General features: G+C 66.6%; 82 protein-coding genes. 62 read left to right on the forward strand and 20 right to left on the reverse strand.

Annotated elements, in window-relative coordinates:
• From BMZ19_RS04275 to pdxH, 21 genes are all read left to right on the forward strand, one after another.
• A partial coding sequence (locus BMZ19_RS04275; RefSeq protein WP_170847704.1) for a phosphatidate cytidylyltransferase occupies window positions 1-159 on the forward strand: 159 nt, incomplete at its 5' end.
• Entirely contained in the window at window positions 156-1,340 is a 1,185-nt protein-coding gene (gene ispC, locus BMZ19_RS04280; RefSeq protein WP_090307384.1) for a 1-deoxy-D-xylulose-5-phosphate reductoisomerase, read from the forward strand. The genes BMZ19_RS04275 and ispC, both read left to right, overlap by 4 nt.
• 16 nt (window positions 1,341-1,356) lie before the next feature.
• Window positions 1,357-2,709 (forward strand): sigma E protease regulator RseP, encoded by a 1,353-nt coding sequence (rseP, locus tag BMZ19_RS04285; protein ID WP_090307388.1) that lies wholly within the window; start codon window positions 1,357-1,359, stop codon window positions 2,707-2,709.
• Window positions 2,710-2,786: 77 nt separating this feature from the next.
• On the forward strand, window positions 2,787-5,132 hold the full coding sequence (bamA, locus tag BMZ19_RS04290) for an outer membrane protein assembly factor BamA (RefSeq protein ID WP_090307392.1): 2,346 nt from the start codon (window positions 2,787-2,789) through the stop codon (window positions 5,130-5,132).
• Between the two features lie 45 nt (window positions 5,133-5,177).
• Window positions 5,178-5,681 (forward strand): OmpH/Skp family outer membrane protein, encoded by a 504-nt coding sequence (locus tag BMZ19_RS04295; RefSeq protein WP_090307394.1) that lies wholly within the window; start codon window positions 5,178-5,180, stop codon window positions 5,679-5,681.
• 4 nt (window positions 5,682-5,685) lie between these two features.
• The gene (lpxD, locus tag BMZ19_RS04300; RefSeq protein ID WP_090307397.1) at window positions 5,686-6,744 is read left to right on the forward strand and encodes a UDP-3-O-(3-hydroxymyristoyl)glucosamine N-acyltransferase; all 1,059 of its coding nucleotides are present in this window, start codon (window positions 5,686-5,688) and stop codon (window positions 6,742-6,744) included.
• A 46-nt stretch (window positions 6,745-6,790) separates the two neighbouring features.
• Entirely contained in the window at window positions 6,791-7,231 is a 441-nt protein-coding gene (gene fabZ, locus BMZ19_RS04305) for a 3-hydroxyacyl-ACP dehydratase FabZ (RefSeq protein WP_090307400.1), read from the forward strand.
• Complete coding sequence (gene lpxA, locus BMZ19_RS04310; RefSeq protein ID WP_090307403.1) at window positions 7,228-8,004, forward strand: acyl-ACP--UDP-N-acetylglucosamine O-acyltransferase; 777 nt, start codon at window positions 7,228-7,230, stop codon at window positions 8,002-8,004. The genes fabZ and lpxA overlap by 4 nt, the downstream gene beginning before the upstream one ends.
• A 4-nt stretch (window positions 8,005-8,008) precedes the next feature.
• Window positions 8,009-9,142 (forward strand): lipid-A-disaccharide synthase, encoded by a 1,134-nt coding sequence (gene lpxB, locus BMZ19_RS04315; RefSeq protein WP_090307406.1) that lies wholly within the window; start codon window positions 8,009-8,011, stop codon window positions 9,140-9,142.
• A complete protein-coding gene (gene rnhB / locus BMZ19_RS04320) occupies window positions 9,142-9,738 on the forward strand; it encodes a ribonuclease HII (RefSeq protein WP_090307408.1) in 597 nt (198 codons plus the stop codon). The genes lpxB and rnhB overlap by 1 nt, the downstream gene beginning before the upstream one ends.
• A gap of 138 nt (window positions 9,739-9,876) precedes the next feature.
• Window positions 9,877-11,301 carry an alanine/glycine:cation symporter family protein gene (locus BMZ19_RS04325; protein ID WP_090307411.1) on the forward strand — a complete coding sequence of 475 codons (1,425 nt, stop codon included), beginning with the start codon at window positions 9,877-9,879 and terminating at the stop codon, window positions 11,299-11,301.
• Between the two features lie 71 nt (window positions 11,302-11,372).
• On the forward strand, window positions 11,373-14,891 hold the full coding sequence (dnaE, locus tag BMZ19_RS04330; RefSeq protein ID WP_090307412.1) for a DNA polymerase III subunit alpha: 3,519 nt from the start codon (window positions 11,373-11,375) through the stop codon (window positions 14,889-14,891).
• 119 nt (window positions 14,892-15,010) lie between these two features.
• Window positions 15,011-15,961, forward strand: coding sequence for an acetyl-CoA carboxylase carboxyl transferase subunit alpha (accA, locus tag BMZ19_RS04335; RefSeq protein WP_090307414.1), 951 nt, complete (start codon window positions 15,011-15,013; stop codon window positions 15,959-15,961).
• A gap of 127 nt (window positions 15,962-16,088) precedes the next feature.
• Window positions 16,089-17,405, forward strand: a complete 1,317-nt coding sequence (gene tilS, locus BMZ19_RS04340) for a tRNA lysidine(34) synthetase TilS (RefSeq protein ID WP_090307417.1) — start codon at window positions 16,089-16,091, stop codon at window positions 17,403-17,405.
• A gap of 104 nt (window positions 17,406-17,509) precedes the next feature.
• The gene (locus BMZ19_RS04345) at window positions 17,510-19,144 is read left to right on the forward strand and encodes a CTP synthase (RefSeq protein WP_090307419.1); all 1,635 of its coding nucleotides are present in this window, start codon (window positions 17,510-17,512) and stop codon (window positions 19,142-19,144) included.
• A gap of 2 nt (window positions 19,145-19,146) precedes the next feature.
• Window positions 19,147-19,992 carry a 3-deoxy-8-phosphooctulonate synthase gene (gene kdsA, locus BMZ19_RS04350; protein WP_090307422.1) on the forward strand — a complete coding sequence of 282 codons (846 nt, stop codon included), beginning with the start codon at window positions 19,147-19,149 and terminating at the stop codon, window positions 19,990-19,992.
• A gap of 135 nt (window positions 19,993-20,127) precedes the next feature.
• Window positions 20,128-21,417, forward strand: coding sequence for a phosphopyruvate hydratase (gene eno / locus BMZ19_RS04355; RefSeq protein WP_090307425.1), 1,290 nt, complete (start codon window positions 20,128-20,130; stop codon window positions 21,415-21,417).
• Window positions 21,418-21,492: 75 nt separating this feature from the next.
• The gene (locus BMZ19_RS04360) at window positions 21,493-21,771 is read left to right on the forward strand and encodes a septum formation initiator family protein (RefSeq protein ID WP_090307428.1); all 279 of its coding nucleotides are present in this window, start codon (window positions 21,493-21,495) and stop codon (window positions 21,769-21,771) included.
• Window positions 21,768-22,484: a 2-C-methyl-D-erythritol 4-phosphate cytidylyltransferase gene (gene ispD, locus BMZ19_RS04365; RefSeq protein ID WP_090307430.1), complete on the forward strand. Its 717-nt coding sequence runs from the start codon at window positions 21,768-21,770 to the stop codon at window positions 22,482-22,484. The genes BMZ19_RS04360 and ispD overlap by 4 nt, the downstream gene beginning before the upstream one ends.
• Before the next feature lie 189 nt (window positions 22,485-22,673).
• Window positions 22,674-23,402 (forward strand): OmpA family protein, encoded by a 729-nt coding sequence (locus tag BMZ19_RS04370; protein WP_090307433.1) that lies wholly within the window; start codon window positions 22,674-22,676, stop codon window positions 23,400-23,402.
• An 85-nt stretch (window positions 23,403-23,487) separates the two neighbouring features.
• Window positions 23,488-24,135 carry a pyridoxamine 5'-phosphate oxidase gene (gene pdxH, locus BMZ19_RS04375; protein ID WP_090307436.1) on the forward strand — a complete coding sequence of 216 codons (648 nt, stop codon included), beginning with the start codon at window positions 23,488-23,490 and terminating at the stop codon, window positions 24,133-24,135.
• Window positions 24,136-24,161: 26 nt separating this feature from the next.
• On the opposite strand, the gene BMZ19_RS04380 is transcribed toward pdxH, so the two are convergent.
• Complete coding sequence (locus BMZ19_RS04380) at window positions 24,162-24,401, reverse strand: hypothetical protein (RefSeq protein ID WP_090307439.1); 240 nt, start codon at window positions 24,399-24,401, stop codon at window positions 24,162-24,164.
• Between the two features lie 99 nt (window positions 24,402-24,500).
• Between BMZ19_RS04380 and BMZ19_RS04385 the strand changes: the two genes are divergently transcribed.
• The 7 genes from BMZ19_RS04385 (at window position 24,501) to BMZ19_RS04415 (ending at window position 30,964) form a co-directional block, all read left to right on the forward strand.
• On the forward strand, window positions 24,501-24,962 hold the full coding sequence (locus tag BMZ19_RS04385; RefSeq protein ID WP_090307443.1) for an outer membrane lipoprotein: 462 nt from the start codon (window positions 24,501-24,503) through the stop codon (window positions 24,960-24,962).
• A 271-nt stretch (window positions 24,963-25,233) separates the two neighbouring features.
• On the forward strand, window positions 25,234-28,032 hold the full coding sequence (locus BMZ19_RS04390) for a monovalent cation/H+ antiporter subunit A (protein ID WP_090307448.1): 2,799 nt from the start codon (window positions 25,234-25,236) through the stop codon (window positions 28,030-28,032).
• On the forward strand, window positions 28,032-28,361 hold the full coding sequence (locus BMZ19_RS04395; RefSeq protein ID WP_090307451.1) for a Na+/H+ antiporter subunit C: 330 nt from the start codon (window positions 28,032-28,034) through the stop codon (window positions 28,359-28,361). The genes BMZ19_RS04390 and BMZ19_RS04395 overlap by 1 nt, the downstream gene beginning before the upstream one ends.
• Window positions 28,358-29,866: a monovalent cation/H+ antiporter subunit D gene (locus BMZ19_RS04400; protein ID WP_090307454.1), complete on the forward strand. Its 1,509-nt coding sequence runs from the start codon at window positions 28,358-28,360 to the stop codon at window positions 29,864-29,866. Before BMZ19_RS04395 ends, BMZ19_RS04400 begins: the two co-directional genes overlap by 4 nt.
• Entirely contained in the window at window positions 29,863-30,363 is a 501-nt protein-coding gene (locus BMZ19_RS04405) for a Na+/H+ antiporter subunit E (protein ID WP_090307458.1), read from the forward strand. The genes BMZ19_RS04400 and BMZ19_RS04405 overlap by 4 nt, the downstream gene beginning before the upstream one ends.
• The gene (locus BMZ19_RS04410; RefSeq protein WP_090307460.1) at window positions 30,348-30,617 is read left to right on the forward strand and encodes a K+/H+ antiporter subunit F; all 270 of its coding nucleotides are present in this window, start codon (window positions 30,348-30,350) and stop codon (window positions 30,615-30,617) included. The genes BMZ19_RS04405 and BMZ19_RS04410 overlap by 16 nt, the downstream gene beginning before the upstream one ends.
• A gap of 8 nt (window positions 30,618-30,625) precedes the next feature.
• Window positions 30,626-30,964 (forward strand): Na+/H+ antiporter subunit G, encoded by a 339-nt coding sequence (locus tag BMZ19_RS04415; RefSeq protein WP_090307463.1) that lies wholly within the window; start codon window positions 30,626-30,628, stop codon window positions 30,962-30,964.
• 62 nt (window positions 30,965-31,026) lie between these two features.
• On the opposite strand, the gene BMZ19_RS04420 is transcribed toward BMZ19_RS04415, so the two are convergent.
• Entirely contained in the window at window positions 31,027-31,692 is a 666-nt protein-coding gene (locus BMZ19_RS04420; protein ID WP_090307466.1) for a COG3650 family protein, read from the reverse strand.
• Between the two features lie 189 nt (window positions 31,693-31,881).
• Here BMZ19_RS04420 and ihfB point away from each other — a divergent pair, with 189 nt between their 5' ends.
• Window positions 31,882-32,166 (forward strand): integration host factor subunit beta, encoded by a 285-nt coding sequence (gene ihfB / locus BMZ19_RS04425; protein WP_090307468.1) that lies wholly within the window; start codon window positions 31,882-31,884, stop codon window positions 32,164-32,166.
• Between the two features lie 38 nt (window positions 32,167-32,204).
• Entirely contained in the window at window positions 32,205-32,510 is a 306-nt protein-coding gene (locus tag BMZ19_RS04430; RefSeq protein ID WP_090307471.1) for a lipopolysaccharide assembly protein LapA domain-containing protein, read from the forward strand.
• Between the two features lie 100 nt (window positions 32,511-32,610).
• On the opposite strand, the gene BMZ19_RS04435 is transcribed toward BMZ19_RS04430, so the two are convergent.
• The 5 genes from BMZ19_RS04435 to BMZ19_RS04455 form a co-directional block, all read right to left on the reverse strand.
• The gene (locus BMZ19_RS04435; RefSeq protein WP_090307475.1) at window positions 32,611-33,399 is read right to left on the reverse strand and encodes an SDR family oxidoreductase; all 789 of its coding nucleotides are present in this window, start codon (window positions 33,397-33,399) and stop codon (window positions 32,611-32,613) included.
• On the reverse strand, window positions 33,396-34,193 hold the full coding sequence (locus BMZ19_RS04440; protein ID WP_090307478.1) for an SDR family NAD(P)-dependent oxidoreductase: 798 nt from the start codon (window positions 34,191-34,193) through the stop codon (window positions 33,396-33,398). The genes BMZ19_RS04435 and BMZ19_RS04440 overlap by 4 nt, the downstream gene beginning before the upstream one ends.
• Window positions 34,186-35,007, reverse strand: a complete 822-nt coding sequence (locus BMZ19_RS04445; protein ID WP_090307481.1) for a molybdenum cofactor biosynthesis F family protein — start codon at window positions 35,005-35,007, stop codon at window positions 34,186-34,188. Before BMZ19_RS04445 ends, BMZ19_RS04440 begins: the two co-directional genes overlap by 8 nt.
• Window positions 35,008-35,130: 123 nt before the next feature.
• Window positions 35,131-35,796, reverse strand: a complete 666-nt coding sequence (locus tag BMZ19_RS04450) for a helix-turn-helix transcriptional regulator (RefSeq protein WP_090307483.1) — start codon at window positions 35,794-35,796, stop codon at window positions 35,131-35,133.
• 89 nt (window positions 35,797-35,885) lie between these two features.
• Window positions 35,886-37,085 carry a CaiB/BaiF CoA transferase family protein gene (locus tag BMZ19_RS04455; RefSeq protein WP_090307486.1) on the reverse strand — a complete coding sequence of 400 codons (1,200 nt, stop codon included), beginning with the start codon at window positions 37,083-37,085 and terminating at the stop codon, window positions 35,886-35,888.
• 152 nt (window positions 37,086-37,237) lie between these two features.
• Between BMZ19_RS04455 and bacA the strand changes: the two genes are divergently transcribed.
• The 7 genes from bacA (at window position 37,238) to BMZ19_RS04490 (ending at window position 48,650) form a co-directional block, all read left to right on the forward strand.
• Window positions 37,238-37,870 (forward strand): biofilm formation regulator BacA, encoded by a 633-nt coding sequence (bacA, locus tag BMZ19_RS04460; protein ID WP_090307489.1) that lies wholly within the window; start codon window positions 37,238-37,240, stop codon window positions 37,868-37,870.
• On the forward strand, window positions 37,867-38,568 hold the full coding sequence (locus BMZ19_RS04465; protein WP_090307492.1) for a PspA/IM30 family protein: 702 nt from the start codon (window positions 37,867-37,869) through the stop codon (window positions 38,566-38,568). The genes bacA and BMZ19_RS04465 overlap by 4 nt, the downstream gene beginning before the upstream one ends.
• A gap of 72 nt (window positions 38,569-38,640) precedes the next feature.
• On the forward strand, window positions 38,641-39,279 hold the full coding sequence (locus BMZ19_RS04470; protein WP_090307495.1) for an OB-fold-containig protein: 639 nt from the start codon (window positions 38,641-38,643) through the stop codon (window positions 39,277-39,279).
• A 24-nt stretch (window positions 39,280-39,303) separates the two neighbouring features.
• A complete protein-coding gene (locus BMZ19_RS04475; protein ID WP_090307498.1) occupies window positions 39,304-41,349 on the forward strand; it encodes a flotillin family protein in 2,046 nt (681 codons plus the stop codon).
• A 156-nt stretch (window positions 41,350-41,505) separates the two neighbouring features.
• Window positions 41,506-46,740 (forward strand): DNA repair ATPase, encoded by a 5,235-nt coding sequence (locus tag BMZ19_RS04480; RefSeq protein ID WP_090307502.1) that lies wholly within the window; start codon window positions 41,506-41,508, stop codon window positions 46,738-46,740.
• A gap of 153 nt (window positions 46,741-46,893) precedes the next feature.
• Window positions 46,894-48,054 carry a GGDEF domain-containing protein gene (locus BMZ19_RS04485; RefSeq protein ID WP_090307505.1) on the forward strand — a complete coding sequence of 387 codons (1,161 nt, stop codon included), beginning with the start codon at window positions 46,894-46,896 and terminating at the stop codon, window positions 48,052-48,054.
• Between the two features lie 53 nt (window positions 48,055-48,107).
• A complete protein-coding gene (locus tag BMZ19_RS04490; RefSeq protein WP_090307508.1) occupies window positions 48,108-48,650 on the forward strand; it encodes a YaeQ family protein in 543 nt (180 codons plus the stop codon).
• Between the two features lie 24 nt (window positions 48,651-48,674).
• On the opposite strand, the gene BMZ19_RS04495 is transcribed toward BMZ19_RS04490, so the two are convergent.
• The 4 genes from BMZ19_RS04495 to BMZ19_RS04510 all read right to left on the reverse strand — a co-directional run bounded on the left by BMZ19_RS04495 (window position 48,675) and on the right by BMZ19_RS04510 (window position 52,446).
• Window positions 48,675-49,901, reverse strand: coding sequence for an NRAMP family divalent metal transporter (locus BMZ19_RS04495; protein ID WP_090307515.1), 1,227 nt, complete (start codon window positions 49,899-49,901; stop codon window positions 48,675-48,677).
• A gap of 141 nt (window positions 49,902-50,042) precedes the next feature.
• Window positions 50,043-51,002: a 5-oxoprolinase subunit C family protein gene (locus tag BMZ19_RS04500; protein WP_090307519.1), complete on the reverse strand. Its 960-nt coding sequence runs from the start codon at window positions 51,000-51,002 to the stop codon at window positions 50,043-50,045.
• Window positions 50,999-51,700: a 5-oxoprolinase subunit B family protein gene (locus tag BMZ19_RS04505; RefSeq protein ID WP_090307522.1), complete on the reverse strand. Its 702-nt coding sequence runs from the start codon at window positions 51,698-51,700 to the stop codon at window positions 50,999-51,001. The genes BMZ19_RS04500 and BMZ19_RS04505 overlap by 4 nt, the downstream gene beginning before the upstream one ends.
• Entirely contained in the window at window positions 51,697-52,446 is a 750-nt protein-coding gene (locus BMZ19_RS04510) for a 5-oxoprolinase subunit PxpA (protein WP_090307525.1), read from the reverse strand. The genes BMZ19_RS04505 and BMZ19_RS04510 overlap by 4 nt, the downstream gene beginning before the upstream one ends.
• Window positions 52,447-52,627: 181 nt before the next feature.
• Here BMZ19_RS04510 and BMZ19_RS04515 point away from each other — a divergent pair, with 181 nt between their 5' ends.
• The 4 genes from BMZ19_RS04515 to BMZ19_RS04530 all read left to right on the forward strand — a co-directional run bounded on the left by BMZ19_RS04515 (window position 52,628) and on the right by BMZ19_RS04530 (window position 56,992).
• Complete coding sequence (locus BMZ19_RS04515; protein ID WP_090307527.1) at window positions 52,628-53,155, forward strand: winged helix DNA-binding protein; 528 nt, start codon at window positions 52,628-52,630, stop codon at window positions 53,153-53,155.
• Window positions 53,156-53,193: 38 nt separating this feature from the next.
• Complete coding sequence (gene recJ, locus BMZ19_RS04520; RefSeq protein ID WP_090307530.1) at window positions 53,194-54,909, forward strand: single-stranded-DNA-specific exonuclease RecJ; 1,716 nt, start codon at window positions 53,194-53,196, stop codon at window positions 54,907-54,909.
• A 170-nt stretch (window positions 54,910-55,079) separates the two neighbouring features.
• A complete protein-coding gene (locus BMZ19_RS04525) occupies window positions 55,080-56,186 on the forward strand; it encodes an NADH:flavin oxidoreductase/NADH oxidase (RefSeq protein ID WP_090307532.1) in 1,107 nt (368 codons plus the stop codon).
• A 95-nt stretch (window positions 56,187-56,281) separates the two neighbouring features.
• Entirely contained in the window at window positions 56,282-56,992 is a 711-nt protein-coding gene (locus tag BMZ19_RS04530) for a tellurite resistance TerB family protein (protein WP_090307535.1), read from the forward strand.
• Window positions 56,993-56,998: 6 nt separating this feature from the next.
• On the opposite strand, the gene BMZ19_RS04535 is transcribed toward BMZ19_RS04530, so the two are convergent.
• Window positions 56,999-57,904, reverse strand: coding sequence for a LysR substrate-binding domain-containing protein (locus tag BMZ19_RS04535; protein WP_090307538.1), 906 nt, complete (start codon window positions 57,902-57,904; stop codon window positions 56,999-57,001).
• A gap of 171 nt (window positions 57,905-58,075) precedes the next feature.
• Between BMZ19_RS04535 and BMZ19_RS04540 the strand changes: the two genes are divergently transcribed.
• From BMZ19_RS04540 to rpoS, 9 genes are all read left to right on the forward strand, one after another.
• Complete coding sequence (locus BMZ19_RS04540) at window positions 58,076-59,188, forward strand: S-(hydroxymethyl)glutathione dehydrogenase/class III alcohol dehydrogenase (protein WP_090307541.1); 1,113 nt, start codon at window positions 58,076-58,078, stop codon at window positions 59,186-59,188.
• A gap of 160 nt (window positions 59,189-59,348) precedes the next feature.
• Window positions 59,349-60,194, forward strand: a complete 846-nt coding sequence (gene fghA, locus BMZ19_RS04545; RefSeq protein WP_090307544.1) for an S-formylglutathione hydrolase — start codon at window positions 59,349-59,351, stop codon at window positions 60,192-60,194.
• A gap of 124 nt (window positions 60,195-60,318) precedes the next feature.
• Window positions 60,319-60,792: a 2-C-methyl-D-erythritol 2,4-cyclodiphosphate synthase gene (ispF, locus tag BMZ19_RS04550; protein WP_090307547.1), complete on the forward strand. Its 474-nt coding sequence runs from the start codon at window positions 60,319-60,321 to the stop codon at window positions 60,790-60,792.
• Between the two features lie 5 nt (window positions 60,793-60,797).
• A complete protein-coding gene (gene truD, locus BMZ19_RS04555) occupies window positions 60,798-61,859 on the forward strand; it encodes a tRNA pseudouridine(13) synthase TruD (RefSeq protein ID WP_090307550.1) in 1,062 nt (353 codons plus the stop codon).
• Entirely contained in the window at window positions 61,847-62,593 is a 747-nt protein-coding gene (gene surE / locus BMZ19_RS04560) for a 5'/3'-nucleotidase SurE (protein WP_090307554.1), read from the forward strand. Before truD ends, surE begins: the two co-directional genes overlap by 13 nt.
• Window positions 62,594-62,625: 32 nt before the next feature.
• Window positions 62,626-63,261, forward strand: coding sequence for a protein-L-isoaspartate(D-aspartate) O-methyltransferase (locus BMZ19_RS04565; protein ID WP_090308281.1), 636 nt, complete (start codon window positions 62,626-62,628; stop codon window positions 63,259-63,261).
• A 29-nt stretch (window positions 63,262-63,290) separates the two neighbouring features.
• A complete protein-coding gene (locus tag BMZ19_RS04570; protein ID WP_090307557.1) occupies window positions 63,291-64,229 on the forward strand; it encodes a polyprenyl-phosphate transporter in 939 nt (312 codons plus the stop codon).
• A gap of 59 nt (window positions 64,230-64,288) precedes the next feature.
• A complete protein-coding gene (locus tag BMZ19_RS04575) occupies window positions 64,289-65,101 on the forward strand; it encodes a peptidoglycan DD-metalloendopeptidase family protein (RefSeq protein WP_090307559.1) in 813 nt (270 codons plus the stop codon).
• Window positions 65,102-65,203: 102 nt separating this feature from the next.
• A complete protein-coding gene (gene rpoS / locus BMZ19_RS04580) occupies window positions 65,204-66,211 on the forward strand; it encodes an RNA polymerase sigma factor RpoS (protein WP_090307562.1) in 1,008 nt (335 codons plus the stop codon).
• 525 nt (window positions 66,212-66,736) lie between these two features.
• On the opposite strand, the gene BMZ19_RS04585 is transcribed toward rpoS, so the two are convergent.
• Window positions 66,737-67,594 (reverse strand): sulfurtransferase, encoded by an 858-nt coding sequence (locus tag BMZ19_RS04585; RefSeq protein WP_090307565.1) that lies wholly within the window; start codon window positions 67,592-67,594, stop codon window positions 66,737-66,739.
• 137 nt (window positions 67,595-67,731) lie between these two features.
• Between BMZ19_RS04585 and rnd the strand changes: the two genes are divergently transcribed.
• The 5 genes from rnd (at window position 67,732) to BMZ19_RS04610 (ending at window position 72,778) form a co-directional block, all read left to right on the forward strand.
• Window positions 67,732-68,850: a ribonuclease D gene (gene rnd, locus BMZ19_RS04590; protein ID WP_090307569.1), complete on the forward strand. Its 1,119-nt coding sequence runs from the start codon at window positions 67,732-67,734 to the stop codon at window positions 68,848-68,850.
• Window positions 68,851-68,858: 8 nt separating this feature from the next.
• On the forward strand, window positions 68,859-69,152 hold the full coding sequence (locus BMZ19_RS04595; protein ID WP_090307571.1) for a YcgL domain-containing protein: 294 nt from the start codon (window positions 68,859-68,861) through the stop codon (window positions 69,150-69,152).
• A gap of 111 nt (window positions 69,153-69,263) precedes the next feature.
• Complete coding sequence (locus BMZ19_RS04600; RefSeq protein WP_090307573.1) at window positions 69,264-69,713, forward strand: YcgN family cysteine cluster protein; 450 nt, start codon at window positions 69,264-69,266, stop codon at window positions 69,711-69,713.
• A gap of 49 nt (window positions 69,714-69,762) precedes the next feature.
• On the forward strand, window positions 69,763-70,986 hold the full coding sequence (locus BMZ19_RS04605) for a M61 metallopeptidase family protein (RefSeq protein ID WP_090307576.1): 1,224 nt from the start codon (window positions 69,763-69,765) through the stop codon (window positions 70,984-70,986).
• 388 nt (window positions 70,987-71,374) lie between these two features.
• Complete coding sequence (locus BMZ19_RS04610; RefSeq protein ID WP_090307580.1) at window positions 71,375-72,778, forward strand: APC family permease; 1,404 nt, start codon at window positions 71,375-71,377, stop codon at window positions 72,776-72,778.
• 53 nt (window positions 72,779-72,831) lie between these two features.
• On the opposite strand, the gene BMZ19_RS04615 is transcribed toward BMZ19_RS04610, so the two are convergent.
• Window positions 72,832-74,865 (reverse strand): S9 family peptidase, encoded by a 2,034-nt coding sequence (locus BMZ19_RS04615; RefSeq protein ID WP_090307584.1) that lies wholly within the window; start codon window positions 74,863-74,865, stop codon window positions 72,832-72,834.
• Window positions 74,866-74,950: 85 nt separating this feature from the next.
• On the opposite strand from BMZ19_RS04615, the gene BMZ19_RS04620 reads away from it, so the two are divergent.
• Complete coding sequence (locus BMZ19_RS04620; RefSeq protein ID WP_090307587.1) at window positions 74,951-75,379, forward strand: MFS transporter; 429 nt, start codon at window positions 74,951-74,953, stop codon at window positions 75,377-75,379.
• 51 nt (window positions 75,380-75,430) lie between these two features.
• Window positions 75,431-76,210 (forward strand): class II glutamine amidotransferase, encoded by a 780-nt coding sequence (locus BMZ19_RS04625; RefSeq protein ID WP_090307591.1) that lies wholly within the window; start codon window positions 75,431-75,433, stop codon window positions 76,208-76,210.
• A 105-nt stretch (window positions 76,211-76,315) separates the two neighbouring features.
• On the opposite strand, the gene BMZ19_RS04630 is transcribed toward BMZ19_RS04625, so the two are convergent.
• The 3 genes from BMZ19_RS04630 to cysK all read right to left on the reverse strand — a co-directional run bounded on the left by BMZ19_RS04630 (window position 76,316) and on the right by cysK (window position 79,607).
• Complete coding sequence (locus BMZ19_RS04630; RefSeq protein ID WP_090214396.1) at window positions 76,316-76,522, reverse strand: cold-shock protein; 207 nt, start codon at window positions 76,520-76,522, stop codon at window positions 76,316-76,318.
• Window positions 76,523-76,740: 218 nt separating this feature from the next.
• On the reverse strand, window positions 76,741-78,471 hold the full coding sequence (gene aceK / locus BMZ19_RS04635; RefSeq protein WP_090307594.1) for a bifunctional isocitrate dehydrogenase kinase/phosphatase: 1,731 nt from the start codon (window positions 78,469-78,471) through the stop codon (window positions 76,741-76,743).
• Window positions 78,472-78,632: 161 nt separating this feature from the next.
• Complete coding sequence (gene cysK, locus BMZ19_RS04640; RefSeq protein WP_090307597.1) at window positions 78,633-79,607, reverse strand: cysteine synthase A; 975 nt, start codon at window positions 79,605-79,607, stop codon at window positions 78,633-78,635.
• A gap of 195 nt (window positions 79,608-79,802) precedes the next feature.
• Between cysK and BMZ19_RS04645 the strand changes: the two genes are divergently transcribed.
• The 4 genes from BMZ19_RS04645 to BMZ19_RS04660 all read left to right on the forward strand — a co-directional run bounded on the left by BMZ19_RS04645 (window position 79,803) and on the right by BMZ19_RS04660 (window position 83,498).
• The gene (locus tag BMZ19_RS04645; protein ID WP_090307599.1) at window positions 79,803-80,648 is read left to right on the forward strand and encodes an AAA family ATPase; all 846 of its coding nucleotides are present in this window, start codon (window positions 79,803-79,805) and stop codon (window positions 80,646-80,648) included.
• A gap of 10 nt (window positions 80,649-80,658) precedes the next feature.
• On the forward strand, window positions 80,659-81,840 hold the full coding sequence (locus tag BMZ19_RS04650; protein WP_090307602.1) for a vWA domain-containing protein: 1,182 nt from the start codon (window positions 80,659-80,661) through the stop codon (window positions 81,838-81,840).
• A 78-nt stretch (window positions 81,841-81,918) separates the two neighbouring features.
• Window positions 81,919-82,860: a DMT family transporter gene (locus tag BMZ19_RS04655; RefSeq protein ID WP_090307606.1), complete on the forward strand. Its 942-nt coding sequence runs from the start codon at window positions 81,919-81,921 to the stop codon at window positions 82,858-82,860.
• A gap of 29 nt (window positions 82,861-82,889) precedes the next feature.
• Window positions 82,890-83,498, forward strand: a complete 609-nt coding sequence (locus BMZ19_RS04660; RefSeq protein ID WP_090308284.1) for a tRNA-uridine aminocarboxypropyltransferase — start codon at window positions 82,890-82,892, stop codon at window positions 83,496-83,498.
• 3 nt (window positions 83,499-83,501) lie between these two features.
• On the opposite strand, the gene BMZ19_RS04665 is transcribed toward BMZ19_RS04660, so the two are convergent.
• The 3 genes from BMZ19_RS04665 to BMZ19_RS04675 are packed head-to-tail and all read right to left on the reverse strand — an operon-like array spanning window position 83,502 to window position 88,422.
• Window positions 83,502-84,857 carry an HlyD family type I secretion periplasmic adaptor subunit gene (locus BMZ19_RS04665; protein ID WP_090307609.1) on the reverse strand — a complete coding sequence of 452 codons (1,356 nt, stop codon included), beginning with the start codon at window positions 84,855-84,857 and terminating at the stop codon, window positions 83,502-83,504.
• A 9-nt stretch (window positions 84,858-84,866) separates the two neighbouring features.
• The gene (locus tag BMZ19_RS04670; protein ID WP_090307611.1) at window positions 84,867-87,017 is read right to left on the reverse strand and encodes a type I secretion system permease/ATPase; all 2,151 of its coding nucleotides are present in this window, start codon (window positions 87,015-87,017) and stop codon (window positions 84,867-84,869) included.
• A 52-nt stretch (window positions 87,018-87,069) separates the two neighbouring features.
• Window positions 87,070-88,422 (reverse strand): TolC family outer membrane protein, encoded by a 1,353-nt coding sequence (locus BMZ19_RS04675; protein WP_090307614.1) that lies wholly within the window; start codon window positions 88,420-88,422, stop codon window positions 87,070-87,072.
• 474 nt (window positions 88,423-88,896) lie between these two features.
• Here BMZ19_RS04675 and BMZ19_RS22325 point away from each other — a divergent pair.
• Window positions 88,897-90,299: retention module-containing protein (locus BMZ19_RS22325; protein WP_170847705.1), on the forward strand; the 1,403-nt coding region annotated here is incomplete at its 3' end.

Here is a 90,299-nt window from a genome sequence, read left to right on the forward strand (position 1 = left end):
GACCTGACCGAGAGCATGTTCAAGCGCCAGGCCGGCATCAAGGACAGCAGCAACCTGCTGCCGGGGCACGGCGGCGTGCTCGATCGCATCGACAGCCTGACGGCGGCGGTGCCGATGTTCGCCGTGCTGCTCTGGCTGCACGGCTGGGGTAGTTTGTGAAACAGCAGATAAGCGTACTGGGAGCGACCGGCTCGATCGGCCTGTCCACCCTCGATGTGATAGCCCGTCATCCCCATGACTACCAGGTGTTCGCCCTGACCGGCTTCAGCCGGCTGGTCGAGCTGGAGCGCCTGTGCCTGCTGCACCGTCCGCGCTTCGCGGTGGTGCCGACGGCCGAGGCGGCGCGGCCGCTGCAGGCGGCGCTGGAGGCGAACGGTCTGGATACCCGGGTGCTGGTCGGCGAGCAGGGCCTGTGCGAAGTGGCCGCGCATCCCGAGGTGGATGCGGTAATGGCGGCCATCGTCGGTGCTGCCGGCCTCAAGCCGACCCTCGCCGCGGTGCAGGCCGGCAAGCGCGTGCTGCTGGCCAACAAGGAGGCGCTGGTGATGTCCGGCGCGCTGTTCATGCAGGCGGTGCAGGCGCATGGCGCCGTGCTGCTGCCGATCGACAGCGAGCACAACGCGATCTTCCAGTGCATGCCCGGCGACTATGCCCGCGGTCTGGGTCAGGTTGGCGTGCGGCGCATCCTGCTCACCGCCTCCGGTGGTCCGTTTCGCAACTGGCCGCTGGAGCGCTTGGCCGAAGCGACACCGCAGCAGGCCTGCGCCCACCCGAACTGGGCGATGGGGCGCAAGATCTCGGTCGACTCGGCGAGCATGATGAACAAGGGGCTGGAGCTGATCGAGGCCTGCTGGCTGTTCGATGCGCGGCCGGCCCAGGTCGAGGTGGTGATCCACCCGCAGAGCGTGATCCACTCGCTGGTCGACTACGTCGACGGCTCGGTGCTGGCCCAGCTCGGCAATCCCGACATGCGCACCCCGATCGCCCATGCCCTGGCCTGGCCGCGGCGCATCGATTCCGGGGTGGCGCCGCTGGACCTGTTCGCCATCGCCCGGCTGGATTTCGAGGCGCCCGACGAGCGGCGTTTTCCCTGCCTGAAGCTGGCCCGTCAGGCGGCCGAGGCGGGCGGCACGGCACCGGCCCTGCTCAATGCGGCCAACGAAGTGGCGGTGGCGGCCTTCCTTGACGGACGCATTCGTTTCGACGAGATTGCCCGGATGATCGAGGCGGTGCTGAACCGTATTTCCGCTATCGCGGTCCAACAGCTGGACGACGTGCTGCAGGCCGATGCGCAGGCGCGCGCCGTCGCGCAGGACTGGCTGGTCCGCTACGGGCATTGAGCCCCGAGGTTTCCCGATGAGCGCGCTGTACATGATTGTCGGCACCCTGGTTGCACTGGGCGTGCTGGTCACCTTTCACGAGTTCGGCCACTTCTGGGTGGCACGCCGCTGCGGGGTCAAGGTGCTGCGCTTCTCGGTGGGCTTCGGCGCGCCGCTGCTGCGCTGGCATGACCGTCACGGCACCGAATTCGTCATCGCGGCCATTCCCCTGGGCGGCTACGTGAAGATGCTCGACGAGCGCGAGGGCGACGTACCGCCGGCGTTGCTCGAACAGGCGTTCAACCGCAAGAGTGTCAAGCAGCGCTTCGCCGTAGTGGCGGCCGGGCCGATCGCCAATTTCCTGCTGGCCCTGCTGTTCTTCTGGATTCTCGCCATGCTCGGCAGCCAGCAGGTGCGGCCGATCGTCGGCAGCATCGCGCCGGGCAGCCTGGCCGAGCAGGCCGGCGTGGTCGCCGGGGCGGAAGTGCTGGCGGTGGATGGCCGGGCCGTCACCGGCTGGAGCGAGGTCAACCTGCAGCTGATCCGCCGTCTCGGCGAGACCGGCAGTCTGCGCCTGCGCCTGCTGGAGCCGGGCTCGACGGTGGAGAGCGAGCGCAGCCTGGTGCTGAGTCGCTGGCTCAAGGGGGCCGAGGATCCCGATCCGCTGGGTTCGCTGGGCATTCGCCCGTGGCGTCCGCAGATCGAGCCGGTGCTCGCCCATCTCGATCCCGAGGGGCCCGCGCAGGCCGCCGGGCTGCAGTTGGGCGACCGTCTGCTGAGTCTCGAGGGGCGGTCGTTGGACGACTGGCAGCAGGTGGTCGACGTGGTGCGCGAGCGTCCGGGGCAGCGGGTCGGTTTCCGGGTCGAGCGCGATGGGCAGCCCTTCGAGCTGAGTCTCACCCTGGCGGCGCGTGGTGAGGGCGAGGCGCGCACGGGCTACCTCGGTGCGGGCGTCGAGGGGGGCGAGTGGCCGGCCGAGATGCTGCGCGAGGTCAGTTACGGCCCGCTGGCTGCGGTGGGCGAGAGCGTCAAGCGCACCTGGTCGATGAGCCTGATGACCCTCGACTCGATCGGCAAGATGCTGTTCGGCGAGCTCTCGGTAAAAAACTTGAGCGGCCCGATAACGATTGCTAAAGTGGCCGGCGCTTCGGCCCAGTCTGGGGTAGGGGATTTCCTGAACTTCCTCGCCTATCTGAGCATTAGCCTGGGGGTGCTCAACCTGCTGCCGATCCCGGTCCTCGATGGCGGGCATCTGTTGTTCTACCTGGTCGAGTGGGTGCGTGGTCGACCCCTTTCCGAGCGGGTGCAGGCAATCGGTGTGCAGATCGGTATCAGCCTGGTGGTAGGCCTGATGCTCCTCGCGCTGTTTAATGACATCAGCCGATTGTAATTTGCTACGTATTGCGGAGCTGCCGCCAGGGGCGGCAGTTCCTTTTTAGTCAGTCTGAAAAAGATAGAAAGGACTTCATGAAACGCTTGCTGCTACCGGCGGTAATTGCCGCGCTGATCACCGCCGAAGTTCACGCCGAGTCCTTCACCATCACCGATATTCGTGTCAACGGCCTGCAGCGGGTATCTGCCGGCAGCGTGTTCGGTGCGCTGCCGCTCAACGTCGGCGATGCGGTCGACGACCGTCGTCTGGTGGACGCCACTCGCTCCCTGTTCAAGACCGGCTTTTTCCAGGACATCCGCCTTGGCCGTGACGGCGATGTGCTGGTGGTCGATCTGGTCGAGCGCCCGTCGATTTCCGCGATCGAGATCGAGGGCAACAAGGCCATCGCCACCGAGGACCTGCTCAAGGGTCTGAAGCAGTCGGGTCTGGCCGAAGGCGAGATCTTCCAGCAGGCCACCCTCGAAGGGGTGCGCAACGAACTGCAGCGCCAGTACGTGGCCCAGGGCCGCTACACCGCGACCATCGAGACCAAGGTCGAGACCCAGCCGCGCAACCGCGTGGCGCTGAAGATCGAGATCAACGAAGGCTCGGTCGCCGCGATCCAGCACATCAACATCGTCGGCAACAAGGTGTTCTCCAGCGAGGAGCTGACCGGCCTGTTCGAGCTGCGCACCAGCAACTGGCTGTCGTTCTTCCGCAACGACGACAAGTATTCGCGCGAAAAGCTGTCCGGCGACCTCGAGCGCCTGCGCTCGTACTACCTGGACCGCGGCTACATCAACATGGACATCGCCTCGACCCAGGTGTCCATCACCCCGGACAAGAAGCACGTCTACGTCACCGTCAACATCGACGAGGGCGAGAAGTACACCATCCGCGAGGTGAAGCTGGCCGGCGACCTGCGCGTGCCCGAAGAGGAAGTGCGCAAGCTGCTGCTGGTCCAGGAAGGTCAGGTGTTCTCGCGCAAGGTGATGACCAGCACCTCCGAGCTGATCACCCGTCGCCTGGGCAACGAGGGCTACACTTTCGCCAACGTCAACGGCATTCCCGAGCCGCATGACGAAGACAACACCGTGTCCCTGACCTTCGCCGTCGATCCGGGCAAGCGTGCCTACGTCAACCGCATCAACTTCCGTGGCAACACCAAGACCGAGGACGAGGTGCTGCGCCGCGAGATGCGCCAGATGGAAGGCGGTTGGGCGTCGACCTACCTGATCGACCAGTCGAAGACCCGCCTCGAGCGTCTGGGCTACTTCAAGGAAGTCAACGTCGAGACCCCGCAGGTGCCGGGCACCGACGATCAGATCGACGTCAACTACAGCGTCGAAGAGCAGCCTTCCGGCTCGATCACTGCCAGTGTCGGCTTCGCCCAGAGCGCTGGCCTGATCCTCGGCGGCTCGATCAGCCAGAACAACTTCCTCGGCACCGGCAACAAGGTCAACATCGGTCTCAACCGCAGCGAGTACCAGACCCGCTACAACTTCGCCTTCACCGATCCGTACTGGACCGAGGACGGCGTCAGCCTCGGCTACAACATGTTCTACCGCACCACCGACTACGACGACCTCGATGTCGATGTGTCGAGCTACTCGGTGGACAGCCTCGGCGCCGGCATCAACCTCGGCTACCCGATCAGCGAGACCTCGCGCCTGACCTACGGCCTGTCGGCCCAGCAGGACGAGATCAGCCCCGGCGACTACACGGTCGGCGAGATCAACGAGTTCATCACCGCCGAAGGCGATAGCTACACCAACTTCAAGGCCTCGATGGGCTGGTCCGAATCGACCCTCAACCGCGGCGTGTTTGCCAATCGCGGCCACTCGCAGAGCCTGGTCGGCGAGGTCACCGTGCCGGGCAGCGACCTGTCGTTCTACCGCATCGACTACAGCGGGCAGATCTTCGCCCCGCTGTGGAAGAAGGACTACGCCCTGCGCTTCCATAGCCGCCTGGGCTATGCCGACAGCTATGGTTCGACCAGCAGCCTGCCGTTCTACGAGCACTACTACGCCGGCGGCTTCGGCTCGGTGCGCGGCTTCGAGGACAACAGTCTGGGTCCGCGCAGCACGCCCAACGCGGCCGATCCGGATCAGGATCCGCAACCCTTCGGCGGTAACATCCTGGTCCAGGGCGGTGTCGAACTGCTGTTCCCCATGCCATTCGTCAAGGATCAGCGCTCCCTGCGCACCGTACTGTTCTGGGACGTGGGCAACGCCTTCGATACCAACTGCAGTGCGGCTCAGGAAGCGCGCGGCGAGGTGGGCTGCGATCTGAGCCTGAGCGACATGGCCAGCTCGGTGGGCGTCGGCCTGACCTGGCTGACCGCCCTCGGCCCGCTGAGCTTCAGTCTCGGCATGCCGGTCAAGGAGCCCGAGAACTCCGATACCCAGGTCTTCCAGTTCTCCCTGGGACAAACTTTCTAAGCCCGTCGGGCTGATTATCCAAGCGATTCGTAGCAGGAGTTCATCGTGCGCAAGTTGACCCAAGTTGTCCTGTTTGTTGCCGCCCTGGCGAGCATGCCAGCCTTTGCCGAAATGAAGGTGGCGGTACTCAACTATCAAATGGCCCTGCTCGAGTCCGACGCAGCCAAGAAGTATGCGGTGGATGCGGAGAAGAAGTTCGGTCCGCAGCTGACCCGCCTGAAGACCCTGGAAAGCGATGCCAAGCGCATCCAGGATCGCCTGATGAAGGACGGCGAGAAGCTCGCCACCAGCGAGCGCGAGCGTCTCGAGCTGGAGTTCAAGCAGAAGGCCCGTGACTTCCAGTTCCAGTCCAAGGAACTCAACGAAGCCAAGGCCATCGCCGATCGCGACATGCTCAAGCAGCTCAAGCCGAAGCTGGACAAGGCGGTCGAGGAAGTGATCAAGAAGGGCAACTACGACCTGGTGCTCGAACGCGGTGCGGTGGTCGAGGTCAAGCCGCAGTTCGATATCACCAAGCAGGTGATCGAGCGCATGAACCAGTTGCGTTGATCCCATGAGTGCTCGCGTATTTACCTTGGGTGAGCTGGCCCAGCGTGCCGGCGCCGAACTGCGTGGACCGGCCGACCTGCCGATCAGCGGGCTGTCCGCCTTGCAGGAGGCTGGTCCGCAGCAGCTGACCTTCCTGGCCAACGCCCAGTACCGCAAGTACCTGCCCGGCTGCCGGGCCGGTGCGGTGCTGTTGACCCCGGCGGACGCGGAAGGCTATGCCGGCAATGCCCTGGTGCTGGCCAATCCCTACCTGGCGTTTGCCCAGCTTTCCCACCTGTTCGACCGCAAGCCGGTAGCCACTTCCGGCATCCACCCGAGTGCGGTGGTTGCGGAGGATGCCCTGGTCGATCCGAGTGCCATGGTCGGTCCCGGTGTGGTCATCGAGTCCGGCGCGCGGATCGGTGCGCGGGTGAGTCTCGGCGCCTACTGTGTGGTCGGTGCGCGCAGCGTGATCGACGAGGATGGCTGGCTGGCCCCGCGCGTCACCCTCTATCACGATGTGCATATCGGCAAGCGGGTGGTCATCCAGTCCGGCGCGGTGCTCGGTGGCGAGGGCTTCGGCTTCGCCAACGACAAGGGTGTGTGGGTCAAGATTGCCCAGATCGGCGGGGTGAGCATCGGCGACGACGTCGAAATTGGCGCCAACACCACCATCGACCGTGGCGCGCTGGCTGACACCGTGATCGGCAACGGCGTCAAGCTCGACAACCAGATCATGATTGCCCACAACGTGCAGATCGGCGACCACACCGCGATGGCCGGCTGCTGCGGCATTTCCGGCAGCACGAAGATCGGCAAGCACTGCATGATCGCCGGTGGCGTCGGCATGGTGGGTCATATCGAGGTGTGCGACAACGTGTTCGTCACCGGCATGACCATGGTCACCCGCTCGATCACCGAGCCGGGGGCCTACTCCTCGGGTACCGCGATGCAGCCGGCCGCCGAATGGAAGAAGAGTGCCGCACGCCTTCGCCATCTGGACGACATGGCCAAGCGCCTGCAGCAGCTGGAAAAGCGTCTGGCTGTCGTGACCTCCAGCGGTGAAGCGGCATCAGATGACTGATGCGTGCTTCCCCGCGTTCCCTATTTTGATCAAGGCCCCCCACAACATGATGGATATCAACGAGATTCGCGAACTCCTGCCGCACCGCTACCCGTTCCTGCTGGTGGATCGGGTGGTGGAGATGGATCTCGAGGAAAAGCGCGTCCGCGCCTACAAGAACGTCACCATCAACGAACCGTTCTTCAACGGCCACTTTCCGGGCCATCCGATCATGCCGGGCGTGCTGATCATCGAGGCCATGGCCCAGGCGGCCGGTCTGCTCGGTTTCAGTCTGATGGGCGCCAAGGCGGCCGCCGACACCCTGTATCTGTTCGTCGGCTCCGACAACCTGCGCTTCCGCTCGCCGGTGACCCCGGGCGATCAGCTGACCCTCGAGGCCCGTGTCCTCAGCGCCAAGCGCGGCCTGTGGAAGTTCGAGTGCCAGGCCAGCGTCGACGGCAGGGCGGTATGCTCGGGCGAGATCATCTGCGCGGAACAGAAAAAATGAGTTTGATCGACCCTCGCGCCATCATCGATCCGAGTGCCAGGCTGGCCGACACTGTCGAAGTCGGCCCCTGGTCGATCATCGGGCCGAACGTGGAAATTGGCGAGGGTACCGTGATCGGCCCGCACGTGATCGTGAAGGGCCCCACGGTGATCGGCCGGCACAACCGCATCTACCAGTTTTCCTCGGTAGGCGAAGACACCCCCGATCTGAAGTACAAGGGCGAACCGACCCGCCTGGTCATCGGCGATCACAACGTGATCCGCGAGGGTGTCACCATCCATCGCGGTACCGTGCAGGACCGCTACGAGACCACCATCGGCAATCACAACCTGCTGATGGCCTACGTGCACATCGGTCATGACAGCGTGATCGGCGACCACTGCATTCTGGTCAACAACACCGCGCTGGCTGGCCATGTGCATGTCGGCGACTGGGCGATCCTCTCCGGCTTCACCCTGGTCCACCAGTTCTGCCACATCGGCGCGCACAGCTTCTCCGGCATGGGCACGGCGATCGGCAAGGATGTGCCGGCCTTCGTCACCGTGTTCGGCAGTCCGGCCGAGGCACGCAGCATGAACTTCGAGGGCATGCGCCGTCGCGGCTTCAGCGACGAGGTGATGCACGCCCTGCGTCGCGCCTACAAGGTGATCTATCGCAAGGGCATGACCGTGGAGGAAGCGCTGGCCGAACTGGCCGCGGACGCCGCGCAATACCCGGAAGTGGCGCTGTTCTGCGACTCGGTTCGCGGCTCTACCCGCGGCATCACCCGCTGAATCCATGACGCGTCCATTGAAGATCGCCCTGGTCGCCGGCGAAGCGTCCGGCGATATCCTCGGCTCCGGACTGATGCAGGCCATCAAGGCACGTCACCCTGATGTGCAGTTCATCGGCGTCGGCGGTCCACGCATGCAGGCCGAGGGGCTGGACTCGTACTTCCCGATGGAGCGCCTGGCGGTGATGGGCCTGGTCGAGGTGCTCGGCCGCCTGCCCGAACTGCTCGGTCGTCGGCGCCGACTGATCCGCACCCTGATCGAGGAGCGTCCGGACGTGTTCATCGGCATCGACGCTCCGGACTTCAATCTCGGGGTTGAACTCAAGCTGCGCCAGGCGGGGATCCGTACCGTGCACTACGTCAGTCCCTCGGTGTGGGCCTGGCGGCAGAAGCGCGTGCTGAAGATCCGCCAGGCCTGCGACCTGATGCTGACCCTGTTCCCCTTCGAGGCGCAATTCTACGAGGCACAGCAGGTGCCGGTGTGCTTCGTCGGCCATCCACTGGCCGATACCATCGCCCTCGATGCCGACCGCGCTGCCGCGCGGAGCGCGCTCGACCTACCGGAGCAGGGTGGCGTGGTGGCGCTGCTACCCGGCAGTCGCGGCGGCGAGGTCGAGCGTCTGGGCAGCCTGTTCCTCGATGCTGCCGAGCGTCTGCGCGCCCTGCGCCCGGGGCTGCGCTTCTTGCTGCCGTGCGCCAATGCCGAACGCCGCGCCCAGGTCGAGGCCATGCTGGTCGGGCGCGAGCTGCCGGTGATGCTGCTCGACGGTCGCTCCCATGAGGCGCTGGCAGCCTGCGATGCGGTGCTGATCGCTTCCGGTACCGCGACCCTCGAAGCCCTGCTGTTTAAGCGGCCGATGGTGGTGGCCTACCGCGTGGCGCCGCTGACCTACCGCATTCTGCGCCGTCTGGTGAAGAGCCCGTACATTTCGCTGCCCAACCTGCTCGCCGGGCGCCTGCTGGTGCCCGAGCTGATCCAGGATGCCGCGACCCCCGAGGCCCTGGCCGCGACGCTGTCGCCGTTGCTCGACGACGGCCAGGTGCAGACCGAGGGCTTCGATGCCATCCACCGCACCCTGCGCCGTGGTGCCTCCGAGCGTGCCGCCGAAGCGGTGCTGCAACTGGCGGAGCGCGCCTGATGCAGTTGGGACTGGACTTCACCCTGGTCGAGGAGCTGGTCGCCGGCGTCGACGAGGTCGGTCGCGGCCCGCTGTGCGGCCCGGTGGTCACCGCTGCGGTGATTCTCGATCCGCTGCGGCCGATCCTGGGGCTCAACGACTCGAAGAAGCTGACCGAGGCGCGTCGCGAGAAGCTGTTCGACGAGATTCGCGACAAGGCGCTGGCCTGGTGCATCGGCCGTGCCGAAGTCGAGGAGATCGACCGCCTGAACATCCTCCAGGCCACCTTCCTGGCCATGCAGCGCGCCGTCGAGGGGCTGCACATCCAGCCGAGGCTGGCTCTGATCGACGGCAATCGCTGCCCTAAGCTGGCGGTACCCAGCGCGCCGGTGATCCAGGGCGACGCCAAGGTGCCGGCGATTGCGGCCGCCTCGATCCTCGCCAAGGTCAGTCGCGACCGCGAGATGGCCGAACTGGACCTGATCTACCCCGGCTATGGGCTGGCCGGGCACAAGGGCTACCCAACCCCCGCGCACCTCGAGGCCCTGCGCCGCCTCGGCCCCACGGTGATCCACCGCCGCTCCTTTGCGCCGGTGCGTGCGCTGCTCGACGACTGAACAGGGCTTCCTCTCGCCGCTGTCTACACTGACTGTCGATGGTTGTCGTCGGCGGCGTTGTTGCTGTTGCCGTTGGCGATGCCGCTTCCATGGCCAGGCCCGATGACAGCTGGCCGCCAGCCGCGGTTGGGGGTGCGTATGCAAGAGATTGCCAATCAGGTCGTCGACCTGCTCAACGGCCTGATCTGGGGGAAGATCCTGATCTGGCTGCTGGCGGGAGCGGGCGTGTACTTCACCCTGCGCCTGGGGTTGATCCAGATTCGTCATTTCGGCCATGTGTTCAGTGTGCTGCGCGGCAGTCGCCACGGTGACAGCTCGGGAATCTCCTCGTTCCAGGCCCTGTGCACCTCGCTGGCCGCCCGGGTCGGCACCGGCAACATCGCCGGTGTGGCGGTGGCCATCACCCTCGGTGGTCCGGGGGCGATCTTCTGGATGTGGGTGATCGCCCTGGTCGGCATGGCCACCGCCTTCGTCGAGGCGACCCTGGCCCAGGTATTCAAGATCCGCGACGACAAGGGGCAGTTCCGTGGCGGTCCGGCCTACTACATGGAGCGGGGGCTGGGCGCGCGCTGGATGGGCGTGCTGTTCTCGATCTTCCTGATCATCGCCTTCGGCTTCGTGTTCAACTCGGTGCAGGCCAACACCATCAGCGGCGCCATGCAGGGCGCCTTCGGTATCGACACCTGGATCACCGGGGTGGCAGTGATGCTGCTTACCGGGCTGATCATCTTCGGCGGCCTGCGTTCCATCGCGCGCTTCTCCGAGCTGGCGGTGCCGTTCATGGCGGTGGCCTACCTGCTGATGGCCGTGGCGGTGATCCTGATGAACCTCGGCGAGTTGCCCGGTGTGCTGGCGACCATCGTGAAAAGCGCCTTCGGCCTCGAGGAGGCGGCGGCCGGAGGTCTGGGCGCGGCGATCCTCAACGGCTTCAAGCGCGGCCTGTTCTCCAACGAGGCGGGCATGGGGTCGGCGCCCAACGCCGCAGCCTCGGCCACGCCTTATCCGCCGCATCCGGCGTCCCAGGGCTACGTGCAGATGGCCGGCGTGTTCATCGACACCCTGCTGATCTGCACCGCCTCGGCGGCGATCATCCTGCTCTCCGGCGTGCCGGTCGGCGAGGCGCAGGGCGCGGCGCTGGTGCAGAACGCGCTGACGGCGGAGGTGGGCGGCTGGGCGCGCTATTTCCTCGCAGTGGTGATTCTGTTCTTCGCCTTTACCTCCATCGTCGCCAACTACTTCTACGCGGAAAACTGTCTGGTGTTCCTCGAGCACAACCACCCGGCCGGCCTGCTGATCTTTCGCCTGCTGGTGCTGGCCATGGTGATGTTCGGTTCGCTGGCCTCGCTGCCGTTCGTCTGGAATCTTGCCGACGTGTCCATGGGACTGATGGCGATCACCAACCTGGTGGCCATCTTGCTGCTCTCCGGGCTGGCGCTGAAGCTGGCGCGCGACTACAACGAGCAGCGCAAGGCCGGCCAACTGCCCACCTTCGATGCCCGTCGCTATCCGGAGATTCGCGGCAAGATCGCGCCGGGAGTCTGGGGTGGCGACGGAAAACGCTGAAACCCACCTGTCCTCGGCGACAAGGCCCGGTACAATTCCGGGTCTTGTCGTATCTGCCCCACGGAATTGCCATGACTGCCTCCTTCGTTCACCTGCGCGTGCACACCGAATACTCCCTGGTCGACGGCCTGGTGCGGGTCAAGCCGCTGGTCAAGGCGGTGACCGGGGCGGGGATGCCGGCGGTGGCGGTGACCGACATGAGCAACATGTGCTCGCTGGTCAAGTTCTACAAGGCGGCCATGGGCGGCGGGATCAAACCGATCTGTGGCGCGGATATCTGGCTGGCCAGCCGCGAGGACGACGGCCCGCTCAGCCGCCTCACCCTGCTGGCGATGGATGGCGGCGGCTACCGCAACCTCACCGAGCTGGTTTCGCGCGGCTGGACCGAGGGCCAGCACAACGGATTGGTGATCATCCAGCGCGACTGGGTGAAGGCGGCGGCCGAGGGACTGATCGCCCTGTCCGGCGCCCGCGAGGGCGAGGTCGGCCAGGCGCTGCTCAACGGCAATCCGGCCGAGGCCGAGGCGCTGCTGCACGAGTGGCAGGGCGTGTTCCCCGGGCGCTTCTATCTCGAGGTGCAGCGCACCAGTCGGGTCAACGACGAGGAGTACCTGCACGCGGCGGTCGAGCTGGCCACGCGCTGCGCGGCGCCGCTGGTGGCGACCAATGACGTGCGCTTCCTCAAGCAGGAAGACTTCGAGGCCCACGAGACCCGCGTGTGCATCGGCGAGGGACGCACCCTCGACGATCCGCGCCGACCGCGCACCTACTCGGACCAGCAGTATCTGAAGACCCCGGCAGAGATGGCCGAGCTGTTCAGCGACCTGCCCGAGGCGCTGGAAAACACCGTCGAGATCGCCCGGCGCTGCAACATCGAGGTGCGCCTGGGCACCCACTTCCTGCCCAACTTCCCGGTGCCCGAGGGCATGACCATCGACGACTACCTGCGCCAGGTGTCGTTTGAGGGCCTGGAAGAGCGCCTGGAGGTGTTGCTGCCCAAGGACACGCCGGATTACGCGGCGAAGAAGCAGGTCTACATCGATCGTCTCGAGTTCGAGCTGGGCACCATCATCCAGATGGGCTTTCCCGGCTACTTCCTGATCGTGATGGACTTCATCAAGTGGGCGAAGAACAACGGCGTTCCGGTCGGCCCCGGCCGCGGCTCGGGTGCCGGCTCGCTGGTCGCCTACGTGCTGAAGATCACCGACCTCGACCCGCTGGCCTACGACCTGCTGTTCGAACGTTTCCTCAACCCGGAGCGGGTGTCGATGCCCGACTTCGACGTCGACTTCTGCATGGACGGCCGTGACCGGGTGATCGACTACGTGGCCGAGGCCTACGGGCGCAACGCGGTGAGCCAGATCATCACCTTCGGCACCATGGCGGCCAAGGCGGTGGTGCGCGACGTGGCGCGGGTGCAGGGCAAGTCCTACGGCCTGGCCGACCGCCTGTCGAAGATGATCCCCTTCGAAGTCGGCATGACCCTGGAAAAAGCCTACGAGATGGAGGAGCCGCTGCGCGACTTCCTGTCCGTCGATGAGGATGCCAAGGAAATCTGGGACATGGCCCTCAAGCTCGAGGGCATCACCCGCGGCACCGGCAAGCACGCCGGCGGCGTGGTGATCGCGCCGACCAAGCTCACCGACTTTGCGCCGATCGCCTGCGACGACGAGGGCGGTGGCCTGGTGACCCAGTTCGACAAGGACGACGTCGAGGCCGCCGGCCTGGTCAAGTTCGACTTCCTCGGCCTGCGCACCCTGACCATCATCAAGTGGGCGCTGGAGACGATCAACCGCGAACAGGCGAAGAAGGGCCTGGAGCCGCTGAACATCGACTTCATCCCGCTGGACGACAAGCCGACCTACACGCTGCTGCAGAAGGCCGAGACCACCGCGGTGTTCCAGCTCGAATCGCGCGGCATGAAGGAGCTGATCAAGAAGCTCAAGCCGGACTGCCTGGAAGACCTCATCGCCCTGGTGGCGCTGTTCCGTCCCGGTCCGCTGCAGTCGGGCATGGTGGACGACTTCATCAACCGCAAGCACGGCCGCGCGGAGATTTCCTACCCGCACTCCGACTACCAGTACGAGGGTCTCAAGCCGGTACTGGCGCCGACCTACGGCATCATCCTGTACCAGGAACAGGTGATGCAGATCGCCCAGGTGATGGCCGGCTATACCCTCGGCGGCGCCGACATGCTGCGTCGGGCGATGGGTAAGAAGAAGCCCGAGGAAATGGCCAAGCAGCGCGGCGGCTTCATCGAGGGTTGCGCCAACAACGGCATCGATGGCGATCTGGCGGGCAACATCTTCGATCTGGTGGAGAAGTTCGCCGGCTACGGCTTTAACAAGTCGCACTCGGCCGCCTATGGCCTGGTTTCCTACCAGACCGCCTGGCTGAAGGCCCACTATCCGTCGCCGTTCATGGCGGCGGTGCTGTCGGCGGACATGCACAACACCGACAAGGTGGTGATCCTCATCGAGGAATGCCGCAGCATGAAGCTGCGCATCGATGCTCCCGACGTCAACACTTCCGAGTTCAAGTTCACCGTCAACGACGACGGGCGCATCGTCTACGGCCTGGGGGCGGTCAAGGGCGTCGGCGAGGGGCCGGTGGAAGCCATCGTCGAGGCGCGCGCCGCGGGGCCGTTCAAGGACCTGTTCGACTTCTGCGCACGGGTCGATCTCAAGCGCATCAACAAGCGCACCCTCGAGGCGCTGATTCGCTGCGGCGCGCTGGATCGCCTCGGTCCCCATTACCACGACGAACCCAAGGCCTACCAGGCCAGCCTGGACCTCAATCGCGCGGTGCTGATGGCGGCCATGGAGGAGGCGGTGCAGGCGGCCGAGCAGACCGCGCGCAGCGCCGACAGCGGGCACATGGACCTGTTCGGCGGCGTGTTCGCCGAGCCGGAGGCGGACGTCTACGCCAACTACCGCAAGGTGCGCGAGCTGACCCTCAAGGAGCGCCTGCGCGGCGAGAAGGAAACCCTCGGCCTGTACCTCACCGGCCACCCGATCGACGAGTACGAGGGCGAGGTGCGCCGCTTCGCCCGCCAGCGCATCAATGACCTGCGCCCGGCGCGCGACACCCAGACCGTGGCCGGCCTGATCGTCAACCTGAGGGTGATGAAGAACAAGCGCGGCGACAAGATGGGCTTCGTGACCCTCGACGACCGCTCCGGGCGCATCGAGGCCTCGCTGTTCGCTGAAGCGTTCGCCGCCGCGCAGTCGCTGCTGCAGACCGACGCGCTGGTGGTGGTGGAAGGCGAGGTGAGTATGGACGACTTCTCCGGCGGCCTGCGCCTGCGCGCCAAGCGGGTGATGAGCCTGGAGGAGGCGCGCACCGGTCTGGCCGAGAGCCTGCGCATGCGGGTCGCTGGCGAGCAGCTCCGCGGCGAGCGCCTGCGCTGGCTGGCCGAGCTGTGCGGCCAGCACCGCGGGGCCTGCCCGCTCACCCTCGACTACAGCGGCAGCCAGGCGCGTGCCCTGCTGCAGTTCGGCGACCAATGGCGAATCGACCCGACCGATGCACTGATTCAGACTTTGCGTGACCAGTTCGGCCGCGACAACGTCTTCCTGCAATATCGTTAAGCGAGTGCTCCAGGCCCTGGCCCGGAACCTCGTGTGGCTCGACCCGCGACGCCCGATCCCGTAAAGTCGGGCGTTTGTTCCATGAGCCGACCCGCAACCAGCTCTCCACGGATGCCTGCATGAACCCGAATTATCTGGATTTCGAACAGCCGATCGCCGACCTGCAAGCCAAGATCGAAGGCCTGCGCATGGTGGGCAACGACAACGAGTTGAACATCAGCGACGAGATTGCCCGTCTCCAGGACAAGAGCCAGTCGCTGACCCAGAGCATCTTCAGCAATCTGACCAGCTGGCAGATCGCGCGCCTGGCCCGGCATCCGCGTCGTCCCTACACCCTGGACTACATCCAGCACATCTTCGGCGAGTTCGACGAGCTGCATGGCGATCGCCACTTCTCCGACGATGCCGCGATCGTCGGCGGCGTCGCCCGTCTGGACGACAAGCCGGTGATGATCATCGGTCACCAGAAGGGCCGTGACGTACGCGAGAAGGTGCGCCGCAACTTCGGCATGCCGCGTCCGGAAGGCTACCGCAAGGCCTGCCGCCTGATGGAAATGGCCGAGCGCTTCAAGCTGCCGATCCTGACCTTCATCGACACCCCCGGCGCCTACCCGGGCATCGATGCCGAGGAGCGTGGCCAGAGCGAGGCCATCGCCTGGAACCTGCGCGTCATGGCGCGCCTGAAGACCCCGATCATCGCCACCGTGATCGGCGAAGGCGGCTCCGGCGGTGCGCTGGCCATTGGCGTCTGCGACCAGCTGAACATGCTGCAGTACTCCACCTACGCGGTGATCTCGCCGGAAGGCTGCGCCTCGATCCTCTGGCGCACCGCCGAGAAGGCGCCGGAAGCCGCCGAGGCAATGGGCGTGACCGCCGAGCGCCTGAAGAACCTGGGCATTGTCGACCAGATCATCCCCGAGCCGCTGGGGGGTGCCCACAGCAACCCGGCCGCGATGGCCGAGACCCTGCGCCAGTCGCTGAACCAGCAGCTGGAGATGCTCGGCAAGTACGACACCAAGGAGCTGCTGGATCGCCGCTATCAGCGCCTGATGAGTTACGGCGTGGCCTGATGCGCTGCCCCCTCTCCCGCCTGCGGTGGAGGGGGAGGATAGGTGTTGTCGCCCTTATCCTCTTGCTTGGTCCCTCCTTCATGCCTGGGGGAGGGGCTTCAGACTGCATCTCTCCGGGGTTGCCCCGATGTCTCTCGAAACCCGCCTGCTGCACGCTCTCGAACCCTGGCGCCAGGCGCCGGGCTGGACGCTCGCCTTCTCCGGGGGCCTCGACTCCACCGTCCTCCTGCACCTGCTGGCGCGTCTGCGCGAGCGGCAGGCGCTGCCGCCGATCTCCGCCATCCATGTCCATCACGGCCTGCAGGCTGTCGCCGACGCCTGGGTCGAGCACTGCCGTGCCCAGTGCGCCGCGCTGAATATCCCGCTCGTGGTGCGGCATGTGCAGGTCACCGCCGGCGCCAGTATCGAGCAGGCGGCGCGCGAGGCGCGCTATGCGGCCTTCGCCGAAGCGCTGGGGGGGGGCGATGTGCTGCTGGTGGCGCAGCATCGCGACGACCAGGCCGAAACCCTGCTGCTGCGCCTGCTGCGCGGCGCCGGCGTGCGCGGGCTGGCGGCGATGCCGGCAAGTCGGCCGCTGGCGAGCGGAACCCTGCTGCGTCCGCTGCTGGGTGTCGCTCGCGCCGAGCTGGAGGCCTGGGCGCGGGCGCAGGGGCTGCAGTGGATCGAGGATCCGAGCAATCGCGACACGCGCCTGGCGCGCAACTTCCTGCGCCACGAGATCCTGCCGCGACTGACCCAGTGCTGGCCGGCGGTCAGTGCCGTGCTGGCGCGCGATGCCGAGCAGCTGGCCGAGGCCGCTGCGCTGCTCGGCGAGCTGGCCGCGCTCGATCTGCAGGCGGCCGCTGCGCCGGCACAGCCGGACTGGCTGAGGCTGCCGTCGCTGCAGCTGGCGCCGCTGCTGGCGCTGTCCGAGGCGCGCCAGCGCAATGCCCTGCGCGAGTGGCTGCGTGCGCTGACCTTGCCGCCCGAGCGCGAGCACTGGGCCGGCTGGCGTGACCTGCGCGACGCCGCGGTCGATGCCGCGCCGCTCTGGCGTCTGGCGGGCGGCGAGCTGCGCCGCGCCGGCGGACGGCTGTGGTGGCTGAGCGGCGACTGGTTGCTGCCGCCGGCGGAGCCGGTGGTCGACTGGCTGGCACCGGAGCAGCCGCTGGCGCTGCCGGGCAATGGCCAGGTTAGGCTGGAAGGACAGGTGCCCGAGGGGCGACTGCAGATCCGCTACCGCCAGGGTGGCGAGGTGCTCGATCTGCCCGCTCGTGGCCATCGCGACCTCAAGCGTCTGCTGCAGGAAAGCGCGCTGCCGGCCTTCGTGCGCGGGCGTCTGCCGCTGCTGTATGCGGGCGAGGCGCTGGTCGCGGTGGCCAATCTCCCGCAGCTGCAGATGGCTGTCGCAACGCCGCTGCGGCTGCGCTGGTTGCCGCCGACCGGCGGTCCGGGTTTGAGCTGAAAAGGGCTTTGCCGTAAACTATTCTCCCGTCTTCAAGAGGCTTTCGGCCTCCCTTCGCATTCCCCGGCGGCTTACCGCCTAAACGCAAACTTCTAGGGTTTTTCATGACGCGCTACATCTTCGTCACGGGTGGTGTTGTTTCTTCATTGGGGAAAGGCATCGCCTCGGCTTCCTTGGCGGCTATCCTGGAGGCGCGGGGGCTGAAGGTCACCATGCTGAAACTCGACCCCTACATCAACGTCGATCCGGGGACCATGAGTCCGTTCCAGCATGGTGAAGTGTTCGTCACCCATGACGGCGCGGAAACCGACCTCGACCTGGGCCACTATGAGCGCTTCATCCGCACGCGGATGACCCAGGACAACAACTTCACCACCGGCCGGGTCTACGAGAACGTGCTGCGCAAGGAGCGCCGCGGCGACTACCTGGGCGCCACCGTGCAGGTGATTCCGCATATCACCGACGAGATCAAGCGCCGCATCATCAAGGGCGCCGGCAATGCCGACGTCGCCCTGGTGGAAGTCGGCGGTACCGTCGGCGACATCGAGTCGCAGCCGTTCCTCGAGGCGATCCGCCAGCTGCGCATCGAAGTCGGCGCCAAGCGCGCGATGCTGATGCACCTGACCCTGGTGCCGTACATCGCCACCGCCGGCGAGACCAAGACCAAGCCGACCCAGCACTCGGTCAAGGAGCTGCGCTCCATCGGCCTGCAGCCGGACGTGCTGATCTGCCGTTCGGAAGTCGCCATCGACGTGTCTTCGCGGCGCAAGATCGCCCTGTTCACCAACGTCGAAGAGCGTGCGGTGATCAGCCTGCCGGACGCCGACACGATCTACAAGATTCCGGGCATCCTCAACGCCCAGGGCCTGGACGACATCGTCGTCGAGCGCTTCGCGCTGGAGTGCGAGCCGGCCGACCTGTCCGAGTGGGACCGCGTGGTCGACGCCAAGCTGCATCCCGAGCATGAAGTCACCATCGCCATGGTCGGCAAGTACATGGAACTGCTGGATGCCTACAAGTCGCTGATCGAAGCGATGAGCCATGCCGGCATCCAGAGCCGCACCAAGGTCAACCTGCGCTACATCGACTCGGAAGACATCGAGAACCAGGGCACCGGCCTGCTCGAGGACGTCGATGCCATTCTGGTGCCGGGCGGCTTCGGCCTGCGTGGCGTGGAAGGCAAGATCACCGCCGTGCAGTACGCCCGCGAGAACAAGATCCCCTACCTCGGCATCTGCCTCGGCATGCAGGTGGCGGTGATCGAGTACGCGCGCAACGTGCTGGGCTGGACGGACGCCAACTCCACCGAGTTCGACCACGCCAGCACCCATCCGGTGGTCGGCCTGATCACCGAATGGCAGGACGCCACCGGTGCCGTCGAGCAGCGCAGCGAAGGCTCCGACCTGGGCGGCACCATGCGTCTCGGTGCCCAGGAGTGCCAGCTGGAGCGTGACTCCACGGTGCATGCCTGCTACGGCAAGGACGTGATCGTCGAGCGTCATCGCCACCGCTACGAGGTCAACAACAACCTGCTGCCGCAACTGCAGGAAGCCGGTCTGCGCGTCAGCGGCCGCTCCGGCGACGGCGCGCTGGTCGAGGTGGTCGAGGCGCCGCAGCATCCGTGGTTCGTCGCCTGCCAGTTCCACCCGGAGTTCACCTCCACCCCGCGTGACGGCCACCCGCTGTTCAGCGGCTTCGTCAACGCCGCGCTCAAGCAGCACGAAGCGAAGAAGGCCTGACCATGGCGCAGAAGATCATCCGCGTCGGTAACATCCAGATCGGCAACGAGCTGCCGTTCGTGCTGTTCGGTGGCATGAACGTGCTGGAGTCGCGCGATCTGGCGCTGAAGGTGTGTGAGGAGTACGTGCGGGTCACCGAGAAGCTCGGCATCCCCTACGTGTTCAAGGCCAGCTTCGACAAGGCCAACCGCTCCTCGATCACTTCCTACCGTGGTCCTGGCCTGGAAGAGGGCATGCGGATCTTCGAGGAAGTGAAGAAGACCTTCGGCGTGCCGGTGATCACCGACGTGCACGAGCCCTACCAGGCGCAGCCGGTGGCGGAGGTCTGCGACATCATCCAGTTGCCGGCCTTCCTGTCGCGGCAGACCGACCTGGTGGTGGCCATGGCCAAGACCGGCGCGGTGATCAACATCAAGAAGGCCCAGTTCCTCGCCCCGCAGGAGATGAAACACATCCTGCGCAAGTGCGAGGAGGCGGGCAACGACCAACTGATCCTCTGCGAGCGCGGCTCCTCGTTCGGCTACAACAACCTGGTCGTCGACATGCTCGGCTTCGGCATCATGAAGCAGTTCGAGTACCCGGTGTTCTTCGACGTGACCCATGCCCTGCAGATGCCGGGCGGGCGTGCCGACTCCGCCGGCGGTCGCCGTGCCCAGGTCACCGAGCTGGCGCGCGCCGGCATGAGCCAGGGTCTGGCCGGTCTGTTCCTCGAGGCCCATCCGGATCCGGACAATGCCAAGTGCGACGGTCCCTGCGCGCTGCGCCTGGACCGGCTCGAGCCGTTCCTCGCCCAGCTCAAGGCGCTGGACGACCTGGTCAAGCGTTTCCCGCCGCTCGAGACTGCCTGAGGGCAGCGGCTTGCGGTAAAGTGGCGGGCGCCCACCGTGGGCGCCCGATCCGTTTCCTCCCGGTTGCCGCCGTTGCGGCACCTGCCCGCAAGGGTGGCAACCGTGTTCGTCAAACCCTCTGGAGTACTACCAGCAATGGCAAAAATCGTCGACATCAAAGGCCGTGAGGTCCTGGATTCCCGCGGTAACCCGACCGTAGAAGCCGACGTGATCCTCGACAACGGCATCATCGGCAGCGCCTGCGCGCCGTCCGGTGCTTCCACCGGTTCGCGCGAGGCGCTGGAACTGCGTGATGGCGACAAGAGCCGTTATCTGGGCAAGGGCGTGCTGCAGGCCGTGGCCAACGTCAACGGCCCGATCCGCGAGCTGCTGCTGGGCAAGGACCCGGTCGAGCAGAAAGCGCTGGATCAGGCGATGATCGAGCTGGACGGTACCGAGAACAAGGCCATTCTGGGCGCCAACGCGATCCTCGCCGTGTCCCTGGCCGCCGCCAAGGCTGCAGCCCAGGCCAAGGGCGTGCCGCTGTACGCGCACATCGCCGACCTGAACGGCACCCCCGGCCAGTACTCCATGCCGGTACCGATGATGAACATCATCAACGGCGGCGAGCATGCCGACAACAACGTCGACATTCAGGAATTCATGGTCCAGCCGGTCGGCGCCAAGACCTTCGCCGATGCCCTGCGCATGGGTGCCGAGATCTTCCATCACCTGAAGGCCGTGCTGAAGGCCCGTGGCCTGAGCACCTCCGTCGGCGACGAGGGCGGCTTCGCGCCGAACCTGGCCTCCAACGAAGACGCCCTGGCCGCCATCGCCGAAGCCGTGGCCAACGCCGGCTACAAGCTGGGCGAGGACGTCACCCTGGCCTTGGACTGCGCTTCCAGCGAGTTCTTCAAGGCTGGCCAGTACGACCTGGCCGGCGAAGGCAAGGTGTTCAGCGCCGAAGGTTTCGCCGACTACCTGGCCGGGCTGACCCAGCGCTACCCGATCATCTCCATCGAAGATGGCATGGACGAGTCCGACTGGGCCGGCTGGAAGGTGCTGACCGACAAGATCGGCGAGAAGGTGCAGCTGGTCGGCGACGACCTGTTCGTGACTAACACCAAGATCCTCAAGGAAGGCATCGACAAGAGCATTGCCAACTCGATCCTGATCAAGTTCAACCAGATCGGTTCGCTGACCGAGACCCTGGAAGCCATCCAGATGGCCAAGGCCGCCGGCTACACCGCGGTGATCTCGCACCGTTCGGGCGAGACCGAGGACAGCACCATCGCCGACCTGGCCGTGGGTACCGCTGCCGGCCAGATCAAGACCGGTTCGCTGTGCCGCTCTGACCGCGTGTCCAAGTACAACCAGCTGCTGCGCATCGAAGAGCAGCTGGGCGCCAAGGCGCCGTACAAGGGCCGTGCCGAGTTCCGCGGCTAAGCTGTTTGCTGACGGTCGGGTCGCCCTCGGGTGCCCGGCCGCCAACAGCTGTTGTTCATAGGGGGCCTGACTCGAATGCAAAAAGCCCACTGGCTGCTTGTCGTGCTCCTGCTGGTGCTGGGCGGTCTGCAGTATCGCCTGTGGTATGGGGATGGCAGCATCACCCAGAACCGTCTGTTGCTGGCGCAGATTGCCGAGCAGAAGAGCGAGAATAAGCAGCTGCTCGAACGCAATCGCATTCTTGAGGCCGAGGTCGTGGAGCTCAAGCGCGGCATGGAGACCGTCGAGGAGCGTGCGCGGCACGAGCTCGGCATGGTCAAGGACGGCGAAACCCTGTATCTGCTGAGCCAATGAGCCTGACCCCCCTTCCCGAATTCTGGGCAGTCATCCCGGCTGCCGGCGTGGGTGCGCGCATGCGTGCCGATCGCCCGAAGCAGTACCTGCGCCTCGGTGAGCGCACGGTGCTGGAACACACCCTCGACTGCTTTCTCGGCCATCCAACCCTCAAGGGGTTGGTGCTCTGCCTGGCGGAAGACGACCCCTATTGGCCCGCGCTGGCCTGCTCCGGCGATCCGCGCATCGCGCGTGCCGCCGGTGGCTGCGAGCGCGCCGACTCGGTGCTCGCAGGCCTGCTGCACCTGCTCACCCTGGGCGCCCGCGAGGACGACTGGGTGCTGGTGCACGACGCCGCCCGGCCCAACCTATCGCGCGACGACCTCAACCTGCTGCTCGGCGAGCTGGCCGAGGACCCGGTGGGCGGTCTGCTGGCCGTGCCCGCGCGCGATACCCTCAAGCGGGCCGGCAAGGATGGTCGCGTGCGTGAAACCATCGATCGCAGCGTGATCTGGCAGGCCTATACCCCGCAGATGTTTCGTCTTGGCCAGTTGCACCGCAGTCTGGCCGATGCCCTGGTGTCGCGCGCCAATATCACCGACGAAGCCTCCGCCCTCGAGTGGGCCGGTCACGCCCCGCGGCTGATCGAAGGGCGCGCCGACAACCTGAAGATCACCCGCCCGGAGGATCTGGAGTGGTTGCGGCAGAGTTGGGCTGCGCGCGCAGGCAAATAGATTTCCCCGGCTCGTTGTGCGGGTATTTCCCCCCGATTTCCCTTCGGCGCCTATGCTTGAACTATCGCGATGGCTTGGTTTGTGACGGCCGGGCTGGTTGGAAGCGAAGGGCGCTGGTAGCTTTGCCGGCTTTGATTTGAAAGGTGCCGCCTGCAAGCGGCATTTCGTTTCGCTTAACTGGAATTGATCATGTCTCTCTTCAAACCTGCAGCTTTGTTCCTGTGTGTTGCCCTGGCTGGTTGTGCCGGCAAGTCCGATCCGGCCGCCACTTCGCTGAAGGAGGGTGGCGCGCAGCAGGGCAAGGCGGAGCAGGCAGCTCAGATCGACAAGTTGAAGACTGCACCGGCAGAAAAGGAGAGCAGCTGGTGGTCGTTCGGCGGCAAGGACAAGGAGAAGGACAAGGCCGCCCAGACCAAGACGGCCAACAAGGCCGAGAGCGCCAAGGTCAGTCAGGCCTGGCTGGATGATTACGAGAAGCGCCTGCGCAGTGCGATGGCGGGCAGCAAGTTCGAGGTCGAGCGGCGTGGCGATGTGCTGGTCGTGGTGGCACCGGTCGACCCCTCGTTCAATCCGGACCGCCCGCACATGCTGCTGCCGGTCACCCTCGGGCCGCTGAGCCGGCTGGCCAAGCTGGTCGCGGCAGAGCCGCAGATGGCGGTGCTGGTGGTCGGTCATGCCGACAGCCGTGGTGACGCCGTGCTCAACCGCAAGCTGAGTCTGGAGCGGGCGCAGGCGATGGCGTCGATTTTCCGCATGAGCGGACTGAAAGGGGATCGCATGCTGCTGCGTGGCGTCGGCTCGGACAAGCCGCGGGCCACCAACGACAGCGTCGCTGGCCGCGCCAGCAATCGACGCGTCGAGGTGCTGGTGACCGTGCGCGACGGCCTGTCGGCGCTGGTGGCGCAGAACGAGCGTTGAGTGGCGTCGTCGGCCTTGTCGCTGGCGTGCGGCAGGGCCGGGCAACGGTTAAGCTAGAAGCATTCATCGCTCAAGGAGTTCTGCAATGACCCAGTCGCTTGCCGACATGCGCCGCGATTATGCCCGGGACGGTTTGTCCGAGGAGCTGGCGCCGCTGGAGCCGTTCGCGTTGTTCCACCGCTGGTTCGCCGAGGCGGTGCAGACCGAGCAGCTGCCGGTGGAGGCCAATGCGATGACCCTGGCCACGGTCGATGCCGAGGGCCAGCCGCATTGTCGCGTGCTGTTGCTCAAGGCATTGGATGCCCGCGGCTTCACCTTCTTCACCAACTACGACAGCGCCAAGGGCGAGCAGCTGCTCAGCAATCCGCGTGCCGCGATGACCTTCTTCTGGCCGACCCTGGAGCGCCAGGTGCGTATCGAGGGAGTGGTGGAGAAAGTGACGGCGGAAGAGTCCGATGCCTACTTCAAGGTGCGTCCGCTGGGCAGCCGCCTGGGTGCCTGGGCTTCGCCGCAGAGCCGGGTGATCGATGGGCGTGGCGAGCTTGAGCGGCTGATGACCGAAACCGAGCAGCGCTTCATGGAGACCGCGCCGCACTGTCCCGAGCACTGGGGCGGCTATCGTCTGCTGCCGCAGCGCATCGAATTCTGGCAGGGGCGACCGAGCCGGCTGCACGACCGCCTCAACTATCGCCTGGAGGAGGGCGGCTGGCTGCGCGAGCGTCTGGCGCCCTGACGAGCGCGGGCGCCGAGCTGGCCGTGTCAGGCGGTCGGGCGATATGCCGCGGCAGCCTGCTCCAGCCATGCCGCCAGTGCCTTGCGCTTGATGCCCTGGCTCTTGGCATCCTGCAGGCGGGCGAGCATGTAGTCGCGCTTGGCCGGGTCGTTGCCGGCCAGCGACAAGGCCAGATCGCGGTCGGTCCAGCGCTGGATTCGCTTGTACAGCCACCAGTGGAAGTACAAACCGGTTACAGTGGTAATGAAGATGATGAAGTAGTCCATATCGGGCTCCTTGGAAGGCGTGCTCACCCTAGCCGATCGCATCGCGGCGGAAAAGCGCCGGGGAGGCCGGTGGGACGACAAGTATATTGGAGAGCAGTCATGCGCAAATCAGCAGTGTTCCTGGGTCTGGCCATTGCAGCCCTCGCGGCAGGGGGCTGCGCTTCCAAGCTCACTGGCGATACCTATAGCCGCGACGAGGCGCGCGCCGTGCAAACCGTGCGCATGGGGACCATCGCCGCGCTGCGGCCGGTGCGCATCGAGGGAACCAAGACGCCGATCGGTGCCGGCGCTGGTGCCGTGGTCGGCGGCATCGGTGGCAGCACGGTTGGCAGCGGCCGTGGCAGTGCCGTGGCCGCGGTGATCGGTGCCGTGGCCGGTGGCCTGCTGGGCGCGGCGACCGAAGAGGGCTTCACCCGCACCCAGGGCGTGGAAATCACCATCCGTGAAGACGACGGCGCCATGCGCGCCTACGTGCAGGAAGTCTCCGAAGGCGAAATCTTCCGCGTCGGCGATCGGGTCCGCGTCCTGACCGTCAATGGCACCAGCCGCGTGGCTCACTGAAGCCCACTGCTGCTGAGTCCAGCCTGCCCATGCCCGGCTTTTCGGCCAGTGCCGAGAGTCGGGCAATCGTGCTCTTAAAACCTTTGCAAACATTTTTACGGGGGCGCTAGTCGCGCTGGGCATTATGCTGTGCGGCTTCTGTGCAGGGATACGGGTGCCCCTTGGCCTAAATCCGGCATTTTGTACGTGAGCACGACCGCTGTCGTCGCCCTCTGCAAGGCGGGCGGTAACGGGAGGGCTGTCGGTATGGGAATGGAATAGTGAGGAAGAGATGATGCTGGCGCTACTGATTGCGCTGCCACTGCTGGGTGCCGTGGTGCCCTTGCTGACCGAGCGCTACGGTCGCTCGCTGTGCGCAGCTGCTACAGCCCTGGCACCGCTGCTGGGCCTTGTACTGCTGCTTGGGCAACGTTCGGCAGTATTCGCCGGCGAGGTACTTTACCTGCAACAGCCCTGGCTGCCGGATCTGGGGCTCAACCTCAGCCTGCGTCTGGACGGCCTGAGCTTCCTGTTTGCCCTGTTGATCCTCGGCATCGGTCTGCTGGTGATCCTCTATGCCCGCTACTACCTGGGCAAGAACGAACGCAGCGGGCGTTTCTATGCCTTCCTGCTGCTGTTCATGGGCTCCATGCTCGGTGTGGTGCTGTCGGAAAACCTGCTGCTGATGATGGTGTTCTGGGAGATGACCAGCCTGTCGTCGTTCCTGCTCATCGGCTTCTGGGGGCACCGCTCCGACGCGCGCCGGGGCGCGCGCATGGCCCTGACGGTTACCGGCGCCGGCGGTCTGGCGCTGCTGGCCGGCATCCTGCTACTGGGCAGCATCGTCGGCAGCTTCGAGCTGAGCGAGGTGCTTGCATCCGGTCATTTCATCCGCAACCACACGCTGTACCCGCTGACGCTCTGCCTGATCCTGCTCGGCGTGTTCACCAAGTCGGCGCAGTTTCCCTTCCATTTCTGGCTGCCGCATGCGATGGCGGCGCCGACCCCGGTGTCGGCCTACCTGCACTCGGCGACCATGGTCAAGGCCGGGGTGTTCCTGCTGGCGCGCCTGTACCCGGTACTGGCGGGTTCCGAGTGGTGGTTCTACCTGGTCACCCTCACCGGGCTGGCGACCCTGCTGGTCGGTGCGGTGATGGCGCTGTTCCAGCACGACCTCAAGGGCCTGCTGGCATTCTCGACCATCAGCCATCTCGGCCTGATCACTCTGCTGTTCGGCCTCGACACACCGCTGGCGGCGGTGGCGGCGATCTTCCACATCATCAACCATGCCACCTTCAAGGCATCGCTGTTCATGGCTGCGGGGATCATCGACCACGAGACCGGCAGCCGCGACATGCGGCGCATCAACGGCATGTTCAAGTACATGCCGCATACCGCGGCGCTGGCGATGGTGGCGTCGCTGGCGATGGCCGGAGTGCCGCTGCTCAACGGCTTCCTCAGCAAGGAGATGTTCTTCGGCGAGACGCTGGCCTTCGAGCACCACCTGTTCGGCAGTTTCTACTGGGTGATTCCGGTCGGGGCGACCCTGGCGGGGATCTTCTCGGTCGCCTATTCGCTGCGTTTCATCCATGACGTGTTCTTCAACGGCGAGCCGATCAACCTGCCCAAGTTCCCGCCGCACGAGCCGCCGCGCTACATGAAGGTGCCGGTGGAGGTGCTGGTGTTCCTCTGCCTGCTGGTCGGCATGCTGCCCGGCTACACCGTCGCCCCGCTGCTGGCGACCGCGGCCTCGGCGACTGTCGGTGGCGTGCTGCCGTCCTACAGCCTGGCGATCTGGCACGGTTTCAACCTGCCGCTGCTGATGAGCGTGATTGCCCTGATCGGCGGCATCATCGTCTACGCCAGCCGCCGGCCGTTGTTCCGCTGGTATGCCGGGCTGCCGGATGTCGACGCCAAGGCCGTGTTCGAGCTGGGCGTCCGCCAGCTGGTGGCGGTGGCCGAGCGCCTCACCGGGATACTCGAGAGTGGCTCGCTGCAGCGCTACCTGGTGCTGATGCTGCTGGCTGCGCTGCTGGCGGTGGTCGTCGGTCTGTGGGGGCTGCCGGAGTTGGCCGGATCGCTGGCGCTGACCCGGCCGGATCCGGTGACCGCCCTGGGCCTGGTCCTGCTGTGCCTGAGTGCGCTGCTGACGGTGATCTTCCACCGCCGGCGTATGGTCGCGCTGATGATGCTCAGTGTGGTCGGCCTGCTGGTGTCGCTGGCCTTTGCGCGCTTCTCGGCGCCCGACCTGGCGTTGACCCAGCTGTCGGTGGAAGTGGTCACCATCATCCTGCTGATGCTGGCGCTCTACTACCTGCCGCCGGCGACCCCCGGCGAGTCGAGCAGCCTGCGCGGCTTCCGCGACTTCATCCTCGCCGCCGCCAGTGGGGGAGTGGTCGGCCTGCTGACCTTCGCCGTGCTGACCCGCCCCTACGAGAGCATCGCCGGCTTCTTCCTCGACAACAGCGTGCCGGGCGGCGGTGGCGCCAACGTGGTCAACGTCATCCTGGTGGACTTCCGCGGCTTCGATACCCTCGGCGAAATCAGCGTGCTGGCAATCGCCGGCATCGGTATCCATGCCCTGCTGCAGGGGCTGCGCCTGCCGCCGCCGGCGGTCGATGCCGAGGGCCGCGACTGGGGCCGCGAGCGGCATCAGCCGATCCTCGCCACCCTTTCAAGGGTGCTGTTGCCGCTGGCCCTGCTGGTCTCGGTGTTCATCTTCCTGCGCGGTCACAACCTGCCGGGCGGCGGCTTCATCGCCGGCCTGGTGACCTCGGTGGCGCTGATCGTGCAATACATCGCCAGTGGCGTGCGCTGGACGCAGTCGCGGCTGCCGCTGGACTACCACCGCCTGGCCGGTCTCGGCGTGTTCGTCGCCGGTCTCACCGGCCTGGGCAGCTGGCTGTTCGGCTATCCGTTCCTGACCACCTCGTTCGGTCATTTCCACCTGCCGCTGGTCGGCGAGTTCGAGCTGGCCACGGCGATGCTGTTCGATCTGGGAGTGTACCTGACCGTGGTCGGCGCGACCCTGCTGATTCTCGCCAACCTGGGCCAGTTGGCCCAGCCTGACCCCGGCAAGGAGGTGGTCTGATGGAGGCGCTGTTCGCCCTCACCCTGGGTATCCTGACCGCCAGCGGCGTGTACCTGCTGCTGCGTGCGCGGACCTTTCCGGTGGTCATGGGCCTGACCCTGATCTCTTACGCAGTCAATCTGTTCCTGCTGGCCATGGGCCGGCTGAGTACCGGTATTCCGGCAATCATCGGTCAGAGTCAGAGCTATACCGATCCGCTGCCGCAGGCGCTGGTGCTGACCGCCATCGTCATCGGCTTCGCCATGACCGCCTTCGTCGTGGTCCTGGCGCTGCGCAGTGTCGGTGAGACCAAGACCGACCACGTCGACGGCCAGGAGCGCAGGCCATGAATCACGCGCTGATCCTGCCGATCCTGCTGCCGATGTTCAGCGGCTGCCTGCTGCTGCTCGGCGGCCGCCTGCTCGCCATCAACGGGCAGCGGACCCTGTCGCTGCTCGCCACCCTCGCACTGCTGCCGCTGGCCGGCGTGCTGGTGGCGCAGGCGGCGACCGGGCCTCTGCAGGTCTATGCCCTGGGCAACTGGGTGGCACCCTTCGGCATCGTCCTCGTGCTCGACCGCCTGAGCGCGCTGCTGCTGCTGGTGACTGCGCTGCTGGCGCTGTTCGCGCTGCTCTACGCCGTGCGTGGCGACGATCAGCGCGGCGCCAGCTTCCACGCGCTGTTCCAGTTCCAGCTGATGGGCATCAACGGTGCCTTCCTCACCGGCGACCTGTTCAACCTGTTCGTGTTCTTCGAGATCCTGCTGATTGCCTCCTACGCGCTGCTGGCGCATGGCGGCGGGGCCGAGCGGGTGAGGGCGGGTCTGCACTATGTGGTGCTCAACCTGGTCGGCTCCTCGCTGTTCCTGATCGCCCTCGGCCTGCTGTATGGCATCGCCGGCACCCTGAACATGGCCGACCTGGCGCGCGCCGTGGCCGAGGCCGGTCCTCAGCAGGCGCCCCTGCTCGGCGCCGCCGGTCTGCTGCTGCTGGTGGTGTTCGGCCTCAAGGCGGCGATGCTGCCGCTGTACTTCTGGTTGCCGCGCGCCTACGCCAGCGCCTGTGCGCCGGTGGCGGCGCTGTTCGCGATCATGACCAAGGTGGGCGTCTACGCCATCCTGCGGGTGTTCATCCTCATCTACGGCGAGCGCGCCGGGCTGCTCACCCAGCTGGCCCAGGAATGGCTGTGGCCGCTGGCTCTGCTGACCCTGGTGCTCGGCGTGCTGGGGGCGCTGGCCGCCTGCAGTCTGTCGCGCCTGCTGGCCTACCTGGTGGTGGTCTCGGTCGGCACCCTGCTGGCCGGCGTGGCGCTGGATACGCCGCAGGCGCTCAGCGCCACCCTGTACTACCTGCTGCACAGCACTTGGATTGCCGGCGGCATGTTCCTGCTCAGCGACATGATCGCCCGCCAGCGCGGCGGCAAGGGGGTGCGCCTGGAAGCGGGGCCGGCGCTGCTGCAACCGCAGCTGCTCGGCGGGCTGTTCTTCCTCGGCGCCATCGGCATCGTCGGTCTGCCGCCGTTCTCCGGCTTCCTCGGCAAGCTCATGCTGCTGCGCGCGGTACCACCGGGCATGGACGGCGCCTGGCTGTGGGCGCTGGTGCTGCTGGGCAGCCTGGGCAGCCTGGTGGCGCTGAGTCGCGCCGGCAGCGTGCTGTTCTGGCGCGCCGGACGGATCACCCTCGGCAGTGCCGAGCGTGACGGCGGCCGCCTGTTCGCCGCGGTCGGCCTGCTGGCGCTGAGTCCGCTGCTGGTGCTGTTCGCCCAGCCGGTGACCGGCTATCTGGACGCCACGGTGCTCCAGCTCAAGGACGTCGAGGACTACCAGACCCTGATCCTGCACGGAGGTGGCCAATGATGGCGCGCTGCTGGCCCCATCCCCTGCTCAGCCTGTTCCTGCTGGCCACCTGGCTGCTGCTGGTCAACGACCTCGGCATCGGCCACTGGCTGCTGGGCGGCTTTCTCGGCTGGGCCATTCCGCAACTGACCCAGGCGTTCTGGGTGCGCACGCCGCGGGTCAGTCGGCCGCTGAAGCTGGTCGGCTTCCTGCTGATGGTGGTGGGCGACATCGCCGTCGCCAACCTGCAGGTGGCGCGACTGATCCTCAGCCCGACCCGCCGCCTGCACCCGGCCTTCGTCGAGGTGCCGATGGAGCTGGATGACGAACTGGCGCTGACCATCCTCGCCAGCGTCATTACCCTGACGCCCGGTACGGTCTCGGCCGACTTGTCTGACGATCGGCGCACCCTGCTGGTGCATGGCCTCGACGTGGGCGACGAGGCCGAGCTGGCCGCGTCGATCAAGAGCCGCTACGAGGCGCCGCTGAAGGAGATCTTCGCATGCTCGACTACGTGATCCCGCTGTGCCTGGTGCTCATGAGCCTGTCCGTGCTGCTGACCGTGGTGCGGCTGATCAAGGGGCCGGACCTGCCGGACCGGGTGCTGGCGCTGGATACCCTGTACATCAACGCCCTGGCGCTGATCGTGCTGTTCGGCATCTGGCTCGGCTCCGGGCTGTTCTTCGAGGCCGCGCTGCTGATCGCGGTCATGGGTTTCGTCAGTACCGTCGCGGTGGCCAAGTACCTGCTGCGCGGCGACATCATCGAGTGAGGTAGACCATGCCGCTCAATCCCTGGATCGAGGCGCTGGTGGCGCTGTTCCTTGTCGCCGGCAGCCTGTTCGCCCTGATCGGCGCCATCGGCCTGTACCGCCTGCCGGACTTCTTCACCCGCCTGCACGCGCCGACCAAGGCGACCACCCTGGGCGTCGGCGGCATGGTGATCGCCTCGATGATCTACTTCAGCGCGCGCAACGGCAGCCTGAGCCTGCACGAGCTGCTGATCACCCTGTTCCTGTTTATCACCGCCCCGGTCAGCGCCCACGTGCTGGCCAAGGCGGCGATGCAGCAGAAGCTGCGCCTGCACGACAGCACGCGCGGCAAGCCCTGGCAGCAGTGAGCCGCGTATTGCGCTGCTGAGCTGAGCCAGCGGCCGGCAATTGTCCGCAGCGTGCCGTGGGATCAGTTGCGCGCGCCGCCCAGTGCGGCGCAGCCGCTCAGCGGTGCCTCGCGGTTGACGCGCAGGCGGGCCTGCAGGTGGCTGACGGTGCCGCTCATGCTGTCCTCGCAGCGCTCCGGGGTCAGCCACAGCTCGATGCGCTGGCCGTCGGCCTCACTGGAAAAGCTCAGCCTGCCGTCCGGCAGGCTTTCCTCGAGATAGGGCAGGGCGAGCGGTGGTGCGTTCGGCCGCTCGAGTACCATGCCGCCGCCGCTCACCCGCACCGACCAGCCCGGTTCGTTGCCGCTGGCATGCACGATCAACCGCTTGAAGCTGGCGTCGTCGCAGCCACGCCCCTCGGCCTGCAGACGATACAGCCGCTCGACGGCGTAGAGGCCATCACCACTCTGCGGGGCGGCATCGAGCTGCCCACCGAGATCGGCGAACAGCGGTGTCGAGCCTGTCTGCAGCCGCACAGCGGCCTCGTCCAGTCCGAGCTGGCCGGCGTCGAGCAGCAGCAGCCGATGCTGCTGGTTGCAGGTGACCAGCATCAGCATCTCGCCGGCGCGACTCAGCTCGCCCTGCAGGCGCACCGGAGTCGGCGCTGAGGGTTCCGCCGTCCACGGCAGCCACTGGCAGCCGCCCAGTAGGGGGAGCAGGCCGAGGGCCAGCACGGGTGCAATACGCATGACAACTCTCCATAGCAGAATGGCTGCCACGGTAATCGTCGGCATTTGCGGCGACAAGCCGCGGTGGGTGGAAACACGCGTTTTCACAACGGCCTTGCGCTGTCAATAGCAATGGGCTGGTCAAACCCCGCGGAGCATGCTAAAACCATTTAAGAAGTGATCTAGCCGCTTGAAACACAAGGGAAAACCATGACCAAGTCGGAGTTGATCGAACGCATCGTTACCCATCAGGGGCAACTGTCGTCGCGCGATGTCGAGCTGGCCATCAGGACCATGCTCGAGCAGATGGCGCATGCCCTCGCCGCGGGCGACCGCATCGAGATTCGCGGTTTCGGCAGCTTCTCCCTGCACTACCGCGCGCCACGTGTCGGACGCAACCCGAAAACCGGTGAGTCGGTGCGTCTGGATGGCAAATTCGTCCCCCACTTCAAGCCTGGCAAGGAACTGCGCGACCGCGTCAACGAGCTGCAATGACCTGGGTTCCGTCGGCTGTACCTGTTTGAGGAATCGACATGCTCTGGATCAAACGCATTCTGGTTGTCGCCGCCGCTCTGCTGGTGGCGGCGGTTACCCTGGTATTCATCCTCGAGAACCAGAGCCAGGCGCGATTGCAGTTCATGACCTTGCAAAGCCCGGAGCTGCCGGTGGCCTTCTTCGTCGCCATGGGCTTCATCGCTGGCGGCCTGGCCGGCGTGCTGCTCAGCCTCTACCTGCGCGCCCGACTCAAGTTCGCCCTGGCGCGCAATCGCAGTGAACTCGGCCGTTGCCGCAAGGAACTCGACAGCCTGCGCGAGCAGCTTTCCGCCAAGAGCCAGTAGGCTGGCCAAAGGGCTGCGGCCCGCGCGCAGCGTGCCGATGACGTGGATGGCGCCGGAATGGCGCCTCCTGTCCTCTTTCTGATTCTCCCTCCCCGTTTTTTCAGGCTGCCCCGTCCAGTTGAATCGTGGTTTCCGGCAAGGTAGCGCCGCCATCCACGACGATCGTCTGGCCGGTGATGTAGCTGGCAACATCCGAGGCCAGGAACAGCATTGCTCCGGCGATATCGGCCGGTTCGCCGAGTCGCCCCAGCGGCACGCGGCCGGCTATCCGGCTACTGAGCTCGGCATCGCCGAGGTTGTCCATGGCGGGCGTGCGGATCATCCCCGGTTCGACCCCGTTCACCCGGATGCCTCTGGGTGCCAGCTCCAGGGCGGCACTGCGGATGAAACCGTTGACCCCGGCCTTCGAGGCTGCGTAGTGGGTCAGGCCCGGGTAGGCCACGCGGGGGCCGGTGACCGACGAGGTGACCAGTACGCAGCCGCCGCCCTGACGCTCGAACAGCGGCAGGGCGGCCTGGGTCAGCCAGAACAGTGCGCCGAGGTTGACCGCCAGGGTGCGCTCGAGGATCGCCGGGGTGATGCAGGCGAAATCGGTGAGCGGAAAATAGCCGGCGTTGTGCACGATCACGTCCAGCCGACCGAACTGCCGGTCGATCCCGGCGACCAGTGCCTCGACCGCCGCCGGCTCCGCCAGGTCGACGCCCAGCGCGTGGGCGCGCTGGCCGCGCTGCTGGAGTGTGCTCGCCAGCGCCTCGGCTTCCGCCTGGCGCAGGTCGGCGATCAGCACTTGCGCGGCGCTGGCGGCGAACTGCTCGACGATCCCCCGGCCGATGCCCTGGGCGCCGCCGGTGACCAGCACGGTCTGCCCGCTGAAGTCGAAGCGGGTCATCGGCCATCCTCCATGCGGGCGTAACTCAGGGTCGGCACGTCGACGATGCTCGAGCCGCCGTCGGCGACGATGGTCGCGCCGGTGATGATCGACGCCTCGGCGCTGATCAGAAAGCGGCACACGCTGGCGATCTCCTCGGCGGTGGCCGGGCGGCGCAGCGGCACCTCGGCGGTGACCCGGGCATAGGCGGCGTCCAGGCTTTCGCCGTGGTGCTGCATCAGCGACTGCATCTCCTCGTCGGCCATCGGCGTGCGCACCCAGCCGGGACACACGCAGTTGACCCGCACGCCCCTGGGGCCGTAGTCGCGCGCCAGCGAGCGGTTGAGGCCGAGCAGGGCATGCTTGGCGGTGGTGTAGCCGCAGACTTCCGGACCCGCCGCCAGGGAGGCGATGGAGCCGAGCAGCACGATGCTGCCGCGGCGCTCGCTCAGCAGCGGCAGACAGGCGCGTGCGCTGTGGAAGGCGCTGTCGAGGTTGCTGCGCAGGGCCGCTTGCCAGGCGTCGTCGCTGGTCTGCGTGGCGTTGCCCAGGCCATGGCCGCCGGCGCAGGCGAGCAGGGCGTCGATGCCGCCGAATCTCTCGCGGATGCGCTCGATGAAGCCGGCCCAGGCGCTGCTGCTGGCAGCGTCGCCGACCAGCACCTGGCCGCCGGTCTCGGCCGCAACCCGCTCCAGCGGCTCGCGGCGTCGGCCGATCAGCACCAGGTTGCATCCCTCGGCGGCGAAGCGCCTGGCGCAGGCCTCACCGATGCCGGTTCCGGCACCGGTGATGACGATGGTGCGCAGCTCAGTCATTCGGGTACTCCGTGATGTTGAGGATGCTGCAGTGGGAGGCCACCGGGAAGTTGGCCAGCTCGTCGAAGCTGCCCCCGGCGTAGCCGAAGATCTTGCCGTCGCTGCGGTGGGCCTGCAGATCGATCATGACCAGACCGAGGGTGGGCACGATCTTTTCGCGCCAGACGAACAGGTACAGTTGGTCGGCGATCTTGTAGTAGTGGCAGCGGTCGGTGTCGCATAGGCCCTGCTCGACGCCCTTGAGGCACTGCCAGCTGTAGAAGTTGTCGTTGAGGTAGATGTGCTCGTAGACCTCGCTGGGGCTGTAGCGGTACAGGTTGCGCATGCCCACCAGCTCGCGGCTCAATGCGTGTGGGCAGGCGCCGTCCTGCCAGGGCTTGTCCAGGCTGCCGTGATAGAACTCGACCTCAACGGAGGTCAGGTTCTTGCCGGCCAGGGCGCGGGCGTAGAGGCCTTCCCGAGTGTCGGCTTCCTCAGGCATGCGGCCGATCACCGCGGTGAACGACTGGGTCAGGATGTCCATGACCAGGCTGATCGACCAGTCCTGTCCCTTCTCGCTCTTGATGAAGTCGACCAGATAGATGCCCGGGCGTACCGAGGTGGCACGGTAAGGCGCGCTGCCGGTGGAGTGGCCGTCCGCGGCGCTCCAGCTCAGGCGGTCAGCCTCGAAGCGGTGGTCGATCACCCAGCCGTTGGCGAAATGCAGGGTGAAGTGCTCGCCGGCCAGGTCGGCCAGCTGCGGCAGGATGAACGCCTCGGGGGCGAAGCCCTCGGCCAGGGCGCCTACGGTGATCCAGTCGGATTGGGTGTTCATGGGGAAATCCTCGGCTGTTGTTGAAAGGCCGAGTCATGTTGGCGGGCAGGGCGCGGCGCGCCTATCAACCGGAAGGTTGAGATGGACGCGTGGCTGCGCGGTCGAGCGGCGGGTGGCTGCGATTCAGAGAAACAGCGTGCCGACCAGCTCGGTGCGGCTGCTGACCCCGAGCTTGCGGAACAGGTTGATCAGGTGGGTCTTCACCGTGGGCAGGCCGACGCCGAGCTCCCTGGCCAGCAGCTTGTTGCTGATGCCCTCGCGCAGCAGCAGGGCGATCTCCCGTTCCCGCGGGGTCAGCGACGCCAGTGCCGGGTGGGCGGCGGGAAGTGGGAGGGCGCGGGCGGCCATTTCCAGCAGGCCCTGCAGGGCCTGCAGGTTGCTCAGCTCGTGCGGGCTGAAGTGGCCCTGTTCGGCGCTGCGCAACATGGACAGTCCGGCCAGCGGGCGACCGTTGGCGCTGGCGATGATTTCCACCACGTCGATCATCCCGTGCTGCTGCAGGAAGCCCTGGTACTGCCGGGTTTCCCGGAGACTTTGCCGGGCCATGCCCAGTTGCAGGGGCACCACCGGCAGGCCGGTGGCCACGCAGCGACGCGGTTGCAGCGGATCGAGATGGCGATAGTGGGCGAGGTAGCTGTCGTGCATGTCCGCGCGCATGCGATGCAGCTGGAAGTCGCAGGCCTCCAGCTGTGCGTCGATGCGATAGAAGGCACTCACGGCGGCGGGGACCAGCTGGGTGAATGCCTGCAGGCAGCGTTGGCCCAGTTCGTCGGAGTTGTTGGCGTGCATGGCGGTAGTCCTCATGCCGTGGGGCGCCACCACGATACCGTTCCCGGCGCGGGTAATACCAGTCGGCGGAACCGACCGGGGATGGACGGCTAGATGGCGCCTTGTGCCTTCAGGCCCGCGATGCACTCGGCGTCGTAGCCGAGCTGCTGCAGGATGCTGGCGGTATGCTCGCCCAGTTGTGGGCCGATCCATTCGGTGCTGCCGGGGGTCTCGGAGAGCTTCGGCACGATGCCGGGCATCCTGAACTCCTTGCCGTCTGGCAGGCGCGCGCTCTGCAGCATGTCGCGGGCGAGGAATTGCGGATCGGAGAACATGTCCTCGGCGCTGTAGATGCGGCTGGCCGGCACCTCGGCCCGCTGCAGTACCGCCAGCACCTCATCCAGCGGCAGCGACTGCACCCAGCGGTCGATTACCCCGTACAGCTCGTCGCGCCGCGCATCGCGCCCGGCGTTGTCGGCCAGGCTCGGGTCCTCGGCCAGGTCGCTGCGCTCGATGGCCAGCATGAAGCGCCGGAAGATCGCATCGCCATTGGCGCCGATCTGCACGTGCCTGCCGTCGGCTGTGGTGTGGATGGAGGAGGGGGTGATGCCGGGCATGATGTTGCCGGTGCGCTCGCGGATGAAGCCGTAGACGTCGAACTCCGGAACCAGGCTCTCCATCATGGCGAACACTGCCTCGTACAGCGCCACGTCCACCACCTGGCCCTGGCCGCCGTTGACCTCGCGGTGGCGCAGCGCCATCAGCGCGCCGATCACCCCCCACAGCGCGGCGATCGAGTCGCCGATGGAGATGCCGGTGCGTACTGGCGGGCGGTCCTCGAAGCCGGTGATGTAGCGCAGCCCGCCCATCGACTCGCCCACCGCGCCGAAGCCCGGTTGGTCCTTCATCGGTCCGGTCTGGCCGAAGCCGGACAAGCGCACCATGACCAGCTTCGGGTTGAGCGCGTGCAGCACGTCCCAGCCGAGGCCGAGTTTCTCCAGCACGCCTGGGCGGAAGTTCTCGATGACGATGTCCGCCTCGGCCACCAGCTGCTTGAGGATGGCCTGCGCCTCCGGGTGCTTGAGGTTGAGGGTCAGCGACTGCTTGTTGCGCGCCTGCACGAACCACCACAGCGAGGTGCCCTCGTACAGCTTGCGCCACTTGCGCAGCGGATCGCCGCCGTCGGGCGACTCGATCTTGATCACCTCGGCGCCGAACTCGGCGCAGATGCGCGAGGCGAACGGCCCGGCGATCAGGGTGCCGAGTTCGATGACCTTGAGGCCGGCGAGGGGTTTGGCGGGCAGGGACATGGTGACTCCGTGGCGGAAGGGATGGCCAAGCCTAGGCGATTGCGCGTGCTGCGGCGAGGGGCTGAAGCCTTGTGCCGATTCTGTGCGCGGCTTGGCGAAAATCCCACATGTAAGACATGGCTATCACACATGTGATGTTCTAGCCTCAAGGCATGGACAGCAAATCGTCGGCGTACTACCAGCGTCTGTACCGCCAGCGCCTGCGCGAGCAGGGCCTGGTGAAGAAGGAAGTGTGGATACGCCCCGAGCATGCCGCAGTGCTCGCGGCCATGGAACGCAAACTGCGCCAGCCCGGCGAGGGCCTGGCCTCAAGGGAGGAGGGAGGTATGAGCATGTCCAGGTTATGGACCACCGGCGAGCTGTGCGCTGCGCTGGCACAGGCCGATCTGTTCAGGGACGGACGAGCGAGCATGGAGTTGCTGCAGGGCGCCGAGCCCAGTCTGCATGTGACCCTGCACGAGTATGGCGACCTGCCACTGTTTCTCGCCGTGTTCGGCGAGCAGATCGTGGTCGAGGCGCTGCTCTGGCCGCAGGCGGACGTGCGCGATCCGGCGGCCTTCAATGATGAGGTGCTGCGCACCCACAAGCTGTTCCCGCTTTCCAGCATCGGTCTGGAAACCCTGCCTGACGGCCGCAGCTGCTACCTGATGTTCGGTGCCCTGAGCGCTGCCTCGGAGCTGGCCAGCGTGGTGTGCGAGATCGAGATGCTCGCCGACAACGTGATCAAGGCCACCGAAGCCTACGAAGGTTTCCTGATCCCCAGCGTCGAGGAGAGTCGCGCATGAACGTCTGGATCAAATTGCTGACCGCCCTGCGCGGCGGTGCCAACGAAGTGGGCGAGGCCCTGGCGGACAGCCAGGCGCTGCGCATCCTCGACCAGGAAATCCGCGACGCCGATCAGGAGCTGCGCCAGTCGCGCGAAGCGCTGGCGGAGATCATGGCCAAGCAGAAGCTGGCCGCCGAGCGGGTGAGCAAGGGCGAGGCCAAGGTCGCCGAGTACGAGCAGTACGCGCTCAAGGCGCTGGCCGCCGACAACGAGGCGCTGGCCACCGAGGTGGCGGAGAAAATCGCCGCCCTGGAGGCCGAGCTGGCCGTCGACCGCGAGCAGGCCGCGGGCTTCGCCGCCAGCGTGGCGCGTCTGCGCCAGGCGGTGAGCCAGGCTGAGGGCCACATCAGACGCCTCAAGCAGCAGGTCGACACGGTCAAGGCCACCGAGACTGTGCAGCGCGCCCAGCTTGCCGTGGCCCAGAGGCACGGTGGCTCGCAGGCCAAGCTGCACACTGCGGTGGAGTCGCTGGAGCGCATCAAGCAGCGCCAGGCCGAGCGCGGCGCCCGCCTGGAGGCCGAGGCCGAACTGGCCGCCGAGCAGCCGCAGGACAGCCTCGAAGGCAAGCTGCGCGCTGCCGGCATCGTGCCGGACAGCGCCAGTGCCGCCAGCGTGCTGGCACGGCTGAAGGGCAAGGCAGCGCAAGACGCCTCCTGACGCTCACGCAAGGCCTCGCCGCGCGCCGATCCACCCTGCGCGCGGCCTTTCCGGTTTCAGGGATGGAACACGATGGAACTCTTCCTGCAAAGCGCCCTGGCGTTTCCCACCGCGCTGTTCAGCTTCCTGTTGAGCGTGGCGATTCTCTACTGGCTGGTCGCCGCGCTGGGCATCCTCGAGGTTGACGTGCTCGACGGCGACTTCGCCCCCGACGGCGAGGGCCCGGAGTTGGAGGGCCTGGCCGGCCTGCTGCTCAAGCTCGGCCTGGGCGGGGTGCCGGTCACCCTGGTGCTGACCCTGCTGGTGTTCTTCGCCTGGTTCGCCAGCTACTTCATCGAGCTGTTGCTGCTGCGCCACCTGCCGCTGGGCTGGCTGCGCTATCCGCTGGGTGTGGCGGTGGCGGCCCTGGCGCTGCTGCCAGCGGTGCCGCTGACCGCTGCGCTGTGCCGGCCGCTGCGCCGGCTGTTCCGCAAGGTCGAGGCGCCCAGCGCGCGGTCGCTGCTCGGTCAGGTGGCGCGGGTGCGCAGCGGCACAGTGACCGCGCAGTTCGGCGAGGCCGATCTGGACGACCAGGGCGCCGGGCTGATCCTGCGCGTCCGCGCCGACGCGGCGCAGGGTTTCAAGCGTGGCGACCGCGTGGTGCTGCTGCAGTATCTGGAAGGCGAGCATGCCTACCGGGTGGTCAGCGAAGACGAATTCAAGGGCCTCTGAGCCGCCTATCAAGGAGATGATTGTATGTTCGAGATTCTGATGCCCTTCGCCATCGGGGTTGGCGTGGTTTTCCTGCTGATCTTCGGCTTCTTCGTGCTGTTCAAGGCCTTCTACATCAAGGTCCCGCAGGGCACCGCGCTGATCGTCAACGACATGTCGGCGCAGCCCAAGGTGCACTTCACCGGCGCGCTGGTCTACCCGGTGATCTACAAGAAGGAGTTCATGCAGATCTCCCTGATCACCCTGGAAATCGACCGCCGCGGCAAGGACGGCCTGATCTGCCAGGACAACCTGCGCGCCGACATCACCGTGGCCTTCTACCTGCGCGTCAACGAGACCCAGCAGGACGTGCTCAAGGTGGCCAAGGCCATCGGTGCGGAGCGTGCCTCCGACCGCGGCGCGGTCAACGACCTGTTCAACGCCAAGTTCTCCGAGGCGCTGAAGACCGTCGGCAAGCGCTTCGACTTCGTCCAGCTGTTCGAGGAGCGGCAGAACTTCCGCGACCGCATCGTCGAGGTGATCGGCAACGACCTCAACGGCTACGTGCTGGAAGACGTGGCCATCGACTATCTGGAGCAGACGCCGAAGAGTTCGCTGGACCCGACCAACATTCTCGACGCCCAGGGCATCCGCAAGATCACCGAGCTGACCGCGGCGCAGAACGTGATCACCAACGATCTGGAGCGCAACGAGGAGCTGGCGATCAAGAAGAAGAACGTCGAGACCCGCGAGGCGACCCTGGCCCTGGAACGCCAGCAGGCCGACGCCGAGGCGCGCCAGCAGCGCGAGATCGCCACCCTGCGTGCCCGCGAGCAGGCCGAGACCCTCAAGGTGCAGGAGGAGGAGCGCCTCAAGGCCGAGCAGGCGCGCATCCAGACCCAGCAGGAGCTGGACATCCGCGCCGAGAACCACCAGCGCGAGGTGGAAGTGGCCCAGCAGAACCGCCAGCGTGCGGTGGTGATCGAGGTGGAAAAGGTCACCCGTGCCAAGGATCTGGAAATCGTCGCCCGCGAGCGCGAAGTCGAGCTGCAGCGCATCGAGAAGGAAAAGGCCCTGGAGGAAGAGCGCAAGAACATCGCCAGCGTGATCCGCGAGCGGGTGGCGGTGGAGAAGACCGTGGCCCAGGAGGAGGAGCGCATCAAGGAGGTGCGTGAAGTGTCCGAGGCCGAACGCCTCAAGCAGGTCACCGTGCTCAATGCCCAGGCCGAGGCCGAGCAGGAGCTGGTGCGCCAGGTCAAGCAGGCCGAAGCGGACGAGACCCGCTCGCGGCACAAGGCGGTGGAAATCAACACCCTGGCCCAGGCCGAACTGGAAGCCGCGGCCAAGCAGGCCGAGGCGAAGAAGAAACTGGCCGAGGGCATCGAGGCCGAGCGCGCCGCGCCGGGGCTGGCCGATGCGCGGGTGCGCGAGGTGACCGCGGCGGCCATGGAGAAGGAAGGTCTGGCCGACGCGCGCGTGAAGGCCGAGCAGCTGATTGCCGAAGCGCGTGGCGCGCAGGAGAAGGGCCTGGCCGAGGCGCGCATCATCGAAGCCCAGGCGCAGGCCAAGGAGAAGGACGGCCTGGCCGAGGCCAAGGTGCTCGAGGAGAAGCTCGGCGCCCAGGCGCGCGGCGAGGAGCAACTGGGCAGCGCCAAGGCCAAGGCCACCAAGGACCTCGGCCTGGCCGAGGCCGAGGTGTTGCTGCAGCGCTTCAATGCCGAGGCCGAGGGCCTGGGCAAGAAGTTCGGCGCCCTCGACGAGCTCAGCGACAGCGCCCGCCAGCACGAGGAGTTCCGCATGCAGCTGGAGAAGGACTTCGAGGCCTCGATGGCCGGCATTGCCGCCAACCAGGAGATCGCCAAGGAGCAGGCCGAGGTGCTGTCCGCCGCGCTGTCCAAGGCGAAGATCGAGATCGTCGGCGGCGAGGGCGATTTCTTCAACTCCTTCGCCAAGTCGCTGTCGGTGGGCAAGGCCATCGAGGGCGTGGTCGGCAAGAGCCCGGTGGTCCAGGACGTGCTGGCGCGACTGATGTCCGGCAAGGCCGCCGAGGCCAAGAGTGTCCCGGCGCCGGTCGACAAGACCCCGGCCTGACCGCGGCGGCCCCGGCCCCGGCCCGGGGCCGCATGCCACCCTGTAGGAGCAGATTTATCTGCGACTGGTCGTGAATGACTTCGCTCCTACGACACGAACTCCTCACCTGGCGCGGCCTCGTCACGTCCGGCCATGTCACCTTCAGGAAGCACAACGATGTCGGATGCCCAGGACGCCAGCCTCGAACAGGACATGGTGGATCAGGCCGTCGCCCAAGGCGGCGCCTACGAGGTGTTGCAGCGGCGCCTGGCCGAGCAGGGCCAGCGCCTGCGCCAAGGCAGCGATGCGCTTAACGCCCAGCGCCTGGCCGAGTTCGGCGCCAGCGAGATGGCGGTGCTCGGCCGGGTGCGTATCCGCACCGAGAACAACTGCATCGCCCGCGACATCGTCCAGGTCGGCGACTGCCTGCTGTTCGGCTACAACGTGTTTCTCGGCCTCAAGCAGGAAACCCGCATCGAGGACGTGTTCTCCCTGTATCGCCTGAGCGAGGCCGAGGAAGGCTATGAGGCCGAGGCGCAGCTGCTGGAGACCAGCTTCCTCGGTCAGGCCAGCTTCGTGCAGGACTTCCGCGAGCTGTACACCTACTACAAGAACACCCGCCTGCTGCAGCTGGTGGTGCGGGATGGCAAGCTGCTGGCCAGCTTCCAGATCGGTGAGCGGCTGACCGACATCCGCGTGTTCCGCTGGTCGATCTCGGTGGATGGCCGCGAGGTGCGCTACATCGACAACCGCGGCGAGCGCGACATCGCCCTGCCGCAGCCCCACGACTTCGAGTGGCAGAAAACCAGGCGCGAGATGGTGGTCAACGGCCGCCATCCGCACCTCAACATCCTCGACACGGTGTTCGTCGAGACCATCGGCGGCGATCTGACCATCAAGGTCGAGAACAACACCGAGGATGGCTTGGGCATCTACCGCGAGGCGGTGGTGGACAAGACCCAGTCGCTGGACGACGCGCAGATCGAGTTCGCCCGCCTGGGCAGCCTGATCCTGCTCAAGGTGCTGCCGTACCGCGAGGAGCAGTGGCGCTACCTGGTGTTCAACTGCCTGACCCGCCGGGTCGAGCGCATCGACGCCATCGGCCTGGCCTGCGTACAGCTGCCCGAGGACCACGGCATCGTCTTTCCCGGCGGCTACTACCTGCAGAGCGGCGAGTCCAGGACCTTCGAGCAGCCGATGGCCGGCATGCGCTTCAAGCGCGCGGTGCGCTCGCCCAACGGCGAGGACGTGCTCTATGTGTTCTACCAGCCAGAGGAGGGCCGCTCGGCACTGTTCACCTACAACCTGATCGAGCGCCAGCTGCACAGCCCGATCTTCGGCCACGGCTATGCGCGCCTGGAGGATGGGCGCATGGTGATCTTCGCCGCCGAGGGCGCCGAGCCGACGCGCATCCACCCCATGCAAATCTGGCAGACGCCGTTCGCCAGCGACGAATTCGCCGCCCGCCAGCCGACGCGCAGCGGCTTCCTCGGCCGCATCGGCAACGCCGAGCTGGTGCGCGGGGTGTCCGAGCTGCGCAACCTGTGCCGCGAGATCGACGCCCAGGAGGTGTCGGTGCAGCGCTACAGCCAGCTGTGCCAGGACGTGCGCCGCCTGTTCGACGCTCACCACTGGCTGGGCGCCGCCGAGGTCGGCGAGCTGGCGCCGCTGCTGCGCGAGATCGCCGCCACCGCCGAGCTGGTGCTCGACGAATTCGAGAAGGTCGAGAGCATCCGCCAGCAGTCGGCGCGCGCCATGGCCGAGGCCGAGACCCGCCAGAAGGCGCTGCTGTCCGGCCTGCACCTGGACGGCTGGGACGCGGTGGCGTCCTTCGTCGAGGCGCTGAACAATCTGACCGCCCAGCGTGGCCTGCTGCTGACCATTCGCGACTACCGCTACATCGACGTGGCGCGCATCGACGTCATGGAGACGGCGCTGCTCGACGCCCAGGCGCAGGTTGCCGCGGCCACCGCGCGCTTCCTCGCCGGCGAGCAGGCCCTGCACCCCTATGCCGAGCGCCTGGTGCAGCTCGATGCGGTGGCGCAGCAGGCGGCCAGCGTGGCGCAGCTGGCCGAGCCGCTGGCCGGCCTGCAGGCCATGGCCGCCGACCTCGACATGCTGTCCAACCTGATGGCTAGCCTGCAGATCGACGATGCCACCGAGCGCACGCGCATCGTCGAGGCGATCTCCGAGCTGTACGCGCGCCTCAACCAGGCGCGCGCCCGCGCCGAGCAGCGCCGCAAGAGCCTCGGTTCGGCGGAGACGGTCGCCCAGTTCGGCGCCCAGTTCCGCCTGTTCGGCCAGGGCATCACCGGCGCCCTCGGCCAGGCCAGCGACCCGGAGCGCTGCGACGAGCAGCTGGCGCGCCTGCTGCTGCAGCTGGAGGAGCTGGAGAGCCGCTTCGGCGAGCAGGAGCAGTTCCTCGCCGACATCCTCGGCAAGCGCGAGGAGCTGCTGGAAACCTTCGAGGCGCACAAGCAGGCGCTGCTAGACGAGCGCCAGCGCAAGGCCCAGGGCCTGCAGGACGCCGCCCGGCGCATCCTCGACAGCCTTGGTCGGCGCACCGCGCGCCTCGCGATCATGGAGGAACTCAACGCCTTCTTCGCCGCCGACCCGCTGATCCTCAAGCTGCGCGACCTGGCCGAGCGCCTGCGCGAGCTCAAGGACAGCGTCAAGGCCGACGACCTGGAGGCGCGCCTGAAGGGCGCCCGCGACCAGGCGGTGCGCGCCCTGCGCGACAAGAGCGAGCTGTTCGAGGCCGGCGGCAACGTCATCCGCCTCGGTCCGCGTCACCGCTTCAGCGTCAACACCCAGGAGCTGGACCTGACCCTGCTGCCGCGCGGTGATCAGCTGTGTCTGCACCTGACCGGCACCGATTTTCTCGAACCGCTGCAGGACACCGAGCTGGAGGCGCTGCGCGAGTTCTGGCCGGCCAGCCTGGAGTCGGAATCGGCCGAGCTGTACCGCGGCGAATACCTGGCCGGCGAGGTGCTCGCCGCTGCCGAGGCCGGCGAGGGCGGCCTCGATCTGGATCGCCTCAGGCAGCTGCTCGCACAGCCCGAGGAACTGGTCCGCGCGGTGCGCGAGTTCGCCGCGCCGCGCTACAAGGAAGGCTACGAGAAGGGCATCCACGACCAGGACGCCGCCGCCATCCTCGCCCGCCTGCTGCCGCTGACCGGCAGCGCCGGGCTGTTGCGTCACGCGCCGTTGCCGCGCGCCTTCGCCTGCCTGTGCTGGGACCGCCTCCGCAGCCAGGAGCAGCCGGCGCAGTGGCCGGAGCGGGCGCGCACTAGCCGGCACATCCGCCAGCTGTTCGGCCGCGACGACGGCCTGCGCACCCTGCAGGGCGAGATCGCCGCCGCCCTGCACGCCTTCCTCGCCGAACAGCCGCTGGGACTGGACGACGCCGTGGTGGCCGAGGCCGCCGAGTATCTGGTGCAGGAACTGGCCGCCGAGCGCATCGAGTTCACCTTCAGCAAGTACGCCCGCCAGTTGCAGGAAGCCCTGCGCGCGCGGCTGGTCGAGGCGCGCATGTGGGACGACTACCGCCAGGCGCTGGCGCGGCTGGCCGAACGCCCGGCGGCGCAGTGGACGCTGGCGCTTGACTGGCTGCACGGCCTGTGCAGCCAGGCCGAGTTCGCCGCGATGGCCGCCTACGCGCCCGAGGCGATGGCGCTCGAGCTGCTGGCCGAGGACCTGCCGCGCCGCGTCACCGAGGCCGACCTGCGTTTCAGCGTCGAGGGCCTGCTCGGCGAGTACCCGCGCATCCGCGAGCAGCGCCTGGAGCTGGCGCTGGACGACCTGTTCGCCCGCCTGCGCGCGCACCGCGAGCACTACCTGCCGGGTCTTCTACGCTACCAGGCGCTGCGCCAGGCGGTGATCGCCCGCGAGCGCGCCGCGCTGCGCCTGGCCGAGTTCAAGGCCCGTCCGCTCAGCTCCTTCGTGCGCAACAAGCTGATCAACGACGTCTACCTGACTTTCATCGGCGACAACCTGGCCAAGCAGATGGGCAGCGCCGGGGATAACAAGCGCAGCGACCTGATGGGCCTGTTGATGCTCATCTCGCCGCCCGGCTACGGCAAGACCACCCTGATGGAGTACGTCGCCCACCGCCTCGGGCTGATCTTCATGAAGATCAACGGCCCGGCACTCGGCCACGAGGTGCGCTCGCTGGACCCGGCGCAGGCGCCCGACGCCACCGCCCGCCAGGAGCTGGAGAAGCTCAATCTGGCGCTGGAGATGGGCAACAACGTGATGCTCTACGTCGATGACATCCAGCACACCCACCCCGAATTCCTGCAGAAGTTCATCTCGCTGTGCGACGGCACCCGGCGCATCGAGGGCGTGTGGAAGGGCCGCACGCGCACCTACGACATGCGCGGCAAGAAGTTCTGCGTGGTGATGTCCGGCAACCCCTACACCGAGTCCGGCGAGGTGTTCCGCATCCCCGACATGCTGGCCAACCGCGCCGACATCTACAACCTCGGCGACACCCTCGGCGGCATGCAGGAGGCCTTCGCGCTGAGCTACATCGAGAACGCGCTGACCTCCAACCCGGTGCTGGCGCCGCTGGCCACCCGCGAGATGGCCGACCTCTATCGCCTGGTGGCCAGGGCCGAGGGCCGCGAGTTCTCCGCCAACGAGCTGTCGCACGCCTACAGCGGCGCCGAGCTGGACGAGATCACCGCCACCCTGCAACGCCTGATGCAGGTGCGCGACGTGGTACTGCGGGTCAACCAGCAGTACATCGCCAGCGCCGCCCAGGCCGACCAGTACCGCAGCGAGCCGCCGTTCAAACTGCAGGGCAGCTACCGCAACATGAACAAGATGGCCGAGAAGATCAGCGCGGTGATGAACGACACCGAGCTGCTGCAGCTGATCGCCGACCACTACCAGGGTGAGGCGCAGCTGCTTACCACCGGCGCCGAGGAGAACCTGCTCAAGCTCGCCGAACTGCGCGGCAACCTGACCGCCGAGCAGGCCGCACGCTGGGAACAGATCCGCGCCGACTTCCGCCGCACCAAGGCCATGGGCGGCGGCGAGGCCGACGTCGGCGTGCGCGTGGTGGCCCAGCTGCGCGACCTCGCCGACGCCGTGCAGGGGCTCGGCGCTGCTGCAGTGCCGGTGCCCTGGGACGAACTGCTCGCGCGCCTGCAGGCGCTGGCCGAACAGCGCCCGCAGGTCGCGGTGGAAGTGGCGGCGGCGCCGCAGCCGGACTTCACCGCGCTGCTCGAGGGGCTGGCGCAATCGCTGCAAGAGAGTTTCCTGCCGCTGATCCAGACCATCGAGAAGAAGGGCGACATCGGCCTGCGCATCCACAAGCACCTGCACGAGCTGTCTCGCGACATGCGCGCGCTGGGGCTGCGCCGCGGCCGCGAGGTCCGCGATGAGACGGAGGGAATGCCTGGCTGAGGGGCCGATTGCTGGAGCGCCGATCATGACAGGGGCGTGGGCCTCTGGCGTCGCGGGGGGCTGCGCACGTAGAGTGTGTTCTGGTTCACCTGCTTTCCGTGGGCAGGCGCCATTCCAGGCCGTCCCGGGGATCAACCCATCACGCGAGCCGTCATGACCCTGCATCTGCCGACCCTGCTGCTGCTCGACATCTGCGTGCTCGCCCTGCTCGGCGGCCTGATGCTGCATGCCTCGCGGCGCAGCGAGGGCGAGGCGACCCTTGGCTGGATGGCCGGCATGCTTGTGCTGGCGTCGCTGGGCACTCTGGTGGTGAGCCTGCGCGGCGTAGGCGTGGACAACCTGTCCATCGTGCTCGGCCAGGCGCTGCTGCGCCTGGCGGCGGGGCTGGGCTGGACCGCCATGCGAGTGTTCGCCGGTCGGCGGCCCTGCTGGCCGGGTATCGTCGGCGGTGCACTGCTGTGGGTTCTGCTGTGCCTGTGGCCGCACTTCATGAGTTCGCCGCCGTTGCGGGTGACGGTCGTCACCCTGCTCTCCGTCCTCTACAGCGCCATGGCGGCCTGGGAGCTGTGGCGCGCGCGCCGACAGTTGCAGGCGGCCATCATGCCGGCCGTGGCGCTGTCCCTGATGCATGCGCTGTTCTGCGCCAGCCTGCTGCTGGTGGATAGTGGCCAGGCCATCGAGCGGGTATGGAGCGGGCTGGACGACAGCTTCGTGACCTGGCGGTTGCTGGAGGCCTTCCTGTTCGCCATCGGCATCGCCTTCGTCACCTTGGCCATGGTGCGAGAGCGGGCCGAACTGCGTTTGCGCGCCATGGCCAACTGCGATCCGCTGACCGGCATCGGCAATCGCCGCGCCTTCATGGACGTTGCGCAGGTGCTGCTGGCGCACTGCCAGCGCGTCGGGAGTCCGGTGGCTCTGCTGATGTGCGATCTCGATCACTTCAAGCAGTTGAACGATCGTTATGGCCATGCCATGGGCGATGCCGCGCTGATCGGCTTCGGCCGCGTGCTGGCGCAGAGCATCCGCCAGTCCGATGTCTGCGGGCGCATCGGCGGCGAGGAGTTTGCCTGCCTGCTGCCCGATGCCGACGCCGCGCAGGCCGAGTTGGTGGCCGAGCGCATCCGCCGGGAGTGCCATGCGCTGATGCCCGGTCAGGCGCAGTGCTGCAGCGTCAGCATCGGCGTCGCCGGGGTGGCCCAGGCCGGCTACGAGCTGCCGCGCTTGCTGGCACTGGCCGACCAGGCGCTGTACCGGGCCAAGGCCAACGGCCGCAACCGGGTCGAGCATTACGCCGAGCAGCCGATGCCGGGCTGAGCGGCGATTCGGGTTACACTGACGGTCTTTCCCGATCAGCCAAGAACCCGTCCATGGCCCTGCAGTCAACGCCCTACAAAGTCGAACTCAACCTCACCGATCTGGACCGCAACGTCTACGAGAACCTGCGCTTCACCGTTGCCAAGCATCCTTCGGAAACCGAAGAGCGCATGGCTGCGCGCCTGATTGCCTATGTGCTGTGGTACCACGAGCAGCTGTCGTTCGGCCGTGGCCTGTCGGATGTCGACGAGCCGGCGCTGTGGGAGAAGAGCCTCGACGGCCGCGTGCTGCACTGGATTGAAGTCGGCCAGCCGGATGCCGAGCGCATCACCTGGTGTTCGCGGCGCTGCGAGCGTTTCAGCCTGGTCGCCTACGGCAACCTGCGGGTCTGGCAGACCAAGGTGCTCGATGGCGTGCGCAGCCTGAAGAACATCAATGTGGTGGCCGTCGACCAGGCTGCCTTGGAGAATCTGGCCAAGGACATGCCGCGCTCGATCAGCTGGAGCGTGATGATCAGCGATGGCTCGCTGTTCATCACCGACGAGCGCGGCCAGCACGAAGTGCCGCTTGAATGGCTGGCCGGCGAGCGCGGCTGAGCCGCACCCTCCCGAGCAGGCCGCTTAGCTCTGCCAGAACTGCAGCAGCGACTGAAACGACATCACCACGCCGACCGCGGTAGCCACCATCGCCACCGCGCCGAACGCCAGCATCCAGCGCGGGTGCTGGTAGTCGGTGCCGACGATGCGTTTCTGGTGCGCCGCCCACAGGATGCAGCCGAGCGCCAGCGGCAGGACCAGGGCGTTCAGTGCGCCGGCCACCACCAGCACCTGCACCGGCTTGCCGACCAGGCAGTAGATCAGGGTGGAGCAGACGATGAAGGCGATCACCCAGCGCTGGCTGTGGCTGCGCACGCTGCTGTGCACCGAGTGCAGGAAGCTCACGCTGGTGTAGGCGGCGCCGATCACCGAGGACACTGCGGCGGCCAGCAGCACCAGGCCGAACGCCTTGTAGCCGAAGTCGCCGAGGGCATGGGCGAACACCGAGGCAGCCGGGTTGCCCGGATCGAGCTTCACGCCCTGGCTGACCACGCCGAGGGTGGCGAGGAACAGGCAGATGCGCACCACGCCGGTGGTGAGGATGCCGGTCACGGCGGCGCGGGTCACCACGCCGACGTTCTCAACGCCAGTGATGCCGGCCTCCACCAGGCGATGGCCGCCGGCGAAGGAGATGTAGCCGCCGACGGTGCCGCCCACTAGGGTAATGATCGGCAGCATCAGGATCAGCGGGTCGTCCGGGGCGAAGGTATGGCTCAGCGCCGCGGCCACTGGCGGATTGGCCGAGTACACGGCGTAGCCGACCATGACCAGCATCAGCAGGCCGAGTAGCTGGGTCACCGCGTCCATCACCCGGCTGGCGTTGCGCACCAGGAAGATGGCGATGGTCGCCACTGCGGCGATCAGCGAGCCGACCAGCGGCGCCACGCCGAAGATCACGTTGAGCGCCAGGCCGGCCCCGGCGATGTTGCCGATGTTGAAGGCGATGCCGCCGAGGACGATGAAGCCGGTTAGCAGGTGGCCGAGGCCGGGCAGCACCCGGTTGGCCACGTCCTGACCGCGCAGGTTGGACACGCTGATCACCCGCCAGATGTTGAGCTGGGCGCCGATGTCGATCAGCAGCGAGATCAGGATCGCGAAGGCGAAGCTGGCCAAGTATTTCTCGGTGAACAGCGCGGTCTGGGTGAGGAACGCCGGGCCGATCGACGAGGTCGCCATCAGGAAGATGGCGCCGCGCAGTACGCTGCGTTGCGAGGTCTGGGGCATGCTGGAACACACTTGGGTGGACTGCATTTTTCGGTACCTTCTCATAATTCTTGTTGGGGCGAGGGTAGGTGGTTCAGGGCCTTCGGAGCGGGATCCCCGGGGGCCAGTGCCACGGCGTCCCGGCCGTGGGCGTTGCTTGTCGCAGCGGTCTTCCGCCTTCCGTGCCGGTCAGGCGGTGCGCCTGGCCGGAGCGGAGGCCGCTGCATGGCTGTGCTGCCATTGCGCCAGCAACTGCCGCTGCTGGCGCTGGGCGGTTTCCAGGCCGAGCGGCGCCAGGCGCAGGACGGTGCCCGGCGCGCACTGCGCCAGCCGCGCCACCGCCTGCGGGGTCAGTGCGCCGAGGCGCGGGTAGCCGCCGATGGTCTGGCGGTCGTTGAGCAGGACGATGGGCTGGCCGTCGGTCGGCACCTGGATGGCGCCCAGCGGGATGCCTTCGGAAATCATGTCGCGGCGCCGGCACTCCAGACGCGGACCGAGCAGGCGCACGCCCATGCGGTCGGCGCGGTTGTCCACCTTCCAGTCGCTGTTGAAGGCATCGAACAGGCTCTGCCCGGAGAAGTCGCCGATCTGCGCGCCGAGCACCACCTCCAGCAGGGCGCGGCTGGCCAGGTCGGGAATCCGCTCGGCGGGCAGCGCGCACGGTGCCGGGGAGGCGGCGGCGCGCCAGTGCAGGCGCTCGCCGTCGGCCAGCGGGCGGCCGTCGCCGTGCAGGCCGCCGAGGCCCTCGCGGACCACCGTGGCGCAGCTGTCAAGCACCGCGGGGGCCTGGAAGCCACCCGGCGCGGCGAGGTAGGCGCGCACGCCAAGACGCGCCTGGTTGAGGCTCAGGCGCTGGCCCTTGCGGATGACGAAGCTGCGCCAGGGGGCCAGCGGCGCGTCGTCGAGGCGCGCGTCCAGGTCGGCGCCGCACAGGGCCAGGCAGCAGTCCTGCTCGGCGACCACGGCGAAACCGCCGAGGGTGATCTCGATCACCGCGGCGTCCAGCGGGTTGCCGAGCAGCCAGTTGGCCCAGCGCAGGGCGATCCAGTCGGCACCGCCACCCTGGCCGACGCCTAGGTGGCGCACGCCGAAGCGGCCGGCGTCCTGCAGGGTAGCCAGCAGGCCATGGCGTTCGATCAGCAGTGTCATGGCTGCACCTCGAAGGGCGTGTCGTCGCCGCCCAGGCGGAGGAATTCGCCGCGCTCGACCGGCTCGAAGCGCACCCGGTCGCCCGGCTGCAGCAGGCTGCGGCCCTGCTCGCGGTCGAACAGCGGGATGGGCATGCGGCCGATCAGGTTCCAGCCGCCGGGAGAGACGGAGGGATATACGGCGGTCTGCCGGTCGGCGATGCCCAGGCTGCCGGCGGGCACGCGCTGGCGCGGGGTGGCCAGGCGCGGGGAGGCCAGCTGCGGCTCGACCAGGCCCATGAAGGCGAAGCCGGGGGCGAAACCGAGGGCGAACACCTGGTACTCGTGCTGGCTGTGGCGCTCGATCACCCCGGCGCTGCCCAGACCGCTGCGCTCGCCCAGCAGCGGCAGTTCCGGCCCCACCGAGGCGTCGTACCACACCGGCAGGCGGTGCAGGGTGCCGCTGCCGGCGCTGGCAGGCTGGAGGTGGTGCAGAGCCTGGTGGATCAGCGTGCGAGCCTGGTCGTCGTCCAGCTGGGCGAGGTCGTAGTGCAGCATCAGGGTGGTGTAGGAGGGCACCAGGTCGATCAGCGCCGCGCCGAAGGTCTCGCGCAGGCGCTGGGTGGCGGCCAGCAGCCAAGGCATGTGTGTCTCGTCGATGCTGTCGAACAGGCGCAGCATCAGGCAGTCGACGGCGACGGGCTCGATGCGCAGCTTCATGCCGGCAACCCGTCCAGGGCTTCGCGGATGCGCCGCACCGCAGCCACCGAGCCGGCGTTGTCGCCGTGCACGCACAGGCTGTCGGCGCGCAGGAGCAGGGCGCTGCCGTCGCTGGCGGTTAGCGTCTGGCCGCTGGCCAGGGCCAGCGCCTGGGCGATCACCTGCTCGCTGTCGTGGTGCACCGCGCCGGGCTGGCTGCGTGCGACCAGGAAGCCGGCGGCGTCGTAGGCGCGGTCGGCGAAGGTCTCGAACCACAGCCGAACGCCTTGCTCGGCGGCCAGTGCCTCGGCGGCACTGTTGTCGCGCACCGACATCAGCATCAGCGGCAAGGAAGGATCGTAGAGGCGCACCGCGCGCAGCACCGCGCGCAGCAGCTCGGGCTGGCGCATCATGTCGTTGTACAGCGCGCCGTGCGGCTTGACATAGCTGACCCGGGTGCCCTCGGCGCGGCAGATGCCGTCCAGCGCGCCGATCTGGTAGAGCAGCATGTCCTCGACTTCCTGCGCGCTGCAGGCCATCGAGCGGCGGCCGAAGCCGACCAGGTCGGGGTAGGCGGGGTGGGCGCCGATGCGCACCTTGTGCTGCACCGCCAGGGCCACGGTGCGGCGCATGATCGAGGGGTCGGCGGCGTGGAAGCCGCAGGCGATGTTGGCGCAGTCGATGTGCGGCATGACCTCGGCATCGAGGCCCATGGTCCAGGCGCCGAAGCTTTCGCCGATATCGCAGTTGAGGAGCAGGCGACTCATGGCTGGGTTCCCCTGATTGTTATTGGTGGCTAAGGGTGGGCGCGGGCAGCGTCCTTGGCAAAACAATGATAAAACGTTGATAAAACGTCAACATAAATTTGCTATGTGGCAGCCCTGCGGATGAGCGGTGCATTCCTGCTATGCTTGCCCGCCTCAATTGCCCGCACCGATGGAATGCACGATGGCTGATCTACCCAGCACCCGGTCGCCGCGCTCGCCCATAGTGGCCTCTGCCCACTTGGCTGCGCAGTCGCAGGAACTGTCCGAGCTCGAGTTCGGCCTGATCATCGCCAGCCATGCCTTCATGCGCTGGATGGAGCGCTGCATGAAGGCCGCGGGCGGCACCGAGCTGAATGCCCTCGACGTGATGGTGCTGCACAACCTGACCAGCCGTGACCGCGCCAAGCGCCAGGCCGACCTGTGCCTGCTGCTCAACATCGAGGACACCCACACGGTGACCTACGCGCTGAAGAAGCTGATCAAGCTCGGCCTGGTGGAGGGCGAGAAGCAGGGCAAGGAGATGTTCTACCGCACCACCGAGCAGGGCCGGGCGCTGTGCCAGGAGTACGCCGAGATTCGCGGCGAATGTCTGATCTCCTCGTTCGATAGCCTGAAGATAGACCCCGCCGAACTGCACCGCCTGGCCGGCCTGCTGCGGACCCTGTCCGGCGTCTACGACCAGGCCGCCCGTGCGGCGACCTCGCTGTGATCCATCTGTCCCTTGCCGAGTCCTGAAGCGAAGCCCCGATGCATATCGTTCCCCGCTCCCTGCCGTCCGTCCTGCCCGATCTCGGCGATCTGCCGCCCCTGCTGACCCGCCTGTACGCCGCCCGTGGCGTGCAGTCCGCCGCCGAGCTGGACAAGGCGCTGGCGCGGCTGATTCCGTATCGCGAGCTGAAGGGCATCGACGCGGCGGTCGAATTGCTGGTGACCGCGCTTGAGCAGGGCCAGCGCATCGTCATCGTCGGCGACTTCGATGCCGACGGCGCCACCGCCAGCTCGGTCGGCGTGCTGGCGCTGCGCATGCTGGGTGCCGCGCACGTCGACTATCTGGTGCCCAACCGCTTCGAGTATGGCTACGGTCTGACCCCGGAGATCGTCGCGGTGGCGCTGGACAAGCAGCCGCAGTTGCTGGTCACCGTCGACAACGGCATCTCCAGCCTCGACGGCGTGGCGGCGGCCAAGGCGGCCGGGCTGGCGGTGCTGGTCACCGACCACCACCTGCCCGGGCCGGAGCTGCCGGCGGCCGACGCCATCGTCAATCCCAACCAGCCAGGTTGCTCGTTCCCCAGCAAGGCGCTGGCCGGGGTCGGGGTGATCTTCTACGTGATGCTGGCCCTGCGCGCGCGGCTGCGCGAGCTGGACTGGTTCGCCCGCCGCGGCATTGCCGAGCCGAACCTGGCCGAGCTGCTCGACCTGGTGGCGCTGGGCAGCGTCGCCGACGTGGTGCCGCTGGACGCCAACAACCGCATCCTGGTCCACCAGGGCCTGGCGCGCATCCGCGCCGGCCGGGCTCGGCCGGGGCTGCGCGCGGTGCTCGAAGTGGCCGGCCGCGACCACCGGCGCATCACCTCCACCGATCTGGGCTTCATCCTCGGCCCGCGCCTGAACGCCGCCGGCCGACTCGACGACATGAGCCTGGGCATCGAATGCCTGCTCTGCGAGGACGAGGCGCTGGCTCGCGACATGGCCCAGCAGCTCGATCAGCTCAACCACGACCGCAAGGCCATCGAGCAGGGCATGCAGCGCGAGGCGCTGGCCCAGCTCAAGGACCTGCAGGTCGAGGAGCTGCCGTTCGGTCTGTGCCTGTTCGACGCCGACTGGCACCAGGGGGTGATCGGCATCCTCGCCTCGCGCCTCAAGGAGCGCTATCACCGCCCGACCATCGCCTTCGCCGACGCCGGCGACGGCGTGCTCAAGGGTTCGGCGCGCTCGATCCCCGGCTTCCACATCCGCGACGCGCTGGACGCGGTGGCGGCGCGCCATCCGGGGCTGATCAGCAAATTCGGCGGCCACGCCATGGCCGCCGGCCTGTCGCTGCCGCAGGCCAACTTCGGTGCCTTTGCCGCCGCCTTCGACGCCGAGGTGCGCCGCCAACTGGTCGAGGACGACCTCGCCGGCCGCCTGCTCACCGACGGCGCACTGGCCGCCGACGAGTTCCGCCTCGACCTGGCCCAACAGCTGCGCCATGCCGGGCCCTGGGGCCAGCACTTCCCCGAGCCGCTGTTCCACGGCGTGTTCGAGATCGTCCAGCAGCGCATCGTCGGCGAGCGGCACCTCAAGCTGGTGCTCAAGTCCGAATGCGGCGGCGCCCAACTGGATGCCATCGCCTTCAACGTCGACCGCGAAGTCTGGCCCAACCCCAACGTGCGCTGGGCCGAGGTGGCCTACAAGCTTGACGTCAACGAGTACCGCGGTCAGGAGAGCGTGCAGCTGCTGGTCGCCCATCTCGAAGCGCGCTGAGCGCCCCTTGATCCCTGATGGTTCCCTCGCTCCTGCGTGGGAACCCGGCCTTGGACGCTTCGCGTCCATCCGCCGCCTGGACCGGCGTGCCTGCGATGGGATGCCCCCTTGATTCTCCGTCTGGACGGCGCCATATCTTTCGGATAACGGACGACCTGCGGAGCTTCGCCATGATCCAGCTGTTCCAGCCGCTGACCCTGCGGCAACTGACCCTGCCCAACCGCATCGGGGTCTCGCCGATGTGCCAGTACAGTGCCCGCGACGGCCTGGCCAACGACTGGCATCTGGTCCATCTGGGCAGCCGCGCCGCCGGTGGCGCCGGGCTGATCGTCGTCGAGGCTACCGGCGTCACTCCCGAGGGGCGGATCAGCCCGCAGTGTCTGGGCCTGTGGACGGACGAGCAGATCGAGCCGCAGCGGCGCATCACCCGCTTCATCGACAGCCAGGGTTCGGTCGCCGGCATTCAGCTGGCGCATGCCGGACGCAAGGCCGGCACCTGGCGGCCGTGGTCGGGCAGGACGGGCTCGGTGCCGCTGGAGGAGGGCGGCTGGACGCCGCTGGCGCCTTCGGCCATTCCTTTCGATGAACACCATCACGTCCCCCAGGCCATGAGCCGCGAGCAGATCGCCGGTGTGGTGGAGGACTTCGTCCGCGCCGCCGAGCGCGCCCTCCAGGCCGGTTTCAAGGTGGTCGAGGTGCATGCCGCCCACGGCTATCTGCTGCACCAGTTCCTCTCGCCGCTCAGCAATACCCGCGACGATGAGTACGGCGGCAGCTTCGCCAACCGCACGCGCCTGCTGCTGGAAGTGGTCGATGCAGTGCGCGCGGTGTGGCCGGCCGAGTTGCCGCTGTTCGTGCGCCTGTCCGCCACCGACTGGGTGGATGGCGGCTGGAGCGAGCTGGAGACGGTCGAGGTCTGCCGCCTGCTCAAGGAGCATGGCGTCGACCTGGTCGACGTGTCCTCCGGCGGGCTGGCGGCCAGCGCGCAGATCCCGATCGGACCGGGCTACCAGGCGCGTTTCGCCGAGCGGGTGCGCCGCGAGGCCGGGATTGCCACCGGGGCGGTGGGCCTGATCACCGAGCCGGCCCAGGCCGAGCACGTGCTGCGCAGCGAGCAGGCCGACCTGGTGTTTCTCGCCCGCGAGCTGCTGCGCGATCCCTACTGGCCGCTGCGTGCCGCCGAGGCTCTGGGCCATCGCCTGCCCTGGCCGCCGCAGTACGTGCGGGCCGCCCAGCGCGACACGCCGATCCGCGATATCAGCGAGCAGCTGGACTGAGAACGGGGGCGAGCGGTTACATTCGCTTGCACAGTAGCCGGAGGAGACAGCCTCCCTTGGTGCAGAATCGATGCTTTCATCGGCGGAGAATGTTCATGGATACCCGCAGTCTGCTCGATCAGTTGCTCAAGGCCGTTCCCGGCCTGCTGGGCAACGCTGGCAACCAATCGAAGCTGCGCAACGAAGAACGGCCGGCTGGCAAGGACAGCGGGCTGGGTAGCCTGCTCTCTGGAGCGGCCGGGGGAGGACTGGCGGGCGGTGCCATCGGCCTGCTGCTGGGCAGCAAGAAGGCCCGCAAGTACGGCGGCAAGGCGCTGACCTACGGCGGTCTGGCCGCGCTCGGGGTGATGGCCTACAAGGCCTACGGCAACTGGCAGCAGCAACAGCAGGGCGCCGCTGCCGGTGCGGCCCTCGGTGCCCCGCAGACCGTGGACCGTCTGCCACCGGCGCAAATCGAGCAGCATAGCCACGCCATCCTGCAGGCGGTGATTGCGGCGGCCAAGGCCGACGGGCATATCGACGAGCGCGAGCGTCAGCTGATCGACGCCGAGGTGGCCAAGCTCAGCCACGACCCGCAGTTGCTGGCGTGGATCGACCGCGAGCTGCACCAGCCACTCGATCCCGCGGCTGTGGCGCGTGCCGCGCAGACCCCGGAGATGGCGGCGGAAATGTACCTGGCCAGCCTGTTGCTGGTCGACGAGCAGAACTTCATGGAGCGCGCCTACCTCGACGAGCTGTCCCGTCAGCTGCGCCTCGATCCGGGGCTGCGCAGCGAGCTGGATCGCCAGGTGCAGCAGGCGCAGTAGTCGCCCTCAGCGGGAGCAGTCCACTTGGCGGTACTCCGGCAACTCGCCGAGGCGCTGTTTGAGAAAGTCCACCAGCTGGCGCACCTTGGGCGACAGGTTGCGCTGCGGCGGATGCAGCGCCCACACCGCGGTGTTCGGCGGGCGGTGCTGCTCCAGCAGGGAGACCAGTGCGCCGCTGTGCAGGTACTCCCGCACGTAGTAGTCGGGCAACTGGCACAGGCCGAAACCGCGCAGGGCGGCGTCGAGCACCGCGGCGCCGCTGTTGCAGCGCCAGTTGCCCTGCACGCGCAGCTGGGTTTCCCGGTCGTCCTCGACGAAGGTCCACAGATCGCTGCTGCCGATCAGGCAGTTGTGCCGCGTCAGCTCGCCCAGGCTCTGCGGCGCGCCGCTGCGCGCGAGATAAGCGGGCGTCGCACACAGGTACATCACCCGCGGCGCCAGACGGGTCGCCACCAGGCGCTCGTCGCTCAGGCGGCCGAGACGGATGGCCAGGTCGAGGCCCTCGTGCAGCAGGTCGAGGGTGCGGTTGGTCAGCTGGATCTCCACGCCGAGCTGCGGGTGCAGGGCCATGAATTCGTTGACCAGCGGCACCACGAAACGCTCGCCGTAGGCCACCCCGCAGGTCATGCGCAACAGGCCCTTGGGTTCGGCGGACAGGTCGCTGACCGCGCGCCAGGCCTCGTCGCGGGCGTCCAGCAGGTTGCGACAGTGCTGCAGGAAGGTCTGTCCGGCCTCGGTCAGGCTGACCTTGCGGGTGCTGCGATAGAGCAGGCGGGCCTGCAGGCATTCCTCGAGGCGGGCGATCTGCCGGCTGACATGCGAGGACGAGACGCCAAGGCGTTCGGCGGCAGCGGTGAACTGGCCGCATTCGGCCACGGCGACGAACTCGTCGAGTCCTTCCCAGCGGTTCATGGTTTTTCCTTGGGCAGAGTGGTTGGCGAAGAAGATTATCCCTGTACGGCAATAATATTTTGCCTGAGCGCCGATTACTCGCCATTCGGCGCTGATCTACACTTCATGCCATTCCATTTGTGTGCAGTCCCCGTGGCTGTGCGCCGCTGCCATCGTTTCCAGGAGTTCCGCATGATCAAGTCGCGTGCCGCCGTAGCCTTCGCTCCCAATCAGCCGCTGCAGATCGTCGAGGTGGATGTCGCGCCGCCCAAGGCCGGCGAAGTGCTGGTGCGCATCGTCGCTACCGGTGTGTGCCACACCGATGCCTACACCCTGTCGGGGCAGGACTCCGAAGGCGTGTTCCCGTGCATCCTCGGCCACGAGGGTGGCGGCATCGTCGAGGCGGTGGGCGAGGGCGTCACCTCCCTGCAGGTCGGCGACCACGTGATCCCGCTGTATACCGCCGAGTGCGGCCAGTGCAAGTTCTGCACCTCCGGCAAGACCAACCTGTGCGGCGCGGTGCGCGCCACCCAGGGCAAGGGCCTGATGCCGGACGGCACCACCCGCTTCTCCTACAACGGCCAGCCGATCTACCACTACATGGGCTGCTCGACCTTCTCCGAGTTCACCGTGCTGCCGGAAATCTCCCTGGCCAAGATCCCCAAGGAGGCGCCGCTGGAGAAGGTCTGCCTGCTCGGCTGCGGCGTGACCACCGGCATCGGCGCGGTGCTCAATACCGCCAAGGTCACCGAGGGCTCCACCGTGGCCATCTTCGGTCTGGGCGGTATCGGTCTGGCGGCGATCATCGGCGCCAAGATGGCCAAGGCCAGCCGGATCATCGGCATCGACATCAATCCGGCCAAGGAGGCCGTGGCCCGCGAGCTGGGCCTCACCGACTTCGTCAACCCGAAGGACCACGCCAAGCCGATCCAGGAGGTGATCGTCGAGATGACCGACGGTGGCGTGGACTTTTCCTTCGAGTGCATCGGCAACGTGCAGCTGATGCGCGCGGCGCTGGAGTGCTGCCACAAGGGCTGGGGCGAGTCGACCATCATCGGCGTGGCGCCGGCGGGGCAGGAGATAAGCACCCGGCCGTTCCAGCTGGTCACCGGTCGCGTCTGGCGCGGCAGCGCCTTCGGCGGCGTCAAGGGCCGCAGCGAGCTGCCGGGCTACGTGGAGAAGGCGCAGAAGGGCGAAATCCCGCTGGATACCTTCATCACCCACACCATGGGCCTGGAAGACATCAACAAGGCCTTCGACCTGATGCACGAGGGCAAGAGCATCCGTACCGTCATCCACTTCTGATCGCGGGGCGGGGCGTGCTGCGCCCCGCTCCTGTGGCGGCGCGCCCTCGCGGCGATGCGGGCCGCAGGTCCGCCAGCAGGGCAAGAGCATCGCCCCGGGGCGGGCCTCCCACAAGAACGAGCCATTACCCGCGCCGCACGCGTCTGCCAGGAACCCAGCCATGCCCCTCGAACTGCTCTCCAGCCAGAAAAGCTTCGGCGGCTGGCATCATCGCTACCGTCACCACTCGGCCACCCTGCAGTGCGACATGGTGTTCGCCGTCTATCTGCCGCCGCAGGCGCGGGAGGGGGCGAAGCTGCCGGTGCTGTACTGGCTGTCCGGCCTGACCTGCACCGACGAGAACTTCATGCAGAAGGCCGGCGCGCAGCGCCTGGCCGCCGAGCTGGGGCTGGTGCTGATCGCGCCGGATACCAGTCCGCGCGGCGCCGGGGTGCCGGGCGATCCGGACGGCGCCTGGGATTTCGGTCACGGTGCCGGCTTCTACCTGAATGCCAGCGAGGAGCCGTGGGCTGCGCACTACCGCATGCACGACTACGTGGTGCACGAGCTGCCGGCGCTGGTTGAGGCCAGCTTCCCGGTCTCCGACCGCCGTGGCATCAGTGGCCACTCCATGGGCGGTCACGGCGCGCTGGTCTGTGCGCTACGCAACCCGGGGCGCTACCGTTCGCTGTCTGCCTTTGCGCCGATCGCCAACCCGAGCAACTGCCCCTGGGGCGAGAAGGCGTTTAGCCGCTACCTCGGCGCGGATCGCGACAGCTGGCGGCAGTGGGATGCCTGTGCACTGCTGGCCACCGCCAGCAAGCGTTTGCCAATCCTGGTCGACCAGGGGGATGCCGACAGCTTCATGGCCATGCAGCTCAAACCGGAGATGTTGCGCGCTACCGCCGCAGCGGTCGGTCACCCGCTGACCCTGCGCCTGCAGCCGGGCTACGACCACAGCTACTACTTCATCGCCAGCTTCATCGACGACCATCTGCGTCATCACGCCCAGGCGCTGAACGCCTGACTCGGCAGTAACCGCGCGAAGGTGGGTAACGCTGTGCGCTCTTTCACCCGGCAACGGTGATGGGCCTCCTTCAGGGCGCGAGTCCTGTAGAATCGCGCCCTGACTTTTTCAGGGCGTTTTCCTTATGCGTATCGGCCACGGCTACGACGTGCACCGCTTCGGCGAGGGTGACTTCATCACTCTCGGCGGCGTGCGCATTCCCCACACGTTCGGGCTCATCGCTCACTCCGACGGCGACGTGCTGCTGCATGCGCTGAGCGACGCGCTGCTCGGTGCGGCGGCACTGGGTGATATCGGCCGGCACTTCCCGGATACCGACCCGCAGTTCAAGGGCGCCGACAGCCGTGCACTGCTGCGCCATGTCCTCGCCCTGGTCCAGGCCAAGGGCTGGCGGGTCGGCAACGTCGACGCGACCATCGTCGCCCAGGCGCCGAAGATGGCCCCGCATGTCGAGGCGATGCGCGCGCATATCGCCGCCGATCTCGGCATCGAGCTGGACCAGGTCAACGTCAAGGCCACCACCACCGAGAAACTCGGCTTCACCGGTCGCGAAGAGGGCATCGCCGTGCATGCGGTCGCCCTGTTGGTCGCGTTATGAGTGGCATGCTCGGCGAACTCGACCTGCTCGGTCCCACCGCCTGGGGCGAGCCCTGCGGCCAGGCTGTGCTCAAGCACACGGCCGAGGACTTTCAGGTCAACGAGGTGCTGGACATTCCCTTGTCCGGTGCCGGCGAGCACCTCTGGCTGTGGGTGGAAAAGCGCGGCCTGAACACCGAGGATGCGGCCAAGCGCATTGCCCGCGCCGCCGGCGTGCCGCTCAAGGCGATCAGCTACGCGGGCCTCAAGGATCGCCAGGCGCTGACCCGTCAGTGGTTCAGCCTGCACCTGCCGGGCAAGGCCGATCCGGATCTGGCTGCCGCCGAGGGTGACGACCTGCGCATCCTCGAGCGCGCGCGCCACTCACGCAAGCTACAGCGCGGCGCCCATGCCGCCAACGGCTTCATCATCCGCCTGACCGCCCTGCAGGCCGAGCGCGAGGCACTGGAGCAGCGCCTGCAGCAGATCGCCGCGGGCGGGGTGCCCAACTACTTCGGTTTGCAGCGCTTCGGCTTCGACGGCGGCAACCTGCACGAGGCGCGTCACTGGGCCGAGCGCAAGACCCTGCCGGAGCAGCGCAACCGTCGCTCGCGGGTACTGTCGGCGGCGCGCAGCTACCTGTTCAACCGTGTGCTGGCCGCGCGGGTGGCCGATGGCAGCTGGAACCGCGCCCAGCCCGGTGATCTGCTGGCCTTCACCGACAGTCGCAGCTTCTTCCCCGCCGGCGAGGCCGAGTGCAGCGATCCGCGCCTGACCGCGCTGGATCTGCATCCCACCGGGCCGCTGTTCGGCGGCGGCGAGCTGGAGACCGGTGGCGCGGTGCGCGTGTTCGAACAGCAGCTGCAGGTGGACGAGGCCGTCCTGGTCAGCTGGCTGGAGCAGGCCGGGCTGGAGCAGGCGCGGCGCATCCTGCGCCTCCCCATCGGCGGGCTGACGTGGCATTATCCCGCCACTGACATCCTGCAACTGGAATTCGTCCTGCCGGCCGGCTGCTTCGCTACCGTGCTGGTGCGCGAGCTCGTCCGCCTCTTGCCGACAGGACCTGTGGACACCCCATGCGAATATTGATCGCCAACGATGACGGCGTGTACGCCCCCGGGATAGTTGCGCTGCACCAGGCGCTGGCGGATTACGCCGAGTGCGTGGTGATCGCGCCCGATGCCGACCGCAGCGGGGCCAGCAGTTCGCTGACCCTCGACCGCCCGCTGCATCCGCAGCGGCTGGACAATGGCTTCATCAGCATCAACGGTACGCCTACCGACTGTGTGCACCTGGGCCTCAACGGCCTGCTCGAACATACCCCGGACATGGTGGTTTCGGGCATCAACCTGGGCGCCAACCTGGGTGACGATGTGCTGTATTCAGGCACCGTGGCCGCCGCCCTGGAGGGCCGCTTCCTCGACAAGCCGGCGTTCGCCTTCTCGCTGCTGTCGCGGCTGACCGACAACCTGCCGGCCGCCGCGCATATCGCCCGGCGCTTGGTGGAGATGCACGACCAGCTCGAACTGCCGCCGCGCACCGTGCTCAACATCAATATCCCCAACCTGCCGCTGGAGCGCATCCGCGGTGTGCAGCTGACCCGCCTTGGCCATCGGGCGCGGGCAGCGGCGCCGGTCAAGTCGGTCAATCCGCGTGGCAAGGAGGGCTACTGGATTTCGGTGGCCGGGGATGCAGAGGATGGCGGGCCGGGTACCGACTTCCACGCGGTGATGCAGGGCTACGTGTCGATCACCCCGCTGCAGCTGGACAGGACCTTTCACGAGGCCTTCCGCGGCCTGAGCATTCTGGAGAATCTGCTGTGATAAAGGACGATCTGCAGCGCCGCGGGATCGGCATGACCTCGCAGCGTACCCGCGAGCGGCTGATCCAGCGCCTGTACGACGAAGGCCTGAGCAACGACCAGGTGCTCGAGGTGATCCGTCGCACGCCGCGCCACCTGTTCGTCGACGAGGCACTGGCGCATCGGGCCTACGAGGACACCGCGCTGCCGATCGGTCACAACCAGACCATTTCCCAGCCGTTCATGGTCGCGCGCATGACCGAGCTGCTGCTGGCCGGCGGGCCGCTGGACAAGGTGATGGAGATCGGCACCGGCTCCGGCTACCAGACCGCAGTGCTGGCCCAACTGGTCGAGCGGGTGTTCTCGGTCGAGCGCATCCAGTCGCTGCAGGATCGCGCCAAGGAGCGTCTGCTCGAACTGAACCTGCGCAATGTGGTCTTTCGTTGGGGCGATGGCTGGGAAGGTTGGCCGGCACTGGCACCCTACAACGGCATCATCGTCACCGCCGCCGCGGCCCAGGTGCCGCAGGCGCTGCTCGACCAGCTGGCGCCGGGTGGCCGGATGGTGATCCCGGTCGGCAGTGGCGACGAGCAGCAGCTGATGCTCATCGTGCGCGAGGGCAGCGGGTTTTCCCGCCAGGTGCTGGATCCGGTGCGTTTCGTTCCCTTGCTGAATGGCTCGGTATTCTGAGCCCCTCGTCTGTTTTACGGAAAAGACCGATGCGAAATTATTTCCTGCTGTTTGCCAAGGGCGTGGCGATGGGCGCCGCCGACGTGGTTCCGGGGGTGTCCGGGGGCACCATCGCCTTCATCAGCGGCATCTACGATGAACTGCTGCGCTCGATTGCCGCGGTGCCGAGTGCCTTGCGCGAGCTCGTGCGCGGCAATCTGCGCCAGGCCTGGCAGACCGCCAACGCCAATTTCCTGCTGGTGCTGTTCGCCGGCATCCTCGGCAGCGTGTTCAGCCTGGCGCGGGGCATCACCTGGTTGCTGGAGCATCAGCCGATCGCCATCTGGTCGTTCTTCTTCGGCCTGATCGTGGTGTCGACCTGGTTGGTCGGTCGCGAGATCAGCCGCTGGAACTGGCCGAGCTGGCTGAGCTTCGCCCTCGGGGCCCTGTTTGCCTGGTGGATCACCGTGGCGGCGCCGATGCAGTGGGGGCATGACCCACTGAGCCTGTTCTTCGCCGGTGCCATCGCCATCTGCGCAATGATCCTGCCGGGCATTTCCGGCAGTTTCCTGCTGGTGCTGATGGGGCTGTACAGCTTCGTGCTGGATGCCGTCAAAGGTCTGGATCTGGCGGTGCTGCTGGTGTTCGCCGCGGGTTGTGTCTGCGGCCTGCTCAGCTTCGCCCGCCTGCTGAGCTGGATGCTCAACCATCTGCGCAACCTGACCCTGACCTTTCTGGTCGGCCTGATGCTCGGCTCGCTGAACAAGGTCTGGCCGTGGAAGGAAACCCTGACCTGGCGGACCGACAGCCATGGCCAGTTGCAGCCCGTGCTGCAGAGCAACCTGCTACCGGGCAGCTATGCCGACATCAGTGGTCAGGATCCGCAGTTGCTGCTGGCGGTATTGCTGGCGCTGGGAGGTGTGGCGCTGGTGCTGGGTTTGGAGTGGGTGGCCAAGCGGCAGCAGCGCCTTTCCGGACAACAGGCCTGAGTAGAGGCAATGAACAAGGTAATCTGCGCGAGCAGGAAGGACGGCGATGTGGGGCGGTTATGTTGAGTGGTAGTTTGCGGCTGTCGGTGTGCCTGGGGGCGAGCCTGCTGTTGGGCCTGCTGGGCGGCTGCGCGACGTCGAGCGGCACCAGTGAGTCCATCGGCAGCCGACCGGCGAGCGTACCGGCGCGGCAGCCAGTGACTCAGGGGCAATACCGGGTACAGCGTGGCGACACCCTCTATTCGATCGCCAGCCGATATGGCTGGGAGTGGAAGGCCTTGGCGGGACGCAACGGCATCGCCCCGCCCTACACCATTCGAGTGGGCCAGGTGATCCGCTTCGGCGACAGCGGTGCGCAGGTATCCAGGGTGACTCCGGCGCCCTCGGCGGCCAGCGCTGGCCGCACTCCGTTGGCGACTGCGGTGCCGGTGACGGCTCCGCTGCCACAGGCAACCCCGGTAACGCCAGCGGCGGGGCAGGCGGCCCCGCCGGCCATCTCCGCCAAGGGTTGGGCCTGGCCGGCCAATGGCCAGTTGATCGGTTTATTCTCTTCAAACAGCAGTTTGAACAAAGGCATTGATATAGCCGGCGAATTAGGCCAGCCTGTTGTGGCGGCATCTACCGGGAGTGTGGTATACGCCGGTAATGGGCTCAGGGGATACGGTGAGCTGGTTATCATCAAGCATAGCGACACTTACGTCAGTGCCTACGGACACAACCGCAGGCTGCTGGTTCGGGAGGGGCAACAGGTCAAGGCCGGCCAGAAAATTGCAGAGATGGGGTCGTCCGGAGCTGATCGGGTGAAACTGCATTTTGAGATTCGCCGTCAGGGACAGCCAGTTGACCCCTTGCAATATCTGCCGCGTCGCTGAACTGTCACCCTTTGCCGATAGCGTGAGGTAAACAGGCTTCGGGGCGCAGTGAGACAAGCTGTGGCGTGGCCTGTTGTTGAACTCAGCAAAGGGAGCAGCACGATGGCAATTACAAAAAAAACGCCGGAGTTTGACAGTGACGATGAGGTGCTCCTGCTGGAGGCAGGCATCGTCCCGGAAATGCTTTTGCCCGATGGCGATGAAGAGAGCGGCGAGGCGGTCGTCAGCTCGACCAAGGCGGTGGGGGCACGGCAGCACAAGTTCGTCGACTACACCCGGGCGCTGGATGCGACCCAGCTCTATCTCAATGAAATAGGCTTCTCTCCCTTGCTCAGCCCGGAAGAGGAAGTCCATTTCGCACGCATGGCCCGCCGCGGCGAAGCGGCCGGGCGCAAGCGCATGATCGAAAGCAACCTGCGTCTGGTGGTGAAAATCGCCCGCCGCTACGTCAATCGCGGGCTGACCCTGCTCGATCTGATCGAAGAAGGCAATCTCGGTCTGATTCGCGCCGTCGAGAAGTTCGACCCCGAGCGCGGCTTCCGCTTCTCCACCTACGCCACCTGGTGGATCCGTCAAACCATCGAGCGGGCGATCATGAACCAGACGCGCACCATCCGTCTGCCGATTCATGTGGTCAAGGAGCTCAACGTCTACCTGCGTGCTGCGCGAGAGCTGACCCAAAAGCTCGACCACGAACCCACCGCCGAGGAAATCGCCACATTGCTGGACAAGCCGGTGGCGGAGGTCAAACGCATGCTCGGCCTCAACGAGCGGGTCAGCTCGGTGGATGTCGCCCTTGGTCCCGACTCCGACAAGACCCTGCTGGATACCCTGACCGACGATCATCCGACCGACCCGTGCGAGCTGCTGCAGGACGAGGATCTGGGGCAGAGCATTGACCAGTGGTTGTCCGAACTGACGGAAAAGCAGCGCGAAGTGGTGATTCGTCGCTTCGGCTTGCGCGGCCACGAGAGCAGCACACTGGAGGAAGTCGGCCGGGAGATCGGTCTGACCCGCGAGCGGGTCCGACAGATCCAGGTCGAGGCGCTCAAGCGCCTGCGCGAGATCCTGGAAAACAACGGCCTCTCCAGCGAGTCGTTGTTCCAGTAGGGCGTTCCAGCTCTCCAATCAACAACAATACAAATTGTCTTGCATGCGAACCCGGCGCCAGCCGGGTTTCGTGCTTGTGGGCGGCAGCTCGGCCCAGCCTCGCGGAGGGGGTTGCGACAAGTTCCGGGCGATTGCCGCAAGGGCGTGTAAGCCATTGCTTACGCGGCGTGTAGGACAGTCGCTGTGGATGCTGCCGGCTTTTGTCTCTTCAAAGCTGATTACTTCCTAAGCTGTTGTTTTTATTGCGTTAATTTTTCAGGCTCGGGTGTTTTTCGCTGTCGGCGAAAACCGGGTGTCGGCTTGCGTGAGCTGCTGTGGGCGCTATTATCTCAATGCGTTCAGGGAATAACGCAGCTGGCAGGAAGCCGGTCAGGACGTCGCCGGAGGCGGCACACCAGGAAGGTGAATAGGGAAAAAAAGAGCGGCGGGGCAACCCGCCCTTTTTTTTGCCTGCGTTTTTTGTAGCGCCCTGCGTCGCGGGGCGCTATCCCAGCCGGGATACGCCGAATGGCTCGGGTCGCGGCCTCAGTTCTTCTCGCACACCACCGGTCGCTCCGGGTCGATAATCCACTCGCTCCACGAGCCAGCGTACAGGCGGCCCAACGGGTAGCCCGCCAGGCACAGCGCGAACAGGTTGTGGCAGGCCGTCACCCCTGAGCCGCAGTAGGCGACCAGCTGGTCCTGCGGGCGCGCGCCGAGCAGTTCGGCAAAGCGTTGGCGCAAGGCTTCGGGCGGCAGGAAGCAGCCGTCATTGCCGAGGTTGTCGATGAAGGCCGCGCACTGTGCGCCGGGAATGTGTCCGGCCACCGGGTCGATCGGCTCCACTTCGCCACGAAAGCGCGGCAAGCCGCGAGCATCCAGCAGGATCAGGTCCGGCTCGGCCAGGCGCTGCAGCAGTGCGCCGACTTCGATCACCAGGCTGTTGTCCGGCGTCCCCTCGAAACTGCCCGGGGCCGGCTGTGGTGGCTGGTCATCCAGCGGCAGTCCGGCCGCCTGCCAGGCCGTCAGACCGCCATCCAGCAGGTAGATGCCTTCGCGCTTGCCCAGCCACAGCAGCAGCCACCAGGCGCGGGCGGCAAAGGCTCCCGCGCCGTCGTCATACAGGACGATTTCGCTGTCGTTGTTCACGCCCCAGTCGCGCAGGCGCTGACACAGTTGCTGCGGGTCAGGCAGCGGGTGGCGGCCGGTCTTGCCTGGCAGCACCGGGGCGGACAGGTCGCGCTCCAGGTCGGCAAAGCAGGCGCCGGGCAGATGGCCGGCGGCATGGGCGCGCTGGCCATGGAGCGGGTCCTCCAGGGCAAAGCGGCAATCGAGAATCGTCAGGCCGGGCTGACCCAGGCGCTGTGCCAGGTCCTGCGGGCCGATCAGGCGGGCGAGCGACATTCGGAATACCTCGGTACGGGAGCTGGCGGGCGTGGCAATGCCCGCGGGTAACACAGCTTAACGCGCGCCGAGCGCGTTGCGCAGGCCCGGCTGGCAGGGTGTTCAGGCTATAATGCGATCTTTTGCAGGAGAGCCCCGTGCCCGCTATCGATATCCGCTGGATCCTGGACGACGCGACCCTTGCCGCCTGCTGCAGTGCCTGGCGCGGTCGGCCGTTCGTTGCCCTGGATACCGAGTTCATGCGGGTCGACACCTTCTATCCGATCGCTGCGTTGCTGCAGGTGGGCGACGGCGAGACGGTGTGGCTGATCGATCCGCTGAAGATTGGCGACTGGGCACCCTTTGCCGCGCTGCTGGACGACCCAGCCGTGGTCAAGGTGCTGCACTCCTGCAGCGAGGATCTGGAAGTGTTCCGGCGTCTGACCGGCAGCCTGCCGCAACCGCTGTTCGACACCCAGATCGCCGCCGGTTACCTGAACATCGGCTTCTCCATGGGCTACTCGCGCCTGGTCAAGGAGTTGCTGGGCATCGAGCTGCCGAAGGACGAAACCCGTTCCGACTGGCTGCAGCGTCCGCTGAGCGAGATGCAAGTGCGCTACGCCGCCGAGGATGTCCAGCACCTGTGCGAGGTCTATCACGAGCTGGATCGGCGACTGAGCGCCGACAAGCGTGCCTGGCTGCTGGAAGATGGCGCCGAACTGGTCGCCGCCCAGCGCGAGGTGCACGACCCGCAGGACGCCTGGCGCGAGGTCAAGCTGGCCTGGCGCCTCAATGGTCAGCAGCTGGCCGTGCTGCGCGCTCTGTGTGCCTGGCGCGAGGAGCAGGCCCGCCAGCGCGACCAGCCGCGCAACCGCATCCTGCGCGAGCGCTCGCTGTGGCCGCTGGCGCGTACCCAGCCGCGCGATAGTGTCAGCCTGGCGCGCATCGAGGACATGCATCCGCGCACCGTGCGTCAGGATGGCGAGACACTGCTGCGGCTGATCGCCGAGGCCGCTGCCCTGCCGGCCGAGCAGTGGCCGCAGCCGTTGCCCGAGCCGCTACCGCTGGAAGCCTCGGCACTGTTGAAGAAGCTGCGTGCCGTCGGTCAGCGCGAGGGCGAGCGACTGCAGATCGTCCCCGAGCTGATGCTGCGCAAGAAGGTGCTCGAAGCCCTGCTGAAAACCGGCTACCCCTCCGGTCCCTACACCCTGCCGGACTCCCTGCGCGGCTGGCGCCGTGCGCTGATGGGCCAGGCACTGCTCGATACCCTGGCTTGAGGTTGATGATGAAACGTATCTGCTCCATTTACAGAAGCCCGCGCAAGCGCGAGATGTACCTGTATGTCGACAAGCAAGAAGCCCTGAAGCGCGTGCCGGAAGGCCTGCTCAGTGCCTTCGGTGCGCCGCAGCACGTGTTCGACATGCTGCTCACTCCCGAGCGCAAGCTGGCCCGCGAAGATGCGCTCAAGGTGCTCGACAACATCGACAAGCAGGGCTACCACCTGCAGATGCCGCCGCCGGAGGACGACTACATCGAGCACCTGCCGGAAGAGCTGTTGCGTCGCAACGATCCGGTGTGAACTGTTGAGCCGCGGCTCGGCTAGCTGGGCAGAGCGGCCACCGGTCGCTCCTGCACTTGGCCGTGCGGGGGCGGATCGCTAGACTGCCGCACCCCTGTACCGAGACCTGCCATGACCGCCAAGACCGAACCCTTCTGGAAACGCAAGACCCTCGAGCAACTCGACCCGGACGAATGGGAGTCGCTGTGCGACGGCTGCGGTCTGTGCTGTCTGCAGAAGCTCGAGGACGAGGAGGATGGCGGCGTCTACTACACGCGCATCGCCTGCAAACTACTCGATCTGCAGACCTGCCGCTGCAGCAACTACGCTGAACGCAAGCAGCATGTGCCCGACTGCATCCAGCTCACCCCGGCCGATGCCGGCGAGTTCCGCTGGTTGCCGCCGACCTGCGCCTACCGACTGGTAGCCGAAGGCAAGGACCTGCTGCCTTGGCATCACCTGGTCTGCGGCGACCCGCAGGCGGTCCACGATGCGCGCATCTCCCAGGCCGGGCGCATGCTGGCCGAGGCCAGCGTCGCCGAGGAAGATTGGGAAGACCATCTGATTTTCCGCGCTGGCTGAACCTGTCGAGACTGGATGGATCCAACCCCGCAGCACAGGAGAACTTGCCATGTTTGAACGCTTCAGGCGGCCATGGGCCGTGTTGTTGCTGGGATTGTCTGCGCCGCTCGCGGCGGCGCAGCGGGTCGATCTCGACTATCAGGTGCGCTTCCTGCCCGAAAGCGATCAGGCCGAAGTCACTCTCACCCTCGAGCGTGGCCAGGTGCTGAACTATCTGGACTTCAGTCTCGGCGACAAGGGCTACTACAGCGATTTCCAGGCTCAGGGCGAGTGGCAGCAGACCAGCCCGGAGCGTGGCGTCTGGCGTCCGCAGGAAGGCAAGGCGCAGCTGAGTTACCGGGTGAAGATCAGTCATCCGCGCGCCAACGGCCGCTTCGATGCGCGCATGACCCCGGACTGGGCGTTGCTGCGCGGCGATGATCTGGTGCCGGCGGCGAAGATCAGCGTGGAGTCGGGCGTCGAGCTGGTCAGTCGCCTGCAGTTCGAGCTGCCGGAGGGCTGGCAGGGGGTCGAGACTGGCTGGCCACGGATCGGCAAGAACCGCTTCCGCATCGACAATCCCGAGCGCCGCCTCGACCGTCCGACCGGCTGGATCCTGGCTGGCAAGCTCGGCACGCGCCGCGCCACCCTGGGCAAGACCGAGGTGACCGTGGCCGCGCCGGTGGGCGAGGGCGTGCGGCGCATGGATATCCTTACCCTGCTGACCTTCGTCTGGCCGCATGCCCAGGCGGTATTCCCGCGCGAGCCGGATAAGCTGCTGATCGTCGGCGCTGGCGATCCGATGTGGCGCGGTGGCCTGTCCGGGCCCAATTCACTGTACATGCATAGCGACCGTCCTCTGGTCAGCGAGAATGGCACCAGCTCGCTGGTGCACGAACTGGTCCATGTGTTCAGCCGGATCAGCGACACCGACCGCAGCGACTGGATCACCGAGGGCCTGGCCGAGTTCTACGCCATCGAGCTGATGCGCCGCGCCGGTGGCATGAGCGACGACCGTTACCAGAAGGTCCGCGAGCAGTTGGCCCGCTGGAGCCGCAAGGTCACCTCGCTGCGCGGCGAGCAGTCCAGCGGGCCGATCACTGCGCGGGCGGTGCTGCTGCTGCAGGATCTCGATGCTGAAATCCGCAAGGTCAGTGCGGGCCAGCGCTCGCTGGATGACGTGACCCGCGGCCTGATGCGCCTGGACAAGGTGAGCACCGGGGACTTCGTGCAGATCAGCGAGAACGTGCTCGGCGGCAAGTCGAAGGTGCTGGATACCCGTCTGCTGCGCTGAGTCGCGTCGCCTTTCACTTCATCTGTTGCCGATTCCAAACAGGCTCCGCGCGAAAGCGCGGGGCCTTTTGGCTTTTACGGGGCCTGCTGTCTGTTTTGTCGCACATGGTTGCAGTTGGGCGATCCGTTTTTGTGCAAAATATTCTCCAGGCGCACTCGGATGTTGCACAGGGCGTCACTGTCGGTAACAGTCGGTTTGACGTCGCTGGCTTCTTGAAGTGGCTGTTTTTACAGGTTTTCTGGCTGGGTTCCTGCGGGCGCGCCGGTCTTGACGGGGTTGAGGTGCTGTATCGTTTTATTTAACGGATCTGTGCTGAATGTGGAACGCTTTGTGCTTTTGGTTGGGTGATCAAAAAAAACAACGCCTTCCGATGGAGATCGTTAACCCGATGAGCAATCAATCTTCCGCTACCAGTTTTGCCCGTGTCCTCGGGCGCAAGGAGGTCCTGGCCCTGTCGTTCGGCGCGATGATCGGCTGGGGCTGGATCGTCCTGACCGGCAGCTGGATCCAGTCCGCCGGCAGTCTGGGCTCGATCCTCGCCTTCCTCGTTGGCGGTCTCGCCATCGTGCTGATCGGCCTGACCTACGCCGAATTGGCGGCCGCCATGCCGCAGTCCGGGGGGGAGCACGTCTACAGCTACCGGGCTCTCGGCCACTTCGCCTCCTTCGTGTGTACCTGGGCCATCGTGCTGGGTTACGTATCGGTGGTGGCCTTCGAGGCGGTGGCCCTGCCTACCGTGATCGACAACCTGATACCGGGCTATCAGGTCGGCTACCTGTGGACGGTAGCCGGCTGGGACGTGATGGCCTCCTGGGTGGCGGTCGGCATGCTCGGCTCGATCATGATGACGGCGGTCAACTATTTCGGCGTGCAGACCGCCTCGCTGATCCAGAAGGTGGTGACTGTGCTGATCCTCGCGGTCGGCGTGATGTTCATCACCGGCGCGCTGTTCGAGGGCGAAACCGGCAACATGGACCCGCTGCTGGTCGGCGGCAGCGCCGGGGTGCTCACGGTGCTGATGATGGTGCCGTTCATGTTCGTCGGTTTCGACGTGATCCCCCAGGCGGCCGAGGAGGTCAACCTGCCGCCGCGCGAGATCGGCAAGATGCTGATCTTCTCCGTGCTGATGGCCGTGGCCTTCTACGCGCTGATCATCCTTGGCGTCAGCCTGGCGATCCCGGCCGGTGCCATCAGCGCCGACGTGCTGACCGTGCCGCAGGCGATGGGGACCATTTATGGTGCGCCCTGGGCCGCCAAGCTGATGATCATGGCCGGTGTCGCTGGTATCGTCACCAGCTGGAACGCCTTCTACATCGGCGGCAGCCGGGCGATCTATGCGCTGGCGCATGCCGGCATGCTGCCGGCCTTCCTGGCCAAGCTGCACCCGCGCTACAAGACCCCGACCAACGCCATCCTGCTGATCGGTATGCTCAGCACCGCCGCACCGTTGCTGGGGCGCAAGGCGCTGGTGTGGTTCGTCGATGCCGGCAGCCTGGCCATCGTCATCGCCTACCTGTTCGTCGCCCTGTCGTTCGTGGTGCTGCGCGTGCGCGAGCCGGACATGCCGCGTCCGTTCAGGGTGCGTGCCGGCATGCTGGTCGGCGTGGTGTCGGTGCTGTTGAGTCTGGCCATGGCGGCCATGTACATGCCGTTCAGCCCGTCGGCGCTGGTGCCGGTGGAGTGGGCGCTGTTCGTCGCCTGGATGGCCATCGGCCTGGTGCTCTACGTCTACTCGCGACGCCGCTACGGCGTGGCGCACAGCCAGCAGGTGATGGCGCGCGAGCTGTCCTGACCGGACGCGTGCCTGAGTGAGAAGGGGCGCCCGCGGGCGCCCCTTTTGGCTGTTCAGGCCAGGTGCAGCACCTTGAGCAGGAAGGCATATTCCAGCGCCGCATCCTTGAGCGCCTGATAGCGCCCGCTCATGCCGCCGTGACCGGCGCCCAGCTCGGTCTTGAGCAGCAGCAGGTGATCGTCGGTCTTGCGCTCGCGCAGCTTGGCCACCCACTTGGCCGCTTCCCAGTACTGCACGCGGCTGTCGTTGTAGCCGGCCACCGCGAGGATGGCCGGGTAGGCCTGGGCGGCGACGTTCTCGTAGGGCGCATAGGCCTTGATCCGCTCGTACACTTCAGGCTCGTTCGGGTCGCCCCATTCGTCGTACTCGGTCACCGTCAGCGGCAGCTCGGGATTCTGCATGGTGTTGAGGATGTCGACGAAGGGCACCTCGGCGATCGCCGCGGCGAACAGTTCGGGGCGCTGGTTGAGCACCGCGCCGATCAGCAGGCCGCCGGCGCTGCCGCCGCTGATCGCCAGTTGCGCCGGCGTGGTGTAGCCGTCGGTGATCAGCTGTTCCGCGCAGGCGATGAAGTCGCCGAAGGTGTTCGGCTTGTGCTCCAGCTTGCCGGCCCGGTACCAGGCCTCGCCCAGCTCGCCGCCGCCGCGCACATGGGCGATGGCGAACAGGAAGCCGCGCTCCAGCAGGCTCAGGCGCGCGTGGGAGAACCACGGATCGAGGCTTTCGCCGTAGGCGCCGTAGCCGTACAGGTACAGCGGGGCGGGCTGGACGAAACTGTCGCGGCGACCGACCAGGCTGATCGGCACCTGGGTGCCATCCGCCGCGCTGGCCCACAGCCGGCGGCTCTCGTAGGCGTCGGCATCGAACGGGCCCTCCACCGGGGTCTGCTTGAGCACCGTCTGCGTGCCGCTGGCCAGCTCCAGCTGGCGGATCTGCGCCGGGCGGTTGAGCGCCTCGTAGCGCAGGCGGATCGCCGGGCTGTCGAACTCCAGGTCGTCGTAGACGTCGAGGCTGTAGGCGGCATCCGGCAGCTGCACGCGATAGGGCGCCGCGCCCTGGGGCAGCACCTCGATCACCGGCAGGCCGTTGTCGCGCAGCTCGAGGGTGATGGCGCCGCTGTTGAGGGTGACGCCCTCCAGCATCAGCTCGGCGCGGTGTGCCACCCGCTCCTGCCAGTGGCTGCGGGTCGGTGTGGACTCGTCGGCCTGGTAAAGGGCGAAGTTGATGCCGGCCTGGTTGCTGCGGATCAGCCAGCACCACTGGCCGTCGACCTGGCCGTGGTCGGGGTAGTACTCGTGGTCTTCCTCGCGCAGAGCTAGGCAGCGGAACTCGCCCTGCGGCTGCTCGGCGTCGAGCACCCAGGCTTCGCTGGTGGTCTTGCTGGCCAGCAGCAGGATCAGCTGACGCTCGGAGCTGGAGCGGTGGCAGCCCAGGAAGAAGCGGCCGTCCTGTTCCTCGAATACCAGTTCGGCATCCGCCTCGCCCAGGCGATGGCGATACAGCTTGTGCGGGCGATGGGTATCGTCCAGCTCGCCGAAGAACAGCGTGCGGCTGTCGTTGGCCCAGGTCAGGCTGCCGTCGCAATCCGCGAAGGGCAGCGCGGTGACAGCGCCGCTGGCCAGCTCCTTGACGTACAGGGTGTAGATCTCGTCGCCTTCGCTATCCAGACTGTAGGCCAGGCGGCTGTGGTCGGGGCTGATGCTGAAGGCGCCGAGATCCAGGTAGCCATCGCCGGCCAGCACGTTGGGGTCGAGCAGCAGCTCCTCGCCGGCTGCGTCGATGTCCAGCGAGCCGTCGGCCGGACGCGGGCAGCGGTAATGGCGCGGGTACTCCTCGCCAGCCGTGGTGCGCTGGTAGTACAGCCATGGACCCCAGGGTGTCGGCAGCGACAGGTCGGTTTCGCGGATACGCGCGCGGATTTCCTCGAACAACTGCTCGCGCAGTTCACCCTGGTCGGCGAGCTGCTGTTCCAGCCAGGCATTCTCGGCCTGCAGGTATTCGAGGACCTCGGCGCTGTCGCGCTGCTCCAGCCAGGCATAGGGATCGGCGCCAGCCTGGCGGCGGGCAAGGGGCGGGGTGAGGGACATCGACTGACTCCAGCCGCAGCTGACGCGCGGCTCCAGGGAAAAGCCGCTATCATAAGCGCCCTTATTCCGCTGCTGCCACGCACCGATGACTGATCAAGATTATCTCCTCGCCTGGGCCATCTACGCCGTTGCTGCGCTGGGCTGCCTGCTGGTCGGCTTCCGCATCACCGGATGGATGTGGCGCGGCTTGCGCGAACCCTTGCGGGTGGTGATGGCCGTACTGCTGTTCACCCCGACCCTGGTCGATCCGGTGCGCGACCTGCATGCTCCGGCGGTCGCCATCACCGCGCTCGATCTGCTGTTCAAGGTCGGCAGCAATGTCTGGCGGGCGGTCACCGATCTGGCCACCTTCGGCATGGCGGCTTTTGCCCTGTATTTCCTGTTCGTCGCCATCCGCTGGCCGCTGCAGCGGCGCAGCCGGGCACGTCGCGCGGCGGCCGAAGCCGTGCGCGAGCCGACCATGAGCGAGCTGCTCGAGCAACCTGCCGGCGGGCGCCGCGAACCGGGTCTGTAATTCTCCGTGGCCTGCGCCGATGCGCAGGCGTGCGTCGCTAGGAGCTGCCGTATGTGCGAACTGCTGGGCATGAGCGCCAACGTGCCGACCGATATCGTGTTCAGCTTCACCGGGCTGATGCAGCGCGGCGGACGCACTGGGCCGCACCGCGACGGCTGGGGCATCGGCTTCTACGAGGGGCGCGGGCTGCGCCTGTTCCAGGATCCGCAGGCGAGCAGCGAGTCGGAGGTGGCGCGGCTGGTGCAGCGCTATCCGATCAAGAGCGAGGTGGTGATCGGCCATATCCGCCAGGCCAACGTCGGCAAGGTCAGTCTGGCCAACACCCATCCGTTCGTGCGCGAACTGTGGGGGCGCAACTGGTGTCTTGCCCACAATGGCCAGTTGCCGGGTTTCGTGGCCGTGCCCGGGTTCTACCGGCCGGTGGGCGATACCGACAGCGAGGCGTCCTTCTGCGACCTGCTCAACCGCGTGCGCCAGGCCTTCCCCGAGCCGGTGGAGGTCGAGCAATTGCTGCCGACGCTGGTGCAGGCCTGCAGCGACTATCGCCGCCTTGGTGTGTTCAATGTCCTGCTCAGCGATGGCGACTGGTTGTTCAGCTTCTGCTCGACCAGGCTGGCGCACATCACCCGTCGCGCGCCCTTCGGTCCGGCCCAGCTCAAGGATGCCGATGTGGCCGTGGACTTCCACGCCGAAACCACGCCCAATGATGTGGTGACGGTGATCGCCACCGACCCGCTGACCGCCAACGAGGCCTGGGCGCTGTATCAGCCCGGGCAGTGGGTGCTGTGGCGGCGTGGCGAGATGGTCGCCGAGGGGCAGGTCGAGGCCTGACCGGCCGCTGTCGCGACAGGATGGCCGCGTCGATTCGGCAAACCGCAGGCATAAAAAAACCCGGCTCGAGAGCCGGGTTTTTTCTAACAGTCAGGTCAGCAGCGATTAGCCGATGATCTGAATGTTGGAAGCTTGCTTGCCCTTCGGACCGGTGGTCACTTCGAAGGACACTTTCTGGTTTTCGGCCAGGGTCTTGAAGCCCTGAGCGCGAATTTCAGAGAAGTGGGCGAACAGGTCGTCACCACCGTCGTCCGGCTTGATGAAACCGAAGCCTTTGGTGTCGTTGAACCACTTAACAGTGCCAGTTGCCATTTCGTGTAATTCCTAGGTGTTGATTTGGAGCTGAACCGGAGTTCATGGGTGTGGAATCAAGATATCGAGAATGACGAACTGACGTACTGAATCAGTGCGTTCACAGCTAACGTATTCCGCCTTGACCAACGCCTTCACTTTGCCCGTTCCGCTCCGGCATGGCAAACAATTTTTTGCCATGCCGCGAAAAATCCCCTCAAGCCCAGACGGGGCGCGGCTCAGGGCTGGTTTTGCGGGCTGTCCGGGCGGCGATAGGGGAATACATCGATCACCTTGCCGGCGCGAATTGCCGCCTGCAGTCCCTGCCAGTAGGAAGCCTGATAGAGGTCGCCGTGCAACTCGGCGAACAGTCGACGCTGCGCCTTGTCGGCAAACAGGAAGGTGGGGAACTCCTCGGGAAACACGTCGTTGGGCGCCACCGAATACCAGGGTTCCAGCGACATCTCGTCTTCGGGATAACGCGGCGGCGGAATACGCCGGAAGTTCACTTCGGTCAGGTAGCTGATCTCGTCATAGTCGTAGAACACCACGCGACCGTGACGGGTGACGCCGAAGTTCTTCAGCAGCATGTCGCCGGGGAAGATGTTGGCGGCAGCCAGCTGCTTGATCGCCATGCCGTAGTCGTACAGCGCCTCGCGGGTCTGCGCCTCGCTGGCGGTTTCCAGGTACATGTTCAGCGGGATCATGCGCCGCTCGGTCCAGCAGTGGCGGATGCGCACCATGTCACCTTCCTCCACCACGGTGGAGGGGGCCACCTCCAGCAGTTCGGCCAGGCATTCGGGGTCGAACTTGCTGCGCGGAAAGCGGAAGTCGGCGAACTCCTGGGTGTCGGCCATGCGCCCGACGCGGTCGACGCTCTTCACCAGACGGTAGCGGTCGATCACCGTGTTGCGGTCGACGGTCTTCGACGGCGAGAAGCGGTCCTTGATGATCTTGAACACGGTGTTGAAGCCGGGCAGGGTGAACACGGTCATCACCATGCCGCGCACCCCGAGGGCCATGACGAAGCGGTCGTCGGTGCCGGCCAGGTGGTTGAGCAGGGCGCGGAAGAACTCCGACTTGCCGTGTTTGTAGAAGCCGATCGAGGTGTACAGCTCGGCGATGTGCTTGCCCGGCATGATGCGCCGCAGGAAGGCGACGAACTCGGCCGGAATCGCGATGTCGGCCATGAAGTACGAACGAGTGAAGGAGAAGATGATCGACACCTCCGCCTCGTCGGTGATGATGGTGTCGATCTGGATGCCCTTGCCCTCCACATTGATCAGCGGGATCACCAGTGGCCAGCGTTCGTCGCGGGTATGCAGGCGGCCGACCAGATAGGCGCCCTTGTTGCGATACAGGACCGGATTGACCAGTTCGAGGGTCAGTTGCGGGTCCTTGCACACCCAGTCGGGCAGGTTGTTGCGCAGCACCTGCTCGAGCTTGACGAGGTCGCGTTCGAGGTCGTCGTAGGCGACGTCGAAGGGGTAGTCGCGGAAGATCTGCTCCAGCGTGCCGCGCAGGTTGCCCTGCGGCGCGTAGCTGCGCACCTGTGGCAGCAGCGGCTGGGAGCGCAATGCCGGTCGCGTGGTGTGGACGAACATGTTGCCGTCGTTGATGCAGTCGTGGCTGAGCAGGCTGCAGAAGATCGAGTTGTACCAGGTCTCGGCCAGCTCGTCGTCGAAGCGCGGGTCGATCAGGGTGATGTAGGCGCTCTTTATCAATGGCCAGTGCTGCACGTCGAGCAGCTGCCCGCCGGCAAAGCGTTGGCGCAGGCCCTCGACCACCTCGTTGACCTTGTCCTCGTAGAGATTGATCCGCTGTGCCGAGGCCTGCTGGGCCTCCTGCCACTGGGCCTGTTCGAAGCGCGCGCGGGCGCCGTCGGTGATGCGGCGGAAGCCATCACGGTAGTCGTCGAAGCCTTGCAGGATGCTCTGGGCGATTTCGGCGGCGGGCCAGTGCTGGGGCATGGCGGAGTCTCTCGGCGGACGGTCAGATCTGCGAGCTTAGCCAGAGGCCGGGGGGAGGAACAGCCTGCAATGGTACTGCTCGGCAGGCAAAACGTCGGAAGGCCGGGCGCGGTTGTCGAGCGGACTAGCTGCCGGTGTTGGCCGGCAGCTATTCGGAGGGGTTACTGCTGCAGTTCCTGCTCGCCGAACAGACCGTCGAACAGCATGGAGGACAGGTAGCGCTCGCCGGAGTCGGGGAGGATCACCACGATGGTCTTGCCCTGCATCGCCGGCTCGTTGGCGATGCGCACCGCGGCGGCCATGGCGGCGCCGCAGGAGATGCCGCAGAGGATGCCTTCCTCGCGCATCAGGCGCAGCGCCATCTCCGTGGCCTCATCGTCGCTGACCGTCTCGACCCGGTCGACGATCGACAGGTCGAGGTTCTTCGGCACGAAGCCGGCACCGATGCCCTGGATCTTGTGCGGGCTGGGCTTGACCTCGGCGCCGGCCAGGGTCTGGCTGATCACCGGCGAGCCGACCGGCTCGACCGCCACCGAGAGGATCGGCTTGCCCATGGTGTGCTTGATGTAGCGCGACACGCCGGTGATGGTCCCGCCGGTGCCGACGCCGGCCACCAGCACGTCGATGGCGCCGTCGGTGTCGGTCCAGATTTCCGGGCCGGTGGTCTCCTCGTGGATCGCTGGGTTGGCCGGGTTCTCGAACTGCTGTAGCAGCAGGTACTGCTCCGGATTGGCGGCGGCCAGTTCGCTGGCCTTGTCGATGGCGCCCTTCATGCCCTTGGCCGGCTCGGTCAGCACCAGTTCGGCGCCGAGCGCCTTGAGCACCTTGCGCCGCTCCAGGCTCATCGAAGCGGGCATGGTCAGCACCAGCTTGTAGCCCTTGGCCGCGGCGACGAAGGCCAGGCCGATGCCGGTGTTGCCCGAGGTCGGCTCGACGATGGTCATGCCCGGCTTGAGCCGGCCGCTTTCCTCGGCATCCCAGATCATGCTGGCGCCGATCCGGCACTTGACCGAGTAGGCCGGGTTGCGCCCCTCGTTCTTGGCCAGGATGGTCACGCCCTGCGGGCCGAGGCGGTTGATGCGGATCAGCGGCGTATTGCCGATGGCTTGGGCGTTGTCTGCGTAGATGCGGCTCATGGTCGGGCTTTCTCCTCCGATGAAAAGCGAAACCGCATCAGCCTATGCCGTCGGCGCGGGAGCGTCCAGCGCCCGCAGGGGTGCGCGTGTGCACCATCGGTGGGCAATGGCGTTCCCAGCCCGCTTGCCCGCGCGCTATAGTCGGAAATTCGCCGCCGGCACGGCCGGCCACGCATTGCACGAGGATGACTCCCGATGAAGTTCGAAGGCACCGCCTCCTACGTCGCCACCGACGACCTCAAGCTGGCGGTCAACGCCGCCATCACCCTGCAGCGCCCGCTGCTGGTCAAGGGCGAGCCGGGCACCGGCAAGACCCTGCTCGCCGAGCAGCTGGCCGAGGCGCTGGGTACCCGGCTGATCACCTGGCACATCAAGTCGACCACCAAGGCTCACCAAGGCCTCTACGAGTACGACGCGGTGAGCCGCCTGCGCGATTCCCAGCTGGGCGTCGACAAGGTCCACGACGTGCGCAACTACATCCGCAAGGGCAAGCTGTGGGAGGCCTTCGAGAGCGGCGAGCGGGTGGTGCTGCTGATCGACGAGATCGACAAGGCCGACATCGAGTTCCCCAACGACCTGCTGCAGGAACTCGACCGCATGGAGTTCTTCGTCTACGAGACCGGCGAGACCATCAAGGCGGCGCAGCGGCCGATCATCCTGATCACCTCCAACAACGAGAAGGAGCTGCCGGATGCCTTCCTGCGCCGCTGCTTCTTCCACTACATCGCCTTCCCCGACCGCGCCACTCTGCAGCGGATCGTCGACGTGCACTTCCCCAGCATTCGCCAGGAACTGGTGCAGGAGGCGCTGGAGATCTTCTTCGACATCCGCAAGGTGCCGGGGCTGAAGAAGAAGCCGTCCACCTCCGAGCTGGTCGACTGGCTCAAGCTGCTGATGGCCGACCAGATCGGCGAGGCGCTGCTGCGCGAGCGCGATCCGACCAAGGCCATCCCGCCGCTGGCCGGTGCGCTGGTGAAGAACGAGCAGGACGTGCAGCTGCTCGAGCGACTGGCGTTCATGAGCCGGCGCGCCGGGCGCTGAGGGCACCTTCATGCTGCTCAACCTGTTCAACGAACTGCGCGCGGCCAGGGTGCCGGTGTCGCTGCGCGAGTTGCTCGACCTGCTCGAGGCGCTCGAGCGTCAGGTGGTGTTCGCCGACATGGACGCCTTCTATTATCTGGCGCGCACGGTGCTGGTGAAGGACGAGCGGCATTTCGACAAGTTCGACCGCGCCTTCGCCAGCTACTTCAACGGCCTGCAGAGTCTCGATGCGGCGCTCGAGGCGCTGATCCCCGAGGACTGGCTGCGCAAGGAGTTCGAGCGCTTTCTCAGTGAGGAGGACAAGGCCCAGCTCAAGAGTCTCGGCGGCCTGGACCAACTGCTCGAAGCGTTCAAGCAGCGCCTGGCCGAGCAGAAGGAGCGCCATGCCGGCGGCAACAAGTGGATCGGTACCGGCGGCACCAGCCCGTTCGGCTCCGGCGGCTATCATCCCGAGGGCATTCGCGTCGGCGATGCCGGACAGCGCCAGGGCCGGGCGGCCAAGGTCTGGGAGCAGCGCGAGTACCGCAATCTCGACGACCAGATGGAGCTGGGCTCGCGCAACATCCAGTTGGCCCTGCGCCGGCTGCGCAAGTTCGCCCGCGAAGGGGCGACCGAGGAGTTCGATCTCGACGGCACCATCGAGCACACCGCGCGCGATGCCGGCCTGCTCAACATCCGCATGCGCCCCGAGCGGCGCAACGCCGTGAAGCTCCTGCTGCTGTTCGACATCGGCGGTTCGATGGATAGCCACGTCAAGGTCTGCGAGGAGCTGTTCTCCGCCTGCCGCACCGAGTTCAAGCACCTTGAGTACTTCTACTTCCATAACTTCATCTACGAGGGCGTGTGGAAGGACAACCAGCGGCGCATGAGCGAGCGCCTCTCCACCGTCGACCTGCTGCACAAGTACGGTCCGGACTACAAGGTGGTGTTCGTCGGCGACGCCTCGATGGGGCCCTACGAGATCACCCATGCCGGCGGCAGCGTCGAGCACTGGAACGAGGAGCCGGGTTATGTCTGGATGCAGCGCTTCATGGCGACCTACAAGAAGCTCATCTGGATCAACCCCTATCCGCAGGACGTGTGGAAATACACCACTTCCACCAATCTGGTGCGCGAGTTGGTGCACGAGCGGATGTATCCGCTGACGCCGGCGGGTCTGGAGGAGGGCATGCGCTTTCTCGCCGCCAATTGAAGTCTTTCGTGGCCGGCAGCGGCTGGATCGGGCCCGCAGCGAGTCGCTGCGGGCTGTTGCATTTTTTGGGAGAGGAAAATGACGGATACGCGACAGGGCGTGGACGGCTTTGCCGTCCAGCTGATGGTGGTGCTGTGCGTCATCTGGGGCCTGCAGCAGGTGGTGATCAAGCTGGCCGCGCCGGACATGGCGCCGATGCTGCAGATCGGCCTGCGCTCGATGGTGGCCGCCGTGCTGGTGGTGGTGTTCATGCTCTGGCAGCGCCAGCCGCTGGCCCTGGGCGACGGCACGCTGCGCCCGGGGCTGCTGGCCGGACTGCTGTTCGCCCTGGAGTTCCTGTTCGTCGCCGAGGGGCTGCGCTACACCAGTGCCGCGCACGTGGTGGTACTGCTGTATACCGCGCCGATCTTCGCCGCCCTCGGCCTGCACCTGCTGCTGCCCAGCGAGCGCCTGCGCCGCCTGCAGTGGCTGGGCATCGGCCTGGCCTTCGGCGGCATCGTGATCGCCTTCGGTGCCGGCGCGCTGCAGCAGCGCATCTCCAGCGAGGTGCTGCTCGGCGACGCCCTGGCCCTGCTGGCCGGACTGTTCTGGGGCATGACCACGGTTGCCGTGCGCTGCAGCTCTTTGTCCCGGGCAGCGCCGGCCAAGACTCTGCTCTACCAGCTGCTCTGTGCCTGTCTGCTGGTGCCGCTGGCCTGGTTGGGCGGCCAGGTGGAGACGGTGCGTCTGACTCCGGTAGTGTGGGGCAGCCTGCTGTACCAGAGCGTGTTGGTGTCCTTCGTCGCCTTCCTCACCTGGTTCTGGCTGCTGCGCCGCTACCTGGCCTCGCGCTTGGGGGTGTTTTCCTTCATGACCCCGCTGTTCGGCGTGGTATTCGGTGTCTGGCTGCTCGACGAGCGTATCGACGTCTTCTTCGTGGTCGGCGGGGTGCTGGTGCTGCTGGGGATCACCATGGTCAGCGCCGACGGCTGGTGGCGCCGCGTGCTGCGCCGGGAGCCGTCCCGCCAGTCGCTGGGCTGAGGCAAGCGGGGCGTGCGACAATGCGCGCCATGTCCCGAGCCCAATGCCCCCGCTGCATGCGGCCACAGAGCCACTGCCTGTGCCCGCTGATTCCCGATCTGGAAAACCACACCCGGGTGCTGATCCTGCAGCACCCGGACGAGGTGCGCCATGCGCTGAATACGGCGCGACTGGCTGCCCTCGGCCTGGCCAATGTCGAACTGCGCGTCGGCGAACATTTCCCCGAGCTGGAGGCCGAGCTGGCCGGTCGCGAGGCCTGGCTGCTGTTTCCCGGCGAGCAGGCGCTGTGCGTTGGCGAACTGGTCGCCACGGCAACCCCGGCCGAGCGGCTGCTGATCGTGCCGGACGGCACCTGGCGCAAGGCGCGGCGCATCCTCCACTGCAATCCGTGGCTGGCCCAGTTGCCGCGCCTGAGTCTGGGCGAGGGGCTGGTCAGCCGTTATCGGCTGCGCAAGGCGCCGGGGCCGGGTGCGCTGTCGACTCTCGAGGCCATCGTGCATTGCTTGAATACGCTGGAGGGGGCCGGGCGTTTCGATGCGCTGCTGCGCCCGTTCGAGGCGCTGATCGACGCGCAGATCGCCGCGATGGGTGAGGAAACCTACCGACGCAACCATCTGGGCGAGACTCCGGCGGACTGAGCTTCAGCGCTCGCGCAGCGCCTCGGCGCGCGCCTTGAGTACCGGCTTGAGCAGGTAGTCGAGCACGCTCTTCTGGCCGGTGATGATGTCGACGTTGGCGACCATGCCGGGGATGATCAGCAGCGGCTTGTCCGCACTGCCCAGATGGCTCTGATCGGTGCGCAGCTGGATCAGGTAGAAGCTGTTGCCGTCCTCGTCGGTGATGGTGTCGGCGCCGATCATCTCCAGCTTGGCCTTGAGGCCGCCGTAGATGGTGTAGTCATAGGCGGTGAACTTGACCATCGCTTCCTGGCCGGGGTGCAGGAAGGCGACATCCTGCGGACGGATGCGCGCCTCGATCAGCAGGTTGTCTTCCAGCGGCACGATTTCCAGCAGGTCGCTGCCGGGCTGCACCACGCCGCCGATGGTGTTGACCTTGAGCTGCTTGACGATGCCGCGCACCGGGGAAACCACGCCGGTACGGCTGACCCGATCCTCGATGGCGCGACTGGAGGCGGTGATCTTGCTCAGTTCGGTACGCACTTCATTGAGTTCCCTCAGGGCTTCGGTACGGAAGCGCAATTGGGCTTCCTCGATCTTGCGTTCGACCTCCTTGACCCCGGCCTCCGCCCGCGGGATGGCCAGGGTGGTGGCATTCAGCGAGCCGCGGGTTTCCACCGCACTGCGGCGCAGGCGCAGCACCTCGACCTGGGAAATGGCGCCGCTGGCCACCAGCGGCTCGGACATGTTCAGCTCGCTCTGGATCAGGCCGAGGCTGGAGCGGTATTGCTGGACCTTGGAGCGAAACTCCGCCAACTCCTGGATCTTCTGCTGCAGCTGCTCCTGCAGGATGCTGACCTCGCTGGTCAGCCCCTGCTGGCGCGAGCGGTACAGGGCCTCCTCATCGGCGGCCAGGCCCGGAGCGGCCTTGGCGATTTCTTCCGGCAGCTGCAGCGGGCGGCCTTCGCCCTCGGCACTCAGGCGCTCGACACGGGCCAGCAGGGCGAGGCGGTCGGCTTCGCTTTCGCTCATGTTGGAGACGAAGCGGGTGTCGTCGAGGCGCAGCAGCCGGTCGCCCTTGTCGACGATCTGCCCTTCGCGGACGAAGATCTCCGCGACTATGCCGCCTTCCAGGTTCTGGATGGTCTGCACCTTGCTCGAGGGAATCGCCTTGCCTTCGCCGGTGGTGACTTCATCGAGCACGGCGAAGTAGGCCCACAGCAGCGCCGCGAACAGCAACAGGGCGATCAGCCAGACGGTCAGGCGGGTCAGTGCGGTGGAGTCCTCCACCAGCGCCCCCTGGACCTCCGGCATGAACTCGGTGTCGCGCACCTGGCGCAGCGGTTTCAGGTAGTCGCTCAATGCGTTGAGATTACCCATGATCGTCTCCTAGACCGATGCCGGACCGACGCGGCCCTTGCGCAGAGCTTCGATGACCGCTTCCTTCGGTCCGTCGGCGACGATCTTGCCGCCATCCAGCACGATCAGGCGATCGACCAGGCTGAGCATGGCGGTGCGGTGGGTGATCAGCAGCAGGGTCTTGTTGCGACTCCAGTCACGCAGGCGGCTGCGCAGTACTTCCTCGCTGCTGTTGTCCATCGAGCTGGTCGGCTCGTCGAGCAGCAGCAGTGGCGGATTGAGCAGCAGGGCGCGGGCCAGCAGCACAGCCTGGCGCTGGCCGCCGGAGAGTAGTTGTCCGCGCTCGCCGACCGGGCGCTCGAAGCCTTGCGGATGCTGGCGGGCCAGCTCGCTGACGCCGCTCAGTTCGGCCACCTCGAGCAGGCGCTCGTCGCTGATGTAGCGTGCGCCCAAGGTCATGTTGCTGCGCAGGGTGCCGGCAAGCAGCGGCAGGTCGTGGGCGACGTAGCCGATCTGGTGGCGCAGGTCGGCGACGTCGATCTGCCGTTGGTCGAGGCCGTCGAACAGGATCTGTCCCTCGCTCGGGCTGTAGAAGCCCATCAGCAGGCGGGCGAGGGTGCTCTTGCCCGAACCGCTGCGGCCGATGATGCCGATCTTCTCGCCGGGGGCGATGCGCAGGTTGACGCCCTGCAGCGCCGGAGTGCTCTGCTCCGCGTAGCTGAAGCTCACCTGGCGCAGTTCCAGCGCGCCTTTCAGACGGGTGTGTTCCAGCGGCCGTTGCTGGCTGTCGCGTTCCTGCGGCAGGGACATCAGCGCATCGGTGCTCTTCATGGTCAGCTGGGCCTGCTGATGGCGGGTGATCAGGCTGGCGATCTGCCCCAGCGGCGCCATGATCCGGCCATTGAGCATGTAACAGGCGATCAGAGCACCCACGCTAAGGTTGCCGGCGATGATGCCGTACACGCCGCCGACGATCATGGCCACCCCGGCCATCTGCTGGAGGAACAGCGTGCCATTGAGGGCGATGGCCGAGAGCAGGCGGGCGTGGGCATCGAGCCGGGTCAGGGCGCCGTGGGTGCTTTCCCACTGGTGCTGGCGCTCGCTCTCGGCGCCGCAGCTTTTCAGGGTTTCCAGACCGCCGAGGGTTTCGATCAGCAGGGCCTGTCGCTCGGCTCCCAGCGCCAGGCTGCGCTGTACGGTGTCGCGCAGGCGGCGCTGGATGACGAAGGCGAACAGGGCGGTGATGGGGAAGGCCAGCAGCGGAATGACCACCAGCCAGCCGCCGAGCAGGCCGATCACCACGGTCATCAGCAGGGCGAAGGGCAGGTCGATCAGGCTGGTCAGGGTTACCGCAGTGAGAAACTCGCGCAGGCCCTGGAAGTCGTGAATGCTCTGGGCGAAGCCGCCGATGCTGGCGGGCCGGGCCTTCATCATCATCCCGGTGATACGTTCGAACAGGGTGGCGGAGAGCACCACATCGGTCTTCTTGCCGGCGATGTCGAGCAGGCGAAAGCGCAGGACGCGCAGCAGCAGTTCGAACAGGGTACCGACCAGCAGGCCGATGGTCAGCACCCACAGGGTGGAGAGCGCCTGGTTGGGTACCACGCGGTCGTAGGTCTGCATGACGAACAACGGCACCATCAGGCCGAGCAGGTTGATCAGCAGGCTGGCGAGCAGGGCGTCGGTGTACAGCCAGCGCGACAGCTTGAGGGTGTCGCGAAACCACGACTTGACGCGGGGGACCAAAGGCGAGCGCAGCTCCTCCAGCTCGTGGCGCGGGCGGGCAAACAGTGCCTGGCCGGCGTATTCGCCGGCCAGCTCCTCGCGCTCCACCCACTGTTCGCCACCGGCCGTTTCGCAGGGCAGGATCAGCGCGCTGCCCTGTTCGTCCCAGCGACACAGCACGGCACTGCGCCCGTTCTTGAGCAGCAGCAGTACCGGCAGGTTGAGCGCTGAAATGGCGGCTAGCGGCCGGCGCAGCAGGCGGGCCTGCAGACCCGCGCGGGCGGCTGCTCGTGGCAGCAAGTCGGCGGTGAGGCGCTGGTTGGGCAAGGGCAGGCCAGCGCTGAGGCTGGCCCGGCTGGTCGTGCGTCCATGCAGTTTGCTGAGTATCAGCAGTCCGTCGAGCAGCGGATCATCGAAGCTTTGTCGCTGCTCATTGGCTAGGCCCACCTGTTCCATGGTCGTCACGGCAACTTCCCCCGTACAGCAAGTGAGTCATCATTGTTATTCTCTATTTCATGCTGGGCAGACGTGCTTCGCTCCTCACCTCGGTCAGGGCCAGCGCTTCGCTTGGGGGGACGACGTTGTGCTTGCGCAGCAGATCGCCCATGACCGCCAGGACCCGGTACATGGAGAACTCCTCGGTGTAGCGCACCTCGGTATAGCGGCGGTTGGCGGTGAACAGCTCGTTCTCGCTGTCGAGTAGGTCGAGCAGGGTGCGCTGGCTCAGGGAGAACTGCTCCTGATACGCCCCACGTACCTTGGTGGTATTGCTGGCGTAATCGAGGGCTATGGGGGTCTGCAGACGGGCGTTTTCCATCGCGTTCCACGACAGCATCAGGTTTTCGTTGAGCACCCGCAGGGCATTGTTGCGGATGTCCATCGATTCGTTGATCTGGTGAGCGCCTGACTGCAGCAGAGCCTTGTCGCGCATGCCGTTGAACAGGTTGTAGTTCATCACCACGCCGGCATACCAGCGATTGTAGTGACCTTCGTCGCCACTGATGTTGTCGTCGGCATTGCCCGACAGCTCGACATCGAAGCGCGGATAGAACTTGGATTTGGCCGCCTCGTACTGTTTTTCGGCGGCATGTACATCGGCCTGGGCCGACTTGAGCAGCGGGTTGTTGGCCATGACCTGGTCGCGAGCGCTGGCCAGACTGGCGGGCATCTGGCTGCGAATCGAGGCCGGGGTTTCCAGCTCGTCGGGCATGCGGCCGACGGCGCTGAAGAAGTTGGCCTCGGCATCGGCCAGGTTCACCTGCTCGGTGTAGAGGTTGTTCTCTGCCAGGGCCAAGCGGGCTTGCGACTGGTCACGGTCGGCATTGCTGCCAACTCCCCGCTCGGAGCGCAGGCTGATCTGGTCGTGGATGCGCCGGTGCGCCTGCAGGTTGTTTTCCGCCAGGGCCACCATCTCGCGGCGCATTAGCACATCCAGGTACACCTCGACGGTGCGCAGAGCCAGGCTTTCCGTGGCGCCCAGTAGACGGTAGGCGAGTGAGTTGACCACTGCTTCGTTGCGCGCCACTTCATTGGGGGTGTTGAACCCATCGAAGACCATCTGCCGCAAGCGCAATTCTGCGGTGCGAGCATTCAGGGTTTCCGTGTTGTGATCGCCGAAAGCCCGGGTGCTTACGCTGTCGCTCTGCTCCCGCCCATAGCTTGCCAACATGTCGACCGTTGGCAGATAGCCGCCCTTGGCAATCTTCAGCGACTCATCAGCCGCCAAGCGGCTGTTGCTGCCGGCATGGACCTCAGGGTGGCTGTCGATGGTGCTCTGGATCGCTTCCGTGAGTGTCATGGCCGAAGCTGGGTTGAAACCTGCTGCCAGCAGCAGTCCCACCCACATAGATGAGAGGCGCATGGGTATCTCCTTTTCCATTGGTGTCCACTTGCTTAATGGTCGTGCGCCAAATAAATGACTTCCACTGCAGGCCGGCGCTTTTTTATGTTCCTACTAAGATCTAAGAACATCTATCAGTGTTTGCTTAGAGCGATTTCTCATAATAGATATGACCAAACAGTCTGATATGCCCTGAAAAAAGCACCACATTGTTTAAGGGGAACAATCAATCAATGGAAGTCCGGTTAAGCCAGATTTTGATTTTGCAGATTTCACAAGAGCGGTCGGATGCAGGGAGAGCGCAAACAGGGGGAAAGCTGCAGCGTGGAGAAAACGGTCACGGGAATGACGGTTTTACGTCATTTTTGCTGCGCTAGACGGGACGCACGACCACAAACCTCTGCAGTAGCCACCCTGTAAGCAGCTGTTCGGCCCTGTTCGGGCATTCAGCGACGCATGACAGCCGCCAGTTGCGGCTGTATGGAGGGTGGGGTAATGGCTACGTTGATCGGTATTGTCAGGGTGGTGGTCGGAGAGGTTTTTGCCGTAGCCGCGGATGGGGGCAAGCGTGAGCTGGGTGAGGGGGATCGAGTCTATGCCGGTGAGCAACTGCTCACCGGTGCCGGGGGCGCCGTAGCCATTCGCCTGGTCAATGGCGGCGAGCTCACCGTGGGGCGTGACAGTTCGCTGCTGCTGGATAACCAGCTGCTGGCGGGCGAGGGCGCTCGCGCCGCGATTCAACCCGCTACCCCCGAATATGCACCCACTGCCCAGGACCTGGCCGAAGTCGAGGAGGTTCAGCAAGCCATCGCCGCCGGTGTCGACCCGAGCCTCAGCCTGCCAGCCACTGCCGCCGGTGCCGGTGCCGGAGGAGCTGGGAGTGGCGGGGGCGGTATCTCCTTCGTGCTGCTGGACGAGACGGCCAACCGGGTAGATCCGAATATAGGCTATCCGACGGGGCCGCTGGAGTTTGCCCCGCTGTTCCCAGAGACTTTCCCGCAGGGGGCGGATGAGACGCCGGATACCATTCCCTCGCTTCGAGTCGAATACTTTGCCGACCCTACGGGGCAGGTTCTGACGGAGCGCGGTTTCGTGGATGAGGCCGCACTTCCGGGGGGCAGCCAGCAAGGGAGCGTTGCGCAGGTTTCCCATGGCCGGGTGAGCATCAGCTCACCGGATGGTATCGCCGCGTTGCAGGTCCTCGACAAGGATGGCAACTGGGTGGATGTCACCGGCGGCGGCATTGTTCGTGGTGAGTACGGCACCTTGATCGTCTCCCCGGGAGGCGGTTGGGTGTTTACCCTCGACCGCAGCGCTTCACATGGCGCCGATGACCAGAGCCAGCAGATCTTCCCGGTGCGGGTGATCGACGGCGATGCAGATGTATCCCCTACTGTGTCGTTGGTAATCGATATCACAGACGATGTGCCTAACGCGATGGACGATGAGCCATCCAGCCTTGTCGAAGATGGCGTTAGCTTGGTCGCGGGCAACGTGTTGCTCAACGACGAGCATCCGAATGGCCAGATCGGTGCGGACGGTCAGACCTTCAGCGTCTGGAATACCCCTGAGTCGAGCGTACTATCGGCCTACGGCACCGTGGTGCTGGGGGCGGATGGCAGCTACAGCTTCACCCTGGACAACACGCTGGCAGCCACCCAGGCACTCAATGCGGGGCAGGTGGTAAGCGAAACCTTCACCTACACCATCGTCGACGGCGATGGCGATACGGACACCGCGACCCTGACCCTCAGCGTGACCGGCACGGCCGACGGCGTCGTGCTGGGCGGCCTGGATGGCACGGGTAGCGAGATCGTCGTCGACGATGCGAACCTCAGTGACGGCAGTGCCGCGAATCCGGCGCTGCTGACGCAGACGGGCAGCTTCACCTTCAGCGC

Source organism: Pseudomonas linyingensis (assembly GCF_900109175.1).
Classification (GTDB): Bacteria; Pseudomonadota; Gammaproteobacteria; order Pseudomonadales; family Pseudomonadaceae; genus Geopseudomonas; species Geopseudomonas linyingensis.

Coding starts and splice junctions, on each gene's coding strand:
- rseP (WP_090307388.1), top strand. CDS start 1,357: ATGAGCGCGCTGTACATGATTGTCGGCACCCTGGTTGCACTGGGCGTG.
- bamA (WP_090307392.1), top strand. CDS start 2,787: ATGAAACGCTTGCTGCTACCGGCGGTAATTGCCGCGCTGATCACCGCC.
- lpxD (WP_090307397.1), top strand. CDS start 5,686: ATGAGTGCTCGCGTATTTACCTTGGGTGAGCTGGCCCAGCGTGCCGGC.
- fabZ (WP_090307400.1), top strand. CDS start 6,791: ATGATGGATATCAACGAGATTCGCGAACTCCTGCCGCACCGCTACCCG.
- lpxA (WP_090307403.1), top strand. CDS start 7,228: ATGAGTTTGATCGACCCTCGCGCCATCATCGATCCGAGTGCCAGGCTG.
- lpxB (WP_090307406.1), top strand. CDS start 8,009: ATGACGCGTCCATTGAAGATCGCCCTGGTCGCCGGCGAAGCGTCCGGC.
- rnhB (WP_090307408.1), top strand. CDS start 9,142: ATGCAGTTGGGACTGGACTTCACCCTGGTCGAGGAGCTGGTCGCCGGC.
- BMZ19_RS04325 (WP_090307411.1), top strand. CDS start 9,877: ATGCAAGAGATTGCCAATCAGGTCGTCGACCTGCTCAACGGCCTGATC.
- dnaE (WP_090307412.1), top strand. CDS start 11,373: ATGACTGCCTCCTTCGTTCACCTGCGCGTGCACACCGAATACTCCCTG.
- accA (WP_090307414.1), top strand. CDS start 15,011: ATGAACCCGAATTATCTGGATTTCGAACAGCCGATCGCCGACCTGCAA.
- tilS (WP_090307417.1), top strand. CDS start 16,089: ATGTCTCTCGAAACCCGCCTGCTGCACGCTCTCGAACCCTGGCGCCAG.
- BMZ19_RS04345 (WP_090307419.1), top strand. CDS start 17,510: ATGACGCGCTACATCTTCGTCACGGGTGGTGTTGTTTCTTCATTGGGG.
- kdsA (WP_090307422.1), top strand. CDS start 19,147: ATGGCGCAGAAGATCATCCGCGTCGGTAACATCCAGATCGGCAACGAG.
- eno (WP_090307425.1), top strand. CDS start 20,128: ATGGCAAAAATCGTCGACATCAAAGGCCGTGAGGTCCTGGATTCCCGC.
- BMZ19_RS04360 (WP_090307428.1), top strand. CDS start 21,493: ATGCAAAAAGCCCACTGGCTGCTTGTCGTGCTCCTGCTGGTGCTGGGC.
- ispD (WP_090307430.1), top strand. CDS start 21,768: ATGAGCCTGACCCCCCTTCCCGAATTCTGGGCAGTCATCCCGGCTGCC.
- BMZ19_RS04370 (WP_090307433.1), top strand. CDS start 22,674: ATGTCTCTCTTCAAACCTGCAGCTTTGTTCCTGTGTGTTGCCCTGGCT.
- pdxH (WP_090307436.1), top strand. CDS start 23,488: ATGACCCAGTCGCTTGCCGACATGCGCCGCGATTATGCCCGGGACGGT.
- BMZ19_RS04380 (WP_090307439.1), bottom strand. CDS start 24,401: ATGGACTACTTCATCATCTTCATTACCACTGTAACCGGTTTGTACTTC.
- BMZ19_RS04385 (WP_090307443.1), top strand. CDS start 24,501: ATGCGCAAATCAGCAGTGTTCCTGGGTCTGGCCATTGCAGCCCTCGCG.
- BMZ19_RS04390 (WP_090307448.1), top strand. CDS start 25,234: ATGATGCTGGCGCTACTGATTGCGCTGCCACTGCTGGGTGCCGTGGTG.
- BMZ19_RS04395 (WP_090307451.1), top strand. CDS start 28,032: ATGGAGGCGCTGTTCGCCCTCACCCTGGGTATCCTGACCGCCAGCGGC.
- BMZ19_RS04400 (WP_090307454.1), top strand. CDS start 28,358: ATGAATCACGCGCTGATCCTGCCGATCCTGCTGCCGATGTTCAGCGGC.
- BMZ19_RS04405 (WP_090307458.1), top strand. CDS start 29,863: ATGATGGCGCGCTGCTGGCCCCATCCCCTGCTCAGCCTGTTCCTGCTG.
- BMZ19_RS04410 (WP_090307460.1), top strand. CDS start 30,348: ATGCTCGACTACGTGATCCCGCTGTGCCTGGTGCTCATGAGCCTGTCC.
- BMZ19_RS04415 (WP_090307463.1), top strand. CDS start 30,626: ATGCCGCTCAATCCCTGGATCGAGGCGCTGGTGGCGCTGTTCCTTGTC.
- BMZ19_RS04420 (WP_090307466.1), bottom strand. CDS start 31,692: ATGCGTATTGCACCCGTGCTGGCCCTCGGCCTGCTCCCCCTACTGGGC.
- ihfB (WP_090307468.1), top strand. CDS start 31,882: ATGACCAAGTCGGAGTTGATCGAACGCATCGTTACCCATCAGGGGCAA.
- BMZ19_RS04430 (WP_090307471.1), top strand. CDS start 32,205: ATGCTCTGGATCAAACGCATTCTGGTTGTCGCCGCCGCTCTGCTGGTG.
- BMZ19_RS04435 (WP_090307475.1), bottom strand. CDS start 33,399: ATGACCCGCTTCGACTTCAGCGGGCAGACCGTGCTGGTCACCGGCGGC.
- BMZ19_RS04440 (WP_090307478.1), bottom strand. CDS start 34,193: ATGACTGAGCTGCGCACCATCGTCATCACCGGTGCCGGAACCGGCATC.
- BMZ19_RS04445 (WP_090307481.1), bottom strand. CDS start 35,007: ATGAACACCCAATCCGACTGGATCACCGTAGGCGCCCTGGCCGAGGGC.
- BMZ19_RS04450 (WP_090307483.1), bottom strand. CDS start 35,796: ATGCACGCCAACAACTCCGACGAACTGGGCCAACGCTGCCTGCAGGCA.
- BMZ19_RS04455 (WP_090307486.1), bottom strand. CDS start 37,085: ATGTCCCTGCCCGCCAAACCCCTCGCCGGCCTCAAGGTCATCGAACTC.
- bacA (WP_090307489.1), top strand. CDS start 37,238: ATGGACAGCAAATCGTCGGCGTACTACCAGCGTCTGTACCGCCAGCGC.
- BMZ19_RS04465 (WP_090307492.1), top strand. CDS start 37,867: ATGAACGTCTGGATCAAATTGCTGACCGCCCTGCGCGGCGGTGCCAAC.
- BMZ19_RS04470 (WP_090307495.1), top strand. CDS start 38,641: ATGGAACTCTTCCTGCAAAGCGCCCTGGCGTTTCCCACCGCGCTGTTC.
- BMZ19_RS04475 (WP_090307498.1), top strand. CDS start 39,304: ATGTTCGAGATTCTGATGCCCTTCGCCATCGGGGTTGGCGTGGTTTTC.
- BMZ19_RS04480 (WP_090307502.1), top strand. CDS start 41,506: ATGTCGGATGCCCAGGACGCCAGCCTCGAACAGGACATGGTGGATCAG.
- BMZ19_RS04485 (WP_090307505.1), top strand. CDS start 46,894: ATGACCCTGCATCTGCCGACCCTGCTGCTGCTCGACATCTGCGTGCTC.
- BMZ19_RS04490 (WP_090307508.1), top strand. CDS start 48,108: ATGGCCCTGCAGTCAACGCCCTACAAAGTCGAACTCAACCTCACCGAT.
- BMZ19_RS04495 (WP_090307515.1), bottom strand. CDS start 49,901: ATGCAGTCCACCCAAGTGTGTTCCAGCATGCCCCAGACCTCGCAACGC.
- BMZ19_RS04500 (WP_090307519.1), bottom strand. CDS start 51,002: ATGACACTGCTGATCGAACGCCATGGCCTGCTGGCTACCCTGCAGGAC.
- BMZ19_RS04505 (WP_090307522.1), bottom strand. CDS start 51,700: ATGAAGCTGCGCATCGAGCCCGTCGCCGTCGACTGCCTGATGCTGCGC.
- BMZ19_RS04510 (WP_090307525.1), bottom strand. CDS start 52,446: ATGAGTCGCCTGCTCCTCAACTGCGATATCGGCGAAAGCTTCGGCGCC.
- BMZ19_RS04515 (WP_090307527.1), top strand. CDS start 52,628: ATGGCTGATCTACCCAGCACCCGGTCGCCGCGCTCGCCCATAGTGGCC.
- recJ (WP_090307530.1), top strand. CDS start 53,194: ATGCATATCGTTCCCCGCTCCCTGCCGTCCGTCCTGCCCGATCTCGGC.
- BMZ19_RS04525 (WP_090307532.1), top strand. CDS start 55,080: ATGATCCAGCTGTTCCAGCCGCTGACCCTGCGGCAACTGACCCTGCCC.
- BMZ19_RS04530 (WP_090307535.1), top strand. CDS start 56,282: ATGGATACCCGCAGTCTGCTCGATCAGTTGCTCAAGGCCGTTCCCGGC.
- BMZ19_RS04535 (WP_090307538.1), bottom strand. CDS start 57,904: ATGAACCGCTGGGAAGGACTCGACGAGTTCGTCGCCGTGGCCGAATGC.
- BMZ19_RS04540 (WP_090307541.1), top strand. CDS start 58,076: ATGATCAAGTCGCGTGCCGCCGTAGCCTTCGCTCCCAATCAGCCGCTG.
- fghA (WP_090307544.1), top strand. CDS start 59,349: ATGCCCCTCGAACTGCTCTCCAGCCAGAAAAGCTTCGGCGGCTGGCAT.
- ispF (WP_090307547.1), top strand. CDS start 60,319: ATGCGTATCGGCCACGGCTACGACGTGCACCGCTTCGGCGAGGGTGAC.
- truD (WP_090307550.1), top strand. CDS start 60,798: ATGCTCGGCGAACTCGACCTGCTCGGTCCCACCGCCTGGGGCGAGCCC.
- surE (WP_090307554.1), top strand. CDS start 61,847: ATGCGAATATTGATCGCCAACGATGACGGCGTGTACGCCCCCGGGATA.
- BMZ19_RS04565 (WP_090308281.1), top strand. CDS start 62,626: ATGACCTCGCAGCGTACCCGCGAGCGGCTGATCCAGCGCCTGTACGAC.
- BMZ19_RS04570 (WP_090307557.1), top strand. CDS start 63,291: ATGCGAAATTATTTCCTGCTGTTTGCCAAGGGCGTGGCGATGGGCGCC.
- BMZ19_RS04575 (WP_090307559.1), top strand. CDS start 64,289: ATGTTGAGTGGTAGTTTGCGGCTGTCGGTGTGCCTGGGGGCGAGCCTG.
- rpoS (WP_090307562.1), top strand. CDS start 65,204: ATGGCAATTACAAAAAAAACGCCGGAGTTTGACAGTGACGATGAGGTG.
- BMZ19_RS04585 (WP_090307565.1), bottom strand. CDS start 67,594: ATGTCGCTCGCCCGCCTGATCGGCCCGCAGGACCTGGCACAGCGCCTG.
- BMZ19_RS04595 (WP_090307571.1), top strand. CDS start 68,859: ATGAAACGTATCTGCTCCATTTACAGAAGCCCGCGCAAGCGCGAGATG.
- BMZ19_RS04600 (WP_090307573.1), top strand. CDS start 69,264: ATGACCGCCAAGACCGAACCCTTCTGGAAACGCAAGACCCTCGAGCAA.
- BMZ19_RS04605 (WP_090307576.1), top strand. CDS start 69,763: ATGTTTGAACGCTTCAGGCGGCCATGGGCCGTGTTGTTGCTGGGATTG.
- BMZ19_RS04610 (WP_090307580.1), top strand. CDS start 71,375: ATGAGCAATCAATCTTCCGCTACCAGTTTTGCCCGTGTCCTCGGGCGC.
- BMZ19_RS04615 (WP_090307584.1), bottom strand. CDS start 74,865: ATGTCCCTCACCCCGCCCCTTGCCCGCCGCCAGGCTGGCGCCGATCCC.
- BMZ19_RS04620 (WP_090307587.1), top strand. CDS start 74,951: ATGACTGATCAAGATTATCTCCTCGCCTGGGCCATCTACGCCGTTGCT.
- BMZ19_RS04625 (WP_090307591.1), top strand. CDS start 75,431: ATGTGCGAACTGCTGGGCATGAGCGCCAACGTGCCGACCGATATCGTG.
- BMZ19_RS04630 (WP_090214396.1), bottom strand. CDS start 76,522: ATGGCAACTGGCACTGTTAAGTGGTTCAACGACACCAAAGGCTTCGGT.
- aceK (WP_090307594.1), bottom strand. CDS start 78,471: ATGCCCCAGCACTGGCCCGCCGCCGAAATCGCCCAGAGCATCCTGCAA.
- cysK (WP_090307597.1), bottom strand. CDS start 79,607: ATGAGCCGCATCTACGCAGACAACGCCCAAGCCATCGGCAATACGCCG.
- BMZ19_RS04645 (WP_090307599.1), top strand. CDS start 79,803: ATGAAGTTCGAAGGCACCGCCTCCTACGTCGCCACCGACGACCTCAAG.
- BMZ19_RS04650 (WP_090307602.1), top strand. CDS start 80,659: ATGCTGCTCAACCTGTTCAACGAACTGCGCGCGGCCAGGGTGCCGGTG.
- BMZ19_RS04655 (WP_090307606.1), top strand. CDS start 81,919: ATGACGGATACGCGACAGGGCGTGGACGGCTTTGCCGTCCAGCTGATG.
- BMZ19_RS04660 (WP_090308284.1), top strand. CDS start 82,890: ATGTCCCGAGCCCAATGCCCCCGCTGCATGCGGCCACAGAGCCACTGC.
- BMZ19_RS04665 (WP_090307609.1), bottom strand. CDS start 84,857: ATGGGTAATCTCAACGCATTGAGCGACTACCTGAAACCGCTGCGCCAG.
- BMZ19_RS04670 (WP_090307611.1), bottom strand. CDS start 87,017: ATGGAACAGGTGGGCCTAGCCAATGAGCAGCGACAAAGCTTCGATGAT.
- BMZ19_RS04675 (WP_090307614.1), bottom strand. CDS start 88,422: ATGCGCCTCTCATCTATGTGGGTGGGACTGCTGCTGGCAGCAGGTTTC.